The 81,653-nt window shown below is 69.7% G+C and carries 79 protein-coding genes; 33 read left to right on the top strand and 46 right to left on the bottom strand.

Annotated features, from left to right (window positions below):
* Positions 1–370: 370 nt before the first annotated feature.
* Positions 371–865 (bottom strand): Lrp/AsnC family transcriptional regulator, encoded by a 495-nt coding sequence (locus AB0M95_RS28215; protein WP_363770698.1) that lies wholly within the window; start codon positions 863–865, stop codon positions 371–373.
* Between the two features lie 272 nt (positions 866–1,137).
* On the opposite strand from AB0M95_RS28215, the gene AB0M95_RS28210 reads away from it, so the two are divergent.
* On the top strand, positions 1,138–2,052 hold the full coding sequence (locus tag AB0M95_RS28210) for a phenylalanine 4-monooxygenase (protein ID WP_363770695.1): 915 nt from the start codon (positions 1,138–1,140) through the stop codon (positions 2,050–2,052).
* A gap of 264 nt (positions 2,053–2,316) precedes the next feature.
* On the opposite strand, the gene AB0M95_RS28205 is transcribed toward AB0M95_RS28210, so the two are convergent.
* From AB0M95_RS28205 to aroA, 8 genes are all read right to left on the bottom strand, one after another.
* The gene (locus AB0M95_RS28205; RefSeq protein ID WP_363770692.1) at positions 2,317–3,033 is read right to left on the bottom strand and encodes a response regulator transcription factor; all 717 of its coding nucleotides are present in this window, start codon (positions 3,031–3,033) and stop codon (positions 2,317–2,319) included.
* Positions 3,034–3,096: 63 nt separating this feature from the next.
* Positions 3,097–3,873, bottom strand: coding sequence for a phosphate ABC transporter ATP-binding protein PstB (gene pstB, locus AB0M95_RS28200; protein WP_363770689.1), 777 nt, complete (start codon positions 3,871–3,873; stop codon positions 3,097–3,099).
* Between the two features lie 12 nt (positions 3,874–3,885).
* Complete coding sequence (pstA, locus tag AB0M95_RS28195; RefSeq protein WP_363770686.1) at positions 3,886–4,773, bottom strand: phosphate ABC transporter permease PstA; 888 nt, start codon at positions 4,771–4,773, stop codon at positions 3,886–3,888.
* A complete protein-coding gene (gene pstC / locus AB0M95_RS28190; RefSeq protein WP_358527088.1) occupies positions 4,770–5,750 on the bottom strand; it encodes a phosphate ABC transporter permease subunit PstC in 981 nt (326 codons plus the stop codon). Before pstC ends, pstA begins: the two co-directional genes overlap by 4 nt.
* A 4-nt stretch (positions 5,751–5,754) precedes the next feature.
* The gene (gene pstS / locus AB0M95_RS28185; protein ID WP_363770683.1) at positions 5,755–6,873 is read right to left on the bottom strand and encodes a phosphate ABC transporter substrate-binding protein PstS; all 1,119 of its coding nucleotides are present in this window, start codon (positions 6,871–6,873) and stop codon (positions 5,755–5,757) included.
* Positions 6,874–7,333: 460 nt separating this feature from the next.
* Positions 7,334–8,119, bottom strand: a complete 786-nt coding sequence (gene hisN / locus AB0M95_RS28180) for a histidinol-phosphatase (protein ID WP_363770680.1) — start codon at positions 8,117–8,119, stop codon at positions 7,334–7,336.
* Positions 8,120–8,488: 369 nt separating this feature from the next.
* Positions 8,489–9,499 carry a ribosome small subunit-dependent GTPase A gene (rsgA, locus tag AB0M95_RS28175; RefSeq protein WP_363770678.1) on the bottom strand — a complete coding sequence of 337 codons (1,011 nt, stop codon included), beginning with the start codon at positions 9,497–9,499 and terminating at the stop codon, positions 8,489–8,491.
* 26 nt (positions 9,500–9,525) lie between these two features.
* Entirely contained in the window at positions 9,526–10,803 is a 1,278-nt protein-coding gene (gene aroA / locus AB0M95_RS28170) for a 3-phosphoshikimate 1-carboxyvinyltransferase (protein WP_363770675.1), read from the bottom strand.
* Positions 10,804–10,927: 124 nt separating this feature from the next.
* Here aroA and AB0M95_RS28165 point away from each other — a divergent pair, with 124 nt between their 5' ends.
* Together AB0M95_RS28165 and AB0M95_RS28160 are read left to right on the top strand one after the other, a co-directional pair.
* On the top strand, positions 10,928–11,692 hold the full coding sequence (locus tag AB0M95_RS28165) for an SOS response-associated peptidase (protein ID WP_363770672.1): 765 nt from the start codon (positions 10,928–10,930) through the stop codon (positions 11,690–11,692).
* A gap of 391 nt (positions 11,693–12,083) precedes the next feature.
* Positions 12,084–12,416, top strand: a complete 333-nt coding sequence (locus AB0M95_RS28160; protein ID WP_363770669.1) for a TraR/DksA family transcriptional regulator — start codon at positions 12,084–12,086, stop codon at positions 12,414–12,416.
* Between the two features lie 294 nt (positions 12,417–12,710).
* On the opposite strand, the gene AB0M95_RS28155 is transcribed toward AB0M95_RS28160, so the two are convergent.
* Positions 12,711–13,457, bottom strand: coding sequence for a methyltransferase domain-containing protein (locus AB0M95_RS28155; RefSeq protein WP_358527100.1), 747 nt, complete (start codon positions 13,455–13,457; stop codon positions 12,711–12,713).
* Positions 13,458–13,691: 234 nt separating this feature from the next.
* Here AB0M95_RS28155 and AB0M95_RS28150 point away from each other — a divergent pair, with 234 nt between their 5' ends.
* From AB0M95_RS28150 to AB0M95_RS28110, 9 genes are all read left to right on the top strand, one after another.
* Positions 13,692–14,297, top strand: a complete 606-nt coding sequence (locus tag AB0M95_RS28150; RefSeq protein ID WP_114033950.1) for a sigma-70 family RNA polymerase sigma factor — start codon at positions 13,692–13,694, stop codon at positions 14,295–14,297.
* Positions 14,294–14,416: a hypothetical protein gene (locus AB0M95_RS28145; protein WP_363770666.1), complete on the top strand. Its 123-nt coding sequence runs from the start codon at positions 14,294–14,296 to the stop codon at positions 14,414–14,416. Before AB0M95_RS28150 ends, AB0M95_RS28145 begins: the two co-directional genes overlap by 4 nt.
* Positions 14,413–14,679, top strand: coding sequence for a mycothiol system anti-sigma-R factor (gene rsrA, locus AB0M95_RS28140; protein ID WP_358527101.1), 267 nt, complete (start codon positions 14,413–14,415; stop codon positions 14,677–14,679). The genes AB0M95_RS28145 and rsrA overlap by 4 nt, the downstream gene beginning before the upstream one ends.
* Before the next feature lie 52 nt (positions 14,680–14,731).
* The gene (locus tag AB0M95_RS28135; protein WP_363770663.1) at positions 14,732–15,664 is read left to right on the top strand and encodes an NAD-dependent epimerase/dehydratase family protein; all 933 of its coding nucleotides are present in this window, start codon (positions 14,732–14,734) and stop codon (positions 15,662–15,664) included.
* Between the two features lie 105 nt (positions 15,665–15,769).
* On the top strand, positions 15,770–15,913 hold the full coding sequence (locus AB0M95_RS28130) for a hypothetical protein (protein WP_358527105.1): 144 nt from the start codon (positions 15,770–15,772) through the stop codon (positions 15,911–15,913).
* Positions 15,914–15,945: 32 nt separating this feature from the next.
* The gene (locus tag AB0M95_RS28125; protein ID WP_363770660.1) at positions 15,946–17,298 is read left to right on the top strand and encodes an HD-GYP domain-containing protein; all 1,353 of its coding nucleotides are present in this window, start codon (positions 15,946–15,948) and stop codon (positions 17,296–17,298) included.
* Between the two features lie 17 nt (positions 17,299–17,315).
* Complete coding sequence (locus AB0M95_RS28120; protein WP_363770701.1) at positions 17,316–18,578, top strand: HD domain-containing phosphohydrolase; 1,263 nt, start codon at positions 17,316–17,318, stop codon at positions 18,576–18,578.
* 226 nt (positions 18,579–18,804) lie between these two features.
* A complete protein-coding gene (locus AB0M95_RS28115; RefSeq protein ID WP_363770657.1) occupies positions 18,805–20,184 on the top strand; it encodes a biotin carboxylase N-terminal domain-containing protein in 1,380 nt (459 codons plus the stop codon).
* A 92-nt stretch (positions 20,185–20,276) separates the two neighbouring features.
* The gene (locus AB0M95_RS28110) at positions 20,277–20,495 is read left to right on the top strand and encodes a biotin/lipoyl-binding carrier protein (protein ID WP_363770654.1); all 219 of its coding nucleotides are present in this window, start codon (positions 20,277–20,279) and stop codon (positions 20,493–20,495) included.
* A 43-nt stretch (positions 20,496–20,538) separates the two neighbouring features.
* On the opposite strand, the gene AB0M95_RS28105 is transcribed toward AB0M95_RS28110, so the two are convergent.
* On the bottom strand, positions 20,539–20,934 hold the full coding sequence (locus AB0M95_RS28105) for a hotdog domain-containing protein (RefSeq protein WP_358527111.1): 396 nt from the start codon (positions 20,932–20,934) through the stop codon (positions 20,539–20,541).
* Positions 20,935–21,060: 126 nt separating this feature from the next.
* On the opposite strand from AB0M95_RS28105, the gene AB0M95_RS28100 reads away from it, so the two are divergent.
* Both AB0M95_RS28100 and AB0M95_RS28095 read left to right on the top strand, forming a co-directional pair.
* Positions 21,061–21,243: a hypothetical protein gene (locus AB0M95_RS28100; protein ID WP_363770651.1), complete on the top strand. Its 183-nt coding sequence runs from the start codon at positions 21,061–21,063 to the stop codon at positions 21,241–21,243.
* A 130-nt stretch (positions 21,244–21,373) separates the two neighbouring features.
* Entirely contained in the window at positions 21,374–23,104 is a 1,731-nt protein-coding gene (locus tag AB0M95_RS28095; protein WP_363770648.1) for a protein kinase, read from the top strand.
* Between the two features lie 111 nt (positions 23,105–23,215).
* On the opposite strand, the gene AB0M95_RS28090 is transcribed toward AB0M95_RS28095, so the two are convergent.
* The 5 genes from AB0M95_RS28090 to AB0M95_RS28070 form a co-directional block, all read right to left on the bottom strand.
* Positions 23,216–24,862 (bottom strand): acetolactate synthase, encoded by a 1,647-nt coding sequence (locus AB0M95_RS28090; RefSeq protein ID WP_363770645.1) that lies wholly within the window; start codon positions 24,860–24,862, stop codon positions 23,216–23,218.
* A gap of 174 nt (positions 24,863–25,036) precedes the next feature.
* The gene (gene bioB / locus AB0M95_RS28085) at positions 25,037–26,035 is read right to left on the bottom strand and encodes a biotin synthase BioB (protein WP_358527118.1); all 999 of its coding nucleotides are present in this window, start codon (positions 26,033–26,035) and stop codon (positions 25,037–25,039) included.
* Positions 26,036–26,063: 28 nt separating this feature from the next.
* The gene (gene bioD, locus AB0M95_RS28080; RefSeq protein ID WP_363770642.1) at positions 26,064–26,780 is read right to left on the bottom strand and encodes a dethiobiotin synthase; all 717 of its coding nucleotides are present in this window, start codon (positions 26,778–26,780) and stop codon (positions 26,064–26,066) included.
* A gap of 18 nt (positions 26,781–26,798) precedes the next feature.
* Positions 26,799–27,542: a GntR family transcriptional regulator gene (locus AB0M95_RS28075; protein ID WP_358527122.1), complete on the bottom strand. Its 744-nt coding sequence runs from the start codon at positions 27,540–27,542 to the stop codon at positions 26,799–26,801.
* On the bottom strand, positions 27,539–28,693 hold the full coding sequence (locus tag AB0M95_RS28070) for an 8-amino-7-oxononanoate synthase (protein WP_363770638.1): 1,155 nt from the start codon (positions 28,691–28,693) through the stop codon (positions 27,539–27,541). The genes AB0M95_RS28075 and AB0M95_RS28070 overlap by 4 nt, the downstream gene beginning before the upstream one ends.
* Before the next feature lie 150 nt (positions 28,694–28,843).
* Here AB0M95_RS28070 and AB0M95_RS28065 point away from each other — a divergent pair, with 150 nt between their 5' ends.
* Entirely contained in the window at positions 28,844–30,304 is a 1,461-nt protein-coding gene (locus AB0M95_RS28065; protein ID WP_358527126.1) for a histidine kinase N-terminal domain-containing protein, read from the top strand.
* A 135-nt stretch (positions 30,305–30,439) separates the two neighbouring features.
* On the opposite strand, the gene AB0M95_RS28060 is transcribed toward AB0M95_RS28065, so the two are convergent.
* The gene (locus tag AB0M95_RS28060; protein WP_358527127.1) at positions 30,440–30,694 is read right to left on the bottom strand and encodes a WhiB family transcriptional regulator; all 255 of its coding nucleotides are present in this window, start codon (positions 30,692–30,694) and stop codon (positions 30,440–30,442) included.
* A gap of 289 nt (positions 30,695–30,983) precedes the next feature.
* A complete protein-coding gene (locus tag AB0M95_RS28055) occupies positions 30,984–31,949 on the bottom strand; it encodes a diacylglycerol kinase family protein (RefSeq protein WP_363770634.1) in 966 nt (321 codons plus the stop codon).
* A 60-nt stretch (positions 31,950–32,009) separates the two neighbouring features.
* Between AB0M95_RS28055 and AB0M95_RS28050 the strand changes: the two genes are divergently transcribed.
* Positions 32,010–32,387, top strand: coding sequence for a hypothetical protein (locus tag AB0M95_RS28050; protein WP_358527129.1), 378 nt, complete (start codon positions 32,010–32,012; stop codon positions 32,385–32,387).
* Positions 32,388–32,495: 108 nt separating this feature from the next.
* On the opposite strand, the gene AB0M95_RS28045 is transcribed toward AB0M95_RS28050, so the two are convergent.
* From AB0M95_RS28045 to sodN, 3 genes are all read right to left on the bottom strand, one after another.
* On the bottom strand, positions 32,496–33,296 hold the full coding sequence (locus tag AB0M95_RS28045; RefSeq protein ID WP_363770631.1) for an RNA polymerase sigma factor SigF: 801 nt from the start codon (positions 33,294–33,296) through the stop codon (positions 32,496–32,498).
* Complete coding sequence (locus AB0M95_RS28040) at positions 33,293–33,730, bottom strand: anti-sigma factor (protein WP_358527131.1); 438 nt, start codon at positions 33,728–33,730, stop codon at positions 33,293–33,295. The genes AB0M95_RS28045 and AB0M95_RS28040 overlap by 4 nt, the downstream gene beginning before the upstream one ends.
* 238 nt (positions 33,731–33,968) lie before the next feature.
* Positions 33,969–34,370, bottom strand: coding sequence for a superoxide dismutase, Ni (gene sodN / locus AB0M95_RS28035; RefSeq protein WP_363770628.1), 402 nt, complete (start codon positions 34,368–34,370; stop codon positions 33,969–33,971).
* A gap of 82 nt (positions 34,371–34,452) precedes the next feature.
* Between sodN and sodX the strand changes: the two genes are divergently transcribed.
* The gene (gene sodX, locus AB0M95_RS28030; RefSeq protein WP_363770625.1) at positions 34,453–34,779 is read left to right on the top strand and encodes a nickel-type superoxide dismutase maturation protease; all 327 of its coding nucleotides are present in this window, start codon (positions 34,453–34,455) and stop codon (positions 34,777–34,779) included.
* Here sodX and AB0M95_RS28025 read toward each other — a convergent pair.
* Positions 34,760–35,302, bottom strand: coding sequence for a CGNR zinc finger domain-containing protein (locus AB0M95_RS28025; protein WP_363770623.1), 543 nt, complete (start codon positions 35,300–35,302; stop codon positions 34,760–34,762). The genes sodX and AB0M95_RS28025 overlap by 20 nt on opposite strands.
* Before the next feature lie 487 nt (positions 35,303–35,789).
* On the opposite strand from AB0M95_RS28025, the gene AB0M95_RS28020 reads away from it, so the two are divergent.
* Together AB0M95_RS28020 and AB0M95_RS28015 are read left to right on the top strand one after the other, a co-directional pair.
* On the top strand, positions 35,790–36,980 hold the full coding sequence (locus AB0M95_RS28020) for an NADP-dependent malic enzyme (protein WP_363770620.1): 1,191 nt from the start codon (positions 35,790–35,792) through the stop codon (positions 36,978–36,980).
* 349 nt (positions 36,981–37,329) lie between these two features.
* Positions 37,330–38,694: a hypothetical protein gene (locus tag AB0M95_RS28015; RefSeq protein WP_363770617.1), complete on the top strand. Its 1,365-nt coding sequence runs from the start codon at positions 37,330–37,332 to the stop codon at positions 38,692–38,694.
* A gap of 159 nt (positions 38,695–38,853) precedes the next feature.
* Here AB0M95_RS28015 and AB0M95_RS28010 read toward each other — a convergent pair whose 3' ends face one another.
* From AB0M95_RS28010 to AB0M95_RS27985, 6 genes are all read right to left on the bottom strand, one after another.
* Positions 38,854–39,954, bottom strand: a complete 1,101-nt coding sequence (locus tag AB0M95_RS28010) for a trypsin-like serine protease (protein ID WP_363770614.1) — start codon at positions 39,952–39,954, stop codon at positions 38,854–38,856.
* A 360-nt stretch (positions 39,955–40,314) separates the two neighbouring features.
* Complete coding sequence (locus AB0M95_RS28005) at positions 40,315–41,871, bottom strand: hypothetical protein (protein WP_363770611.1); 1,557 nt, start codon at positions 41,869–41,871, stop codon at positions 40,315–40,317.
* A gap of 619 nt (positions 41,872–42,490) precedes the next feature.
* Positions 42,491–44,035 carry a hypothetical protein gene (locus tag AB0M95_RS28000; protein ID WP_363770608.1) on the bottom strand — a complete coding sequence of 515 codons (1,545 nt, stop codon included), beginning with the start codon at positions 44,033–44,035 and terminating at the stop codon, positions 42,491–42,493.
* Between the two features lie 618 nt (positions 44,036–44,653).
* Positions 44,654–45,844: a hypothetical protein gene (locus AB0M95_RS27995; RefSeq protein WP_363770605.1), complete on the bottom strand. Its 1,191-nt coding sequence runs from the start codon at positions 45,842–45,844 to the stop codon at positions 44,654–44,656.
* Between the two features lie 527 nt (positions 45,845–46,371).
* Positions 46,372–47,568 (bottom strand): hypothetical protein, encoded by a 1,197-nt coding sequence (locus tag AB0M95_RS27990; RefSeq protein ID WP_363770602.1) that lies wholly within the window; start codon positions 47,566–47,568, stop codon positions 46,372–46,374.
* A gap of 191 nt (positions 47,569–47,759) precedes the next feature.
* A complete protein-coding gene (locus AB0M95_RS27985; protein WP_363770599.1) occupies positions 47,760–49,268 on the bottom strand; it encodes a hypothetical protein in 1,509 nt (502 codons plus the stop codon).
* 281 nt (positions 49,269–49,549) lie between these two features.
* Here AB0M95_RS27985 and AB0M95_RS27980 point away from each other — a divergent pair, with 281 nt between their 5' ends.
* On the top strand, positions 49,550–50,326 hold the full coding sequence (locus tag AB0M95_RS27980) for an SSI family serine proteinase inhibitor (RefSeq protein WP_363770596.1): 777 nt from the start codon (positions 49,550–49,552) through the stop codon (positions 50,324–50,326).
* 43 nt (positions 50,327–50,369) lie between these two features.
* On the opposite strand, the gene AB0M95_RS27975 is transcribed toward AB0M95_RS27980, so the two are convergent.
* Together AB0M95_RS27975 and AB0M95_RS27970 are read right to left on the bottom strand one after the other, a co-directional pair.
* Positions 50,370–51,212: a L,D-transpeptidase gene (locus tag AB0M95_RS27975; RefSeq protein WP_363770593.1), complete on the bottom strand. Its 843-nt coding sequence runs from the start codon at positions 51,210–51,212 to the stop codon at positions 50,370–50,372.
* 263 nt (positions 51,213–51,475) lie between these two features.
* Positions 51,476–52,519, bottom strand: coding sequence for an Ig-like domain-containing protein (locus tag AB0M95_RS27970; RefSeq protein ID WP_363770590.1), 1,044 nt, complete (start codon positions 52,517–52,519; stop codon positions 51,476–51,478).
* Between AB0M95_RS27970 and AB0M95_RS27965 the strand changes: the two genes are divergently transcribed.
* Positions 52,494–52,790 carry a hypothetical protein gene (locus AB0M95_RS27965; RefSeq protein ID WP_363770587.1) on the top strand — a complete coding sequence of 99 codons (297 nt, stop codon included), beginning with the start codon at positions 52,494–52,496 and terminating at the stop codon, positions 52,788–52,790. The genes AB0M95_RS27970 and AB0M95_RS27965 overlap by 26 nt on opposite strands.
* A 557-nt stretch (positions 52,791–53,347) precedes the next feature.
* Positions 53,348–54,319, top strand: a complete 972-nt coding sequence (locus tag AB0M95_RS27960) for a zinc-binding dehydrogenase (RefSeq protein WP_363770584.1) — start codon at positions 53,348–53,350, stop codon at positions 54,317–54,319.
* 222 nt (positions 54,320–54,541) lie between these two features.
* Here the strand turns inward: AB0M95_RS27960 and AB0M95_RS27955 are convergent, their stop codons facing one another.
* The 6 genes from AB0M95_RS27955 to AB0M95_RS27930 form a co-directional block, all read right to left on the bottom strand.
* Positions 54,542–54,829, bottom strand: coding sequence for a hypothetical protein (locus AB0M95_RS27955; RefSeq protein WP_363770582.1), 288 nt, complete (start codon positions 54,827–54,829; stop codon positions 54,542–54,544).
* Entirely contained in the window at positions 54,826–55,581 is a 756-nt protein-coding gene (locus AB0M95_RS27950) for a helix-turn-helix transcriptional regulator (RefSeq protein ID WP_358511454.1), read from the bottom strand. The genes AB0M95_RS27955 and AB0M95_RS27950 overlap by 4 nt, the downstream gene beginning before the upstream one ends.
* The gene (locus AB0M95_RS27945; protein WP_363770579.1) at positions 55,578–56,372 is read right to left on the bottom strand and encodes a DUF4097 family beta strand repeat-containing protein; all 795 of its coding nucleotides are present in this window, start codon (positions 56,370–56,372) and stop codon (positions 55,578–55,580) included. The genes AB0M95_RS27950 and AB0M95_RS27945 overlap by 4 nt, the downstream gene beginning before the upstream one ends.
* Positions 56,373–56,511: 139 nt before the next feature.
* Positions 56,512–56,688, bottom strand: a complete 177-nt coding sequence (locus tag AB0M95_RS27940) for a DUF6104 family protein (RefSeq protein ID WP_181871080.1) — start codon at positions 56,686–56,688, stop codon at positions 56,512–56,514.
* Positions 56,689–56,803: 115 nt separating this feature from the next.
* Positions 56,804–60,514: a multifunctional oxoglutarate decarboxylase/oxoglutarate dehydrogenase thiamine pyrophosphate-binding subunit/dihydrolipoyllysine-residue succinyltransferase subunit gene (locus AB0M95_RS27935; RefSeq protein WP_363770576.1), complete on the bottom strand. Its 3,711-nt coding sequence runs from the start codon at positions 60,512–60,514 to the stop codon at positions 56,804–56,806.
* 310 nt (positions 60,515–60,824) lie between these two features.
* A complete protein-coding gene (locus AB0M95_RS27930) occupies positions 60,825–61,490 on the bottom strand; it encodes a phenylalanine--tRNA ligase beta subunit-related protein (RefSeq protein ID WP_363770573.1) in 666 nt (221 codons plus the stop codon).
* A gap of 226 nt (positions 61,491–61,716) precedes the next feature.
* Between AB0M95_RS27930 and AB0M95_RS27925 the strand changes: the two genes are divergently transcribed.
* The 3 genes from AB0M95_RS27925 to AB0M95_RS27915 all read left to right on the top strand — a co-directional run bounded on the left by AB0M95_RS27925 (position 61,717) and on the right by AB0M95_RS27915 (position 64,079).
* The gene (locus AB0M95_RS27925; protein ID WP_363770570.1) at positions 61,717–62,829 is read left to right on the top strand and encodes an MBL fold metallo-hydrolase; all 1,113 of its coding nucleotides are present in this window, start codon (positions 61,717–61,719) and stop codon (positions 62,827–62,829) included.
* Between the two features lie 231 nt (positions 62,830–63,060).
* Positions 63,061–63,576, top strand: coding sequence for an NAD(P)H-dependent oxidoreductase (locus AB0M95_RS27920; RefSeq protein WP_363770567.1), 516 nt, complete (start codon positions 63,061–63,063; stop codon positions 63,574–63,576).
* Positions 63,573–64,079, top strand: a complete 507-nt coding sequence (locus AB0M95_RS27915) for a flavin reductase family protein (protein WP_358511476.1) — start codon at positions 63,573–63,575, stop codon at positions 64,077–64,079. The genes AB0M95_RS27920 and AB0M95_RS27915 overlap by 4 nt, the downstream gene beginning before the upstream one ends.
* 41 nt (positions 64,080–64,120) lie before the next feature.
* Here AB0M95_RS27915 and AB0M95_RS27910 read toward each other — a convergent pair whose 3' ends face one another.
* Positions 64,121–65,179 carry a dihydrodipicolinate reductase gene (locus AB0M95_RS27910; RefSeq protein WP_358511479.1) on the bottom strand — a complete coding sequence of 353 codons (1,059 nt, stop codon included), beginning with the start codon at positions 65,177–65,179 and terminating at the stop codon, positions 64,121–64,123.
* A gap of 477 nt (positions 65,180–65,656) precedes the next feature.
* On the opposite strand from AB0M95_RS27910, the gene AB0M95_RS27905 reads away from it, so the two are divergent.
* The 6 genes from AB0M95_RS27905 to AB0M95_RS27880 all read left to right on the top strand — a co-directional run bounded on the left by AB0M95_RS27905 (position 65,657) and on the right by AB0M95_RS27880 (position 73,150).
* Complete coding sequence (locus AB0M95_RS27905; RefSeq protein ID WP_358511482.1) at positions 65,657–66,838, top strand: ROK family transcriptional regulator; 1,182 nt, start codon at positions 65,657–65,659, stop codon at positions 66,836–66,838.
* Between the two features lie 161 nt (positions 66,839–66,999).
* On the top strand, positions 67,000–68,508 hold the full coding sequence (locus AB0M95_RS27900; RefSeq protein ID WP_358511485.1) for a sugar ABC transporter ATP-binding protein: 1,509 nt from the start codon (positions 67,000–67,002) through the stop codon (positions 68,506–68,508).
* Positions 68,505–69,557, top strand: a complete 1,053-nt coding sequence (locus AB0M95_RS27895) for an ABC transporter permease (protein WP_363770563.1) — start codon at positions 68,505–68,507, stop codon at positions 69,555–69,557. Before AB0M95_RS27900 ends, AB0M95_RS27895 begins: the two co-directional genes overlap by 4 nt.
* Positions 69,558–69,747: 190 nt before the next feature.
* Positions 69,748–70,809 carry an ABC transporter substrate-binding protein gene (locus AB0M95_RS27890; protein ID WP_363770561.1) on the top strand — a complete coding sequence of 354 codons (1,062 nt, stop codon included), beginning with the start codon at positions 69,748–69,750 and terminating at the stop codon, positions 70,807–70,809.
* Positions 70,810–70,825: 16 nt separating this feature from the next.
* Entirely contained in the window at positions 70,826–72,010 is a 1,185-nt protein-coding gene (locus AB0M95_RS27885; protein WP_363770558.1) for a Gfo/Idh/MocA family oxidoreductase, read from the top strand.
* Between the two features lie 132 nt (positions 72,011–72,142).
* Positions 72,143–73,150, top strand: a complete 1,008-nt coding sequence (locus AB0M95_RS27880; RefSeq protein WP_363770555.1) for a sugar phosphate isomerase/epimerase family protein — start codon at positions 72,143–72,145, stop codon at positions 73,148–73,150.
* A gap of 125 nt (positions 73,151–73,275) precedes the next feature.
* Here AB0M95_RS27880 and AB0M95_RS27875 read toward each other — a convergent pair whose 3' ends face one another.
* Together AB0M95_RS27875 and AB0M95_RS27870 are read right to left on the bottom strand one after the other, a co-directional pair.
* Positions 73,276–74,361: a Zn-dependent alcohol dehydrogenase gene (locus AB0M95_RS27875; protein WP_363770552.1), complete on the bottom strand. Its 1,086-nt coding sequence runs from the start codon at positions 74,359–74,361 to the stop codon at positions 73,276–73,278.
* 52 nt (positions 74,362–74,413) lie between these two features.
* Positions 74,414–74,608, bottom strand: coding sequence for a ferredoxin (locus AB0M95_RS27870; protein ID WP_358511503.1), 195 nt, complete (start codon positions 74,606–74,608; stop codon positions 74,414–74,416).
* Between the two features lie 271 nt (positions 74,609–74,879).
* Here AB0M95_RS27870 and AB0M95_RS27865 point away from each other — a divergent pair, with 271 nt between their 5' ends.
* Positions 74,880–75,521: a class I SAM-dependent methyltransferase gene (locus AB0M95_RS27865; protein WP_363770549.1), complete on the top strand. Its 642-nt coding sequence runs from the start codon at positions 74,880–74,882 to the stop codon at positions 75,519–75,521.
* A 73-nt stretch (positions 75,522–75,594) separates the two neighbouring features.
* Here AB0M95_RS27865 and AB0M95_RS27860 read toward each other — a convergent pair whose 3' ends face one another.
* The 5 genes from AB0M95_RS27860 to AB0M95_RS27840 are packed head-to-tail and all read right to left on the bottom strand — an operon-like array spanning position 75,595 to position 79,797.
* Entirely contained in the window at positions 75,595–76,245 is a 651-nt protein-coding gene (locus tag AB0M95_RS27860; RefSeq protein WP_363770546.1) for an SRPBCC family protein, read from the bottom strand.
* Between the two features lie 3 nt (positions 76,246–76,248).
* On the bottom strand, positions 76,249–76,611 hold the full coding sequence (locus tag AB0M95_RS27855; protein ID WP_358511511.1) for a metalloregulator ArsR/SmtB family transcription factor: 363 nt from the start codon (positions 76,609–76,611) through the stop codon (positions 76,249–76,251).
* A 53-nt stretch (positions 76,612–76,664) separates the two neighbouring features.
* Positions 76,665–77,750, bottom strand: a complete 1,086-nt coding sequence (locus AB0M95_RS27850) for a prenyltransferase (RefSeq protein ID WP_363770543.1) — start codon at positions 77,748–77,750, stop codon at positions 76,665–76,667.
* Positions 77,747–78,460 carry a methyltransferase domain-containing protein gene (locus tag AB0M95_RS27845; protein WP_363770540.1) on the bottom strand — a complete coding sequence of 238 codons (714 nt, stop codon included), beginning with the start codon at positions 78,458–78,460 and terminating at the stop codon, positions 77,747–77,749. The genes AB0M95_RS27850 and AB0M95_RS27845 overlap by 4 nt, the downstream gene beginning before the upstream one ends.
* Positions 78,461–78,519: 59 nt before the next feature.
* Positions 78,520–79,797, bottom strand: a complete 1,278-nt coding sequence (locus AB0M95_RS27840) for a glycosyltransferase family 4 protein (protein WP_363770538.1) — start codon at positions 79,795–79,797, stop codon at positions 78,520–78,522.
* A 321-nt stretch (positions 79,798–80,118) separates the two neighbouring features.
* Here AB0M95_RS27840 and AB0M95_RS27835 point away from each other — a divergent pair, with 321 nt between their 5' ends.
* The gene (locus AB0M95_RS27835) at positions 80,119–81,141 is read left to right on the top strand and encodes a GDP-mannose 4,6-dehydratase (RefSeq protein WP_363770535.1); all 1,023 of its coding nucleotides are present in this window, start codon (positions 80,119–80,121) and stop codon (positions 81,139–81,141) included.
* An 18-nt stretch (positions 81,142–81,159) separates the two neighbouring features.
* Here AB0M95_RS27835 and AB0M95_RS27830 read toward each other — a convergent pair whose 3' ends face one another.
* Positions 81,160–81,324 carry a hypothetical protein gene (locus AB0M95_RS27830; protein WP_363770532.1) on the bottom strand — a complete coding sequence of 55 codons (165 nt, stop codon included), beginning with the start codon at positions 81,322–81,324 and terminating at the stop codon, positions 81,160–81,162.
* 56 nt (positions 81,325–81,380) lie between these two features.
* The coding region (locus AB0M95_RS27825) for a transposase (RefSeq protein ID WP_363770530.1) at positions 81,381–81,653 on the bottom strand (273 nt) is incomplete at its 5' end.

The following is an 81,653-nucleotide window of genomic DNA, read 5'->3' as shown; positions in this document are numbered from 1 at the left end:
TAAGCTTTCCAGCGCCGATGGTACTGCACCGGGGACGGTGTGGGAGAGTAGGACACCGCCGGACAATTTTTTGATTGATGTAGGAGGGCCACCCGGGTTGCCGGGTGGCCCTCCTGCGTTTTCGGGGTGTTTTCTGTGCTTCCCGTGCCTGTGTGTTCGATCCGGTTGCCGGGTTCTGTTTTGCTGGGTTGGTCAGGTTTTTTCGTGTGTGCTGGGGTGGTGACGGCCGGGTTCTGGAGGGGTTGTCTCCCCTCTGGGGCCCGGCTTTTTGCTTGCCCGGCCGCGGGGCCTGTGTCCCCGCTCAACCGTCCCTCTCCTCTTTGCCGCCGTGCTGCTTCTCCGTCGCCGCAGGGGGCCAACGGGCGTCATCTCATTCGCCCTGTGAAGGGGTTGGGGCGGTGGTTAGGAGGGGGGCTATTCGGTGGGGGATTTGGGTTGAGAGGGCGATTGTCGTGTCTGTGCGTTGGACGGCGGGGGAGGCCAGGACGCAGGCGATGATTTCCTGGAGGTGTTCCGTGTTTCGGGCTACGACGCGGCAGAGCAGGTCGGCCTGGCCGCTGGTGCCGTGGGCTTCCAGGATTTCCGGGACCTCCTCCAACGCGCGTACGGCCTCGGCGAGCCTGCCCTGGGAGATTTGCAGGGAGACGAACGCGAGTATGGGATAGCCCATCTCGGAGGGGACGATCGTCGGGCCGAAGTCGCCGATCACACCGCGGGCGACGAGCTTCTCGACCCTCGCCTGTACGGTCCCGCGGGCTACCCCCAGCAAACGTGCGAGTTCCGTCAGGCCGATGCGCGGGTGCGCGCGCATGGTGCGCAGGAGCCGGCTGTCCAGTGAGTCGATGCGTCCAGAGCCCGTAGACATGGCTCAGAGACTACGGGCGTATGTCCAGCGAGGTGGTCGGAGGGAGGCAGGCGTGGCCGGGGTGGTCGAGTGACGACTTCAGGTCGTGTCGGCTGCGGGGGGAGGGGTGGCCGGGGGCGGGCGAGCCACTGCTTCAGGTCGTGTCGGCTGCGAGGAGAGGGCTGGGCGGGATGACTAGTGTCGTGCCTGATTTCAGAGGCGATTGTGGGCGGCTTGACTAGTTTTGGTGGGCGCTCTTGCCAGTCAAATGGGTAATTGCTGATAGTTCTGCCATGTTCGAGGAAGCGCAGTACTTCGCGCCGGTGGCGATGCAGGAGGACGGGTCGGTCGTCGTCGAGTTGGCGGCGAACCATCCCGGGGTGGCGGACCCGGTCTACCGTGAGCGTCGCAACGCCATCGCCGCGCTGGCGTTGAACCACATCCCCGGCGAGCCGATCCCGGAGGCCGCCTACACCGAGCAGGAGCATGAGGTCTGGGGCCTGGTGAGCCGCGAGCTCGCGATCAAGCATCGTAAGTACGCCGCGGGCGAGTACCTCGAAGGATGCCGGCGCCTCGGCCTCCCCGAGGACAGGATTCCGCAGCTGCAGGAGGTCGGTGACCTTCTCGAACCGCTGACGGGCTTCAGGTACCTCCCCGCCGCCGGGCTTGTCCCGCTTCGGGACTTCTACGGCGTGCTGGAGGATGGCCTGTTCCATTCGACGCAGTACATCCGTCACCACTCGGTGCCGTTCTACACGCCGGAGCCGGACGTCATCCACGAGGTGGTCGGGCACGCGAACGCGCTGGCGTCCGATCGGTTCGCCGCGTTGTACCGGCTGGCCGGGGCGGCGGCGCGCCGTGTGGAGACCGACGAGGCGCTGGAGTTCGTCTCCAAGGTGTTCTGGTTCACGATGGAGTTCGGCGTGCTCACGGAGGACGGCGAGGACCGCGCGTACGGCGCGGGGATCCTCTCGTCGTACGGCGAGATCGAGGAGTTCCGCGGTATGGACATCCTGCCGCTGGACCTGTCCCTGATGGGGACGACCACCTACGACATCACGAAATATCAGGATGTGCTGTTCCGGGCCGCGTCGATGAGCCACCTCGAAGACGTCGTCGGCACGTTCTGGGCGACCTGCGACGACGACACCATCGCCCGGATGGTCGCCGATGGGGGAGCCGGTAGGAGTAGGGCAGGCGCGAAGTAAGAGGCCCAGGCGAGAGAGCGAGAAAGAGGGAGAGAGGGATAGGAGCGAGTGGCCCTACTCGGTGACCGTGCGACCCGAGGCGGCCGACCGGGCGGGCTGCTCCGAAATGCTGGTGGCGGGCGGTCCGTCCGCAGAAGTGGTCGGTGCGAAGAATGGTGGCGGGTAGTCAGCCCGCAGGTGGCCGGTTCAGGGGGATCGGCCGGGGGTTGCCGGGCCGGTCGCGCCGCCTTCCGGGGTGGGGACGCGGGGCGACCGGGGCGGGTGTCAGTGCGGCGTGACGAGGCGGTAGCCGACTCCGCGCACGGTTTGGATCAGCCGGTCCTCGTCGTCCCCGAGCCGGGCGCGGAGGCGTTTGACGTGGACGGCTATGGTGTTCGTCGACATCGCGTCGGCGGCGTGCCACACGTGGCGCATGATCTGCTCCCGCGTGACCGTCCGGTCGGCGTTGCGCATCAGGTAGTGCAGAAGCTCGAACTCCCGAAGGGGCAGGTGTACGGGCATCCCGGACACGCGCACCTGGTAGGCCCCCACGTCGAGTTCGACGCTGCCGACCGTGAACACTCCTCGTGAGCCGGCGTCCCCGGGGAACGCCGCCTGCACCAGGGGCAGTAGCTCGGGCACGCGGTACGGCCGGGCCACGCACGCCGTGGCTCCGGCGGCGAGGCCCTGGACGGCCTGTTCCGCGTGCCCGTCGCCCACGCCCAGCAGGACGGGGACGGCCCGCGCCCTGCGTACCGCGCGCACGAAATCGACGGGCCCGATGACGGGCAGGGTGGCGCTGACGAGCACGACGTCGGGCCGGAGGGCACCGGCCTGCAGCAGTGCTTGCGCGCCGTCGGAGACTCCGGTGACGAGGACCCCTTCGCGCTCCAGCGCCTCGGCGAGTTCCCGCACCATTTCGTCGTCGGGATCGGCCACCAGCAGCATGGGCGCCGACCGAGTGTCCCCGTCCACTTCAGGTGCCGCCTGCGGCTGGGTCACACCATCTCCTCAAGGCTCCTCAAGGTTCCATGGGCTCTATCGGCTCCTGGACCTAGGAGTCGATCATCCGAAGCGGCCGGTGATGTAGTCCTCGGTCGCCTTTTGCGTGGGGTTGGTGAAGATCTTGGAGGTCTCGTCCATCTCGATGAGCTTTCCGGGCTGTCCCTGGCCGGCCAGGTTGAAGAACGCGGTACGGTCGCTGACCCGCGCGGCCTGCTGCATGTTGTGGGTCACGATGACGATCGTGTAGTCGTTCTTCAGCTTGGAGATCAGGTCCTCGATGGCGAGCGTCGAGATCGGGTCCAGGGCCGAGCACGGCTCGTCCATGAGCAGGACGGCCGGGCTGACGGCGATGGCCCGGGCGATGCAGAGCCGCTGCTGCTGTCCGCCGGACAGGCCCGCGCCCGGCTTGCTGAGCCGGTCCTTGACCTCGTTCCAGAGGTTGGCGTCCTTCAGCGACGTCTCGACGATGCCCTCGGCCTCGGACTTGGAGATCCGGCCGTTGAGACGCAGGCCCGCGGCGACGTTGTCGAAGATGGACATCGTCGGGAACGGGTTCGGCCGCTGGAAGACCATGCCGACCGTGCGGCGGACGGACACCGGGTCGATGTCCGGGCCGTACAGGTCCTGGTCCTCCAGGAGGATCTTGCCGTCGACGTGCGCGCCCGGGATGACCTCGTGCATGCGGTTCAGCGTGCGCAGGAACGTCGACTTGCCGCATCCGGACGGGCCGATGAAGGCGGTGACCGAGCGCGGCTCGATCGTCATCGTGATGCCTTCGATCGCCTTGTGCGATCCGTAGTAGGCGTCGAGGTCGGAGACCTCGATCTGCTTGGCCATGTCGATAACCCCTTACCGGCCCTTGGCGGGCGAGCGCCACCAGGCGATGAGGCGCGCCACCAGGTTGAGCAGCATGACGATCAGGATGAGGGTGAGCGCTCCGGTCCAGGCCCGGTCGACCGCCGTGACGTTCGGACGCTGGGCTTGGTCGAAGACGTAGAGCGGGAGGCCCATCTGAGGTCCGTTGAACGGGTTCTCGTTGATGGAGTCGGTGATGAAGACGGTCAGCAGCAGCGGCGCGGTCTCACCGGCGACGCGGGCGATGGCGAGCATGACGCCCGTGATGATGCCGGTGAAGGCCGTCGGGATGACGACCTTGGTGATCGTCTTCCACTTGGGCACGCCGAGCGCGTACGACGCCTCCCGCAGGTCGTTCGGGACCAGGCGCAGCATCTCCTCGGCCGAGCGGACCACGGTGGGCATCATCAGGATCGACAGCGCGAGCGCGCCGGCGATGCCGGAGTAGCCGAGGCCGAGCACCAGGACCCAGAAGGCGAGAACGAAAAGACCGGCGACCACCGAGGGGATGCCGGTCATGACGTCCACGAAGAAGCTGATGGACCGGGCGAGCTGCCCGTTCTGGCCGTACTCGACGAGGTAGACGGCGGTGAGCAGGCCGATGGGCACGGAGATCAGGGTGGCGAGGCCGACCTGTTCCAGCGTGCCGAGGATGGCGTGGTAGGCGCCTCCACCGGCGTCGCGGGCGCCGATGTTGCGCATCGAGTGGGTGAGGAAGTCCACGTCGAAGCGCGCGAGCCCGTTCTTGATCACCAGCCAGAGGACCGAGATGAGCGGTACCACGGCGATGGCGAAGGCCAGCCAGACCAGGCCGAGGACGACACGGTCCCTCAGCCGGCGACTGAAGGACACGTGGGTGATGGTGGCGGGCGACATGGTCATGCGGCGGCCCTCGAGTAGTCCTTGCGGCGAGCGATGATCAACCGCGCGGCCGTGTTGACCAGGAGGGTGATCACGAACAGCACGAGGCCGGACGCGATGAGCGCGCCCTGGCCGATGGGGGTGGCCTCGCCGAATCCGTTGGCGATGTTCGCGGCGATGCTGTTGCCGTTGTTGGACAGCACCTGGATGCTGATGTCGAACGTCGCGGGGAAGATGAGCGCGACCGCGATCGTCTCGCCCATCGCGCGCCCGAGGCCGAGCATGGCCGCGCTGATGACGCCGGGACGGCCGAACGGCAGGACCGACATCCTGATCATCTCCCACCGGGTCGCGCCGAGCGCCAGGGACGCCTCCTCGAGCGACCTGGGCGCCTGCAGGAACACCTCCCGGGAGATGGCGGCGATGATCGGCAGGATCATGATGGCCAGGACGACCGCGCCGGTCAGCATCGACTTGCCGTAGACGGCGTCCCCGGCGAACAGGGGGATCCAGCCGAAGTAGTCGTTCAGGAAGGTCCAGGGACCCTGGACGAACGGGATGAGGAAGATGACGCCCCACAGGCCGTAGACGACGCTCGGGACCGCGGCCAGCAGGTCGATCACATAGCCGAGCGCCCCGGCCAGGCGGCGCGGCGCGTAGTGGGAGATGAACAGCGCGACGCCGATGGCCACAGGAAGGGCCATGATCAGGGCCAGCAGCGAGCTGATCACGGTGCCGAACGCCAGCGCCGCGATGCCGAACTTGGCCTCGGTCGCGTTGGGCGTCCAGATCTTCTCGGTGAGGAAGTTGGAGGTGTTCGCCTGGAAGGCCGGGATGGCCTTCACGACGAGGAAGACGGCGATGGCCGCCATGATGGCGAGTAGTACCACGCCGGCACCGGTGGTCGCGAACCGGAAGGGGCCCTCACCGCGACTGCGCCGGATGGCGGACCGGCGCGTGGCCGGCCCGCCATCCTGGATACGAAGTGGCGTCGCCATTGAGTTAGGAGATCGCCTCGACGGCCGTCTGCACCTTGGTCAGCAGAGAGGCCGGCAGCGGGGCGTAGCCGAGCCCGGTCAGCGCGGACTGGCCGGCGTCGCTGGAGGTGTACTTGAGGAAGGCCTTGACCAGCTTGGAGTCCTCGGCGGACAGGCCCTTCTCACAGGTGATCTCGTAGGTCACCAGGACGATCGGGTAGGCGCCCGCGGCCTTGGTGGCGTAGTCGATCGACAGCTTGAGGTCGTTGCCGGTGCCCTTGACCTCGGCGGCCTCGACGGTCTTGGCGGCGCTCTCGGGGGTGAGCTCGACGAACTCACCGGAGCCGTTGGCGACCTTGGCCTTGCTCAGGCCGGAGTTCTCGGCGAAGGAGAGCTCGACGTAGCTGATGGAGCCCTCGGCGCTCTTGACGGTCTGCGCGATGCCGTCGGAGCCCTTGGCGCCCTGACCCTTGGCCTCGGCGGGCCACGCCTTGGCGGGCTCGTACGGCCAGCCGGCGGTCGCCTTCAGGAACTTGGTGAAGTTGTCGCTGGTGCCCGACTCGTCCGAGCGGTGGACGGCCTGGATCGGGGTCGACGGGAGCTGCGCGTCGGGGTTGTCCTTCTTGATCGCCGCGTCGTCCCACTTGGTGATCTTGCTGTCGAAGATGCCACCGATGGTCGCCGGGGAGAGCTGGAGGTTGTCCACGCCGGGGAGGTTGTAGACCACCGCGACCGGGCCGATCACCATGGGAAGGTTGATCGCCTTGCCGGTCTTGCAGCGCGCGTCGGCCTGGGCGGGCTCGCCCTTGTCATCCTTGAGCGCCGAGTCGGAGCCCGCGAAGGCGACCGTGCCCTGGATGAAAGCCTGCACGCCCGCGCCGGAGCCGCTGGGCTGGTAGTTGATGCTCACACCGGAGTTCTGCGACTGGAACGCCTTCTTCCACTCGGCGATGGCGTTGGCCTGAGCCGAGGAGCCTGCGGCGTTGATCGTGCCGCTGAGCGTGGTGCTGTCGCCGCCGCCCATGCTGGTGGACGGGGCTGTGCTGGCGCCGCTGTCGCTGCCGCTGTTGTTATCGGTTCCGCACGCAGCGAGCGAAAGCACGCCGGCGATGGCGGCTACGGCGAGCCGGCCTGCATACTTCACGGTTGTTGTCCTTCCACGCTGTTTTTTCAACGGGTAGGACGGTAAGGAGTCAAGATGACTTAATCCCCGGTTAAAGGTGAACGAGGCGTGAACGGGCCCGGTCGTGCTCGTTTGAAGCGGGTCATGTACCGAGGTCAGAGCCTATGTCACAAGATGGGCTCAATGTCCGCGTCGCTGGCGGCATCCATATCCTGAGACGTCCTGAGAAGCTCACCCATGTACGCGACTGTGCCCTCACGGGGAGTTGCACGCGTCCTTGGCTGCCGTAGCGTCGAAGCGACGACCGTGAGGAGGTTCGACGTGCTTCCAGGATGCGGTAGCTGCAGTTGCTACCTCGAAGACCGTGTCATCTCACGCCCGCCGGACGAGCGCTGAACCGCTGACGGCGCGCGGGTGAACAGCAGGTGAGCGCGCCCGGTCCGCCGGGCGCGCACTACGGCTCTGACATGCCCAGACGTGCTCAGTCGCCGAGGCGCTTGAGCACTTCGGGGTGCAGGAGCGGGTTGGCGCACACGAGGCTGCCCCCGTCGACGTCCGTCGCGCCGGACAGGTCGGTCCACACGCCCCCGGCCTCCTCGACGATCACCGTCAGCGCGGCCATGTCCCAGGCCGACAGCTCCGGCTCGGCCGAGATGTCGACCGCGCCCTCGGCGACCATCACGTGCGACCAGAAGTCGCCGTAGGCGCGGGTGCGCCACACCGTGCGGGACAGGTCGAGGAACTCCTCGAGGCGCCCGCGCTCCTCCCACCCGCCGAAGCTGGAGTAGGAGAACGACGCGTCGGACAGGCGGCTCACCGACGAGACGGTGCAGCGCGACGCCTTGGTCAGGCTGCGGCCCGTCCACGCCCCGCCGTCCTTCGCGGCCCACCAGCGGCGGCCGAGCGCGGGGGCCGAGACCACGCCCACGACGACCTTCCCGTGCTCCATGAGAGCGATCAGCGTGGCCCAGACGGGGACGCCGCGCACGTAGTTCTTGGTGCCGTCGATGGGGTCGACGACCCAGCAGCGCGAGCCGTACCCGCTGGTGCGGCCCGTCTCCTCGCCGATGACCGCGTCACGGGGACGCGCGCGCCGCAGGGTGCCGCGGATCGCGTCCTCGACGGCCTGGTCGGCGTCGCTCACCGGTGTGAGGTCCGGCTTGGTGTCGACCCGCAGGTCGACGGCCTTGAACCGGCGCATGGTCAGATCGTCGGCGCTGTCGGCCATCATGTGCGCCAGCCGGAGGTCGTCGGTATAGCCCGTCACAGCGCACACCGTACCCTGCGGGGGCGATTTTCATCAGGCGTGATGAGACCGTTTCGGTGCCTATGGCCGCGCCTCCGGCTCGGCGGTTCGGGGCGCTCCTTGCCCCGAACAGCTTTCAGCGCCGTCTAGCCAGGAACCTCGGGTGTTCACACCCGAGAGGAATGGCTTCCCTGCTTGTGGTTTCGGTGTTACTCCCGGTGATGCAGTGACGGGATTGAACGCACCCGGTTCGCTGGGGAACGGCTCTCTGATCCGTTATCGGCACTGCGACACGCGGCATGGCCTGCCATGCCGGGCAGTGGGTCACGCTGCCGTACGCGGCCCGGACCGTCGACGCCATCGACGGCGAGGAGCTGCAAGCTCGGTCGTTCACGACCGAGAAGCCGACTCGTCGTCGGGCTCGCCGTCCCGGCTGGCGAGCAGGCGGCGCAGGGACGCGAGGCCGGCCGCGTCGGCGTGGCCCTGCTCCACCCAGGCGTCGAGTGAGCATTCCTCGCCGCGGTGGTTGCACCCCTTGGGGCAGTGGACGGCGCCTTCGGCCAGCGCGGGGAAGGCGGCCAGTACGTTGTCGATCACGACGTGGCCGAGCCCGAAGCTGCGCACGCCCGGTGTGTCGATGATCCACCCGCCGAAGGGCAGCTCCAGGGCCACCGCCGAGCTGGAGGTGTGGCGCCCGCGGCCGGTGATCGCGTTCACGTGCGAGACGGCGCGTCCGGCGGCGGGCACGAGCGCGTTGACCAGCGTCGACTTGCCGACCCCCGAATGGCCGACCAGGACGCTGAGCCGGTCGGCCAGCCGGGACCGCAGCTCCTCCAGCTCGCCGCCCTTCTGCACGACGACGTACGGCAGGCCGAGCGGCGCGTACCGGGCCACGAGATCGTCCGGCGCGGCGAGGTCGGCCTTGGTGAGGCAGAGCAGCGGCTCGATGTCGGCGTCGAACGCGGCCACGAGCATGCGGTCGATCATCCGCGGCCGGGGCGGCGGGTCGGCGAGCGCGGTGACGATGACGAGCTGGTCGGCGTTGGCGACGATGGGGCGCTCGACCTCGTCGGTGTCGTCGGCGCTGCGCCGCAGCATCGAGGTGCGCGGCTCGACCCGGACGATGCGCGCCAGGGTATCCGGCCGCCCGGTGGTGTCGCCCACGAGGCCGACGCGGTCGCCCACCACGATGCCCTTACGGCCGAGCTCGCGCGCCCGCATCGCCGTCACGACGTGCGGATCGGGCGCGCGCTTCCTGCCGTGTCCGTCCGGGGCCGCACCCTCGACGAGGCAGGTGTAGCGGCCGCGGTCGACCGCCACGACGAAGCCCTCGACGGCGTCCTCGTGCGTGGGACGGCGTCTCGTCCTCGGCCGCGACCCCTTGCCGGGCCGGACCCGCACGTCCTCCTCGTCGTACTCGCGTCTTCTCAGTGGCCTTCCCCCAGCATGCGTGCCCACATGAGGGCGAACTCGGGAAGGGTCTTGGCGGTGGTCGCGATGTCCTCGACCTGGACGCCGGGGACGACGAGGCCGATGACCGCGCCGGCCGTCGCCATGCGGTGGTCGGCGTAGGTGCGGAACACCCCCGCGCGCAGCGGGCGCGGCGTGATGACGAGGCCGTCGTCGGTCTCGGTGACGTCCCCGCCGAGGCCGTTGATCTCGGCGGCGAGGGCGGCGAGCCGGTCGGTCTCGTGGCCGCGCAGGTGGGCGATGCCGCGCAGCCGGCTGGGCGAGCTCGCGAGCGCGGCCAGGGCGGCGATCGTGGGCGTGAGCTCGCCGACGTCGTGCAGGTCGGCGTCGATGCCCTCCAGGCGGCCGCCGCCGGTGACCCGCAGCCCCGCGGGGGTGCGCGCGACGGTCGCGCCCATGCGCGGGAGGAGCTCGCGCAGCGCGTCTCCCCCCTGCGTCGTCTCCTCCGGCCAGCCGGGGATCGTGACGACGCCGCCGGTGACCATGGCCGCCGCGAGGAACGGCGCGGCGTTGGACAGGTCGGGCTCGACGGTGAGGTCGCGGGCCGAGATCGGGCCGGGCTCGACCTTCCAGACGTCGGGCTCGGAGTCGTCCACGGCGACCCCGGCGGCGCGCAGCATCTGGACGGTCATCTCGATGTGCGGCATGGACGGCACGGGCCGGCCGCTGTGGCGGACGGTCACGCCCTTGGGGTAGCGCCCGGCGGCCAGCAGCAGGCCGGAGACGAGCTGGGACGACGCCGAGGCGTCCAACGTGACCTCGCCGCCGGTGATCGGCCCCCGGATCGTGAACGGCAGCGCGTCGCCGGCGACCTCGGCGCCGAGGGCGCGCAGGGCGGCGAGGATCGGGCCCATCGGCCGCTTGCGGGCGTGCGGGTCGCCGTCGAAGGCGACCTCGCCGTCGGCCAGTGCGGCCACCGGCGGGACGAAGCGCATCACCGTGCCGGCCAGCCCGACGTCGATCGAGGCGCCGCCGCGCACGGGGCCGGGCACGACGTGCCAGTCGACGCCGGAGGGGCCGTCGTCGGAGGGCGTCAGCTCGGCTCCGAGGGACCGCAGGGCCGCGACCATCAGGTCGGCGTCGCGGCTGCGCAGCGCGCGGCGCACCGTGCCGGGGCCGTCGGCGAGCGCGGCGAGCAGGAGGGCGCGGTTGGTCACCGACTTGGACCCGGGCAGGCGGACGGCCGCCTCGACCGGGCCGGGCGCCACGGGCGCGGGCCACAGGGGAGCTGACATGTTTCCGAGCCTACCGGGACGGCCCTCGCCGAGGTGCTGACGCCGGGTGGCGGGTCCCCGCGCCGGGCCGGACGATGATCGCGCGTGTGATGCGTGAACCGCGGTGGTGGGGCAGTCTATGGGCATGTGTGGCAGATACGCGTCGGCGCGTAAGCGTCAGGAGTTGCTGGAGGAGTTCGAGGTCGGCGTGGACGGCACGTCGCAGGAGCTCGCCGCGGACTACAACGTCGCCCCCACCAAGAAGGTGTACGCGGTGCTCACCCGCCCGGAGGTCCCCGACGGGGAGAAGGAGGGCAAGGGGGGCCAGGCCGCACAGCCCGTCAGGCAGTTGAGGGTGCTGAAGTGGGGCCTTGTGCCGAGCTGGGCGAAGGATCCGTCCGTCGGGTCCCGCATGATCAACGCGCGGGTCGAGACGTTGACCGAGAAACCCTCGTTCCGCAAGGCGTTCGCGCAGCGCCGGTGCCTGCTGCCCGCGGACGGCTATTACGAATGGTACAGAGCCGACAAAAAGACCAAGCAGCCCTATTTCATTCATCCCGAGGACGGCGGGGTGATGGCGATGGCCGGTCTGTACGAGTTCTGGAAGGACCGCGCGCGGGCGGACGACGACCCGCTGAAGTGGCTCGTGACCTGCACGGTCATCACGAGATCCGCGGAGGACCACCTCGGGCGCATCCACGACCGCATGCCCGTCGTGATCCACAAGGACCGGTGGTCCGACTGGCTCGACCCGGCCCACACCGACACCGGCGAGATGCTCGGCATGCTCGCCGACTCCCCGCCGAGCGGCCTGGTCGCCTACCCCGTGTCGAGCGAGGTCAACAGCGTCAGGAACAACGGGCCCCACCTGCTGGAGCGCGACGACTCCGACGAGACCGCGCTGTTCTGATAGCGAATCGTAGTCATGTCGTGGCATGCTGTTACCAGCACGCCCGGCGCCCAGGCGACGTCGGGCACCCTCCCCGGTCAGGCTGTGCACGCCTGACCGGTCGGCGTCCGGAGGGACGTGCTCAGCGGGCCGGCGGCTTCGGTTGCCGGCACCAGGGCACGAAGACGATCGGTGAATACCGGGCAGCTCGTTGTGCCTTGATTCTGTGTAACGCACAGGATCGCCAAGCCAATCAGAGACGCTGGGTCATGTCGGTGTAAGAACCCGGCCGAATGGGCATCCGCTCAAAAAGCGATGACGCGGAGTCATCGCCCGATGATCAGGGCCAGGCGGGAGGTTCCGGGGGATCCCGCCTACGGCCGTACCCATTTCTTCCCGGAGGTGCGGATTCGTGGACGACGCGACCGCTCGGACCCAGCTGGAGAGCATGCTCGCCGAACTCGACCGGTCCATCAAGGTGCTGCGGGGCGATTCCGTCATGGTCGGCGACAGGTCGGCGGCGGACGCCGGCTCCGATCTCACCGACGCCGACCGCAGGCAGGCCATGAACGACGTGGCGACCCGGCAGCGCACCGCGGTGCTCGACGCGCTGAAGAGGCTCGACGCCGGCGTTTACGGCCGGTGCGTGGACTGCCGCACGCCGGTGCCCGAGGGGCGGCTGGCCGCGCGTCCCGAGGCGGCGCGCTGCGTCCAGTGCCAGTCCCGGCGAGAACGCCGCCGCTGACCTCACGGAGTGCGCGGAGAATCGCTGACCTCACGGAGTACGCCCGTTTAAGCCGACATAACGGGATATGGGTCGGCGCCGCGCTACCGAATTCGTCTGCCAAGGCGGATCGGCGTCTGTCAGCCTGCGCGCGTCAGGTACCGCCGGACGGGCGGGAACGGAGCCCTCGGGTTCGAAAGCCTGTGGAGATCCGGTAAGACCGCTTCGGTGGCGCAGGTCGGTGAAGCAGGAAGCCGCAGAAGTGCCGCACGCGCGGCACAGGCTGAATCTCCGGTATTCATGCCGGAGAGCGCGTCAATCCGGCCTGCGGGCGCTCACCACGAGATGGATGCCCACGGTGTCGTCGTCGTCCGGGTGCGCCTCCAGCTCGGTGCGCACCAGCCAGTTCAACGCGCGCGTGTCGGCCGCGAGGACGTGGTCGACGGTGGACGGCGACAGCACCGTGCGCGGCCGCACCCACTCGACCTCCAGCCCGGCGTCGGCGAGCAGTTCCCGCAGCTGGGTGCTGCTGAAACAGCGCGTGATGCTGCCGTCCGGCCACGGCACGAGCATGACCTCGCCCGTCCCGGTCTGGCACAGGTGGGCCCAGTAGTTCTGCTCGGCCATGATCGCCATGCCCAGCACCAGCGAGTCCACGCACGCCAGCACGCGCCCGCCCGGCTTGAGCACGCGCGCGACGTCCTCGATCGTCGACTCGGCCATCAGCTCCAGCGACAGCGCGCGCTCCTCGGCGATCACCGCGTCGATGGAGGCGTCCGGCAGGAACCCCAGGTCATCGGCCCGCACCTGGCGGATCCGGTTGGAGGCGTCGTGCAGCCGATGGTCGGACGTACGGCGGAAGTCGACCACCTCGATCACGTGGTGGCCGGCGCCGGCCGCCTGGACCGGCCATCGCCCGCGCCCGCCGGACAGGTCCAGCAGCAGGCAGGGCCGCTGCGGGAGCCAGCGCCTCAGTTGTTCGGCGACGACGGCGTGGTAGAAGGTCCAGTAAGGCCCGAGTGCGCCTGAGCCGTTCAGCTCGCTGGCTGGGATGGGCAGCAACGTGGCTCCTGGACGGTCGGGGCACCGGGGTCAGCAACCGGCCGGTACGTATCTTTTTCCCCGTACCGGGTCGATCGTCACCTTCTACTTACCGGGAACAGATGCTATGCCTCGCGTGTTGCAGACGGGCGTAAACACGCGAGGAGGTTCCGTCCCATGCTGGTGGCCGAGGTCGGTGATCGGTCGGCCGTAGACGAGCCGGTATTCTCGGCTCTGTACGGTGCGTATAAGGGGGTGGGTCCGGTCTCCAAGACAGCCGAGGAGACTCTGGAGCAGCGCAGCGAGCGGTTCGAGCGCGACGCAATGCCGTACCTCGACCAGCTCTACTCCGCGGCGCTCCGGATGACCAGGAATCCCGCCGACGCGGAGGACCTGCTTCAGGACACCTTCGCCAAGGCGTTCGGTTCGTTCCACCAGTTCCAGGAGGGAACGAACCTCAAGGCCTGGCTCTACCGCATCCTGACCAACACGTTCATCAACACCTACCGCAAGAAGCAGCGGGAACCCAAGCAGGCGGGCACCGAGGAGATCGAGGACTGGCAGCTCGCGCGCGCCGAGTCCCACACCTCGGGCGGCCTGAAGTCGGCCGAGGTGGAGGCGCTGGAGCACCTCCCCGACAGCGACATCAAGGACGCGCTGGCGGCGCTTCCGGAGGACTTCCGGATCGCGGTCTACCTCGCCGACGTCGAGGGTTTCCCGTACAAGGAGATCGCCGACATCATGGGCACTCCCATCGGGACGGTCATGTCCCGGCTTCACCGCGGGCGGCGCCAGCTGCGGACGCAACTCGAGGACTACGCACGCGAACGCGGGCTTGTGCGATCGGAGGAGCCGTCGTGATGGAGCGCGGCGACATCGGCGGTGTGGTCGATGTGGGCGAGATGAGCGGGGTCGGCAGGGCCGTGAGGCCGGGGAACGGCGGCCGGGGACTCGGCGCCCTGGAGGGGTGTTGGGGATGAGCTGTGGCAAGCCGCACGACACCGACTGCAAGGAAGTACTCGACCGGGTCTACACCTTTCTGGACGGCGAGCTGGACGAGCGCCGCAAGTCGGACATAGACCAGCACTTGGACGAGTGCGCACCGTGCCTGCAGGAGTACGGCCTGGAGAAGGCCGTCAAGCAGCTCATCGCCAAGCACTGCGGCTGTGACACCGTCCCCGAGGAACTGCGGTCGAAGGTGCTCAAGCGCATCGAAGAGGTCAGGGCCGAGCTGGCCGACTAGCCGGAGCCGGGCCGGGCCGGTTGGTTCGCCCGGCATCGCCTAGGATGCCGGGGTGCGTGTACTCGTGACCGGCGGCGCCGGGTTCATCGGCTCCACTCTCGTCGACCGCCTGCTCGCAGACGGGCATGAGGTGGCCGTCGTGGACGACCTGTCCTCGGGGGACCGTGCCAACCTCGCCGCCGCGGCCGCAGCCCCGGGCTTCTCGCTGTTCGAGATGGACGTCAGGGACGCCGGGCTGGCCGCGCTGGCCCGGCAGTGGCGTCCCGAGGTCGTGTGCCACCTCGCCGCGCAGATCAGCGTACGCAACAGCGTCGCCGACCCCGTCCACGACGCGCGGCTCAACGTCGAGGGCACGGTCAACGTGCTGGAGGCCGCCCGGCAGGCCGGGGCCAGGAAGGTCGTCCACACCTCCTCGGTCGCGGTGTACGGCCGCCCGCCGGTGATCCCGGTGCCCGGCGACGCCGCCGCCGACCCGCGCTCGCCGTACGCCGCGTCCAAGCTCGGCGGCGAGATCTACCTGTCGATGTTCCGCGCGCTGCACGGCATCCAGGGCACCACGCTGGTGCTGTCGAACGTCTACGGCCCCCGGCAGTCGCCCCAGGGTGAGGCCGGGGTCGTCTCGATCTTCACCGACGCGCTGCTGCGCGGCGCGCCCACCGTCGTGTACGGCGACGGCACCCAGACGCGGGACTACATCTTCGTCGACGACGTCGTGGACGGGTTCGTCCGCGCGTGCGGGCCGGACGGCGACGGGCGCCGCTTCAACCTCGGCACGGGCGTGCAGACCACCGACCGCGCGCTGCACACCTTCGTGGCCGCCGCGGCGGGAGCCCCGGACGCGCCCGCGTTCGCGCCCGCGCGGCTCGGCGACCTGCCCGCGATGGCCGTCGACCCCGCGCCCGCCCGCGAAGGCCTCGGCTGGCGCCCGCGCACCGACCTTCTCACCGGCCTCAAGGCCACCGTCGAGTGGGCTAGATCGCGTTAGCTGGGGGTAGTGGTTTGATTACGCTTTGGATGCGATTCTTCGACTTCCCCAACGCGTCAGCACGGGTTCTGTAGCCTGAAGCCGAACTCGATGGGGAGGCGGCACATGGTGAAGGCAATGGCCACACGCATGGGGGCGGCCATAGTGATCGGTGGCTTCGCGGGCGCCCTGGCCATGGTGGTTCTGACGGTTCTCGTGGTTCTCTCGGGGGGCGCGGCGGAAGGCCCCTCAGGCATTTCCTGGATCTGAGCGCGTGCCCGTGACGGCCCTAGGCGGCGGCGGTGCGTGAGCTTCCCTGGCCGGCGAAGATCTATCTCGTCGCCCTCGTGGTGGTGGCGGCCGGGCTGATCGGACGGGGCCTGGTCTCCGAGCGGCTGGGCGAGCACGAGTGGCCCACGCTGCTGGTGCTCGCGCTGCTGTTCCTGGTCTGCGAGTCGGTGCCCACGCTGCTGAACGTGCAGTCGGCCGCGATGTCGGTCAGCTTCTCGGCCGCGCTCGCCGCGGTGGTGCTGGTCGGCGGGGCGGGCGCGGCGCTGGTGGGCGCGACGGCCGTGCTGAGCGTGCGGCCGGGGCTGCCCCCGCACAAGCGGCTGTTCAACGGCGCCCAGTTCGCGATCTGCGGGTACACCGCCGGGTGGGTGTTCGAGTCGCTGGCCGGCCATCCGTCGATCGTCGGCGAGAACCGCTTCGCCGACCTGCTCGGCCCGTTCGCGGTCGCGGCCGCGGTGTTCGTACCGCTCAACTTCGTGCTGTTCGCCGTCATGCTCTCGCTCGCCGGGCAGTTGCGCGTCGAGGAGGTGCCGCTGCGGGGGCTCGCCCAGTTCTTCATCTCCTACCTGGGGTACGCCACCTTCGGCCTGCTGATCGCCGGGCTGTGGGCCACGGTCCAGTCGATCTCGGCGGTGCTCGTGCTGCTGCCGCTGTTCATCGCCCGGTGGGCCTTCGGCCAGTACCTCGCGCAGCAGCGGTCGTACGACGCGACCATCGCCGCCCTGTGCCAGGCCGTCGAGACCAAGGACTACTACACGCGCGGCCACTGCACGCGGGTGTCCGCGGCCTCCACGATGATCGCCCAGGAGATCGGCATGGGGCCCGAGCGCATGCGCGCCATCGGCTACGCCGGCATGCTGCACGACGTGGGCAAGCTCGGCGTCCCGACCAAGGTCCTGCAGAAGGAGGGCCGCCTCACCGAGGAGGAGCTCGCCGCGATCCAGCTCCACCCGATGCGCGGACTGGAGATCGTCCGGGGCATCGACTTCCTCGACGAGGCGTTCGCCGGCATCATGCACCACCACGAGCGCCAGGACGGCCGGGGCTACCCCATGGGGCTGGCCGGGGACGAGATCCCCGAGTTCGCCCGGGTGATCGCGGTGGCCGACGCCTTCGACTCGATGACCTCCGACCGCGCCTACCGCAAGGCCAAGTCGATCGAGGAGGCCGTGGCCGAGCTGCGCAAGGGGGCGGGCACGCAGTTCGACCCGGACATGGTCGGCGCGTTCATCCGGGCGGTCGACCGCAGAGGCTGGGATCCTCCCGGCAAGGTCGCCGCGCCCGAGGCCGACGAGGTCGTCGAGACCGTCGCCAAGGACCACGACGACCCGACGACGCCGATCGAAGTGGCGTCCGAGCGGTGACCACGGCATCCCGGCCCATGCGCGGGCTCGACTCCGGCCGGCTGCTGCTGATCTGCGCGGCGGGCCTGGTCACCGTCTGCGGCATCGCCTACACCGCCGCGGTCGGCCTGGTGGACCCGCAGATCGCGGTCGCGTTCGGCGTGCTGGTCGCCGCGGGGGAGCTGGCCAGGCTCACCATGCCGGGCAACCGCGAGGTCGCGCCCATCGGCGCCGCCGCCGCACTCGGGTACACGCTGCTGCTCGACGTCGGCGGCGTCCCGGCCGGGCACTCGGCGCTGCAGGTCGTCGCGGTCATGTCGGCCGGCATGATCCTCGGCGCGCTGCCCCACCTCGCCGTGGGCAGGCCGCCGCAGCTCGACGCCATCGCCCGCCGCCTGCTGTCGGGGGCCCTGCTCGCGTTCGCCTACCGCCCGCTGGCGCCGGCGCTGTACGCCACCACCGGCAACGGCAAGGGCACGTGGTGGGCGGTGCTCGGCGTGATGGCCGTGCTCATCATGGCGATGCTGGCCGCCGACGTGGTGATCGCCGCTCTGCTCAGGGCCGAGCAGGTGCGCACGGCCTTCCGGGTCGCGATCCGCGACGAGCTGCGCATGGCCGCGCCGCTCGGCGCCGCGGTCGCCGCGTCCGGCACGCTGCTGGCCCTGGCCTCGCACAGCATGAACCTCGCCGCCCTGGTCGTCTTCGCGGCGCCGCTGCTGGTGACGCAGGTCGCGTTCCGCAAGTACGCTGGAATCCGGGCCACCTACCTGCAGACCGTCCGCGCGCTGGCCAGGGTCACCGAGGTCGGCGGGTACGTCGAGCCGGGGCACTCGCGCCGCGTCAGCCGTATGTCGGTCGCCATCGGCCGCGAGCTCGGCATGGCCGAGCCGGAGCTGCTGGAGCTGGAGTACGCCGCGCTGATGCACGACATCGGCCAGCTCTCGCTGCGCGACCCCATCCCCGGCGGTGCGACCGTCCTCACCGACCCGCAGACGGCGCGCAGCATCGCCGAGCTGGGCGCGGAGGTCATCAGGAAGACCGGCGTGCTCGACCGGGTCGCCGACATCGTGCGCCACCAGGGCGACCCGTTCGGCGGCCTGGAGCCACCGCCGCCGCTGGCCAGCCGCATCATCAAGGCGGCCAACGCCTACGACGACCTGGTGGGCGGCTCCACCGACCGCGACCGCGCCGCCGCGGCCCTGGAACGCCTGCGGCTGGACGGCGGCGACGAGTACGACCCCGTGGTGGTCGAGTCGATGGCCAAGGTCATCGACCGGACCGGCCCCGACAACCGCCTCTGAGCCTTCTTTCCCTCTTTCTTACAGGCGGCGGACCCGCGCGGCGACCGCGCCGTGCCCACGCGAACCCCTGCCTGGCAGGGCTTTTACCCGGTGAGGCGCGCCTGGCGCCGTCGCTTCCGATTGTGGGGTTCCTACAGACGGGACACGGGGGATCGGTGGTTTCGCGCGAAGGGTTCTGAGAACGCTCCGGCCGTAGGGTGGTGATCCATCGAAGGGAGTGCGGCCGATGTTCGACAGCGTTCTGGTGGCCAATCGCGGAGAGATCGCGCGGCGGATCATCCGCACGGTCAGGGCCATGGGCCTGCGGGCCATCGCCGTGCACTCCGAGGCCGACGCCGACCTGCCGTTCGTCGCCGAGGCCGATGAGGCGTTCGCGCTCGGCCCCGCGGCCCCCGCCCAGAGCTACCTCGACATCGCCCGGGTCCTGGAGGCGTGCCGCGCGACCGGCGCCCGCGCCGTCCACCCCGGGTACGGCTTCCTCGCAGAGAACGCCGCGTTCGCCCGGGCCGTGGGGGAGGCGGGGCTGGTGTGGATCGGCCCCTCCCCGGACGCCATCGAGCGCATGGGCGACAAGATCAACGCGCGCAACCTCATGGAGCGCGCCGGGGTGCCGGTTGCGGCGGGCACGCGCGAGCCGGTCACCGGCATCGCGGGCGCGCTGGCCGCGGCCGCCGAGATCGGCTACCCGGTGATGGTGAAGACCGCCGGCGGCGGGGGCGGCATCGGCATGGGCGTCGCTCGCGACGACGCCGAGCTGACCCGTGCCTTTGAGACCGCCTCCCGCGCGGCGGAGCGGTTCGGCGGGGGGATGGCCATCCTGCTGGAGCGCTTCGTCGAGCGCGCGCGCCACGTCGAGGTGCAGATCCTGGGCCTTGCGGACGGGACTGCGGACGGGACTGCGGACGGCACGGTGGTGGCGCTCGGCGAGCGCGACTGCTCGGTCCAGCGGCGCCACCAGAAGGTCGTCGAGGAGTCCCCCTCGCCCGGAATCACCCCTGAGCTGCGCGCGCGCATGCTGGAGGCCGCCGTGCGCGCCGGGGAGGCCGTCGGTTACCGCGGCGCGGGCACGGTCGAGTGCCTGGTGGACGCCGACCGGCAGGAGTTCGTGTTCCTGGAGATGAACACCCGGCTCCAGGTCGAGCATCCGGTCACCGAGCTGGTCACCGGGGTGGACCTGGTCGAGCAGCAGATCCTCGTGGCGGCGGGCGAGCCGGTCGGCTTCGCCGCGGCGGCCTCGGGCGGGCAGGCCGTCGAGCCGCGCGGGCACGCGATCGAGCTGCGGGTGTACGCCGAGGACTCCCGGCGGTTCTTCCCCGGCCCCGGGAAGATCGACGTCTGGGAGGAGCCCAGCGGCCCCGGCATCCGGATCGACTCCGGATACGCCGCGGGAAACGTGGTGACGCCCTTCTACGATCCCTTGATGGCCAAGCTCTGCGTCCACGGCGCCGACCGCGCGCAGGCGCTGGAGCGGGCCCGCGCGGCCGTGGCGGCCTTCCGCATCGAAGGGCCCAAGAACAACCTCGCGTTCTGCGCCGAGCTGCTCGGAAACCCCGAGTTCGCCGCCGGCGACTATGACACCGGCCTGGTCGCCCGCATGCGCGCGTGACGCCGCCGGTGCCGGGCAGAGGACGGGCCGGGGCTGGGACGATGGGCACAGCACGCCGGTCAAGTGAAGATCATTGATTGAGGGGAGTTCCGGTGGCGGAAGTACGCGCTGAAATGGTGGCGAACGTCTGGAAGGTCGTCGTGGCCGAGGGCGAAAGCGTGAACGAGGGCGACACGCTGGTCATCCTGGAGTCGATGAAGATGGAGATCCCGGTGCTCGCCGAGGACTCCGGCGTCGTCACGGGCCTCAAGGTCGCCGAGGGCGACGTCATCCAGGAAGGCGACCTGATCGCCGTCATCGAGGCGTCCTGAGCGGGGCTTTACCGTGAGCCGGAGACGCCCGCCCGGCGGCGGATCATCTGGACGGGCCCGGTCTGACCGACTGGGCCAGGAATCGCTCGCGGTCCACCACGACGCGCTCGATGGTGGCCGTGGCGACCGTCCGTGCGGCGTCGCGGGCCGTGACCTCGAAGACGAGGCGCCTGCCGTCTACCTCGACCAGCTCGGCGGCCACCTCGACGTGCGTGCCCACCGGGCTGGCCGCGCGGTGCTCCAGCGTCACCTTGGTCCCGACCGAGGTCTGCCCGGGGGCCAGGTGGTCCTGGACGGCGCGCACGGTCACCGCCTCGGCGATGGCGAGCAGCCGCGGGGTGGCGAGGACCGGCACGTCGCCGCTGCCCACTTTGATGGCGGTGTCCGACCGTTCGACCATGAAAAGCAGCTCGGCGCGCAGTCCTGGATCGATCGTCATGGGCGCCAGCCTAAGGGGGATGACCCCCTTCAGGGTGTCTCGTCGCGGGGATGGCCGTTCACGCCTTCTCGTACCACCTTCACCGGATGACGGTCTTGGCAGGGAACGATGGAATACGCTTTTCGCGTGAGCCCGTACTGCGACCACTGCGGACGTCTCGAAGGAGACGGCGATCATTCCGTGTGCCGCGACGCGCGGCTCATGGAGCCGCCTCGCTACTGCCCGGCGTGTCGTCGCCGGCTCGTGGTGCAGGTGACCCCGCGAGGCTGGTCCGCCCGCTGCGTCGAACACGGCGTGACGTCGTACTGACACCCCGGCGCGCGCATGGTGAACACAGGGTTTTGTGATACTGACGTGACCTCGGCGCGACATAAGTCCGCTTTGTTGGAGAACTCCGGGGTGGCGTCGGGTTACATGGATTGGGGTTAGCGGGGGAGACATGGTGGCCCAAGGGACCACGCTGGCAGGACGTTACCGTCTGGACGTCCGTCTCGGGGCCGGCGGAATGGGCGAGGTGTGGCGCGGGGAGGACATCGTTCTCGCGCGCACCGTGGCCGTGAAAGTGTTGTTACCGGGCCGCATGGACGACCCGGGTTTCGCGGCGCGCTTCCAGGGGGAGGCGCGCGCGATGGCGACGATCAACCACCCGGGCGTGGTCGACGTCTACGACTACGGCGTGAGCGACGTCCCGGGGGCCGGTCCGACCGCGTACCTGGTGATGCGGTTCGTCGACGGCGAGCCGCTGGACCGCCTGCTGACGCGGCTCGTCCGCATCGGCGCCGAGCCCGCCATGGAGCTCATCGCGCAGGCCGCCTCGGCCCTGCAGGCCGTGCACGACATGGGAATCGTCCACCGCGACGTCAAGCCCGGCAACCTGCTGGTCCGCCAGGACGGCACGCTCATCCTCACCGACTTCGGCATCGCCCGCGCGGACGCCGGCCACCGGCTGACCGACGCCGGCATGGTGCTCGGCACCGCCGCCTACTGCGCCCCCGAGCAGGCCGAGGGCCAGCCGGTGACGCCCGCCGTCGATCTCTACGCGCTCGGGGTCGTCGCCTACGAGTGCCTGGCCGGGCACCGTCCGTTCGACGGCGACACCCCGGTGACGATCGCGCTCAAGCACATCCGCGAGGAGCCGCCCCCGCTGCCCGCGGACGTGCCGCCCGCCGTCCGCCACGTGGTCGAGCGCGCCCTGTCCAAGGACCCGGCGCGCCGCTGGCACAGCGCCGCCGAGATGAGCATGGCCGCACGGCAGGCGTTGCTGGCGGACACCGGCAGCTCGGCGGCGGTCTCCGGGCTGACCGGCATGATCGCGTCCCCGGTCCGCGCGGCCGGCCCTGCGGGGCATCCGGGCACCCACACCCAGGGCGCCTACCTGGCGTCTCCGGAGACCGGCACGCGGATGAACGCCCCGGCCGGCCCCACGCCGCCCCCCTACATCATGCCGACGTCCGCCTCCCCCCAGACGGCCGGTACGACCGTGCACTCCGCGGCGACGCCCGGCACGCCCGGTCCGCCTCCCGGCCAGCGTGGCGGTCGCGGACGCCGGGCCGCCGCGCCGCAGCGCAGGACCAGGCCCGGACTGATCGTCGGCGTCATCGTCGCCGGAGCGCTGCTCGGCGGCGTCGGCGCGGTGATGGTCAACCAGATGGCCGGTAGCGACGCGGCGGCGAAGGTGAACGCCGGGGCCACGGCGACGGCGACCGAGAGCTCCCCGTCCCCCACCCGGACCACCCGTCCCCCCAAGGCGTCCCCGACGGCCACCCGCGAGCACCAGCAGGTTCCTCCCCCGCAGGCCTCCGAGGAGCCGGGCACGTCCACCTCCACCGAGCCCTCGCCGTCCCCGAGCGCCACCCGCACACGCTCGCCGTCGGCCTCCCCGAGCCCGACCAAGACGCAGGTCAAGAAGCCGATCCCCCCGGTGATCAACCTGACCGAGAACCTGGCGAAGACCAAGCTCCAGGCCGCCGGGTTCAAGGTCAAGGTCGACATCTACGGCGAGCCGAGCGACCAGGGCTGCACGCGTGTGCTGGACCAGCTCCCCAACGCGGGCACGTCCTGGGCCGTCGACAAGCCCGTGACGATCGTCGTGGCGCAGGGAATCGACTGTGGCGGCGAGCCCAGCCCCACCCCGAGCCCGTCGCCCTCCCCGTCGGTCACCGCCCCCTGAGTCCCACGCGCAACCACAGGCCCCGGCGGCGGGTGTGTTCCCCTACGAGGGTTTCTCCCGCCACCGGGTTGGGCGGTCTCAGGCCCGCCTGAGGCCACCCGCGGGCGAGGCTCAGATGCCGGTCGTCGTCCGGGGGTAGGCGATGGCCGGGTCGGTGGCGATGTTCACCATGTACGGCACGCCCGAGTCGAACGCGCGGCGCAGCGCGGGGCCGATCTCCGAAGGAGAGGTCACCAGCTCGCCGCCACCGCCGAGGGCGGTCACCACCTGGTCGTACCGGCACTGCGGTTGCAGCTCGGCGGCCACGTCGTAGCCGTACAGCATCTGCATGGGGTGCTTCTCCAGCCCCCAGATGCCGTTGTTGCCGCAGACCATGACCACCGGAAGCTTGTGACGGACCAGCGTGTCGACGTCCATGAGCGAGAACCCGGCCGCGCCGTCGCCGAGCAGCAGCACGACCTGCGAGGACGGCCGCGCGAGGCGGGCGGCGATCGAGTAGCCGAGCCCGGTGCCGAGGCAGCCGTACGGGCCGGGGTCCAGCCAGTGGCCCGGCCTGCGCGGCTCGATGTACTTGCCGGCGTAGGACACGAAGTCGCCGCCGTCGCCGATCACCACGGCATCGTCGTCGAGGACGCGGTTCAGCTCGCCGTAGATGCGCATCGGGTGGATCGGATCGGCCTCGGACTCCAGCAGCTCGGCATCGCCCGCGATGGCGGCCGCGGACGCCTCCGCCAGGCGCGTCAGCCAGGCGGCGTACGCCTTCGGCGACACCCCCGCCTCGCCGCACGCCGAGCGCAACCCCCAGAACAGCAGCGACAGGTCCCCGGCCGCGGAGGCGGCCGTGCCTACGTGTGTGGCGAGCTGCGACGGCGCGTCGGCGAGGTGGACGACCCTCGCCAGCGGGGCGCCGTCCCTGCCCCCGAAGAAGCCGTAGCCGAGGCGGAAGTCGAGCGGGGCGCCCGCGACGATGACCAGGTCGGCCTGGGAGAAGGCCATGCCGCGCGCCCGGGTGACCAGCAGCTCGTGCCCGGAGGGCAGGATGCCGCGGCCCTGGCCGTTGGGGATCACCGGCAGGCGGTAGGCCTCGGCGAAGTCGCGGGCGGCCTCCTCGGCGCGGTCCATCCAGACGTCGGAGCCGAGCACGAGGACGGGACGCTCGGCCTCGGAGATCAGCCGCGCGATCTCGGCGAGCGCGTCGGAGTCCGGTTCGAGGGGGGACGGGGTCAGCGTCTCGGCCTCGTGCGCGGGGGAGGGCGAGAACAGGTGGTCCATGTAGAAGTCGAGGAACACCGGGCCGCGGTGCGGGGCGATGGCCGTGCGGAAGGCCATCTCGACGTCCTGGCCGATCGAGTCCGCGCCGCCCGCCGTGAAGGCCAGCTTGGTGATGGTCTCGAACAGCGGCGGGTGGTCCATCTCCTGCAGCGCGCCCGACCCCCACCGCGACTGCGGGGCGCGGCCGCCCATGACCACCACGGGCGAGCCGTTGAAGTGGGCGGTCGCCACGCCGCTGACGCCGTTGGTGATGCCGGGGCCGGCGGTCAGCACCGCGAGGCCCGGCCGCCGCGTCAGCCGGGCCGTCGCCTCCGCGGCGAACACCGCGCTCTGCTCGTGCCGCACATCGACGATGCGCATCTTCTCGTGGACGGCCCCGTCGTACAACGGGAAGACGTGGCCGCCCGACAAGGTGAACATGACGTCGGCGCCGTATGCTCGTGAGACGGCGACCGCGATGTCGCCGGCGTGCTTTGCAGACTCCATGTCGTGAACTTACCTTCTCTGTGCCCGGTCAATCCTTGAGCGGGCGCCGGGCCGTCGAACGCCTACCCGGCACCTGCTCAGGCCCTGTCTGTTCAGGCCCTGTTTGTTCAGGCCCTGTCTGTTCAGGATGGGCTCAGGAGTCGTCCGGCGCCCGCTCAAGGGCCGACTCTAGGGTCACAGAGCTTGCGACAGGGCCTTGATCGGCATCTTGAGGTCCGCCAGGAGCGCCAGGTCGTTCTCGGGGGAGCGACCCAGCGTCGTGAGGTAGTTGCCGACGATGATCGCATTGATGCCGCCGAGCATGCCCTCGCGGGTGCCGAGGTCGCCGAGCGTCAGCTCGCGTCCCCCCGCGTACCGCAGGATCGTGCGGGGCAGCGCCAGCCGGAACGTCGCGATGGTCTTCAGCGCCTCCGGGCCCTCGACCAGCGGGAAGGACGCGAACGGCGTGCCCGGGCGGGGGTTGAGGAAGTTGAGCGGCACCTCGTCGGGGGCGAGCTCCCCGAGCTGGCCGGCGAACTCGGCCCGCTGCTCGCGCGTCTCGCCCATGCCGATGATGCCGCCGCAGCACAGCTCCATGCCGGCCGCGCGGACCATCTCGCACGTCTGCCACCGCTCCTCCCAGGTGTGGGTGGTGACGACCTGGCCGAAGTGGGAGCGCGCGGTCTCCAGGTTGTGGTTGTAGCGGTGGACGCCCATCTCGGCCAGCTCGTCGACCTGGGCCTGGGTGAGCATGCCGAGCGAGCAGGCGACGTTGATCTCGACGGCCTCGCGGATGGCCTTGACGCCCTCGCGGACCTGGTCCATCAGCCGCCGGTCGGGCCCGCGCACGGCGGCGACGATGCAGAACTCGGTGGCGCCCGTCTCGGCCGTCTCGACGGCGGAGCGGACGAGCGAGGGGATGTCCAGCCACACCGACCGGACGGGGGAGGTGAACTGCCCCGATTGGGAGCAGAAATGACAGTCCTCCGGGCAGCCGCCGGTCTTGAGGGACACGATGCCCTCGACCTCGACCTCGGGGCCGCACCACTTCATGCGCACTTCGTGGGCGAGCGCCAGCAGCTCGTGCAGGCGCTCGTCGGGGAGTTCCAGGCAACGCAGGGCCTGGTCGGCGGAGAGACCGCGGCCCTCTTCGAGCACCTGAACCCGGGCGATCTCCAAGATGTCCATACTCATCGGTCCTGCTGCTCCCTTGTCGGTTGCGTCACAGACTAAGGGCTGCCCGGAACCGAGAAGGGTCGAACCCACCGCCTAGCGGGGATCCCAGTCCGCGCCGGGCAACACGGGCGAACTCCGTCAGGTCCAGTGAACCGGACCCCTCGGGCATCGCGCCCGCGAGGGGGCGGGCGGCCAGCGTCTCCAGGTCGGTGACGTTGCTGCGCTCGGCCGGCCCTGGGTCGCGCGGCCACGAGCCGATCACCACGCCGGCCAGGTCCAGGCCGCGGCCCGCGAGCGCCTCCAGGGTCAGGGCCGTGTGGTTGAGCGTGCCGAGCCCGGCCTCGGCCACGAGCAGGACGGGCGCGCGCAGCCGGCGGGCCAGGTCGGCGATGGTGGCGCCGTCCTCGTCGAAGCGCACCAGCAGCCCGCCCGCGCCCTCGACCAGCACCAGGCGGTGGGTCTCGGCCAGCTCCGCGATCCGGTCGGCCGCCGCGTCCAACGACACGGGCGGGAGGCCGGAGTGGCGGGCCGCGGCGGCCGGGGACAGCGGGTCGGGGTAGCGGGCCAGCTCGAACGTGGTGGTCACGCCGGACAGGCGGATCACCTCGTCCAGGTCGCCGGGCTCGCCGGGCGCGACGCCGGTCTGGGCGGGTTTGACGACGGCGACGGGCACGTCGCGCGCGTGGGCGAGCGCGGCCACCGCGGCGGTGACCACGGTCTTGCCCACGCCGGTGCCGGTGCCGGTGACGACCAGGACGCTCACCGGCACCACCCTAGAGCCTCATCCCGCCGGAGGCCCCGGCTCCGGCGGCCTGCGCAGGCGCGTCACGAACTTGTACCGGTCGCCCCGGTAGAGGGACTGGGCCCACTCCACCGGGTGGCCCTCGGCGTCGAAGGCGTGCCGGGTGAGGAGCAGCATCGGCAGGCCGACGTCCACGCCGAGGATCTGCGCGTCGTACGGCGTCGCCAGGACGGTCTCTATGATCTCCTCGGCGTCGGTGAGCTGCACGTTGTAGGCGTTGTGCAGCGTCTCGTAGAGGGAGGAGTGCACCTCCAGCTCGCGCCGCAGCCGCGAGAAGCGCCGGGCGGACAGGTGGGTGGTGTCGATCGACATCGGCTCGCCGTTGGCCAGGCGAAGGCGGTGGATGCGCAGCACGCGGCCGCCGGGGTTGATGCCCAGACGTCGCGCGAGGGTCTCGTCGGCCGTGATGTAATTGATGTCAAGGATCTTGGTGTCGGGCTCGAGGCCGACCGTCCGCAGATCTCCCGTGTACGACGTCAGTTGCAGCACCTGCGCGACCTTCGGCTGGGCCACGAAGGTGCCCTTGCCCTGGATGCGCAGCAGGCGTCCCTCGATGACCAGCTCCGTCAGCGCCTGCCGCACGGTCGTGCGGGAGGTTTCGAAGCGCACGGCGAGGGCGCGCTCGGGCGGCAGGGCCGCGCCGGCGGGCAGAGACTTGGTGAGTTCCAGCAGGTTTCTCTTGACGTCGTAGTATTTCGGAACCCGGGGAGAATCTTCCGTCACACGCTCACCTTCATCTCGGCCACTGCGGTGAGCGCGCGTCCGATCACCGCGAGATCATCCGAACTCAGGTTGGCCCGTGCGGTCAACCTCAGACAAGACCGGCCGGCCGGCACCGAAGGCGGGCGGAAGCACCCGGCCCGCACTCCGTGGTCCGCCAGCACCGCGGCGGCGGCGAGGGCGGCCTCCGGAGGGCCGAGCACGACGGGCACGACCGCCGCCGCCGGCTCCGCGGTGGCCAAGCCGCGGTCCCGGACGGCGCCCGCCAGCGCGCGGGCGTTGGCACGCGCGCGTCCCGGCAGGTCAGGATGGTCGCTCACCATATCAAGAGCCGCGAGGGCCGCCGCCACGGAGGCCGGTGCGAGGCCGGTGTCGAAGATGAACGCCCGCCCGGTGTCGACCAGCGCCTCCACCACCTCGGGCGCGCCAAGCACGGCCCCTCCCTGCGAGCCGAGGGACTTGGACAGTGTGACGGTTCTCACAACGTCCGGGGCGCCGGCCAGACCCGCCGCGTGCACGGCCCCGCGCCCGTCCTCACCGGTGACGCCCAGGGAGTGCGCCTCGTCCACGACCAGCAGCGCGCCATGACGCGCGGCGGCGGCGTGCAGGCCGGCGAGCGGCGCCAGGTCGCCGTCCACGGAGAAGACCGCGTCGGTGACGACGATGGCGTGGCTCTCGGTGCGGTCGGCGAGCGCCTTCTCGACCGCATCGACGTCCTTGTGCGGGGTGATGACGACCCGGCCGCGCGACAGCCGGCAGGCGTCGATGATCGAGGCGTGGTTGCCCTCGTCGCTGACCACGAGCCCGCCCGCGCCGAGCGTCGCCACCGCGGCGAGGTTGGCCAGGTAGCCGGAGGACAGGACCAGCGCGCGGGGCGCGTCCATGAAGGACGCGAGGCGCCGCTCCAGCTCGGCGTGCAGCGTCGTCGAGCCGGTGACCAGCCGCGATCCGGTGGAGCCCGTGCCCCACTCGCGCGCGGCCCGCGCGGCGGCCTCGGCGAGCCGCGGGTCGCGTGACAGGCCGAGGTAGTCGTTGGAGGCGAGGTCCAGCAGGCCGTCGTGATCGGGCGTGCGCGGGCGCAGGGCACGCCGGAGCCCCGCCGCCTCACGCGCGGCGGCGGCCGTGCGCAACCGCTCCAGGGGGTCGCTGTTCATGATCACACTCGTGCCGGTGGCCGGTTCCGTCGCGCCCGCTGGACGCCCCGTGTGACCGGCCGACACCATATTGTCCTCCATCCGAGGAATCTTCCCAGGACGGGGGTGGTCGATTCGCATTGGATGGGCCTCAGCACGCATGATGCACACGTGCCGACTCTCAGCGACCTGGTCACGCGCCACACGACCCTCGATCCCGCAGACCTTGAGTGGATGCAGTCGCTGGTCTCCGACTGGCAGCTCCTCGCCGACCTGTCCTTCGCCGACCTGGTGCTGTGGATCCCGCTGCACGACGAGTCCGCGTGGGTGGCCGTCGCGCAGATGCGGCCGACGACCGGCCCGACGGTGTACCACGACGACGTGGTGGGCTCCATCGTGGCGGCGGGCGAGCGTCCGCTGATCGACACCGCCTGGAGCGAGCGCCGCATCTGCCGGGAGGGCGACCCGGACTGGTCCAGCGGCGTCCCGGTGCGCGAGGAGACGATCCCGGTGCGCCGCGACGACCACTTCGTGGCCGTGATCCAGCGCTCTACCAACCTCTCCTCGGCGCGCACGCCCTCCCGCCTGGAACTGACCTACCTGCAGAGCGCCTCCGACCTGGCACAGATGGTCGCCGAGGGCCGCTTCCCCTTCCCCGAGGAGGGGCCGGTCCTCGTCCGGTCCCCCCGGGTGGGCGACGGCCTGCTGCGGCTGGACCGCGCCGGTCGCGTCACCTACGCCTCGCCCAACGCGCTGTCGGCGTACCGCAGGCTGGGGCTCAACGCCGACCTCGTCGGGTCGGAGCTCGGCAAGACGACGGCCGCGCTGTGCTATTCCGATGAGCCCATCAACGAGGACCTCATGCTGGTGGCCAGCGGGCGCGCGCCGCGGGAGACCGAGGTCGAGGCCGGGGCGAACGTCGTGCAGCTGCGGGCGATCCCGCTCATCGTCGGGGGCGGGCGCATCGGCGCGCTGGTGCTGATCCGCGACGTCACCGAGCTGCGCCGCCGCGAGCGCGAGCTGCTGACCAAGGACGCGACGATCCGCGAGATCCACCACCGGGTGAAGAACAATCTGCAGACGGTGGCCGCGCTGCTGCGGCTCCAGGCGCGCCGGCTGCAGGTTCCGGAGGGACGGGAGGCGCTGGAGGAGGCCGTGCGCCGCGTCGGCTCGATCGCGATCGTGCACGAGACTCTCTCCCATACTCCCGAGGAGATCGTCGACTTCGACGACATCGCCGACCGCGTCATCTCGATGACCGGCGACGTCTCGGCCGCGAACGTGATGCCGCGCCGGGTCGGCAGCTTCGGGATGCTGCCCGCGATGGTGGCCACCCCGATGGCGATGGTGCTCACCGAGCTGATCCAGAACGCCGTCCAGCACGGCTTCGCCTACGGCAGCGGCAGCATCAAGGTCATGGTGTCGCGCACGGAGGAGCGGCTGGACCTGGTCGTGGCCGACGACGGTCAGGGGCTGCCCGACGGGTTCGACCTGGACGCGTCTACGAGCCTCGGCCTGCAGATCGTCCGCACGCTGGTGGTGGGGGAGTTGTCCGGGCGCCTGGCGGTCAGGCCGCGCGTGGGCGGAGGGACGGAGGTCTCGCTGACCATCCCCGTGCAGCCGGCCTCGTAGGATGGTCCGGTACTGCTACGCCCGGCCGTCGCGCGAGGCGACGCCGGGCGTGTTCCGTACGGCCACGGCACTGGGGCGGTGCGGAGGCGTTTTCTCCGAGATGTCTTTCCGAGGGGGCGCTGTAGCGAGGAGGCTTCAGACGCCCGCGCGGGCGCGGGCGCGGGCGGTGCGGCGCTTGAGGGCGCGGCGCTCGTCCTCGCTGAGGCCACCCCACACGCCGGCGTCCTGGCCGGACTCGATGGCCCACTTCAGGCACGCGTCCACGACCGGGCAACTGCGGCAGACCTGCTTGGCCTCTTCGATCTGCATGAGTGCCGGGCCGGTGTTGCCGATCGGGAAGAACAACTCGGGGTCCACGTCACGGCAGGCAGCGCGGTGGCGCCAGTCCATGCGTTCCACTCCTTCGTAGGTGGAGCCTGCGGCTCCGTCCGGATGACGGATGTTTGTGAACTCTTTCACTAACCAGAGCGAACTTTTGCCCGGCCCTTGGGGGTTGGTGGTCCGGGGAGTTCCTGTCATCGCCGCAGACCTTTGAGGACATTGGGTCGATCCTCAAACGTCCTACGTTCCGACGTCGTGTTGAGCTTTTCAGGCACGCCCAGGTCACGCAAGAGGTTTGGGAGAAGGTTTTGCCGGATATGGCTGTCGGATGCATCACACTATGACGCGATGTGACGGATTAGACCAGAACTTGTAACGCGGATGGAACGGAGCGGAAGCTCACCCGCTCCCGCTCTCCGAGATAATCGCCGTCCAGCTGGAACGCCACCGGGCGACGGGCCGTCAGCGTGAACTCCTTCTCGTCATGGACATGGACGAGATGCCCGCCCCGGGGCAGACCCACACGGTCCCCGACGATCTGGCGGATCAAATTGAACATCGCCACCGGCCCCAGCCGCCGCAGCCCCAGCATGTCCAGGCCGGTGTCGAACGCGGCCCACGGTGTCGGGTTGACCGGCCGGTCCCCGAGCCACGTCCAGGGCGTGGTGTTGGAGACGATGGCCATGAAGACGCCCTCGACCGGCGGCCGGTGCGGCAGATCCAGCCGGAGCGCCGGGTGGTGGCGGTCGGTCATGAGGTAGTGGCGCAGGGCGGTGTGGACGTACCGGCTCGGAGACGCCTTGTACCCGGCCCCGCGCAGCCCCTCGACCGCCCGCACGACCTCGGCGTCATAGCCCATTCCCGCGGAGAACGTGAAGTAGCGGCTGCCCGGGGGCGTGAGCGGGTCGTCCGGGGCGAAGTCGCCGTCCTCCCAGGTCGCCAGGCCGAGGCCGACCGTGCGGCGGCGGTCCTCGCGGATCGCCTCCAGCACCGCGCCGGTCGCCTCCACCGGGTCGTTGGGCAGGCCGAGGGCGCGGGCGAACACGTTCGCGCTGCCCCCGGGGATGACGATCAGCGCCGGACGGTCGCCGTCGTGGCCCGCCATGCCGTTGACGACCTCGTTGATCGTGCCGTCGCCGCCGAGGACGGCCACGACGTCGAACCCCTTGGCGCGGGCGGTCCCGGCCAGCAGCGTGGCGTGCCCGCGGTACCCGGTCTGCTCCACCGTCAGATCGACGGCCGCGCCGAGCGCGCGGATCAGGACGTCCCGAGTCCGGCGGTTGGTGGAGGTCGCCTTGGGATTGATCAGGAGGAGTGCCCGCATGCGGCCCAGCGTATCCACCGGTCACGCGGCCGGCGCGCCGGTCAAGTAGGGTGACCCGATATGGTGAACCGTCCGGCGACCCTGCCCGTCGCCGCCGCAGTCCTCGCGGTCGAGGGCCTGACCGCCGTCGGTCTCGGCGGATACGCCGGGGTCGAGACCATCGTCGGCTCGCCGTCGGACGTCTCGAGCTCGATCGTCGTCTCCGCGTTCGGCGTGCTCGTCGGCGCCGCCCTGCTGTGGGTGGCGTGGGGCGTGCTCCAGGCGGCCCGGTGGAGCCGGGCCCCCGGTGTGGTCACGCAGATCTTCGCGCTGCCGGTCGCCGTGTCGCTGGTGCAGTCGGCGCAGTACCTGCTCGGGATACCGCTGATCGTGCTGGCGCTGGCGGGCCTGGCGGCACTGCTGGCACCCCCGACGACCCGCGCCATGATCAAGGAGTGAGCTGTTCCTCTGGCCGCGCTCCGCTCGGCGTGTCCGGGGCGCCCTTTAGACGGCGTTCTTCCGCCCTCGCGCGTGAGGACTCCAGAACACCGCCGCGCCCCGAACAGGTCAGTCTTCGGCGGTGAGACCCTCGCGCAACTGGGCCAGGGTGCGGGCGAGCAGGCGCGAGACGTGCATCTGCGAGATGCCGAGCTCAGTGGCGATCTGCGACTGGGTCATGTTGCCGAAGAACCGCAGCAGCAGGATGCGCTTCTCGCGCGGCGGCAGTCGCTCCAGCAGCGGCTTGAGCGACTCGCGGTACTCGACGCCCTCCAGCGACTCGTCCACGATGCCGAGCGAGTCGGAGACGGCGGGCGCGTCGTCGTCCCCGGAGTCGGGGGCGTCGAGCGAGACCGTGGAGTAGGCGTTGGCGGACTCCAGGCCCTCCAGAACCTCCTCCTCGCTCATCTGCAGATGGGCGGCGAGCTCGGCGACCGTGGGCGCGCGGCCCTGGCGCTGCGACAGCTCGCTTATCGCCTTGGTGAGCGAGAGCTTCAGCTCCTGCAGGCGGCGCGGCACCCGCACCGCCCAGCCCTTGTCGCGGAAGTGCCGTTTGATCTCACCGACGATGGTCGGCGTCGCGTACGTCGAGAACTCGACGCCCCGCCCCAGGTCGAAGCGGTCGATCGACTTGATGAGGCCGATGGTGGCGACCTGCGTGAGGTCGTCGAGCCATTCGCCGCGGTTGCGGAACCGCCGGGCGAGGTACTCGACCAGCGGCAGGTGGAGCTCGACCAACTCGTCGCGGATGCGCTGGCGCCGCGGGTCGTCGGCCGGCAACTCGGCCAGCTCGCCGAACAACCCTCGGGCCCGCACCCTGTCGGGGACGGTGCTGTCACTGCCGGCCACGGCGCGGGTCCTCTCCGTCACGACAGCCTCGCAGAACCTCGGCGTTTGTGCAGAACGATCGCCATGCGGTCGGGGGTGTCGGTCTCGGCGTCCACGTCGTCGGCCAGGGCGGTGAGGACCATCCAGGCGAAGTCATCGCGTTTGGGCTCGGCGTGGCCGACCGTGCTGACCTCGACCCGGACGATCATCTCCTGGCCGGTGAGCTCGAACTCGGCGATCAGGTCGGTGCCCGGGACGGCATGGCCGAGCAACATGGCACACGCCTCGTCGACGGCGATGCGAAGATCTTCGATCTCGTCCAGCGTGAAATCGAGCCGCGCCGCGAGCCCGGCCGTCGCCGTGCGCAGCACGGACAGGTAGGCACTTGCGGCGGGCAGCCGCACGCTCACCGCGTCACGGATCCCGGCGAGCCCGCCGTGGATGCCGTCAGCACGCGTCGCTGTCTCGTCGGTCACGTTCCTCCTCGCACAGAGCTGCTGATTAGCAACTTACCGCCCCGTGTCCACTGTTGGAGGACTGGGACGCGCCGATAGTCGTGATCTTGTGGAATTGCGGCCGGTTTCCCTGACGTCCCGCTGTCCTTTGCTTACGTTCTCATATGACGCAAAGCGGGACCGGGCGTACCGAGGACGGGAACGCATCTGGCCTCGCGCGTTCGGCTGAGCGCACGAGGCCAGAAACGGGCAGGAAGGCTCAGGCGGCCTTGGTCTCCCAGAAGATCTTCGCAATCTCGTCGATCTTTCCGAGCAGGTCGTCGGCCTTGCTCACATCGACGGTGCCCTTGGCCCCGGCGGCGCCGGCCAGCTTGGTGGCGTCCCAGAAGAGCTGGTGGAGCTGCGGGTACTGCTCGACGTGCGGAGGCTTGAAGTAGTCGGTCCACAGCACCCACAGGTGGTGCTTGACCAGCTCGGCCCGCTCCTCCTTGATCGTCAGCGCGCGGGCGCGGAACACGGGGTCGTCGTTGTCGGCGTACTTCTGCATGATCGCCTTGACGGACTCCGCCTCGATGCGCGCCTGGGCGGGGTCGTAGACACCGCAGGGCAGGTCGCAGTGCGCGGAGGCGACATGGCTAGGCCGCAACAGTCGTGCGAGCATCGGTTTCCTTCCTTGATGCTGATATCAGACAGCGCTATCCGAGTCCCAACTTACTCTCGTTGATTCACTGGAATGGAAGGGGATGTCGTCCATGAGGGTCCGCGTCGATGGCGAATCGATGGCGCCCGCCCTCCGGCCCGGGGACTGGCTGGTCGTCCGCCGCCGGGCGCGGATCCGCCCCGGCGACGTCGTGGTCGCCCGGCTCCCCGGCGACCCCGGCACGATGATCGTCAAGCGGGCGGCGTGGGCGGACGGGGACGGCTGGTGGCTGGAGAGCGACAACCAGCGGGCCCCCGGCCGCAGGGACAGCTGGGACTTCGGTGCGGTGCCCGCCTCGCAGGTGGTGGGCCGCGTCCTGTTCCGCTACTGGCCGCCCGGGCGGGGCCGTCTCAGGCGTGCCGGCCGCTGAGATCGCGGCGGCGGGCGCGGTAGGCCGCGACGTTGGCGCGGCTGGCGCAGCGCTCGGAGCAGTAGCGCCGCGAGCGGTTGGACGAGGTGTCGAGGTAGACGCGGTGGCAGGGCGCCGCCTGGCACAGGCCGAGACGGTCCACGCCCAGCTCGGTCACCAACGCGGTCAGCCCCATGACCGCGCCCGCGGCGTACTCGTCGCTGAGCCGGCCGCCCTCGGTGAGGTGCAGGTGCCAGCGCTGCCCGTCGTGGCGGGAGATCTGCGGGTGGACGGGCCGCCGCGTCAGCAGGGCGTTGAGCCTGTCGACGGCGCCCTCCTCGTCGTGCTCGGCGGCAGCGGCGAAGACGGCGGCCAGTTCGTGGCGTAGCTCGCGCAGCACGCGCAGGTCCTCGCGGGTGAGGCGCCCGGCGTGCCCGCCGCGGCCCGCCTCGACGAGGAACCGGCGCGCGCCCTCCAGCGAGTCCAGCGGCTCGTCGCTGTTGACGAGCAGCACGGCCAGCTCGGCGTATGACGTCAGATCCACGTGGGTTCCAGGCGTTGTAAGAGATGGGGCGTAAGAGATGGACACTGTTTCCAGGTATTACATCGAGTATTACACGGCGTGGCGTCCGGGCGCGGGAGGACGGGCGCCGCCCGGCGCGCAAGACGCCGCGACCGGCGTTCATGGCGGTGTGGGGCACGGCGCAGGCCGTCGCGGTACGGGGTTCCGGGGAGCCGGGTGGCGTTGGGGGTATCTGGAGAACCGCTGCGGGTATCTGCTGATAGGGGGAGTAAGTAGAGATATGTCCGCTTGGAAACGTGTGTCGTTGGGCGGCCGGCCATTCAGGTGTGGCACGGCCCACAACGGCGGGCGCCCTTCCTTGTGGCACAATCGAGCAACGGGTGACCCCCGTACCCCCTCGAGACGACCGTCAACGGCGGCGGCCACCCGGCGACTACAGAAGCCTGGGGCCCTCGGCTGGTTGCGGCGTCCACCGAAGGAAACCGTCCTTTACGACACAGGGGTCGCTGTGGCAGTCACGCCCTTCTCCGCTTCTCTCGAATCCCTCGACGTCGATCCCGTGTTCGCGCTGCACCGCGGCGGCAAGATCGAGGTCCGTCCCACCATCCCCGTCCGCGACGCCGACGACCTGTCGCTCGCGTACACGCCGGGCGTCGCCCAGGTCTGCACCGCCATCGCCGAGCAGCCCGACCTCGTCAACGACTACACCTGGGTCGGCGGGGTCGTCGCCGTCGTCTCCGACGGCACGGCCGTCCTCGGGCTCGGCGACATCGGCCCCGCCGCGGCCATGCCCGTCATGGAGGGCAAGGCGCTGCTGTTCAAGCAGTTCGGCGGCGTCGACTCGGTGCCGATCTGCCTCGACTGCACCGACGTCGACGAGCTCGTCGAGACCGTCGTCCGGCTCGCCCCGTCCTTCGGCGGCATCAACCTGGAGGACATCAGCGCGCCCCGCTGCTTCGAGGTCGAGGACCGCCTGCGCGAGCTGCTCGACATCCCCGTCTTCCACGACGACCAGCACGGCACCGCCATCGTCGTGACCGCCGCGCTGCGCAACGCCGCGCGCCTCACCGGGCGCTCCCTCGGCGACCTGCGCGCCGTGGTCGCGGGCGCGGGCGCCTCCGGTGTGGCCGTCACCAGGATGCTGCTCAACGCGGGCATCGGCGACATCGCGGTCGCCGACTCCAAGGGCATGATCTACGAGGGCCGCGAAGGGCTGAACCCCGTCAAGGAGGCCCTGGCCGAGGTCACCAACCGCGGCCGCTTCACCGGCTCGACCGAGGAGGCCCTCGCCGGGGCCGACGTCTTCGTCGGCCTGTCCGGCTCGACGCTGCCCGAGGCCGCGGTGACCTCCATGGCCCCCGGCTCGATCGTGTTCGCGCTGTCGAACCCGACGCCCGAGATCCACCCCGAGGCCGCCCGGCGGCACGCGCGCGTCGTGGCGACCGGCCGCTCCGACTTCCCCAACCAGATCAACAACGTGCTGGCGTTCCCGGGCGTGTTCCGCGGCGCCCTCGACGTCCGGGCGTCCGCGATCACCGAGTCCATGAAGGTCGCCGCCGCCGACGCGCTGGCGTCCGTCGTCGGCGACGATCTGACGGCGGACTACATCATCCCGAGCCCGTTCGACGAGCGGGTCGCCCCGGCGGTCGCCTCGGCCGTCGCCCACCAGGCCCGCCTGGACGGGGTGGCCCGCCGCTAGGCCCGCAGCCCGTATCCGCCTGACGAGGCCCGCCCGAGCGGCGGGCCTCGTTTCGTCATGCCTGCACCCGTTCAGGGGCCGTCCCGCCCGTCCTGGCTTGTGGTGGTTCACCCACGGGACGGATCACACGGGTCCCGACTTTCCCGTGGAAAAGGCTTGCCTTCGGCATGAGATAGCGCGCCTGGGGTCAAGTCTCGGGAATACCCGCGCGATGTCACGCATCGTGCTATAACAAAGACGCTCCGTCACTTGCCGGGCGCGGGCGTCCCCAAGCGCACAGACGCGCCGGGGGACGCGGCGGGCCGGAGCGCCCATGACCGTGCGCGTAGTTCACGTGGGGACAAGAGCGATGCGACAACGTGAGCCCAACCTTCTCCTGCGGCACCTCATCGCCGAGGCGGACTTCTCCCACAAGGGGCTGGCCCGCAGGCTCAACGATCTCGGCGCCGTCCGCGGGCTCGCCGGACTGAGGTACGACCACAGCTCGGTGCTGCGCTGGACGAGCGGCCAGCAACCGCGAGATCCGGTGCCGGCGCTGCTGGGGGAGATCTTCGCGCTGCGCCTCGGCAGGCCGGTCACCCAGGAGGACCTCGGTATGGCGGGGGGAGCCACGTCCCTCGACCTCGGGCAGGAATTCACTCACTCGTGGCAGGAGGGTGTCGAGACGGTGACAGCACTATGGAGGGCGGACATGGAGAGGCGCAGGTTCCTCCTCGACTCCGCCTTCGCCGTCGGAGCGGGTTCCACAGGAGCCCTGCGATGGCTGACCCTTCCCATGGGGGCCACGCCGCAGGCCGCCGGGCCCCGCAAGGTGGGCGCCCCCGACATCGCCGCGATCCGGGAGGTCACCCGGTCCTTCGGCGAGCTCGACAACCGCTTCGGCGGGGGCCGGGTGCGGGCGGCGGTCGTCAAATACCTCGACTCGTCCGTCGCGCCGATGCTCAAGGACGGCACGTACGGCGAGGCGACCGGCAGGGCGCTGGCCTCCGCGGCGGCCGAGGTGACGCGCCTCGCGGGGTGGATGGCCTACGACCTGGAGCAGCACGGCCTCGCGCAGCGCCACCTCATCCAGGCGCTCAGCCTGGCGCGCGGCGCGGACGACCACGGCTTCGGCGGGGAGATCCTCGCCGGCATGGCCCACCAAGCCATATATATAGGGCAACCCCGGCACGCCCTCGACCTGGCCGGGGCGTCACAGCTCTCGGCCCGCCGCGCCGGCATCCCGTCCCTGCTGGCCGAGGCGTACGTCATGGAGGCCCACGCCCACGCGGCCCTCTCCGACCGCGCGGCCTGCGCCGCCGCGCTGCACGAGGCCGACCTCGCCTTCGACCGCCGTAACCCCGAGGACGAGCCCCAGTGGATCCGCTACTTCGACGAGGCCTACCTCGCCGCCAAGTACGCCCACTGCTTCCGCGACCTCGGCGACGGGCCGCAGGCCGTCCGGTACGCGCGCCGCTCCCTGGACATGGACGGGCGGTACGTCCGCGGGCGCATGTTCAACCTCTCGCTGCTCGCCTCGGCCCATGCCCTGTGCGGGGAGGCGGAGGCGGCCGGTCAGGCCGGCCAGGCCGCGCTCGACCTGGCGGGAGGTCTGCAGTCCGCGCGCACGCGGTCGTACGTCGCCGACCTGCGCAAGCGGCTGAGACCGCTCGGCGAGGACGCCGGCGTGGCCGCGCTCATCGAGCGCACCCGGCACCTGGCCCCCGCCGCCTGAGGGCGCCCGGAACGCGCGAGCGGGGCCCGGCCGGAGCCGGACCCCGCCGTCACGCCGGGTGGAACGCCCGCGTCAGCGGATCGAACCGGACCACAGGTTGGTCGCCTTCGTGTAGACCGCGTAGGTATGCGCTGCTCGGCCGGTCGCGGCCGAGCGGACTCACTTGGCGGGCTTGGCGATCGGGCCGGAGGCCAGGTTGCTGGCCAGGTTGTAGACGACGTAGGTCTCGCTGTCGAAGTACGGCGAGGTCGCGAAGTCGTAGCGGTCGTTGCCGTCGGAGTCGCCGACGAGGCTCGTCACGCCGTTGATGTAGCCGAGCCGCTTGGTGCTGCTGTACTGCGTGATCCAGGGGCCGCCCGACGCGCCCGCGGTGAACGAGCACTTGACGGCGATCTGCGCTTCCGCCTTGAAGGCCGAGGCCGCGCCCGCGGCGGAGGTCTTGCCGTAGCAGTACTTCGGCGTGTGGCCACTGTAGGGCTTGTCGCCGTCGGGGTGCGGGCCCGCGGGGTAGCCGAAGACGTAGACCGGCTGGCCGATCTTCTGGTTCCAGGCGAAGCCCTGGCCGCCGACGTTGTCGCCGAGACGGCCCGCGTCCTCCCACTTGGGCGAGTTCCAGCTGTCCGCCGTCACACCGTTGTAGACGGTGGCGAAGGCGTAGTCGCTGTCGAAGTCCTCGTAGTTGGCGAAGTCGAAGTGCGTGTAGGCCGACTTGCCGACGTAGATGCCCCAGGGGGCCTTGCCCTGGTAGTAGCCGGGGATGAAGATCCACTCGTCGAGAGTGTCGCGGTTGCCGTCGACGTCGTAGACGCAGTGCCCGGCGGTCGCGACCAGGTTGCGGTACTTGCCCTGGATGGAGGACCCGGAGCACCAGTACGGCTTGCCGTCGAGGAAGAAGAACACCTTGCCGATGGTGCGCGGCAGGTTGACGTTCTTCACCTTGGTCGGGGTGATCTTCTCCTGGCCGATCGGCGGGACGACGCCGGTCTTGCCGTCGGGAGCGGCGTCCCCGCCGCCGAGCTTGATCTTGCCCTGCACGGCCGAGTTGTCGGTGAACTTCGCGGCCGCCTTGAGGAGCTTGCCGTTGCCGGCCGTCCAGGTCTTCACCGTCTTCAGAGCCGCCGCCTGGGTGGTGGCCAGACCGTCGGACGCCGGGGCCGCGGAGGAGGCGGCCGCGGCGGTGGTGAGGGATGCCGCGATCATGCCGGTGGCGATAGCCGCGCCACCGAGGGGAAGCACGAAGCGCTTGACTCGGGTGTTCAATGAGACTCCTTGGTCTGCCGCAGGAGTTGACTCCTGCCTCACTGGTCCCAAAAAGGGACAGATGAAACCTATCGGTCTGACCATGAGCAACGTGCCGGGAAAAGGGGTCGACCAGGTGGTCGTGGCGCCTGGTTCCCGTGCCGCACGGGTGCCTGCCGTTCGGGGCGCTGCCTGGACACGTACAGGTGGAAACGGTCCAAAGACCCCGCCGTACGTGGGAAAACAGCCCCGCACCGCCGATGGAATGTGATGTAAATCACTTCCAACGGGCGTTCAAGCGTCGACGTCAAACAGTGCAGGACCCGGCACGGATGCCGGGTCCTGCTGGTGCTACTGCTTGAGCTCTAGCTGGCTAGAACGTCAGGCCTTGGTGACGAAGTCGCCGTCGGAGGCGACGATCTTGCCGGACCAGAGGTTGGCGGCGGCCTTGTAGATCGCGTAGGTCTCGCTGTCGAAGTACGGCGAGGTGGCGAAGTCGATGCGGCCGTTGGCGTCGGCGTCGCCGATGAGGCTGGTGACACCGTTGATGTAGCCGAGACGCTTGGTGTTCGTGTACTTCAGGATCCAGGGGCCACCGGAGGAGCCGGCGGTCATGGAGCACTTGAGGCCGATCTGGGCCTCCGCCTTGAACGCGGCGGCGGGCTTGGCGGCGAAGGTCTTGCCGTAGCACCACTTCGGCGTCACACCGGTGAACGGCTTGTCGCCGTCGGGGTGCGCGGCCGCGGGGTAGCCGAACGCGTAGACCGGCTGGCCGATCTTCTGGTTCCAGGTGAAGCCCTGGCCACCCACGTTGTCGCCCAGGCGACCCGCGTCCTTGTACAGGACCACGGTGTAGACGGTCTTGTAGTAGTCGACCTGGCTCTTCACGGCGTAGTCGACGTAGTAGTGGGTGATCGTGAAGGCGCCGTCGCGCTTGTCCTTGAAGCCCGGCGTCGTGTACTCGTTCCAGGTCTTCTCGTCCACGATCTCCTCGGTGACCTTCTTCACCTCGGACTTGTGGTTGTTGACGTTCTGGCTGTCGTCGTTCTTGTTGAACTCCGGAGCGGCCGTCCACGCTTCCTTGGAGACTTCCTTGGTCGCGATCTTGGCGTCCTTGGTGCCCCAGGGGACGACGACCTCGGGAGCACCCGGGATCGGCTTGCTCCAGCCGTCCGAGGACTCGCCGCCGTGGGTCTTGACAGCGGCGTCGAACTCTTCCTTGGTGATCTTGACGTCCTTGGCGGACTTGTTGCCCTGCCACTTGTCGTAGGTCTCCTTGGAGACCTGCTTGGCACCGGCGTAGACGTAACCGTTGTAAACGGTCACGAAGGCGTAGTCGCTGTCGAAGTCCTCGTACACCGCGAAGTCGTAGTGGGTGTAGGCGGCCTTACCGACGTAGACGCCCCACGGAGCCTTGCCCTGGTAGTAGCCCGGGATGAAGACCCAGTTGTCGAGCGCACCGTTGGTGATGCTGTCGTCGAACACGCAGTGCCCGGCGGTGGCGACCAGGTTGTGGTACTTGCTCTGGATCGAGGACGCGGAGCACCAGTACTCCTTGTCGCCGATCGTGAAGAAGACCTTACCGATGGTCTTCGGCAGGTTGACGTTCTTCACCTTGGTCGGCGTCAGCTTCTCCTGGCCGATCGGCGGAACCACGCCGGCCTTGCCGTCGGGGGCCGCGTCGCCGCCACCGAGCTTGACCTTGCCCGACTGCTGCGCGTTGTCGGTGTACTGCGTGGCGGCCTTGAGGTTCGCACCACCGTTCGCGGTCCAGTAGTTGCCGATCTTCTGCGCCTCAGTGGCGGAAGCCAAGCTGACGACCTTCTTGGCCGGAGCGGTCGCGGCGTTGGCCGAGGTGACCAGGGTGGCGCCGATCATGCTGGTGGCGGCGATGGCACCGCCCAGAGGGAGGGCGAGACGCTTGACTCGGGTGTTCAAGGAAACTCCTTGGGCTGTCGTGGAACGCAATCGGCGTCCCATGCGTCAGTAAAGGGATAGCTAGGACCATACAGAGAAGATCTTGGACCGTGTGCTCCATTCGAGCTGAATTTTGACGCTCGCCCCGGCGTGACCTTTTCGTGACCATCCAGAGTGGATCTTCTTGGCGTGCCCAAGATCAATTGGGGGCCGCTTCCTCGCAGATCAGGATGGGTATGTACCCTATGGGTCCGATGTGACCGATGTGAGCCTCTCGGCTCCGCTGGTCGGGAGCGGTGTGACGCAGATCACATCGATCGAAGGGAGCCAAATCGGCTCCTCGCTACGTCTAAAGTCCTCCGCTCCTGAGTCGATCTCTCCGGGCGCGGGTGCCACGATCTTGTTCCGGCCCTCGGGACGCCCTCAGAGCGCCCGTGTGGCCGTCCGCAGGCCTTTCCGTGACGCTCTGGACGCTTCGGACGCGAGGGCGTTCTTCCGCGTACGCCGCGGGCATCCGGGAGCTGCCGGTGGCGGGCCTTGATCACGGGGTTCCGCGCGACGATTCCCCCGGAAACGCCAACAGGGCCCGGCACGGATGCCGGGCCCTGCTAGGTGGAACTGTGCTCTAGCTGGCTAGACGTCAGGCCTTCTTCACGAAGTCGCCGTCGGAGGCGATGATCTTGCCGGACCAGAGGTTGGCGGCGGCCTTGTAGATCGCGTAGGTCTCGCTGTCGAAGTACGGCGAGGTGGCGAAGTCGATGCGGCCGTTGGCGTCGGCGTCGCCGATGAGGCTGGTGACACCGTTGATGTAGCCGAGACGCTTGGTGTTGCTGTACTTCAGGATCCAGGGGCCACCGGAGGAGCCGGCGGTCATGGAGCACTTGAGGCCGATCTGGGCCTCCGCCTTGAACGCGGCGGCGGGCTTGGCGGCGAAGGTCTTGCCGTAGCACCACTTCGGCGTCACACCGGTGAAGGGGGTGTCGCCGTCGGGGTGCGCGGCCGCGGGGTAGCCGAACGCGTAGACCGGCTGGCCGATCTTCTGGTTCCAGGTGAAGCCCTGGCCACCCACGTTGTCACCGAGACGGCCCGCGTCCTTGTACAGGGCCACGGTGTAGACGGTCTTGTAGTACTCGACCTGCGCCTTGGTCGCGTAGTCGACGTAGTAGTGGGTGATCGTGTAGGCGCCGTCGCGCTCGCCCTTCTCACCCACGCCGTTGTACGCGTCCTGGGTCGCCTTGTCGACGATCTCCTCGGTGACCTGCTTGACGTTGGACTTGTGGAAGTTCTCCTGAGCGTTCGCGGCCGGAGCCTTCTCGTAGTCCGCCTTGGAGACTTCCTTGGTCGCGACCTTGGCGTCCTTGGTGCCCCAAGGCACGACGACCTCGGGAGCACCCGGGATCGGCTTGGTCCAGCCGTCCGAGGACTCGCCACCGTGGGTCTTGACAGCGGCGTCGAACTCTTCCTTGGTGATCTTGACGTCCTCGGCGTCCTTCAGACCCTGCCACTTGTCGTAGGTCTCCTTGGAGACCTGCTTGGCGCCCGCGAAGTTGTAGCCGTTGTAGACGGTGACGAAGGCGTAGTCGCTGTCGAAGTCCTCGTAGACCGCGAAGTCGTAGTGGGTGTAGGCGGCCTTACCGACGTAGACGCCCCACGGAGCCTTGCCCTGGTAGTAGCCCGGGACGAAGACCCAGTAGTCCAGAGCGCCGTTCTGGATGTTCTCGTCGAACACGCAGTGTCCGGCGGTGGAGACCAGGTTGTGGTACTTGCTCTGGATCGAGGAAGCCGAGCACCAGTACTCGTTCTCGCCGATGAGGAAGAAGACCTTGCCGATGGTCTTCGGCAGGTTGATGTTCTTGATCTTGGCGGTGACCTTGGGCTCGCCGCCGATCGGGGGAACCACGCCGGCCTTGCCGTCGGGGGCGGCGTCGCCACCACCGAGCTTGATCTTGCCCTGCTGCTGCGACTTGTCGGTGTACTGCGCGGCGGCCTTGAGGTGGGCGCCACCGTTCGCGGTCCAGAACTGGCCGACCTTCTGCGCCTGGGCGGAGGAGGAAGCCATCGACACGACCTTCTTGGCCGGGGCGGTGGTGGCGCTGGCGGTGCCGACCAGGGTCGCACCGATCATGCTGGTGGCGGCGACGGCGCCACCCAGCGGCAGAACGAGACGCTTCACACGGGTGTTCACAAGGAACTCCTTGGTCTGGACGTGGAACGCATCCTGCGCTCCATGCGTCAGTAAAGGGATAGCCAGGAAGATACAGAGAAGATCTTGGACTCGGAAACCGGAATCCGAGGAAATTTTGATCTTCAGTGTCGCGTGACCGTTCCGTGACTTTTCTAAGGCTCCTCTAAGATTCGGTGCTCTTGCGGCTTGTCTGATCGTCGATGCAGATCAGTCAAGGCTTGTGGCAGATGTGTCGAATGTGGTGTGTGCGGGTGATTGCCCGCAGTGACGATCGCAGTGTGATGCACATCACATCGCTCCGAGGGAGCCATCCCAGTGACCGGCTACGTCTAAGGCGCTTGCGGATGCCCGGAACCCCTGCAAAGTCGCGGATTTAGGGCGTGCCGTTCGGTCCGGATCGGACCCGCGCAAACCCCGCCCCCTCTTCCCGTACGCCCCCGCCGTTCTGCCTGCGCGACCCCCGCGCCGTTCTTCCCGCGCCCTGTCCGGACGCGAGAACCCCCGCCGGACTCCGGGTCCGGACACGAAAGCAGGGCCCGGCACGAATGCCGGGCCCTGCTTCAGTCCCTTTACAACCCTCGGCTCACCGGAGCGAGGAGCTCCGGCTCACCGGAAGTTTCAGGCCTTCTTCACGAGCTCACCGTTGGAGGTGACGATCGAGCCGGACCAGAGGTTGGCGGCGGCCTTGTAGATCGCGTAGGTCTCGCTGTCGAAGTACGGCGAGGTGCTGAAGTCGATGCGGCCGTTGCCGTCGGCGTCGCCGATGAGGCTGGTGACACCGTTGATGTAGCCGAGACGCTTCGTGTTGCTGTACTTCAGGATCCACGGCGCACCGGAGGAGCCGGCGGTCATGGAGCACTTCAGGCCGATCTGCGCCTCCGCCTTGAAGGCGGCGGCCGGGGCGGCGGCGAAGGTCTTGCCGTAGCACCACTTCGGCGTCACACCGGTGAAGGGGGTGTCGCCGTCGGGGTGCGCGGCCGCGGGGTAGCCGAAGACGTAGACCGGCTGGCCGGGCTTCTGGTTCCAGGTGAAGCCCTGGCCACCCACGTTGTCACCGAGACGACCCGCGTCCTTGAACACCGCGACGTAGTAGTTTTCGCCCCGGGTGGACTTCAGCGGGCTCTGCCAGTTGTCGTAGGTCTCCTTGTCGACCTGCTTGATGCCACCGAAGGAGATGCCGTTGTAGACCGTGACGAACGCGTAGTCGCTGTCGAAGTCCTCGTAGACCGCGAAGTCGTAGTGGGTGTAGGCGGCCTTGCCGACGTACACGCCCCACGGAGCCTTGCCCTGGTAGTAACCCGGGACGAAGACCCAGTAGTCCAGCGCGCCGTTCTGGATGTTCTCGTCGAACACGCAGTGCCCGGCGGTGGCGACCAGGTTGTGGTACTTGCTCTGGACCGAGGACGCCGAGCACCAGTACAGGTTGCCGTCGGCCACGAAGAAGACCTTACCGATGGTCTTCGGCAGGTTGATGTTCTTGATCTTCGCGGTGACCTTCGGCTCGCCGCCGATCGGGGGAACCACGCCGGCCTTGCCGTCGGGGGCGGCGTCGCCACCACCGAGCTTGACCTTGCCCGACTGCTGCGCGTTGTCGGTGAACTGCGCGGCGGCCTTGAACTTGGCACCACCGTTGGCGGTCCAGAAGTCGCTGACCTTCTGCGCCTCGGCGGCCGAGGAAGCCATCGAGACGACCTTCTTGGCCGGGGCGGTGGTGGCGCTGGCGGTGCCGACCAGGGTGGCGCCGATCATGCTGGTGGCGGCGATGGCGCCACCCAGCGGCAGGGCGAGACGCTTGACTGCGGTGTTCAAGGGGAACTCCTTGGTCTGGCGTGGGGCGCTCCAGCGCCCCATGCGTCAGGAAAGGGATAGCCAGGAAGATAGCGGGATCTACCGGCCGCGCAACGGGCGCGCGGCGATCTGGTCGGCCGTCGTTTCGATCGAGATCTTTTCGTGACCATTGCCGCTCGTGGGCGCTCACAGTCAACTCTCATGATTCTCTGGCCCTTTGCCCAGATGGGGGGTGTATGTCGCATCTGACCAGCGTTTTTTATACGTTGTACGGGATTGACTGACACGCTCCGTCACTGCGATCGACTGTGACGTAAATCACTCGATTCGATGGAACCGGGAAGCGGTGAAATTCCGTCCCTTGACTGGATCCGCGTCACGGTGAGGTCTCGACCGCTCCGCCCCGAAGAGATCCCGAACCGACGCTCGGACGGATGCGCGCGGGCCCGCGTGTCGCGTGACGGACGGCTGACTCTCCCCCCGCCAGGACGCGAAAAAGGCCCGGACATAATGCCGGGCCTTCTCGGAATCTGGGACGATCCGCGCGGTCAGTCGGTCTTCTGCCGGGCCGCGTAGGAGTACACGAGGTACGTCGCCGTGTTGAAGAGCGGGGACGAGATCGCGTCGTTGAGGCCGTCGCCGTCCAGGTTGTAGGTCAGGCTGGTCACGCCGTTGAGGTACCCGATGCGCCGCGTGTTGTCGTACTTGATCAGCCACGGGCCTCCGCTGGCCCCGGCCGTGAACGCGCATCCCCTGAACAGGACACCCTGGTCCAGCTCCCACTTCGGCGTGGCTATCTTGCTGGTGGCCTTCGTGGCGCACGACTCCAGCGTCCGGCCGGTGTAGGGACGGGTCCCGTTCGGCTGCTGGCCTGCTGGGTAGCCGAACGCGTACGCCGCGATGGTGAACCCGCGGTTCCAGGCGAAGCCCTGCCCTCCGACGCGGTTCTCGAGCCGGCCGGTGTCCACGGTCTTGTAGACCGGCTGGCCCCTGGCGTCCTTCTTGACCTGCCCCTTGGCGTCCTTGTCGACGTCCCAGCGGTAGCCGTTGTGGACTGTGACGAAGGCGTAGTCGTAGTCGAAGTCGCCCGTGGCCGCGTACTTCTCGTTGAGGTGCAGCGTGTGCCCGACGTAGATGCCATACGGGGTCGCGCCGTCGGCGTAGGAGGGGATGAACACCCAGTACTGGACGGGCTTCTCGTTCTTGACGTCGTAGGCGCAGTGCCCCGCGGTGGCGACGACGTTGCCGTACTTCGAGTGCACCGACGAGGCCGAGCACCAGTACTCGGCGTCACCCTTGCGGAAGAACACCTTGCCCACGGTCGGCGGGAGGCTCACGTTCTTGGACTTGACGACCTTCGCCGCCGTCTTCGGGGGAATCGAACCTTCGAGGGAGGTCGTCGTCGTGCCCGTCCCCGACGTGAGAGCGCCGGTGGACCTGGACGCGGCCGGTGTCGCGGAGGCGCTCGCGGTGCCGGTGGCCTGTGGGCTCGCCGTGGCGGTGCTCGTCGCGGCGGTCCTGGGGACGTAGCTGTTGGCGTGCTTGAGCCGGTCCGGCGTCCACCAGTCGACGACCTTCTGCATGTCCGCTTCACTCTGCGCCAGGGGGACGGACGTGATGCCGGCGGGCGCCGTCTGATGTGAGGCCCGCGCCTCGACAGGCCCCGCGCCGGCGGACATGATCACGCACGCGGCCGTGAGCGCGCCGCTGAGAGTGAGCGCGATCCGCTTCGCTCGGGGTGGCATTTCGTACCTTCCGGGGGTCAGAAGTGTGCAGACAATAGTGAAGGGCGATTTTTCCAGATCAACTACTTTTCAGCACAGTACTTGGCCGACCTGGATTCACTTCGTTATCGGACGCCCCATCGATCATCGCGGCGGCGGGGCCGGTAGGGGGCCGGATCGTACCCGGGCCCCCTACCTTGCCGTGGTTCGCGTCAGCTCGTCGTAAGCTTCCCGGTCCACAGGTTGGCCGCGTACTTGTAGATGCCGTACGTGTCGCTGTTGAAGTACGGCGTGGTGATCCGGTCGTACCGCTTGTTGCCGTCGGTGTCGAGCGTCAGGCTCACGACGCCGTTGACGTAACCGGTCCGCTTGGCGTTGGAGTACTGGATCAGCCAGGGACCGCCGGTCGCACCGGGGGTGAAGGCGCACTTGATGGCCAGCTGCTCTTCCGCCTTGTACTTCGCGACGGCCGGTGCGGCGCCCGCCTGGCCGTAACACCACTTCATCGTCTCGCCGGTGTAGACCTTGTCGCCGTCGAGGTGCGCGGAGGTCGGGTAGCCGAAGCTGAAGTACTTCGACTTCGTGCTCCGGTTCCACGTGAAGCCCTGGCCGCCGACGTTGTCGCCGAGACGGCCCGCGTCCTGGAAGGTCCGGATGTGGAAGACGGTCTTGTAGTACTTGACCGCCGTCGACTCCTGCAACCAGTACTTCACGAAGTAGTGGGTGATGGTGTAGGCAGAGTCGACGATCTTCTTGTAGCCGGGGCCGGTGTACTTGTTGTACGTGACCTCGTCGACGATCTCCGTGGAGGTCTTGGAGGGCGCCTTGGAGTAGTTGACCTTGGCGTTCCAGGCCGGAGCCTTGTCGTAGTCCTCCTTGCTGACCTCCTTGAGGACCTTCTTGCCGCCCTTGGTCCCCCAGGGCATGACGATCTCGGTGCCGGTGCTCTTCGACCACGCGTCGGCGGTCTCACCGCCCTTCTCGTCGTACTTCTTCTGGTACTCCTCCTTGGAGATCTCCTCGTCATTCGCCCACTTCGGACCCTTGTAGGCGTCGTAGGTGGTCTTGTCGACGATCTTCTCGCCGGTCTGCTTCACGCCGTTGTAGACGTTGACGAAGGCGTAGTCGTAGTCATAGTCCTCGTAGACGGTGAAGTCGTCGTGGAGGTTGACCTTCGCGCCGACGTAGATGCCCCACGGCGCCTTGCCCTGGTAGTAGCCGGGGATGAAGACGAAGTTGTCGACGTACTTGTTCTTGTCGGTGTCGTAGACACAGTGGCCCGCGGTGGCGACCAGGTTGTGGTACCTCGACTGGATCGACGTACCGGAGCACCAATACGGCTTGCCGTCGACCTGGAAGAACACCTTGCCCACGTTGGTTGGGAGGTTGATGTTCTTCGACGAGCCGGCGGTCTTGCCGCCGGCGCCCTGCGGGGCGATCGAACCGGCCTTGCCATCGGCGGAGGCCCTCCGCGTGCTCGCCTGCATCTTGCCGGAGAGCGAGGAGTCCTCGAGGTAGCTCTTCGCGGACTTGAGCTTGCCGGCGGTCCAGGACCCCGCGATGGCCTTCGCGTCGGTCCCGTTCGCCAGCGAGCCGGACTTCACCGGGGAGGGCTTGGCCTGCGCGCTCGCCGCGGTGGTGGTGAGGGTCGCGCCGATCATGCCGGTGGCGATGAGGGCACCACCGAGAGGGAGGATCAGGCGCTTGGCTCGGGTGTTCATTGAGCTCCTTCTATGTCATGGGATGCCCGGGAAGGTCCCATGCGTACGTAAAGAGACTCATCGACCGTACTCCGGCGATCTTGACAACCATCCCCAAACCAGACAAATGCGGCTGTCCGTTATCTGGTTGTTATAAAAGTGCGGGAACCGGAGAGATACCTGGTACGTCGAATCCTGCTCATCCGGCAGGGTTCGGCGCGAGATCGGCAAACACACACACGAGGGGGGCGGCGACGGCTCGACGTCCTGCTGGATAGGGGATTCCGATGGGACGACCGCGCATGGGCCTGACCCGACCGATCATCGTCGTGGGCGCCGTGGCGACCCTCAGCCTGACGGCGGTGGCGACCGTGACCCTCGGCGCCGTGGGAGCCCTCTTCCCCCCTGCCCCGCCGGACGCGATCACGTCCGGCCGCACCCCGGACGCCATATCCCCCGGAATCCCACCGGACGAACGCCTCGGCACCGCGCCCGACGCCCCCACCGATACCGAACCGGACGAACACCACCGCGCCGCGCCGGACGTCGAGTCGCCGGACGGACGTGCCGGCGCCGCGCCCGACGTCGAGTCGCCCGGTGGGCCGCCGGACGGCACATCGTTCGGCGATACCCCGCGGAACCGCCTCGCGCCGAACGACCCCATGGCGCCCCCGGCCGCACCGGGGAGCGCGGCGCTCCCGTCCGCTTCGGCGTTCCACCCGTTCCCCGGCGGACCGCCGTCCCGCTCCGGCGCCCACGCGAAGGGGATCAGTCGCGCGCTCCTGCTGACGCTCGCCCGAGGCGAGTCCGTCACGCCCGCCGACCGGATCGCCTTCCTCCAGTGCGGCCCCGCCGGCGGCACCCACCCTCGCGCCTCCGAAGCCTGCCGCCTCCTCGACCCCGTCGGGGGCGACATCACCGACCTCCGCCCCTCCCGCGACACCAACTGCACAAAGGAATACGACCCCATCACCGTCTCCGCCTCCGGCCTATGGGACGGCAATCACCTGTGGTTCGAGCGCACATTCGGCAACCGCTGCGAACTCAACGCTTACACCGCAGCCGTTTTCAACTACTGACCGTGGGTGAGGTTCTGGGGGCTGTGTGGCGCCGGTGCCTCGGCTATTTGGTGATGACGATCAGGCTGCCGAGGGGGATTTTGGCTATGGCGTCGAGGCCGGCTTGCGGGAGGCGGACGCAGCCGTGGCTTACGGCTTTGCCGAAGACGCCCTTGTCGGGCCAGCCGTGGATGCCGATGGTGCCGGGGCCGCCGTCGTAGGTCTCCAGCTTCTCGGAGTGCATGCCGAGCGGGAGGATCACCGGGCTGTAGTCGACGTCCGACGGGGACAGCGACGCGAGCAGGAAGGTGCGGCCGACCGGGGTCGGGGTCTCCTTGGTGCCGATGGCCACCGGCCAGGAGCCGGTCTCCTGCCCGTCCTTGAGCAGGGTGAGGCGGCGTGAGGTCAGGTTGACGTGGACCTGGTACGGGCTGCGGGTCTGCTTGGTCTTGCCGTCGCCGGTGTGGATCCAGCCCGTGGAGCCGTTGGGCCTGCTCGGAAGGAGCACCCGCACCCATTTGGGGCGGCTCTCGATCACCGGGAGCCAGGTGGGGTCGTCGAGCTGGGTCGTGGGCAGCACGCCGATTGCCGGGCCGCCGGGCTCGGCGTACACGATCTTGGATTTCTCCGGGTGTACCAGCAGACCGTCGCCGGCGGCGAACGGCTGCGGGTCGGGCTGGGCCTTGGGGATCTTCGTCCACGTCGTCGAGTGGGGGAGCGCGGCCCGCTGCTTGGCGGTCAGCTTGACCGGCGCGACAGGCGGGGCGGGTGGAGCCGCGGGCTTGGCGAGTTCGCGGTCGACCTTGCGGTTGGTGAGGACCACCAGCAGGGCGAGGCCTGCGAGTGCGGCGGTGACCGCGGCGATGAGGACGACGGTGGCGCGCGCGGATCGACGGCGAACGGACATGGGACCCCCGGGAAGTACTGGCTCCTGGATGCGGTTGTTCGGCGGCGGTTTCCGGATGCTCGGACGGACGAGGCGGCCCAGGCCGGGGAACGGCTGGTCCGTGTGGTCGTACAGGGGGCGTGGGCCGTGGTCGGTGGTGGGCTGACGGCGGGCGCGGAGAGTGGGCTGAGGGCCCGCCCGTGGGTCGGGCGGGCCCTAGAGGACGTCCGGACCGTCGGTCACGAACTCCGGATTCGGTTGATCAAGACGTCCGGGCCGGTTTGTCAGCCGGTGACGGCGAAGTGCTGGACCGGCTTCACGTAGTGGTGCTTCTTGTGGTGGAACTTCTTGTACGGCTTGTAGTGCTTGTAGTGCTCGTGGTGGCGGTGCTCAGGAACCCACCGGTGGTGCCGGCTGTCCCAGTGCGAGCGGTGACCGCCGCCGTGGTCGAAGAAGCCCTCGACGTGACGGCGGATGCCCCGGTCGATCAGCGTGACGTGGTTGTTCTCCCTGTGCCACCTGTCGCACAGCCTGTGAATCCGGTCCCTCCGGTGCCTCTCGCGCGTGGAGTTCCCGAAATCGTCGTCGTCATGGTGGTGGTGCCGGAAGTGGCGGCACACGTGCTCGAGGTCATCGTGGTCGTGGTGGCGGATGCCGCTGGGCTCGTCATCCTCTTCCTCGTCGTCCGACTCATCCTTGTCCTTGTCCCAGGACTTGTGCTCCTTCTTCTTCTCCTCCTCCTTCTTCTTCCAGTCTTCGCGCTTCTTCTTCTCGTCTTCGTGCTTCTTCTTCCAGTCTTCGTGCTTCTTCTTCTCTTCCTCCTCCTTCTTCATCCAGTCCTCGTGCTTCTTCTTCTCGTCTTCGTCCTTCTTCATCCAGTCTTCGTGCTTCTTCTTCTCGTCCTCGTTCTCCTTCTTCTTCTTCCACTCCTCGTGCTTCTTCTTCTCGTCTTCGTCCTTCTTCATCCAGTCTTCGTGCTTCTTCTTCTCGTCTTCGTGCTTCTTCATCCAGTCTTCGTGCTTCTTCTTCTCTTCCTCCGCCTTCTTCTTCCACTCCTCGTGCTTCTTCTTCTCCTCTTCGTCCTTCTCCTTCTTCTTCTTCCATTCGTCCCTGTCCTCGACCCTCTGGATCAGCACGGGCGACGTGCTGGGGTCGAAGGAGGCGTTGCCCTGGAAGAAGGCGGTGATGTTGTGGAACCCATCGTCCATGCTTGCGGTCGAGTAGGTCGCCTGGCCCGTCGCTTCGAGCGCGGCGCTACCGAGCTCCTTGGAGTCGGAGCGGAAGACGACGGTGCCCGTGGGAATGATGTTGCTGCCGGTCGCCCGCACCGTGGCGGTGAAGGTGACCGAGTGCCCCTTCGAGGAGGGGTTCTGGGACGAGGTCAGTGTGGTGTTGGTCGAGATCAGCCGACGGACGGTGACGACGAATCCCGTCTTCACGGGGCTGGACGGAAGCAGGGACGCTGCCTTCGCGCCTTGCGGCGCCTGGATCGCGTACGCGCTGCCGGGAGTGGCGGCGAGTACGCCGACCGCGAGAGCGCCCGTGAGAGCTGCCGTCAGCCATGAACGACCGACATTACGTTGGAGAGACCGTGAGTGACCGACGTCTTTCATAAAGCGGTCCTTTTCTTTTTGCAGTTCAAAGTAAAGGAGCACCTCGATGCTGGCGCGCCTGCATGACCGACCCTACTCACGGTCGACCTCAATACCGTTGTCCGACATGCGGGAGATTCGCGCGAGCGGTGACTTAATTGCAAAAAACAGAAGCTTACTACGCGTCCATTTTTCGTGATAAGTCGGGCGGAGGGTCGTGCATCTCCGCAGGCGGGAAGCCCTGTCGTAGCGGAGAAAATGTGCCGGTGAAGATCGGCGCGGGCGTGTCCAGCGAATCCGGTCGCACCCCGGAAAATTTTTCTCGGACGGCGTGTCGGGGCGCCGGTGTGTCATTCTTTGGCGGTCGTCGCGGCCTTGCTCCGGCAACCGCCGCCGACGTAGATGATCAACGGAAATAGGTGCATTGTGAGCCATAGCCGCTATTAGAGAATTCGCGGTGATCTATACCTTTGCGGCCGGGGGCGTACGCGGGAACCGGTTCGGGGTCGCGGAGAGCCCAGGGCATGCCGAGGTCGCGGGGAACCCGGGGGATAGGGTTCCGCCATGTTCGCCGTAACGTGCACAGCCACCGACCCCGACAACCCTCTCGCCGGGCTCGCCCTCGGCGAGCACCCCGAGCCGGTGGTCCCCGACGGGTGGACCACGGTGACCGTCCGGGCGGCCGCGCTCAACCACCACGACCTGTGGACGTTGAAGGGCGTCGGCATCCGCCAGGACCGTCTGCCCATCGTCCTCGGCTGCGACGCCGCCGGGGTCGACGAGGACGGCAACGACGTCATCGTCCACTCGGTGATCGGAACGCCCATCCACGGGGACGAGACCCTGGACCCGAAGCGCTCGCTGCTCTCCGAGGTCCACGACGGTACGTTCGCGGACAAGGTGGCGGTGCCGCGCGGCAACCTCGTGCCGAAGCCCGCCGCGCTGTCGTTCGAGGAGGCCGCGTGCCTGCCCACGGCGTGGCTCACCGCGTACCGCATGCTGTTCGAGAAGTCGGGCCTGGAGCCGGGCTCCACCGTGCTGGTCCAGGGCGCGGGCGGCGGGGTGGCCACCGCGCTGATCGCGCTCGGCCGGGCGGGCGGCTACCGCGTCTGGGCGACGAGCCGCTCGGAGGAGAAGAGAGCCAGGGCACTGGAGCTCGGCGCCGACCAGGCGTTCGCCACAGGGGCGCGCCTGCCCGAGCGGGTGGACGCCGTGATGGAGACCGTGGGCCAGGCGACCTGGGAGCACTCGCTGAAGTCGCTGCGTCCCGGCGGCAGGATCGTCGTCTCCGGCGCGACCAGCGGCGCGGTGCCCCCGGCGGACCTGCAGCGCGTGTTCTTCCTGCAGCTTTCGGTGGTCGGGTCCACCATGGGGACGCGGGAGCAGCTCGGGCGGCTGGCCAGGTTCATGGAGCAGACGGGCGTGCGCCCGGTCGTGGACCGGGTGCTGCCGCTGACGCGGGCCCGGGAGGGGTTCGCGGCGCTGGACGAGGGCGAGGTCTTCGGGAAGATCGTCTTCACCGGCTCGGCGTCCTGAGCGAGGGAAGTGGCTTCCGGACGGCACGTCGAAGCCCGTCCGGCCGTGCCGTCCGGAAGCCGAATATGAACAACCGGTCGCCGGGCATGCCGGTGCCGACTTGTGGGTTCGGGTTCCTCTCCATGGCGGTGCCGACGAACCTTCACCGGTCACCCACCGTAATGGGCTACCGGGGCCTCAGACCTGCTTTTCACCGTATCGACACCGAATGATCGGCAAGGGTCAGGCCGCCAGTCGGCGAAGGGGCCTGGAGCGGCGGGGGGACGGCGGGCCGGCCGCCGCGGGCGGGGAATCGGCCGGTCCGAAAGAGGCCTCGGCGACGGCGCGAGCGACGGCCGGGGCCTCGGGGACGGTGCGGAAGACGGCCGGTGCCGCGGCGGTGGCCGCGCGGACCTCGGGCCCGTCCGCCGACGTCACGCGGAGGGGTTCCGCCGGGCCCGCGAGCGGCGCGTCCCCGGATCGCGGGCCCGCGCGCAGGAGCGGCGGGCGGAACCCGTAGAAGATCATCATCGGAGCGCGGACCGGATGCGGGTGGCGGCCTCGTACAGCGCGTCCTGGGCCGTGGCCAGCGCCTCCTCGGTCACCGAGGACGCCGCCGCCGCGCCGCGGATCTCCTCGACGAACTCGGCGAGCATCTGCCCGAGCTCGGCGTCGCGGTCGCGGGAGCCGCGGCCCTCCCAGGTGTCGCCCCAGACGCCGCGCAGCCAGTCGTCCTTCCAGCGCTGGGACTCCTCCTTCCAGGCCCGCTTCTGGCGCGCGAACTCCTGCTTCTGCTCCTGCCAGGCGTGCTTCTGCTCGCGCCACGCCCGCCGGTACTCCTCCCGGGCCGAACGCAGGTCCTGGCGGGCCTCGCGCTCGTCCTCACGGGAGTTCTGGCGGACCTCCCGCGCCATCTGGGTCAGCTCGTCGCGCAGGGAGCGGACGGTGTCGCGCACGTCCTCCTTGACCTCGCGCGCGATGTCGCGGACCGACTCGGAGATCTCCTGTTCGAGCTCGGCGAGCTCGTCCATGCGCGCCTCCAGCTCGGCGCGCCCCTTGCCGGTGATGGTGAAGACCTTCTTGCCGTCCACCACCTCGTGGGTGACCAGGCCTTCCTCCTCCAGCCGGGCGAGCCGGGGGTAGATCGTGCCGGGCGAGGGGGAGTACACGCCGAGGAAGCGGTCCTGCAGGAGGCGGATCACCTCGTAGCCGTGCCGCGGGCTCTCCTCCAGCAGCTTGAGCAGGTAGAGCCGGAGGCGTCCATGGGCGAAAACGGGACTCACTGGTCTCTCCTCAGAAGCGTCACATCGGCGGACACCGTGGTGGCCGACAGCGAGGCCATGCCCCCGCCGAGCCGGCCGGACACCGACTTCAACCCGGGGAAGCCGGACTTGCCGAGGCCCGGGAACGAGCTGTGCAGGCGGCCGGACGCCGAGCGCAGCGTCACGTCGCCGTCGGTCTCACCGGGCAGGCGGACGACGATGGCGCCCGACACGCTGTTCAGCGTCACGTGCCCCGTGGGGGTGAGTTCGAGGTCGGCGGTGATGCGGCCGGACACCGTGTTGGCGCGCAGGCGCCGGGGCGTGCCCGCCGCGACGGTGAGCTCGCCGGCGACGCTCGTGAACGACAGGTCGCCGGCCAGGCCGCGGCTCTCGACGGCCCCGGAGACGGTCTCGGCCTCGATCTCGCCGCTCACCCCGTCGAGGACGATCTCGCCGGAGACGCTCTTCACGTTGGTGCGGTTCTCGAAGCCGGCCACCACGGCGGACGCGGAGATCACGCCCGCCTGGACCGGGCAGTCCTTCGGGACGGTCAGCGTGACCGTGGCGGCGCGCCGCCCGGGGCGTAGCCACCCGAGGACGCCGTCCCAGGTGAGGTCCTTGTAGGCCACGGTGAGGCGGCCGTTCTCGTCGTGCTCGACCAGGAGCGGCGGAGGGTCGATGTCGCTGACCTCCAGGCTGGGAGGACCGTCGCTGGCCAGCACGGCGAGGCGGCCCGCGACGATTCGGACGTCCAGCGCGCTCACGGCGTCGAACGTCAGTTGCTCTGGCTTATCGATGGTCCATGTGGGCATGGCCGGCCTCGCCCCTTCGACGGTGTTCCACGGCTAGCTTCCACTAGACACGATATATCGCGTACTCGCGAAACTCAAGATGTATCGCGTTACGCGTTCCGGTGGCCGCCCGAGCCGTCCAGGACGAATCCGGCGGTCGTCAGTCGTCCTCGTCGTCGAGGCGGGCGAGCCAGGTGGCCAGGCGCTCGACGGGCGTCTCGAACTCGGGGTTCAGGTCGACGAACTCGCGCAGCCGCTCGGCCAGCCAGCCGATGCCGACCTCCTCCTCGCCGCGCCGCTCGACCAGCTCTTCGATACCCCTGTCGGTGAAATACATCGCATCTCCAGGCCATGACCAGACATAAGGGGAAGTCCCCCACAGAACCGCCTGTGGGGGACTTCCATTTCCGATGAGACCGCCGGTGGACGGGCCCGCGCGGGGCCCGCGGCCACTAGCTCAGGCTCTCGGCGATGATGTGCTCCAGCTCGGCGTCGTGCGCGGCGTGCGAGCCCACCGCCGGGGAGGAGTTGGCCGGACGCGAGACCCGCCGCAGCCCCCGGCCCCCGAGCAGGCCGGGCTCCTCGGTGAGCTTGAGCGCGAGGTACGGCCACGGGCCCATGTTGATCGGCTCGTCCTGCGCCCAGACCAGCTCGGTGTCCAGGCCGTAGCGCGACAGCTCGGTCCGCAGTTCCTCGGCCGGGAACGGGTAGAGCCGCTCCAGCCGGACGATCGCGACGTCCGTGCGCCCCTGCTTGTCGCGGGCCGCCGCCAGGTCGTAGTACACCCGGCCCGAGCACAGCACCACGCGCCGCACGCCCGAGGGGTCGACCGTGGAGTCGCCGATGACCGGCCGGAACGCGCCCGAGGTGAACTCGACCGTCGCCGACGCCGCCGCCCGGAGCCGCAGGAGCGACTTCGGCGTGAAGACGACCAGCGGACGGTGGCGGTTCGACAGCACCTGCCAGCGCAGCAGGTGGAAGTAGTTCGCCGGGGAGCTCGGCTGCGCGACCGTCATGTTGTCCTGCGCGCAGATCTGCAGGAACCGCTCGATGCGAGCCGAGGAGTGGTCCGGGCCCTGGCCCTCGTAGCCGTGCGGCAGCAGCAGCACGACCGAGGAGCGCTGGCCCCACTTCTGCTCGCCCGACGAGATGAACTCGTCGATGATCGACTGTGCGCCGTTGGCGAAGTCGCCGAACTGCGCCTCCCAGGCCACCAGGGCGTCCGGCCGCACGACGCTGTAGCCGTACTCGAAGCCCATGGCCGCGAACTCCGACAGCAGGGAGTCGTAGACGTAGAACTTCGTGGTGCCCTCGTTGAACGCCTTGAGCGGGGTGTGCTCCTCGCCGGTGACGCGGTTGACCAGCACGGCGTGCCGCTGGCCGAACGTGCCGCGGCGGGAGTCCTGCCCGACGAGGCGGACCGGGTGGCCGTCGATCAGCAGCGAGCCGAAGGCCAGGGCCTCGCCCATCGCCCAGTCGATCTGGTCCTCGGTGACCATCTGGCCGCGGCGCTGGAGCAGCGGGGCCAGGCGCGGGTGGACGGTGAAGCCCTCCGGCAGCGTGAGCTGCGTCTCGACGACCCGCTTGATCACCTCTTCGGAGATGCCCGTCGGGGTGTCGTCGTGCGACCACGGGACGACCTCGCCGGGGGCGGGCTTGACGACCGCGCCCGGCTCCAGGGGCCGCTTCCCGGCCTCGCGCGTCTCGGTGAACGCGCGCTCCAGCTGCTCCTGGTAGTCGCGCAGGGCCTGCTCGGCCTCCTCGACCGTGATGTCGCCCCGGCCGATCAGCGCCTCGGTGTACAGCTTGCGGATCGACCGCTTGGCGTCGATCAGGTCGTACATCAGCGGCTGGGTGAAGCTCGGGTTGTCGGTCTCGTTGTGGCCGCGGCGGCGGTAGCAGATCAGGTCGATGACGATGTCCTTGCGGAACGTCTGGCGGTACTCGTACGCCAGCCGGCCGACGCGGACCACGGCCTCGGGGTCGTCGCCGTTGACATGGAAGATCGGCGCCTGGATCATGCGCGCGACGTCGGTGGCGTACACGCTGGACCGCGACGAGGCGGGCGAGGTGGTGAACCCGACCTGGTTGTTGACCACGACGTGGACGGTGCCGCCGGTGCGGTAGCCGCGCAGCTGCGACAGGTGCAGCGTCTCGGCCACGACGCCCTGGCCGGCGAAGGCCGCGTCGCCGTGCACCAGCACGGGCAGGACGGTGAAGCCTTCCTCGCCGCGCTCCAGAAGGTCCTGCTTGGCGCGGACCACGCCCTCCAGGACGGGGTCGACCGCCTCCAGGTGGGAGGGGTTGGCCACGACCGAGGCCGCGATCTTGTTGCCGTTGGGGGCCGTGAAGTCGCCGGACGCGCCGAGGTGGTACTTCACGTCGCCCGAGCCGTGGGCGCTGCGCGGGTCGAGGTTGCCCTCGAACTCGCCGAACACCTGGGCGTAGGACTTGCCGACGATGTTGGCGAGGACGTTCAGCCGGCCGCGGTGGGCCATGCCGATCACGACCTCGTCGAGGTGCTCGTCGGCCGCGGCGGAGATCACCGAGTCGAGCAGCGGGATCAGCGACTCGCCGCCCTCCAGCGAGAAGCGCTTCTGCCCGACATACTTGGTCTGCAGGAACGTCTCGAACGCCTCGGAGGTGTTCAGCCGGCGCAGGATGTTGAGCTGCTCCTCGCGGCTGGGCTTGGCGTGCGGCTTCTCGACCCGCGCCTGGATCCAGGCCCGCTCCTCGGGGTTCTGGATGTGCATGTACTCGATGCCGACCGTGCGGCAGTACGAGTCGCGCAGGACGCCGAGGATGTCGCGCAGCTTCATCAGCGGCTTGCCGCCGAAGCCGCCGGTCGCGAACTCGCGCTCAAGGTCCCACAGCGTCAGGCCGTGCGACTTGATGTCGAGGTCGGGGTGCTTGCGCTGGTTGTACTCGAGCGGGTCGGTGTCGGCCATGAGGTGGCCGCGCACGCGATAGGCGTGGATCAGCTCGATGACGCGGGCCGACTTGGCGACGTCGTCGTCGTGGCTGGCCGAGATGTCCGCGACCCAGCGCACCGGCTCGTACGGGATGCGCAGCGCCTGGAAGACCTCGTCGTAGAAGCCGTCCTCGCCGAGTAGGAGCCGGTGGATGTTGCGCAGGAAATCGCCGGACTGGGCGCCCTGGATGATGCGGTGATCGTAGGTGCTGGTCAGCGTCATGACCTTGCTGACCGCGAGCCGGTTGAGCGTCTCGGGGGAGGCGCCTTGGTACTCGGCGGGGTACTCCATCGCGCCGACGCCGATGATCGTGCCCTGGCCGGGCATGAGACGCGGGACGGAGTGGACCGTGCCGATCGTGCCGGGGTTGGTCAGGCTGATCGTGGTGCCCGCGAAGTCGTCCACGCCGAGCTTGCCGGCCCTGGCCTTGCGGACGATCTCTTCGTACGCCATCCAGAACTGGCGGAAGTCGAGCGTCTCGGCGTTCTTGATCGAGGGCACGAGGAGCTGGCGGGTGCCGTCGCTCTTCTGCACGTCGATGGCCAGGCCCAGGCCGACGTGGGCGGGCTTGACCAGGGTCGGCTTGCCGTCGATCTCGGCGTAGGAGTGGTTCATGTCCGGCATGGCCGCGAGCGCCTTGACGATCGCGAAGCCGATGAGGTGGGTGAACGACACCTTGCCGCCGCGGCCGCGCGACAGGTGGTTGTTGATGACGATCCGGTTGTCGATCAACAGCTTGGCCGGGACGGCGCGCACGCTGGTGGCCGTCGGGACCGTCAGGCTGAGGTCCATGTTGGCGGCCGTGCGGGCCGCGGCGCCGCGCAGGCGCACTTCCTCGGCCTCGGCCGGGACCGCGACGGCGGGCTTGGCCTTCGGGGCCTGCTCGGACTGCGGGGGAGGTGCCGGAGTCGTCTTGGGCGCCTTGGGGGCGGCCTTGGCCGGTGCGGCCTCGCGTGCCGGAGCCGCCGTGGCGGTGGACGGAAGAGCGGCCTCGGCCGTCTCGCCGTTGACACCACCCGGCACCGGGACGCGGCTCGTACCGGAATCGGGGTTGTAGTCAGCGAAGAAGTTCCACCAGGCACGGTCCACAGACTCCGGGTCCTGGAGGTACTTCTGATACAGCTCGTCGACAAGCCACTCGTTCTGGCCGAAGTTGGCCAGCGGGTTTGTCCGTGACGACTCAGACGACACGGCGGAAATCGCCCTCTTCCGCAGATCGGCGTTGTTGAAATGAGGAACCTGTCCAAGGCTACTCGCCCAAATAGGTGGCGTGTGCGCTCTCGGGCGGGCTCACCGCCCGATCATCCCAGGACCGTTCAAACTGGTCACGCCCGGGTAGTCCGTCCGGGGGGTGAGGTCATGCTCACCTCGGAGGTGAGGTTCCTGCCACGGAGTCGCCAAGGCTTGGCCGGCGGCGCCGCGGCCATGGGCGGGCGGGTCGTGAGGGCCCGCCACGTCTCATTCCATGATACGCGGCGTCTCACCGTGGAGGGGAACGTCTTTAGGAGGGGTCCGCCAGGCGGGACTCGATCCGCACGCCCGGGGTGATCTCGCGCAGGCGGGCGACCAGCTCGTCCCCGGCCGCCGACAGCTCGTCCGCCGGCATCGGCGCGAGCCGCTCCAGCAGGAACAGCGCGTCGGTGGTGGCCTCGGTGATGCGGGTGCGCACGCACTGCCGCCAGTTCCACCGGCGGCAGGTGACCCCGCGGTCGTCCCGCCAGACGACCTCGCCGATCTCGGGGTGGTCGACGACGATCTCGCCCTTGTCCATCGCGTCGAACGGCTCCTCACCGGTCGCACGGACCAGCCGGGCCGTGCCCTCGTAGTGCCCGAGGTCCTCGCCGCCGATGGGCAGGACGTGCCGGACGCTGACCGCGTTGTACGCGTCCACGACGAGATTGATCTCGGGCAGGGGGAGGCGGCGCACCAGGGCGTCCACGGACGGGCGCGTGCGCTGCGGCTTGGCGCCGAACGACCGGTAGGCGTCCTGCCAGGCGGCGATGTTCTCGTGCGACGGCTCCACGGCCGCGGCCGCCGCCTCGGCGAGCCACGCGCGGGAGCGGTCGTCGGAGGGGCCGTTGACCAGCCCGTACGCGCCGATCACGAGCACGCGGAAGTCCGGGCGCAGGTCGGTCACGGCCTCGTCCACCCAGATGGCCTCGATCATGCGCCCACCTTAACGGCCGCGGGCGGCGGTCCCCGCGCGTGGTTCCGGGGACGGCGGTGCGGGCTGCCGCCGTCGGCGCGGGGTGGGCGGTTGTGGGCGTCGTCGTGCTGGCCTCCGCTCTGCTTTACGTACGGGTGCCGCCGTCCGGAGCACACCCCGAGTAGAACAACATTCGGTGACCGGTGCACAATCGACTACGACGGAGGCCGTAGGGAAGGGAGCCGGGATGCGCGACCAGGTGGCCGGTGACGCCGATCCGGGCGCGCGGGCCCGGAAGACCCACAAGAGACGGGTGACGCCGGCCAGTGAGGAGCAGCGCGACGCCTGGCAGAGCGGCGCCCTCCCCGCCGTCGAGCGGGTGCGTCCTGGGCTGTGGTCGATCCCGGTGCCGATCCCGATCAACCCGCTCAGGTACGTCCTGGTGTACGCGCTGGAGCTGCCGGACGGCGTCGCGATCATCGACGCGGGCTGGAACACCGATGAGGCGTACGACGCGCTCGCCGCCGGGCTGAAGGTCGCCGGGTACGAGATGGGCGACGTGCGCGCGGTGCTGGTGACGCACATCCACCCCGACCACTACGGGCTCGCGGGCCGCGTCCGGGAGAACTCGGGCGCCTGGATCGGCCTGCATCCCGCCGACGCGCGCCTGCTGAGCGGCCGGTACGACGACGCGCTGGTCGACGAGCTGATCGCCCGCGAGCGCGTGATGCTGGCCCGCTCGGGCGTGCCGCCGCTCACCGTGGAGGAGCTGAGCGGGGCGTCCATGATGATCCGGCACTACGTGTCGATGGGCCGGCCCGACCGGCTGATCGAGGACGGCGCCGACCTGGACCTGCCCGGCTGGGACCTGCGGGCCGTGTGGACGCCGGGCCACTCGCCCGGTCACCTGTGCTTCCTGTCGCCGTCGCGGCGGGTGCTGTTCTCGGGCGACCACGTGCTGGCGCGGATCACCCCGATCGTGGCGGTCCACCCGCAGTCCGCCCCGGACCCGCTGGCCGACTACCTGGACGCGCTGGCCGCCGTCCGGTACTTCGAGGTGGACGAGGTGCTGCCCGCGCACGAGTACCGCTTCCTGGAGCTGGCCGAGCGGGTCGAGGACGTGATGGCGCACCACGGCAGGCGGCTGGCGGAGATCGAGGCGGCCGTGGCGGGCGCGGACGGCGTCGCCTGCTGGGACGTCACCACGGGTCTGACCTGGTCGCGGCCGTGGGAGACGATCCCGCCGTTCATGCGCAGGGCGGCGACGAACGAGACCCTCGCCCACCTGGTCTACCTGGAGGGCAAGGGCCGGCTGCGCCGCGTGCCGGGCGAGCCGGACCTGTGGTTTCCGGCGACATGATATTCCATGGAATACAAGTAGGGAATATTGACATTACGGTTCGGTCTACGTAGTTTTTCGAGCATGAGCCAGAAGCCCCTGACCCGGCGCCTCCACGTGGATCTCGGCCACGTCGCCGGCGCCCAGTGTCGCCGCGCGCGCTGAGAAGGGCAATCTCTGAGCAGTACCGCACCGGCCCGGAATGGCCGGTGCCGTCGCGGGAACCGGGAGAAGATGAGTGGTGAGCGACAGATGAGCTTCGTGACGTTGGTGGGCAATCCCCGGGAGGGTTCGCGGACGCGGACGGTCGCCGAGCGCGCGGCCGAAGTGATCGCCGGGCGCCTCGGACACCCCGGCGAGCGTGACGTGATCGATTTGGCCGGACTGGCCCCGAGACTGCTGGACCCGCAGCCCCCGGCCGGGGTGCGCGAGGCGCTGGAGCGCGTCGTCGCGGCGAAGGTGCTGCTGGTGGCGAGCCCCACGTACAAGGCGACCTACACCGGGCTGCTGAAGGTGTTCCTCGACCGGCTGAAGCCCGAGGCGCTGGCCGGCGTGACGGCGCTGCCGATCCTGGTCATGGGCGACCCCAAACATTCCCTGGCCGTCGAGACGCACCTGCGGCCGCTGCTGGTCGAGCTCGGCGCGACCGTCCCGACCCCGGGGCTGGCCCTGCTCGAATCCGACATAGCCGCTCCCGAGGAGGTGCTGGGCCGGTGGGCGGACCGGGTGGCACCTCAGATCGCGCTGACCGAAGGCGTGACCGTATGACCGACACGCTGGCCGAGTCGGCCGTCGACAACCAGCGGTTCCGCGAGGCGCTGGCCGTGCACGCGGCCGGGGTCGTCGTCGTGACCGCGTGGACCGACGGCGTGCCGGTCGGCCTCACCGCGACCTCCTTCTCCTCCGTCAGCCTCAACCCGCCGCTCGTTTCCTTCTACGTCGACCAGTCCTCGACCACCTGGCCCTGGCTGCGGCAGGCGGACGGCTTCGCCGTGAACGTCCTCGCCAGCGACCAGGCCGACCTTGCCTCCCGCTTCGCCCGCAAGGGCGTCGACCGGTTCGCCGCGCCCACCACCTGGACGCCGGGGCCGGGCGGGGTGCCGCTTCTGGACGGCGTCTCCGCGCACCTGGTCTGCGAGCCGCACAGCACGGCCGAGATCGGCGACCACATCCTGGTCGTGGGCCTGGTGACCGGAACGCGGGTCGGCTCGCCCGGCCGTCCCCTCATCTACCACCAGGGCCGGTTCGGCCGCTTCACGCCGCACTCCTAGCCATTCCTAACCTTCTTTCCTATTACTCTCGATGACACCGCTCAGGCAAGCCGGGTGGTGCCTCGTCCTGTGGCGAGTGGCAGGTCGAGCACCGTCCGGATGCCCGGCGGGGCCGCGCAGACCGCCGCGATGGAGTTGACGGCGTGCGCCGCAGCACCGGCCAGCCCGTGCGTGACCTCCTCGACCTTGATCATCATCGCTGGGCGGCCCTCGATGTGGATGGCGAAGCCCGGCTCGGGCCAGCGGCGCACCTTGGCGGCGTCGGCCTTGTACACGCACTCGACCGTCATGAACGGCCGCCCCCGGACGAGCCCGGAGAAGATCCACCGCGAGGCGCACACCGTGCCGGGCAGCACCAGCCCGGCGCTGATCTCGAACTCCTCGGCCGCCAGCTCGTACTCGTCGGTCTCCTCGACCTCGTCCAGCCGCACGCCGAGAGCGCCCGCGACGAGCTGGACGCTCTCGGAGAACACCGCCCGCTGCACGTTGCGGAACGGCCGCACGGCCACGGCGTAGTCCTTCGGCGCGCGGCCGAACCCGATCAGGTCCATGACGATCTGCCGGGACGGATGGCCGACGAAGTCGGAGGACTCGCGGACGTAGATGTGGTCGAGGCGGGTGGACAGGCCGCTGAGCGCCAGCGGCAGCAGGTCGCTCATGAAGCCGGGGTTGATGCCTGTGCCGTACACCGACGTGCCGCCCGCCCGGCAGGCGGCCTCCAGCCGCTCGACCACGCCCGGGCCGTACACCTGCGGGTAGATGAAGCCGGTGGTGGTGATGACGTTCTTGCCCGAGGCGAGGATGGCGCAGACCGTCTCCAGGTCGGCCGCGTAGTCGCCGCCGAAGTACGCGGCGGGCAGCGGCATGTGGAGCACGCAGTCTGCCTCGGTGGCGAGGGCGGCGTCGAAGTCGTCGCCGCACAGGACGCCGGTCTCGGGCATGCCCACCAGCGGCCCGGCGTCCAGACCGACCTTGTCGGGGTCGTAGACGAGCACGCCGGCGAGCTCGAACTCCGGCCGCGCGATCACGCTCTGCAGCGCGTAACCGCCGACGGCGCCGGTGGCCCACTGGATCACGCGGAGGGGCGGCTGTGCGGGCATGAGGCCTCCAGCACGGGGGGTTGCGGGGGGCCATGGGAAGAGGGGCCACGTTGACCCAAGGCACCTGCGGGGGCAGAAACTATAGCAGAATTCGACCTGCTCGATCACTATCCGCTACGTGACACGACGCCGGTCCCGGTGGATCGCGGGGCCCGGAGCGCCGGGTGGGAGCGCTGACGCCGGGATATCGTGTGCGGGACCAGAAGATTGTTCTCCTGGGGTGTCCCGGGAGTGAGCGGGCGACCTGCAGCGCCGAGGCGATCCGTGACAATGGGAGGCCATCCTGGCCGAGCAGCCGGCCGACGGCGCTGGGCGAGCGGGCGGGCGCCTCGCTCAAGGCGATGCTCTGACGGCCCAAAGACCCCCCAGCTTTCGCTGATAACAGCAAAAGTTCTGAATCGTCACCAAAAAGGGCTTCACGCAGGTAGCGGAAGTGAACTAACTTCTGCCTCACATCACTCCGATACCGGAGGCCATGTGAAACGCATCCCCGTACGGCCGGAGAACGTCCACCAGGCGGCGCTTCTGCGTCTCCTGCGCGACGGCGGCCGTTCCCGCGCGGAGCTCGGTGACGACATCGAGCTGTCGCGTTCCAAGCTGAACCTCGAGCTCGACCGTCTCATCGAGATGGGGCTGGTCGAGCAGGCCGGGCTGGCCGCCTCCCGCGGGGGCAGGCGGTCCGGCATGGTTCGGCTGTCGCCGCACATGCGGTTCGTCGGCATCGACATCGGCGCCACCTCGGTGGACGTCGCCGTCACCAACGGCGAGTTGGAGATCCTCGGCCACGTGAGTGAGCCGTGCGACGTGCGCGAGGGACCCGCCGTGGTGCTCGACCGGGCGATGGAGCTCGTCGGCAAGCTGCGCGAACAGGGCCTGTTCTCCCAGCTCCACGGAGCGGGGATCGGCGTGCCCGGCCCGGTCAGCTTCCGCGAGGGCGTGCCCGTGGCCCCGCCGATCATGCCCGGCTGGGACCGGTATCCGGTGAAGGAGGCGATCAGCCAGGAGCTCGGCTGCCCCGCCATGGTCGACAACGACGTCAATCTCATGGCCCTGGGAGAGCTCCACGCCGGCCTGGCGCGCCAGGTGGACGACTTCCTGCTCATCAAGATAGGCACCGGTATCGGCTGCGGCATCGTGGTGGACGGCAAGATCTACCGGGGCGTGTCGGGAAGCGCCGGCGACATCGGTCACATGCGGGTCGACGACCAGGGTCCGACCTGCACCTGCGGCAACTCCGGCTGCCTGGAGGCCTACTTCGGTGGCGCCGCCCTCGCCAGGGAGGCCGTCAGGATCGCGCCCCGCTCGCCCTACCTGACCGAGCGGCTCGCCCAGATGGGGCACCTCACCGCCGAGGACGTCGCCGCGGCGGCGGCGCTCGGCGACCCGGCCGCGATCCGGCTCATCCGCGACGGCGGGCGCCAGGCGGGGCAGGTCCTCGCCGGTCTCGTCAGCTTCTTCAACCCCGGCCTCATGATCATCGCGGGTGGGGTGGCCCGGCTGGGTCACGTGCTGCTCGCGGAGATCAGGAGCGTCGTCTACCGCCGGTCGCTGCCCCTGGCCACCGGCAACCTGCCCATCGTCCTGTCCGAGCTGGGGGACGCCGCCGGGGTCATCGGTGGCGCCCGGCTCATCACCGACCACGTCTTCTCCGCCTCATAGCCCCACATAGCCCGCCCGCGCCAAGCTCCGGAAACCCTGACCGTCCCCGGAACGAAGATCCGCCCGCACGGTGGATCGCTCAGCCGACCGTCCACGGATCTTCCGAACACTCCAACTCCCCCAAGCCCCATCCCCATGCCCCGACCCCTTCCGGAGGCCCTGTGAGCGACCTGCTGGTCATGCGCGGGATCGTCAAACAGTTTCCCGGCGTACGCGCCCTCGACGGCGTCGACCTCGACGTCCGCGCCGGCGAGGTGCACTGCCTGCTCGGTCAGAACGGCGCGGGCAAGTCCACGTTGATCAAGATCCTCGCGGGCGCCCACCAGCCCGACGAGGGCACCGTGACGTTCGGCGGCGAGCCGGTCCGCTTCGCCGGTCCGATCGCGGCCATCAAGTCCGGCATCTCGACCATCTACCAGGAGCTCGACCTGGTGGACGGGCTCTCGGTCGCCGAGAACATCTTCCTCGGCCACGAGCAGGCCGCGCTCGGCTTCACCCGCCGGGGCGAGATGAACAAGGCCGCAGCCGAGCTGCTCGGCCGCCTCGGGCACGGCGAGATGCGTCCCGGTACGGAGGTCGGCCGCCTGCCCGCCGCGGGGAAGCAAATCGTTAGCATGGCCCGCGCACTGTCGCACCAGGCGAAGCTGATCGTCATGGACGAGCCGTCGGCCGCGCTCGCGCACGACGAGGTCGGGAACCTGTTCCGCGTGATCAGGGACCTGACCGCGGAGGGCGTCGCCGTGGTGTACATCTCCCACCGGCTGGAGGAGATCCGCGAGATCGGCGACCGCGTCACCGTGCTGAAGGACGGACGGACGGCCGCCGTCGGACTGCCCGCCCGCGACACCTCGACCTCCTCGATCGTCTCGCTGATGACCGGCCGGGACGTCGCGTACGTCTTCCCGCCGCGCCCGGAGCCCGGGGCCCACGACGGCAAGCCCGAGGTGCTGAAGGTCGAGGGTCTCACGCTGCCCGGCCACTTCGCCGACGTGTCGCTCACCATCCGGGAGGGCGAGATCGTCGGACTGGCCGGCCTGGTCGGCTCGGGACGGTCGGAGGTCGTGGAGACGATCTACGGCGCGCGCCGCCCGTCCGCGGGCACGGTCGTGCTCGCCGGGGACCGCGTGCCCGCGGGCAGCACGTCCAAGGCCGTGCAGATGGGCATGGGCCTGGCTCCCGAGGAGCGTAAATCCCAGGCGCTGCTGATGAACGAGTCCGTCGCGCGCAACATCACGATCGCCGGTCTCTCCAAGTACGCCAAGCTGGGCTGGGTGGACCGCCGGGGCGAGAACACCGAGGCCGCGCGGCTGGTCCAGACGCTCGACATCCGGCCGGGAGATCCCCGCAAACCGGTCAGGACCCTTTCGGGCGGCAACCAGCAGAAGGCCGTGTTCGCCCGATGGCTCGTCGAGGGGCGCAAGCTGCTCCTCCTGGACGAGCCGACCCGGGGCGTCGACGTCGGCGCCCGGGCCGAGTTGTACGCCGTGGTCCGGCGACTGGCGGACGAGGGCGTGGGCGTGCTGCTGGTGTCCAGTGAGGTCCCCGAGGTGCTCGGGCTGGCCGACCGGGTGCTGGTGCTTCGCGAGGGCAAGGTCATCCACGAGTCCGACGCCCGCGAACTCGACGAATCACGCGTACTAGACATGATCATGGAAGGGAGCGCGCTGTGACGAACGCACGCGCGTCGGGCGGCGGCACTTCTAGCACGCCCCCACCGGCCGACGGGCACGCACGCATCGAGGGCAAGGCGGGTTCCGCCAAGGCGCCCGGCGTGTTGAGCAAGGTGGGCCAGGCGCGGCACCTCGGCCTCGTCGTGGCGCTGGCGCTGCTGGGCATCGTCGGCCTGGTCACCGTGCCGGACGCCTTCGCCACCTCGTCCAACCTCGTCAACATCCTGGCCCTGGCCTCGACGATCGGCGTCATCACCGTCGGCGCGACGTTCGTCATCATCGGCGGCGGCATCGACCTGTCGGTGGGCGCCGTCATGGCCCTGGCATCCGTGTGGGCGACGACGCTGGCCACCCAGTCGTACGGGCCGGTCGTGATGATCATCTGCGCCGTCGTCGTCGGCACGGGCGCGGGCCTCGTCAACGGCTTCCTCATCTCCTACGGGCGGATGGTGCCGTTCATCGCCACCCTCGCGATGCTCGTCGCCGCCCGCGGTCTCGCCCAGCGCATGTCCGACCGCAGGACCCAGCTCGTCCGGCCGGACAACAACGCGATCGTGGAACTGTCGACCACCCGGGTCCTCGGACTGCCGATCCTGGTCTACATCTTCGCGGCCGTGGTGATCGTCGGATGGATCGTGCTCAACCGCACGACCTTCGGACGGCGCACCTACGCGGTCGGCGGCAACCCTGAGGCCGCCCGCCTCGCCGGCATCAACGTACGGAGCCACACCCTGCTGCTGTACGCGCTGTCCGGCCTCTGCTGCGGCATCGCCGCCGTTCTCATCATGGCCCGCACCACCACGGGCTCCAGCACTCACGGCGATCTGTACGAGCTCGACGCGATCGCCGCCGTGATCATCGGGGGCACCCTCCTCACCGGTGGCCGGGGAACCATCATCGGCTCGATCCTCGGGCTTTTGATCTTCACGGTCATCACCGACCTGTTCATCCTCAACGGCCTCAACACCAGTGACCAGCTCATCGCCAAGGGGCTGATCATCGTGATCGCCGTCCTCCTGCAGCGCAGAAGCCTGGAATCGCGAACCTAGGGCGCGCGGGCGGGATCCGCGTCCCCGGGGCCGACCACCCGGGGACCCGCGGCCGGTTCGCCGTGCCCGCAAGAACGGCGAACCCCCGCGAAACCCCGCAGATCGGTCAGGCCCGCAAGCCCTGAACACCTGAACAACCGGATCCACCCGTGGCGAGGCCCGGTAACCCCCAAAGAAGGAGACATTTCACATGGAAAAGCGCGTCGCCAGGCGAGGATTCCTCGTCAGCGGAGCCGTCATCGGCGCAGGGGCCCTCGTGAGCGCCTGCACGAGCAACGAGCCCGCCGCCGCTGCCCCCACCACGGCGGCCCCGCAGGAGACCACCGCCGGCACCGGTAACGACGAGCCGGGCACCAAGGTCGTCATCGGCTTCTCGGCCCCGGCCGCCGACCACGGCTGGATCGCGGCCATCGCCAAGAACGCGGCCGACGAGGCCAAGAAGTACACCGATGTCGAGTTCAAGCCCGTCGAGCCGACCAACGACATCAACCAGCAGATCTCGGCCGTGGACTCGCTCATCGCGGCCAAGGTCAGCGCGCTGGTCCTGCTGCCCAACGACGGCGGGCAGCTCAACCAGGTCGCCCGCAGGGCGATGGACGCCGGCATCCCGGTGATCAACCTCGACCGCGTCTTCCCCGACAAGCTGTCCTACCGGACCTGGATCGGTGGCGACAACTACGGCATGGGCGTGGCCGCCGGCAACTACATCGGCAAGACGCTGAAGGACAAGGGCGTCTCCAACCCGGTGATCCTGGAGATCCAGGGCATCGCGACCCTCCCGCTCACCCAGGACCGCAGCAAGGGCTTCGCCGACGCGCTGAAGAGCTACGGCTTCAGCGTCACCGCGCAGCAGGACGCGAAGTTCACCGTCGAGTCCGGCACCCAGGTGGCGAGCAACCTGCTCCAGGCGCACAAGAAGATCGACGCGATCTGGAACCACGACGACGACCAGGGCATCGGCGTCCTGGCCGCCATCAAGGAGGCCAACCGCAGCGAGTTCTTCATGGTCGGCGGCGCCGGCTCGGCCAACGCGATGCGCGAGATCCAGGCGGACAGCGGCGTGCTCAAGGCGACGGTGACCTACAGCCCGACGATGGCCGGCTCGGCGATCAAGCTCGCCCGGCTCATCGCGCAGGGCAAGGGCCTCAGCGACCTGGTCGAGCGGCAGGTGCCGCAGTCGATCACGCTGGCATCGGAGACCATCACCAAGGAGAACGTGGCCCAGTACCTGCCGCTCGGCTTCGAATCCTAATTCTCGGGGGTCTTACGTGAGTGACAACAGGCCGGCGCTCGGGGTCGGCATGGTCGGGTACGCGTTCATGGGGCGCGTGCACTCCCAGGCGTGGCGCAGCGTCGACGCGTTCTTCGACCTGCCGGTCGCGCCGGTCATGGCGGTGCTGTCCGGTAGGTCCGAGGACCGCACCGCCGCCGCCGCGGCCCAGCTCGGCTGGGCCGCGGTCGAGCACGACTGGAAGGAGCTGATCAAGCGGGACGACGTCGACATCGTCGACGTGTGCACCCCCGGCGACTCCCACGCCGAGATCGCCATCGCCGCCCTGGAGGCGGGCAAGCACGTCCTGTGCGAGAAGCCGCTGGCCAACACCGTCGCCGAGGCCGAGGCCATGGCGACGGCGGCCGAGCGGGCCGCCGAGCGCGGCGTGCGCAGCATGGTCGCGTTCAACTACCGGCGCGTGCCCGCGGTCGCGCTGGCGCGGCGGTTCGTGGCCGAGGGCCGCCTCGGCGAGATCCGCCACGTGCGGGCGCAGTACCTGCAGGACTGGATCGTCGACCCCGAGTTCCCCCTCGTGTGGCGGCTCCAGCGCGACAAGGCCGGGTCCGGCGCGCTGGGCGACATCGGCTCCCACATCGTGGACACGGCCCAGTTCGTCACCGGCCAGAAGCTGACCGGCGTCTCCGCCCTCACCGCGACGTTCATCGGCGAGCGGCCCATGGCCGAGGAGTCCGAGGGCCTGGCCGCCGGTGCCGGCGAGGCGGGCGGGACGGGCACCGTCACCGTGGACGACGCGGCGGTGTTCATCGGACGGCTGTCCGGCGGCGGCCTCGCGTCCTTCGAGGCGACCCGCTTCGCCGCCGGACGCAAGAACGCCATGCGCATCGAGGTCAACGGCTCGCTCGGCAGCCTGTCGTTCGACTTCGAGGCCATGAACGAGCTGTGGTTCCACGACCACACCCTGCCCGCCGAGGAGGCCGGGTTCCGCCGCATCTACGTCACCGAGTCGGGACACCCGTACGCGGGGGCGTGGTGGCCGCCGGGGCACGGGCTCGGGTACGAGCACACCTTCAGCCACGAGGTGAAGGACTTCCTGGAGGCGATCGGCAACGGCACCGACCCCGAGCCCTCGTTCGCCGACGGGCTGCGCGTTCAGCGGGTGCTCGCCGCGGTCGAGCAGAGCGCGGCGAACGAGAGCCGCTGGACGCCCGTCACCGAGTGATCCCCACCCGACCGATCCGGGCGGGCGGCCCAAGGCGCGGGTCGCCCGCCCGGATCTCCCACGTGAGCCGGGCCACGCGGGGCAGGCCATGTGGAGCCATGCAAGCTTTGCGGAGAAGGAAGGAGAGGGGTCATGACGCGACCGATCACGCTGTTCACCGGCCAGTGGGCCGACCTGCCGTTCGAAGAGGTGTGCCGCCTGGCCGGCGAGTGGGGGTACGACGGCCTGGAGATCGCCTGCTGGGGTGACCACTTCGAGGTCGACAAGGCCCTGGCGGACGACTCGTACATCCCGCGCAAGCTGGAGGTCCTGGAGAAGTACGGGCTGAAGGTCTGGGCGATCTCCAACCACCTCGTCGGGCAGGCGGTCTGCGACAGCCCGATCGACGAGCGGCACAAGGGCATCCTGCCGGCGCGCATCTGGGGCTCGGGCGACCCCGAGGAGGTCCGCCGGGCCGCCGCCGAGGAGCTGAAGGACACCGCCCGCGCCGCCGCCAAGCTCGGCGTGAACACGGTCGTCGGTTTCACCGGGTCGTCCATCTGGAAGACCGTCGCGATGTTCCCGCCGGTCTCCCCGGCGATGATCGACGCCGGCTACCAGGACTTCGCCGACCGCTGGAACCCGATCCTCGACGTGTACGACGAGGTCGGCGTGCGGTTCGCCCACGAGGTCCACCCGAGCGAGATCGCCTACGACTACCACACCACCGTGCGCACGCTGGAGGCCATCGGCCACCGTCCCGCGTTCGGCCTGAACTGGGACCCCTCCCACATGGTGTGGCAGGAACTCGACCCGGTCGGGTTCATCCTCGACTTCGCCGACCGCATCTACCATGTGGACTGCAAGGACGCCAAGGTGCGCACCGGCGACGGCCGCAAGGGCCGCCTGGCGTCCCACCTGCCCTGGGCCGACCTGCGCCGCGGCTGGGACTTCGTGTCCACCGGCCGGGGAGACGTGCCCTGGGAGGACTGCTTCCGCGCCCTCAACGCGATCGGCTACGAGGGCCCCATCTCGATCGAGTGGGAGGACGCCGGCATGGACCGCCTCGACGGCGCCCCCGAGGCCCTGAGCTTCGTCAAGGGCCTCAACAAGATCACGCCGCCGGCCGCCGCGTTCGACGCCGCGTTCTCCTCGGAGTGACCGGCGGAGAGCCGTCCACAGCGTGACCGCGGGCTCCCCGGGCCGCACGACCGGCCCGGGGAGCCGCACGCTGCCGACGGCTCGGTCAAAGGTCGGGCGACGCTCAGCCGACGCTCAGCCGAAGCTCAGTCGAAGACGACGACCTGCCGCAGCGCCTCGCCGCCGCGCAGGGCCGCGGCGGCGTCGTTGAGGTCGGCGAGCCGGATGCGCGAGCTGATCATGCTCTCCAGGTCGAGCTTGCCCGCCTTCCACAGGTTCACCAGGAACGGGAAGTCACGCCGGACGTCGCTGCCGCCGTACAGCGAGCTGAGCAGGTTCTTGCCCTCGAACAGCAGGGCGAACGCCGACAGTCGCACCAGGTCGTCCATCGCCCCGGCACCGACCACGACGACGTCGCCGCCGCGCCGGGTCGCCTGCCAGGCGGACATGATGGTCGCCGACTTCCCGACGACCTCGAACCCGTAGTCGAACCCCCGGCCGCCGGTCAGCGAGCCGACCGCCTCCGCGAGCTGATCCGGAGTGCAGACGTCGGTCGCGCCGACCTTCCTGGCCAGCTCATGCTTGGACGTCAGCGGGTCGACCGCGAGGATCTTCGTGGCCCCCGACACCCGCGCGCCCTGGATCACCGACAGCCCCACGCCGCCGCAGCCGATCACCGCCACGGTGGCGCCCGGCCTGACCTTCGCCGTGTTGATCGCCGCGCCGACGCCGGTCGTGATGCCGCAGCCGATCAGCGCCGCGACCTCGAACGGCACGTCGGAGTCCACCTTGACCGCGCCCTGCCAGGGCACCACGATCTCCTCGGCCCAGGTGCCGCAGCCCGTCATGCCGAACGCCGGGGTGTCCCCGCCGAACCGGAACCGGGCCAGCGAGAAGCTCTGCACCAGGTAGGTCGTGCACAGGTACGGCTGGCCGGCCGCGCAGTTCGGGCACGCGTCGCACGCGGGCGTCCAGTTCACGATCACGTGGTCGCCCGGCTCGACCGTGGTGACGTGGTCGCCGACCTCCGCGACCTCGCCCGCGCCCTCGTGCCCCGGGACCAGCGGCAACGGCATGGGCAGCACACCCGTCATCACCGACAGGTCGGAGTGGCAGACGCCGGTCGCCTTGATCTTCACCCGGACGTCCGACGGGCCCACGGGGGTGAGGGTGACGTCGTCGCGGATGTCCAGCTTGCCGTCGCCGACGGCGTGCAGCAGGGCGGCTCGCATCGGGCAGACCTCCTTGTTCCTTGGCGGGGTCCTCGGGACTGTGGGGAGCGGCTCAGTCCGCCTGAAGGGAGAGCGCGGCCTTCGGGCAGGAGCGGACGGCGTGGCGGACGCGGTCGAGTGCCTCGGGCGGCGGCTCGGGCAGCAGGACGTGCAGGTTGTCCTCGTCGTCCACCTCGAAGACGTCCGGGGCCAGGCCCATGCAGACGGCGTTGGCCTCGCAGACGTCGTAGTTCACCTTGATCTTCATCGGAGCCCTCCTCGCGGTGGTTCTGCGCTGTCGACGCGAGCCTAGGCCGTCGCGCCGGTGGCGAGCCTACGGTGATCGCTGAACACCGCGCCTCGCGTGAGGGTTCGCGCACGCCGGTTCACGCAGGAAAGTAGAACACGTTCCAACAGGGGCGGCAAGAAGCGTTGGAATATTGTTCCAGAGCCTTTGGATCAGGGGTGGGGGCACGCATCGGGCGGTTCGAGCGTTGTAGATAGGGTGCAGCAGCGTTGCCGTACACAAGGGAAAAATCATGACTGAAATGTCGTTCCCGGCGGACCTGCGTCATGCGGCCGAGCGTGCCAAGGGCTTCATGCCCAAGGACGAAGGGCTGGCCCTCTTCGAGACCGCATGCGTGTACGGCCCGCGCGGGCCGATCTGCGAGATCGGCACCTACTGCGGCAAGTCCGCGATCTACCTGGGCGCCGCCGCCCGCGAGATCGGCACGGTCGTCTTCACCGTCGACCACCACCGCGGCTCGGAGGAGATCCAGCCCGGCTGGGCCCACCACGACCCCACCCTCATGGACCCGCGCTTCGGCAAGATGGACTCCCTGCCGTTCTTCCGCGCCGCCATCGCCTCGGCCGGGCTGGAGGACCAGGTCATCGCCATCGTCGGCCGCTCGGAGGTCGTCGCGCGGTACTGGCGCACCCCGCTCGCCATGCTGTTCATCGACGGCGGCCACTCCGAGGACCCCGTCACCAAGGACTACGAGGGCTGGGCGCACCACGTCATCCCGGGCGGCGCCCTGGTCTTCCACGACATCTACCCCGACCCCAAGACCGGCGGCCAGGCCCCGTACCGCGTCTACCAGCGCGCCCTCGCCGGCGGCGAGTACAAGGAGACCCGAGCCCAAGGCTCCCTACGCGTCCTGGAACGCGTCGCCACCCCCTGACCCGGGGACCGGTTCCGGGGAGCCCGCCGCGGTCACGGCGGGCTTCCCCGGCGGGGTCCGGCTGCGCGGGCGCTCAGGCTTCGGGGGCCGCCTCCGGGGAAGCGGTGTACGCGGCGATGACGCGCTCGGCCGCGGCCGTGGCCGTCGCCTCGTCCGCGCCGGCGGCGATGTCGGCGTCGCGCCAGCGCTCGCCGCTCAGCGTGAAGAACCGCTTGCCCTCGTCGGAGGCGATCCATTCGGCGGCCGCGTCGGGGGTGACGCCCCGGCCGGAGCCGAGGTGGGTGGCCAGGCCCATGAGCCCCGAGTCCCAGCCGATGCCGACCGCGCCGGGGCCGAACGTATCCCAGTGGCCGTCCACGTCGCTCGCGAGCACGATGTGCTGCAGCTCGAACCGCGTGCCGTCGGCCTCGGGGGAGACGGTCACCTCGATCCAGCTCATGCCGCCGCCGTGCTCCCAGGTGGCGGCGAAGCTCTTCGGCGGGTCGCACCGCTCGACGGTGCCGCCGGCGTTGCCCTCGAACTGGTAGCGGCCGCCGACGCGCAGGTCGCCGCTGACGGGCAGGAACCAGCGCGGGATGCGCTCGGCGTTCGTGCAGGCGTCCCACACGTCTTCCACCGTGGCGTCGTAGACCTGGCTGATGGTGAGGACGCGCGCCTCACCCGCGTCGAGAACGCGCGTGCCGAGGTGGCGCTGGACCGCGTTGATCTGCTCGGAGACTTCCATCGTTCAATCCTCTGGTTCGGGGTCGTGGCCGTGACCGCGCAGCCGGCGTTCGCGCTTGCCGCGGGCCAGTTCCGTTCCCAGCGCGTCGAGCTTCGGGGCCCAGAAGCGCCGGAAACGGTCGAGCCAGGCGTCGACGTCGCGCAGCGGCTCGGAGTTCACCGCGTACAGGCGGCGCACTCCGTCCGGGCGTACGGTCGCGAAGCCGTTGTCCCGCAGCACCTTCAGATGCTGCGAGACGGCAGGCTGCGAGATCTTGAACTCCTCCTGGATGACCGCGCAGACCGCGCCGGAGGTCTTCTCGCCGTCGGCGAGCAGTTCGAGAATCCTGCGCCGCACCGGGTCGCCGAGCACATCGAACGCATGCACCCCTAGTTTCTACAGCTCCCCACTTATATAAGTCAAAACGTATATTACGAGGATCAGGTGCGGCTCGACGCCCGCGAGCAGCCGCAGGAGCCCGGGTCCACGACCGGGACGACGTACCGTCCGGCCTGGCGGAACAGGTCGGAGCCCGGCGTCGTGTCCGACAGCGCGTCGGCGGCCAGGATCACGGCGGCCGCGGTGTACGCCGACTGCTCGTGGGGGAACCACGCCCTGTTCACGAACTGCCAGCCCGTCCAGTACGACCCGTTCTCGTGGCGCATGTGCTGCATCTCACCGAAGACGGTGAGCGCACGCTCCCGGTCACCGGCGGCGTCCAGCGTCATGGCCAGCTCGCAGGACTCCGCGCCCGTCACCCACGGCTGGTCCGACACGCACCGCACGCCGAGGCCCCGCTCGACGAACGTCTCCCACTGCCGGTCGAGCCGTTCCCGCGCCCCCGGGCCGCGCACCGCGCCGCCGAGGATCGGGTAGTACCAGTCCATCGAGAACCGGCTCTTGTCCGCGAACGCCTCAGGGTGCGCGGCGAGCACGTGCCCGAGCCGGTCGGCGGCCAGTTCCCAGTCCGGGTGCGGGTCGCCCAGGTGCTCGCCGAGCAGCACGCCGCACCGCAGCCCCTGGTAGATGGACGAGCACCCCGTCAGCAGCGCGTACGTCGCCGGGACGCCCGACGGCGAGCGTTCCCAGATGATCTCGCCGCGCGGGGTCTGCAGGTCGACGACGAAGTCCAGCGCCCTCCTGACCACCGGCCACATGGCGCGGGTGAAGTCCTCGTCGCCGGTCACCAGCAGGTCGTGCCACACGCCCACCGCGACGTACGCGGCATGGTTGCTCTCGCCGTTCGCCTCGGCGGCCTCGCCGCGCACCATCTTCGCCGGCCACGAGCCGTCGGGCCGCTGGGCGCGCGCCAGCCAGTCGTACCCCTTCCTGGCCTCGGCGTTCAGGCCCGCGACGGTCATCGCCATCAGGCACTCGACGTGGTTCCACGCGTCGACGTGCCCTTCCGGCCACGGGACGCCGCCGTCCGCCTCCTGGACGGCCGCGATGCTGTGCGCGGTCGCGACGACCTGCTCCGCCGTGATCACCCCAGGGACGGCCGGCACCGCGGCCCGCCCCGCGGTCAAGCGGGCTTCCGGACGTAGAGGACCACGCTCTTCCCGATGAGGGGGTTGAGCACGGACTCCGCGATCCGGGTCAGGGCGGGACGTTTCATGATGTCCCAGACGAGCAGCTCGTGGTACGCCTTGGCCAGCGGATGGCCGTCGTTGTCGACGCCCACCGCGCACTTGATCCACCAGTACGGGGAGTGCAGCCCGTGGGCGTGGTGGTGCGGGCCGACGACCAGACCCGTCGCCTTCAGCTTGGCGGACAGCTCGGCCAGCGTGTAGATGCGCACGTGCCCGCCGGGAGCGGTGTGGTACGCCTCCGACAGCGCCCAGCAGATGCGCTCGGGAAGGAAGCTCGGCACGGTGACCGCCGCGAGCCCGCCCGGCTTCAGCACCCGGTGGATCTCGCGCATCGCGGCCATGTCGTCCGGGATGTGCTCCAGCACCTCGGCCGCGATCACCCGGTCGAACGACGCGTCGGGGAACGGCATGGCCAGCGCGTCGCCGGTCACGGTCTCGGCGGTGGCCTCCGGCGGCGCCTCCCCGGCCGTCTCCATGGCCGCGAACATGCTCGCCACGCTCTTCAGCTCGTCCGTGTCCTGGTCGAAGGCCACCACGTCCGCGCCGCGCCGCAGGACCTCGAAGGCGTGACGGCCGCCGCCGCACCCGAGATCCAGTACGCGGACGCCGGGCCCGACCGGCAGCCGCCGGAAGTCGACGGTCAGCACCTACCGCTCCCCTTTCACCGTCTGGTCCGTTTCGCTCCGCGCGTTCGCCGCGCGGGCGTTCACCGCTTCGCGTGCGCGTTCTCACGGGCCGCGATCGCCTCGCGGTAGGCCTCGACGGTGCGCTTGGCCACGACGTGCCAGGTGTAGCGCTCCATCACCCGGTCGTAGCCGGCCCTGCCCACCCGCTCGCGCTCCGCGGGCGAGTCGAGCAGCCGTAGCAGCGCCGCGGCCAGCTCCTCGGGGTCGCCCGGCGCCACCTGCACGGCCGCGTCCCCGACGACCTCGGGCAACGCGCCCGTACGGCTGGCGACCAGCGGCGTCCCGCACGCCATGTGCTCGACGGCCGGCAGCGAGAAGCCCTCGTACAGCGACGGCACGACGGAGATCTCCGAGGTGGCGATCAGCTCGCCCAGCTCGTCGTCGGAGATGCCGTGGACGAACCGGACGCGGTCGCCGAGCGTGAGCTCCTGGACGAGCTTCTCGGTGGGACCGCCCGCCGTCGGCTTGCTGACGACGGTGAGGTGCACGTCCCGCTCGGTGGCGAGCTTGGCCACGGCGCGCAGCAGCGTGGCGACGCCCTTCATCGGCGAGTCGGCGCTGGCGACGGCCACGATCGACCCCGGGCGCTTCGGCAGGTGCGGGCGCGGGTGGAAGTAGCGGGTGTCCACGCCCAGCGGGATCAGCCGCATGCTGCTCTGCGGCACGTTGAAGTCGCGGTGGATGTCGGCCAGGCTCGACTCGCTGACCGTGAGGATCGGCTTCAGCCTCGGCGCGACGATGCTCTGCATGCGGACGAACCCGTACCAGCGGCGCAGCGAGAGCTGCCTGCGCCACGGCGCGGCCTTCAGCTCGATGCGCCGGTCCACGCTGATCGGGTGGTGGATCGTCCCGACGACCGGCAGCAGCTTCTGGATGCCGAGCAGGCCGTATCCCAGCGTCTGGTTGTCCTGGACGATGTCGAACTCGCCGTGGCGCATCTTCAGCTCGCGCAGCGCGCGCAGGCTGAACGTCAGCGGCTCGGGGAAGCCGGCCGTCCACATCGTGGCGACCTCGAGGACGTCGATCCAGTCGCGGTACTCGGCGAGCCTGGGGGTGCGGAAGGGGTCCTCGTCGCGGTACAGGTCCAGGCTCTCCAGCTTGTTGAGGACGACGCCCTCGTCCAGCTCGGGGTAGGGCGGGCCGGAGATGACCTCGACGTGGTGCCCGAGCGCGACGAGCTCGCGGCTGAGGTGGCGCAGGTAGACGCCCTGTCCGCCGCAGGTGGGTTTGCTCCGGTACGACAGCAGGGCGACGCGCAGCCTGCCCTCGTGCTCTCGCCCGTCGTCTGCAACCTGCACGGACACCCCTTTCGAGAGCGGTGCTCGGTACCCTCGCGGGGCATGCACCCGCGAAGGCCGATCTTAGCCGTGACCCTACCATCTGGTAACTGACCCGCCCTTAACATGGAATTGTGCCTCAAACCGCCCCTATGCCCCGCGAACTGGGCGGTCACCCCGACCGAGCGTCGCTCGGTAGAACTGGTTCTAGAGTCGCCGGCCGTGAGATCGTGAGCGGCCCATGGCGCTTGCCCGGGACCTGAGAGGTACATTCGCGTCTTACAGCTCATAGTTCGGGCGAAGCCACCCAAGCCGCCTAGCCCGGAGACCAAGGAGGACCCGTTGGCCAGGCGTGCGCTGATCACCGGCATCACCGGGCAGGACGGCTCCTACCTCGCCGAGCACCTGCTCGACCGGGGGTACGACGTCTGGGGCCTCGTCCGCGGCCAGGCGAACCCGCGCGTCGCCCGCGTCCGCAGGCTGCTGCAGAACGTCGAACTCGTCCGCGGCGACCTGCTCGACCAGGGCTCGCTCATCTCCGCGGTCGAACGCGTCCAGCCCGACGAGGTCTACAACCTCGGCGCCATCTCGTTCGTCCCCATGTCCTGGGAACAGGCCGAGCTGACCGCCGAGGTCACCGGCATGGGCGTCCTGCGCATGCTGGAGGCCATCCGGGTCTGCTCCGGAATCACCTCCTCACGCAACCCCGGATCCGGGCAGATCCGCTTCTACCAGGCGTCGTCCTCCGAGATGTTCGGCCAGGTGCGCGAGACCCCGCAGAACGAGCGCACCCCCTTCCACCCGCGCTCGCCGTACGGCGTGGCCAAGGCGTACGGGCACTTCCTCACCCAGAACTACCGCGAGTCGTACGGCATGTTCGCCGTCTCCGGCATCCTCTTCAACCACGAGTCGCCCCGGCGCGGCGCCGAGTTCGTCACCCGCAAGGTCACGCTCGGCGCCGCCCGCATCAAGCTCGGCCTCGCCTCCGAACTGCGCCTCGGCAACCTGGAGGCCCGCCGCGACTGGGGGTACGCCGGCGACTACGTCCAGGCCATGCGCCTGATGCTCCAGGCCGCCGCCCCGGAGGACTACGTGATCGGCACCGGCCAGACGCGGTCGGTCCGCGAGCTCGTCGTCGCGGCGTTCGAGGCGGCCGGGCTCGACTGGGAGCGGTACGTCGTCGCCGACCAGGCACTCCACCGGCCCGCCGAGGTGGACCTGCTGTGCGCGGACCCGAAGAAGGCCCGCGTCCAGCTCGGCTGGGAACCGTCGGTGTCATTCGAGGAGCTCGTCGCGATGATGGTCGACTCAGACATCCGCCTCCTCTCAGAGGGCAGCGACCCAGAACAGGACTCCTCCTGGTAGCCCGCGTGCCGGTTACGCTCAGCCGATCCAGGCGCCTGTGGTGAAATTTCCGACGTTGATCGCCATCACCGGGAGCATCACCGCCATGCTCACGTACCAGACCCACGGCCGCCGCACCGCCACGACGCCGAGGGCGATCCACAGCGGGAACCACGTGAGCGACGACGCGCGTCCGACCGACATTTGAACTCCTCCCCGGCCTGAAGCTGAAGGCCGGAGATTCTCCCGTCGCGTCGTGGTCAAGCGGCGCGCGGGGGTTGACGTTTCGCAGACCGGGCAGCCCCGAGGTCTCCACGTCCTGACACCACAGTTCCTGCGGCGTTGCGAATGTTGATCGCGGCGTTGGTGTCGGCGTGGCCGGTCCACCCGCACGCAGGGTTGGTGCAGGAGAACCGGGTGCCGTCACGGGAGGCCGGGTCGCGGTGCCCGCACCGGTGGCAGGTCTGCGAGGTGCCCGGGGCGGGGACCTTCACCACCAGCCCGCCGCGATCACGGGTCTTGTACTCCAGCAG

It is taken from the genome of Sphaerisporangium sp. NPDC051017 (assembly GCF_040683095.1).
GTDB lineage: Bacteria > Actinomycetota > Actinomycetes > Streptosporangiales > Streptosporangiaceae > Sphaerisporangium.
This window is presented reverse-complemented; position numbering and strand designations above follow the sequence as displayed.

Coding starts and splice junctions, on each gene's coding strand:
- AB0M95_RS27860 (WP_363770546.1), bottom strand. CDS start 76,245: ATGGAAGTCTCCGAGCAGATCAACGCGGTCCAGCGCCACCTCGGCACG.
- AB0M95_RS27965 (WP_363770587.1), top strand. CDS start 52,494: ATGATGTTGCTGCCGGTCGCCCGCACCGTGGCGGTGAAGGTGACCGAG.
- AB0M95_RS27990 (WP_363770602.1), bottom strand. CDS start 47,568: ATGCCACCCCGAGCGAAGCGGATCGCGCTCACTCTCAGCGGCGCGCTC.
- AB0M95_RS28090 (WP_363770645.1), bottom strand. CDS start 24,862: ATGGAGTCTGCAAAGCACGCCGGCGACATCGCGGTCGCCGTCTCACGA.
- aroA (WP_363770675.1), bottom strand. CDS start 10,803: ATGTCAGCTCCCCTGTGGCCCGCGCCCGTGGCGCCCGGCCCGGTCGAG.
- AB0M95_RS28055 (WP_363770634.1), bottom strand. CDS start 31,949: ATGCGGGCACTCCTCCTGATCAATCCCAAGGCGACCTCCACCAACCGC.
- AB0M95_RS27955 (WP_363770582.1), bottom strand. CDS start 54,829: ATGATGATCTTCTACGGGTTCCGCCCGCCGCTCCTGCGCGCGGGCCCG.
- sodX (WP_363770625.1), top strand. CDS start 34,453: ATGTCGTCCATGAGGGTCCGCGTCGATGGCGAATCGATGGCGCCCGCC.
- AB0M95_RS27880 (WP_363770555.1), top strand. CDS start 72,143: ATGACGCGACCGATCACGCTGTTCACCGGCCAGTGGGCCGACCTGCCG.
- AB0M95_RS28070 (WP_363770638.1), bottom strand. CDS start 28,693: ATGAACAGCGACCCCCTGGAGCGGTTGCGCACGGCCGCCGCCGCGCGT.
- AB0M95_RS28060 (WP_358527127.1), bottom strand. CDS start 30,694: ATGGACTGGCGCCACCGCGCTGCCTGCCGTGACGTGGACCCCGAGTTG.
- AB0M95_RS27925 (WP_363770570.1), top strand. CDS start 61,717: ATGCGCGACCAGGTGGCCGGTGACGCCGATCCGGGCGCGCGGGCCCGG.
- AB0M95_RS27870 (WP_358511503.1), bottom strand. CDS start 74,608: ATGAAGATCAAGGTGAACTACGACGTCTGCGAGGCCAACGCCGTCTGC.
- AB0M95_RS28095 (WP_363770648.1), top strand. CDS start 21,374: ATGGTGGCCCAAGGGACCACGCTGGCAGGACGTTACCGTCTGGACGTC.
- pstC (WP_358527088.1), bottom strand. CDS start 5,750: ATGGCGACGCCACTTCGTATCCAGGATGGCGGGCCGGCCACGCGCCGG.
- AB0M95_RS27920 (WP_363770567.1), top strand. CDS start 63,061: ATGAGCTTCGTGACGTTGGTGGGCAATCCCCGGGAGGGTTCGCGGACG.
- AB0M95_RS27830 (WP_363770532.1), bottom strand. CDS start 81,324: ATGTCGGTCGGACGCGCGTCGTCGCTCACGTGGTTCCCGCTGTGGATC.
- AB0M95_RS27960 (WP_363770584.1), top strand. CDS start 53,348: ATGTTCGCCGTAACGTGCACAGCCACCGACCCCGACAACCCTCTCGCC.
- sodN (WP_363770628.1), bottom strand. CDS start 34,370: ATGCTCGCACGACTGTTGCGGCCTAGCCATGTCGCCTCCGCGCACTGC.
- AB0M95_RS27930 (WP_363770573.1), bottom strand. CDS start 61,490: ATGATCGAGGCCATCTGGGTGGACGAGGCCGTGACCGACCTGCGCCCG.
- AB0M95_RS27980 (WP_363770596.1), top strand. CDS start 49,550: ATGGGCCTGACCCGACCGATCATCGTCGTGGGCGCCGTGGCGACCCTC.
- AB0M95_RS28215 (WP_363770698.1), bottom strand. CDS start 865: ATGTCTACGGGCTCTGGACGCATCGACTCACTGGACAGCCGGCTCCTG.
- AB0M95_RS28015 (WP_363770617.1), top strand. CDS start 37,330: ATGCGACAACGTGAGCCCAACCTTCTCCTGCGGCACCTCATCGCCGAG.
- rsrA (WP_358527101.1), top strand. CDS start 14,413: ATGAGCTGTGGCAAGCCGCACGACACCGACTGCAAGGAAGTACTCGAC.
- bioB (WP_358527118.1), bottom strand. CDS start 26,035: ATGAGTATGGACATCTTGGAGATCGCCCGGGTTCAGGTGCTCGAAGAG.
- AB0M95_RS27945 (WP_363770579.1), bottom strand. CDS start 56,372: ATGCCCACATGGACCATCGATAAGCCAGAGCAACTGACGTTCGACGCC.
- AB0M95_RS27875 (WP_363770552.1), bottom strand. CDS start 74,361: ATGCGAGCCGCCCTGCTGCACGCCGTCGGCGACGGCAAGCTGGACATC.
- AB0M95_RS28130 (WP_358527105.1), top strand. CDS start 15,770: ATGGTGAAGGCAATGGCCACACGCATGGGGGCGGCCATAGTGATCGGT.
- AB0M95_RS28105 (WP_358527111.1), bottom strand. CDS start 20,934: ATGACGATCGATCCAGGACTGCGCGCCGAGCTGCTTTTCATGGTCGAA.
- AB0M95_RS27910 (WP_358511479.1), bottom strand. CDS start 65,179: ATGCCCGCACAGCCGCCCCTCCGCGTGATCCAGTGGGCCACCGGCGCC.
- AB0M95_RS27915 (WP_358511476.1), top strand. CDS start 63,573: ATGACCGACACGCTGGCCGAGTCGGCCGTCGACAACCAGCGGTTCCGC.
- AB0M95_RS28050 (WP_358527129.1), top strand. CDS start 32,010: ATGGTGAACCGTCCGGCGACCCTGCCCGTCGCCGCCGCAGTCCTCGCG.
- pstA (WP_363770686.1), bottom strand. CDS start 4,773: ATGACCATGTCGCCCGCCACCATCACCCACGTGTCCTTCAGTCGCCGG.
- AB0M95_RS27985 (WP_363770599.1), bottom strand. CDS start 49,268: ATGAACACCCGAGCCAAGCGCCTGATCCTCCCTCTCGGTGGTGCCCTC.
- AB0M95_RS28210 (WP_363770695.1), top strand. CDS start 1,138: ATGTTCGAGGAAGCGCAGTACTTCGCGCCGGTGGCGATGCAGGAGGAC.
- AB0M95_RS28120 (WP_363770701.1), top strand. CDS start 17,316: ATGCGCGGGCTCGACTCCGGCCGGCTGCTGCTGATCTGCGCGGCGGGC.
- AB0M95_RS28115 (WP_363770657.1), top strand. CDS start 18,805: ATGTTCGACAGCGTTCTGGTGGCCAATCGCGGAGAGATCGCGCGGCGG.
- AB0M95_RS27940 (WP_181871080.1), bottom strand. CDS start 56,688: ATGTATTTCACCGACAGGGGTATCGAAGAGCTGGTCGAGCGGCGCGGC.
- AB0M95_RS28165 (WP_363770672.1), top strand. CDS start 10,928: ATGTGTGGCAGATACGCGTCGGCGCGTAAGCGTCAGGAGTTGCTGGAG.
- AB0M95_RS27890 (WP_363770561.1), top strand. CDS start 69,748: ATGGAAAAGCGCGTCGCCAGGCGAGGATTCCTCGTCAGCGGAGCCGTC.
- AB0M95_RS27975 (WP_363770593.1), bottom strand. CDS start 51,212: ATGTCCGTTCGCCGTCGATCCGCGCGCGCCACCGTCGTCCTCATCGCC.
- pstB (WP_363770689.1), bottom strand. CDS start 3,873: ATGGCCAAGCAGATCGAGGTCTCCGACCTCGACGCCTACTACGGATCG.
- AB0M95_RS27865 (WP_363770549.1), top strand. CDS start 74,880: ATGACTGAAATGTCGTTCCCGGCGGACCTGCGTCATGCGGCCGAGCGT.